Below are 115,343 nucleotides of genomic sequence, written 5' to 3' on the forward strand. Positions count from 1 at the left end.
CCCCTAGGATGATGCCGCACTGCACGGAGCCGAAAAGCTTGTCGCCGCTAAAGCTAAGCAGCCGCACGCCGCTTTTTAAAAGATCAAAAATTGCCGGCTCGCTTTTGCCTAGTCCAAACCCTAGCTCGCTCGCGTAGCCACTTCCAAGATCGTAATAATCGATTATCTCGTTAAAATTGTCCTCTTTTTTCATGCTAAATTTTGCGGAGTAAATTTTAGAAGCTTTAGCGGAGATTTCGCTCTCATCGCCTTCATAAAAACACTCGCTCCTTTCGGACGGCTCGCCGCTATTTAAATTTAGGGCATTCGCAGAACCTGCCGCTAGGTTTAGATCATTCGGCGCGGAATTTAAAATTTCGCCCGTCGCATCCGACGAGCCGCCGCAAAGATTTTCTAAATTTTTAAAGCTTGCCGCTCTAAGCGCTAAAAATTCCTCTTTTTTGCGCGTCGCTTTTCGCGCTAAGGCCGCAACCTCAGCAGCGCTTACGCTCGAGCTAAAGCCCGAAATTTTAAAATTTGAGCGGTGCACCTTCATCAAGATCGCCGTGTTTTCACTGATCGCCTCTTCGTAATCGTCCGGCTTGGTTTTGTTCGTAGTGCCGATCTCCACAAGCTTTGCGCCAGAGTTTGCCATCACTTCGCTTACCCGAAAGCTCCCTCCGATCTCGACTAGCTCGCCGCGGCTTACCACGACTTCGCATCCGCGCGCGAAGGTATTTAGCACCAAAAATACCGCCGCAGCGTTGTTATTGACCACGAGCGCGTCCTGCGCGCCGAAGAGCTCGCTACACAAAAGCGCTATGTAGTCGTATCTGTTGCCGCGCGCGCCCTCGGATAGGTCGTATTCTAAATTTGAATACGAGGTGACGATCTTGTGCGCGCGGGCTAAAATTTCTGCGCTGATGACGCTGCGGCCGAGGTTTGTGTGCAGCACGACGCCGGTTGCGTTGATGAGCGGCTTAAGGCTTAGATTTTGAAATTTTTCGTAGCGCGATTTGATGCGCGCGATGATCTCGCTTTCGCTTGCGAGCTCGCCTCCTTGCAGCGCCTCCCTGCGTGCCTCTTCAATGAGCTCTTGCGCGATTTTGATGATTTGCGGGCGGAGGCAGTTTTGAAACTCCTGCGCGTTTGCGATTTTGTCGATTTTTGGTAGTTTGATTCGTTGCATTGCGACCCCGATGCCTTAAAATTTAGGCGATTTTATCATTTAAAGCTTTGATTTTGCTTTATCTATAAAATTATTAATTTAAATTCGATTTACTTTAAGTGCAGAATTTAAAAGCTGTTTAGAAAATAAGAGTAAAACCCGCCTAATTATCAATTTAGGATAGATTATGAAAGAACATGGATTTTACGCCGCGGGGCTAAAGGATGTCGTCTTAAGCGATGATATCGAAATTTGCGGCGATGAAGAGGGGGCGAAAAATGAGGAATTTATCGTTGCGAATTCGCCGAGATTAAAAGCGCAAATTTATGCGCCCGAGATAAATTTTTATATAGAAAATTCCGCAGATGAGCCGCTGCAAATCGCTAAAAACATAGATATTTTGTATCGCGCCAAGGATATCGCCTTCGACGGTGCGCTAGATAGTGACTATCAAAAGCCCGTCGGCAAAAACGTGATTCTTGCCTGCGACGAGCCGCGAGAGGGGCTTGTGAGACTACTTAGGCGGCATGGATTTAAGGTGATCGCGTTAAGCAGAGCCGAGATTAAGTTCGTCTACGGCGAGATTGGCGATCTTGCGGTTACGATTTTAAGCGAGCGGGATGAGGTTGAGACTGAGGCGGATTTTTTCTTGATTAGCGGCGCGGCGCCCTATCAATTGCGACAAAGCGGCTGCTACGAGATCTCGGGGCTAAAAGACGATGAAATTTTAGAAATTTTAAATTCCAAAAGCCCAGTTTATCATTATAAGAATTCCACGATCTTTGATCCTGCGATCTGCCAGTATCAAGGCAGGCGAAATGAGTTGCGCGCGCCATGCGTGGAGGTTTGCCCCACAGTAGCGATTTTGAAAAACGACGAAAAGCGCGAGCTCGTGTTTTCGCACATCGACTGTATAGGCTGTGGCGCGTGCGTAAGCGTCTGCCCTAGCGGCGCGCTGAAATTTGCCAAGCTGCCTCAAAGCGTATTTGGCGAGATCGCAAAGCTCTATGCAGGCAAAATTCCGCTTCTCATCGCAGAGAGCGAAATCGTATCCGCACCTGCAGTGCAGCTTCCGTGCGGCGTGTTACCGTTTGGAATTTTTGGAAGCAAGCAAATAGATGAGGCAAATTTGCTAAGCGCTATGCAGGAAAGCGGCTCGAGCGTGATCGTTTACGGCGCAGACGTGGGCGAGGGCACGCGCGAAGCGGTGGAGCTTATCAATGGAATTTCGCGCGCGATCTATGGCAAGGACGCGGTATTTTTAGCGCGAAATTTAATCGAGCTACAAGAGGCGCTAAAGTGGGCGCAAAGCTCTCAGCTGTGGGCGTTTAGCCTAAACGAGCAGGGTCTTAGCAAGAAAGAAATTTTTTCCAAACGCGTAAGCGCAATGGTCGGCGAGGGCAGCTTCGGCGTCGTAAAAAGTGGAGAGTTACTAAAATTTGGCAAAGTAAGCATAAACGAAGCAAGCTGCACGCTCTGCCTTAGCTGCGTGGGTGCCTGTAATACCGGCGCGCTGTATGCCGACAACAGCGACAACTCGATTAAGCTCAACGCTTCGCTTTGCACGACGTGTAACTACTGCGTGCTAAGCTGCGCCGAAAAGGATACGATCGAGCTTGAGCCTTGCGGCGTGGAGCTTGAGCCAGGATTTTTTAATTACAAAATGCTAGCTAAAGATGAGCTTTTTAAGTGCATTGAATGCGGGAAGGAATTTGCGACGAGCAAAGCCGTGATGAAGATCGCGGATATGATGGGCGCGCATTTTGCAAACGAGCCTGAAAAGATGAAGACACTTTTTTGCTGCGGCGATTGCAAAGCGAAAATAATGATAAAAAAGCAGATAGAAGATGCTAGAAAAGGGGCAATGTAATGGATGCGAATCTACTTCAAGCAAGAAGCTACTACTACGAATTTTTTGCAATTCCGTTTTTTTTCTATGAAACAGATACGAAATTTAAGTGCTGGCAGCAGCAGCTGGAGTTTTTACGCAGCTCACCCATCGTGCCTAGTGATGAGGCGGAATTTCAAAATTTAGCGAAATTCGACTTTGCGGCGTTTAAAAGCGAGCAAAATTCCGTGCTTTTTGATTTTTCATACGCCAACGTGCCGATGAGTGCGAGCTTCTACGACGAGGGGCGCGACGATGGGCGTATGCGTGTCGCGGTAATCGACGTACTAAAAAAGAGTAAATTTCGCCGCAATATGGAGCTTTGCAAGGAGTGCGAGGACTATGTGGGATTTATTTTTTACCTGCATTCAACTCTGCTGCGCGACGCGGTTGCAAAACATAGCGCAGTTTTAAACGGACAAAATTCCGTGACAAACGAGCAAAATTCCACAAATAGCGCGAGCTTGACGGCGCAAGACGAAAAAAATTCTGCAGATTCGCATGGCAGTAAAAATTTTACGGACTCGCAGGATGGCAAAAATGCTGCGAACTCGCAATATGCTAAAAATTTCATCGGCGCACAAGACGGCGAAGCGCTGGCGTTAGAGCTTTTTACAAATGTCACCAATAGCTTTGTGGATGAGTTTAGCGAGCTTTTGTGCGGGCATGTGCGAGCGGATTTTTTCAAATCATTAGGCGCACTAATGAGAAGCTTTTTTGCGCTAGAACGCTCGCTTTTAGCGCTTGCCGCTCCGCAAAAGAAAGATCGTAGCGTCGTTAAAGAAGCGATCAAAAAAGGCGGCTATCAAAATAAATTTACCAATCCGGAAGATATTTTTGATCTGGATTGATAAATAAAATTTTTAACGGAAATCTTAACGCGAAAGCAGAATTTCGGTTAAATTTTAAACTCGCAAACTCTAGTTTTGCGAGTAGTTTTTTAGTTAGAACTTTATATTTTGAATTTTAAATAAAATTTAAAAAGTAACTTAAAATTTAATCTCCATCTCACTGCCTTTTCGTTATAATTCATTAGACTTAAATCCTGTAACAGGCGTTACTACAATAAAAGATTTAAAGCGATTTCTTCACAAAGGAAAACCATGGAGAACAAACGCAGAGATTTTCTTAAAAAATCTCTAAAAATCGGCGCGGTAGGTGCCGTGGGCGTTGCCGCATCGCAGGCTCTAGCGAAAAGCGAGCAGGATTACGGCGATACCGTTCGTGGCAAATCGCCGAAAAAAGAGGTGCTTTACTGGGAGAGTGAAGCGTGGAAAAAATACTATAAAGTAGCTTACTAGGAGAATTTTCATGAGTGAGAATGCGATCGGAAGGAGATCGTTTTTGAAACTCGCCGCTTTAGGAGCGAGCAGCGTAGCCGCGTTTGGCGAAAATAATACGCTAAGAGCCGCTACTGAGCAAGAGATCAAAAACCCATTTCCAGGTTCCGTTATGAAGCGAACGATATGTTCGATCTGTTCCGTAGGCTGCGGTATCGAGGCTCAAGTGGATGAGAGCACTAATACCTGGATTCGCCAAGATATGGCAGTAGATCACCCGATCTCGCAGGGCAGTCACTGCTGTAAAGGAATCGATCAAATAGATCTAACCAAATCTAAAATGCGTCTTAAATATCCGCTCAAAAAGGTTGGCGGCAAGTGGGAGCGCATCAGTTGGGAACAAGCCGTTGATGAAATCGGCGATAAAATGCTTCAGGTTCGCAAAGAGGACGGTCCGGACAGCGTAGTGTATCTGGGCTCGGCTAAATTTTGCAACGAACAAGCATATTATTTTAGGAAATTTGCAGCCTTTTGGGGTACAAACAGCAACGACCACGTAGCCAGAATTTGACATAGCGCAACAGTCGCCGGTGTGGCGAATACTTGGGGTTATGGAGCTATGACTAATCACGTAGGTGATATGGCGAAAAATTCTAAAATGATCCTTTTCATAGGTGCGAATTCTGCGGTTGCAAATCCAGTGGGAGCTATGAAGCATGCTCTTCAAGCTCGCGATAGAAATGGCGCAAAAATCGTCGTCGTCGATCCAAATTTTACTAGAACTGCGGCTAAGGCCGATATGTATATTAGAATTCGTCCGGGAACTGATATAGCGTTTGTGTACGGAATGCTGCATCTAATCTTCAAAAACGGCTGGGAAGATAAGGAACTAATAAAAACCAGAACCTACGCTGTAGATGAGATCAAGGCGGAAGCTGAGAAGTGGGATCCTAAAGAGGTAGCCAATGTCACCGGCTGCAAAGAAGAGGAACTGATAGAATTTACGAGGATGTTCGCTACCACAAAGCCCGCTACTTTATGCTGGGCTCTAGGCATTACGCAGCACTCGATCGGCAGCTCGAATACTAGAATTTTGGCTCTTTTGCAGCTCATACTAGGCAATATGGGCAAGCCAGGCGGCGGCTGCAACATCCTTAGAGGTCACGATAATGTTCAGGGCGCTACCGATATGTGCAATCTCTCCGATAGCTTACCTGCGTATTACGGGTTAGCCGATAACGCTTGGAAGCACTTCTGCAAGGGCTGGGGCGTAGATTACGAACAGTTTATTAAAAGATTTGCCGTCTCTACTAAGCAGCCGCACGAAAAGCAGGGTGAAAAAGTGCCTGGTACGAATTTTACCGAGTATTTTCACTACGATCCGAGCATCGAGCAAGATGTGATAAACTGGCGCAACGAAAAGGGCTTTTCGCTATCTAAATGGTGGCAGGGCGTTTTGAAAAACGAGCCCGTTTTAAGTAGTGGTAACGTCCGCGTCCTTTGGGTGCAAGGCACAGGAATTACTTCTATGGCTCACGTTCGCGAGACTCAAGAAGCGCTAGGCAAGATCGATATGCTGGTAGTCGCCGAGCCATTCTTAAACGAAGTGGCGATTCTAAACGATAGACCGGATGGAATTTATGTTTTGCCGGTAGCTACGCAGTTTGAAAGCGAAGGTCATCTAAGCGCTACAAACCGCAGTGGTCAGTGGAGAACTCAGATTGTTAAGCCTCTATTTGAGAGCAAAGAGGATCAAGAGGTAATGTTTCTATTCGCGAAAAAATTCGGCTTTTACGACGAATATGTTCGCGGCATGAAGATGGGCATCGTTGATGGCGAGCTTAAGCAGGTTAAAGACGATTTTGTTTGGCCTGACGACGCTACCGATGAGATCGCACGCAATACTCAAAGTATTGGAAATAACGGACGCACCGCAGCTAGATTTCGCAGACAACAGAAAAATTGGCATCTATTTGATCCCGATACTTTGCGCGGCATAGGCGGAGAAGTAGAGGGCGAATATTACGGGCTTCCATGGCCTTGCTGGGATACGCAACACCCGGGCACGCCGATTCTTTACGACGTAACTAAGCCTTATGCCGACGGCGGTATGGGATTTAGAAACCGCTTCGGCTTAGAACACGACGGCGTTTCGCAGCTAGCCGACGAGAGCATTACCCTTCCTGGCTCAAAAATTCAAGGCGGACATGCAGAGATTACCAAGGCAAATATCGAGCAGGTTTTAGGCATCACGCTAAACGAGGAAGAGAAAGCCAAGATGGGACCTACGTGGAGCACAGATTATAGCGGCATTATCGCTAAGAAATGTCGCGAGTTTGGAATTTGTCCTTGCGGAAACGCAAGAGCCAGAGCCAAGGTTTGGCAGTTTGCGGATCAAATTCCGAAGCACCGCGAGCCGATCCACTCGCCTAGATGGGATTTAGTGGAGAAATATCCGACCTTTGCGGATCAAAAACGAAATTTCCGCGTCTTTACGAGATTTATCTCCGAGCAGAAAAAGCAGGATTGGAGCAAGGACTTCCCTACTATCGTAAGCTCGTTAAGGCTTGTAAATTTAAGCGGTGCAGGCATGATAGAGCGCACGAGCAAGTATCTTTCGGCGATTACTCCGGAGATGTTTGCGCACGTAAATCCTAAGCTTGCCGCTGATAAAGGTATCAAAGATGGCGAGATGATGTGGATTCATTCGCCGCAAGGCACGAAGATCAAAGTCAAGTGCATCTATTCGCACGCCGTAACGCCTGATCGTATTGTTATGCCGTATAACTTCGCGGGAATTTTCCAGGGCGAGGATCTAAGCGAGCGCTATCCTGAGGGCACTAAGCCATATATCAGAGGCGAGAGCTCAAATACGATTACCAACTACGGCTTTGACATAAATACGCAAATTTCGGAATTTAACGCCGGTCTTTGCAGACTAGAAAGAGCATAAGGAGATAAAATGCCGGCAAGATTAAAATTTTACGTCGATGTCGAGCGTTGCATCGCTTGCTATGGTTGCCAGGTAGCCTGCAGCTCGGCTCACGAAGTTCCCGTGCAGATAAATAGGCGCAAGGTTATCACTTTAAACGAGGGCATAGAGGGGCAGGAGGTTTCAAGCTCTATCGCTTGCCAGCACTGCACCGACGCGCCTTGTGCGCAGGTTTGCCCGGTTCAATGCTTCTATATCAGAACCGACGGCGTCGTTTTACACGACAAAGATAAATGTATCGGCTGCGGATACTGCCTCTACGCGTGTCCGTTCGGCGCTCCGCAATTCCCTAGAGACGGAGCTTTCGGTATCAAAGGCGCGATGGATAAGTGCACTATGTGTGCGGGCGGGCCGGAGCCTACGTTTTCGCACGAAGAGCTACATAAATACGGCCAAAACCGCATCGCGGAGGGCAAAGTCCCGATGTGCGCGGCGATCTGTTGCACGAACGCTCTAATCGTGGGCGACGCGTCTAGGGTTTCGGAGGTTTATCGCAAGCGCGTGCTTACGCGCGGCGTGAGCCTATAAGATTATGGAATTTTAAACGCCTTTGGTTTAAAATTCCGCCTCTTTTCGCAGAAATTTCAACCGAGCGACGGCTTTAAATTTAGCGGTCGCTCGGCGCAAAATTTTATTTGAAAATTCTGCACCTACCCATTTGCCACTAGATTATTTCAAAAAATCGCTTCTTGCTGACATTAAAATTTTAAATTTATGCTACAATCACTCAAATTTAGGATTTGAAATCTTAAGCGAAAGGATCTGCCTTGAAAAATAAAATTTCACTTTTTTTGGTCATTTCGGCGTTTTTGATTTTTACGGGTTGTTCTAAAAATGTGCCCGTAAATAGCGGTATCGTGCGCACTTCCGAGCCGCTTCACATTATGGAATTTCCGCAGGATAAGCTCATAAGCGTAAATTTTACCAATACCTCGACGACGGATTCAAATTTAACCCAGGTAGTGATTCAGCATCTGCGTGCGGACGGATTTAAGGTCGTAAATAAAAGCGCGGCGAACGTCCAAATCGGTGGCAATCTCAACTACTTCCGCAAGGCGGATTTTTCGCGTAGATCGTGGGATAATCCGAGATTTAGCTTCGGTATGGGCTTTGGCAGGTATTATAGATATACGGGCGTGGGCGTAGGCTGGGGGATGCCGTTCGGTTACGATCCTTGGTACGACGACGATTATTACAGAGATTATTTCTACGACTCGCAGATCAGCCTCTACATAAGCGTTAAAAACAAGGGCGCGTGGAAGGATTACGTAACTAATCTCAACTACCAAAGCATCAAAAATCCGGGCTCTAAAGACTCAGTAATGGATGCGCTAAATTTTAAAATTTATGAATATATAAGACAGATGATTAAGCAGGGAAGATGATAGTAAAAGAGAATAAAAAGCCCGTAGCGATGACACTGGCGGGATCGACGATTTTGGCGCTCGCTAGCGGATATTGCTACCACGCGGGCTTTGGCGGTGCGGCGCTTTTCGCTTCCGTAGTGGCGGCATTTTGCGCGTTTTTTTGCGCGCTTAGACTCGGCGCGAAAAATTATTTGCAGATCGGCGAGGATGCTTTTACGATCGTGCGCGGCGCAAATTCCGAGAGCTTCGAATATAAAGACATCGCAAATTTAGGCACAAAAACCTTCGTCGCGGGCAGAAACAAAACGGAGCTTTTAAATTTTGTATTCAAAAAAACGCCACAAGCGCAGGACCGCTTTAATTTTTTGCGATTTTACAGCGACACAGAGGCCACGCTGCCGGGCTCTTTTGAAATTTCGATCTACGAGCTGAGTAAAATTTTGCGCGAAAAAGCGGGTCTTTCGCAAAGCTCTGAGGAAGAGCAAGCCGCTCCAAAGACTCGCAAAGGCGCTAAGGGCTCTAAAAAAAGCGCGAGTAACGCCAAAAATTTTAAAGCTAAAAATTTTCGCGATGAGAATTCCGCTTCGCAAAATTTCGATGCGCAAAGTTCCTGCGGAGAGAAAAATTTAGGTAAAAATTCAGGCGCGGAAAATTCCCGCTCTACGCAGGATTCCGCCATGCAAAATTCTAATGGCGCCGCTGATTTAAACAACGCGCAGAATTTAGAGGGCGTTTCAAATTTAAACGAACAAAGCTTCGCTGCGCCGAATGATGCCGCTTCCTTAAATAGCGCCGTCGCGGGTGAAAATTTCATAGGCGCCGAGAATTCCGCCTCGAAAATTTCCGCGGGCGATAATGAGCCTGACGCTGCGCCCGAAAGTGCGGCGGTAGTCGGCTCTGATACTGCCGATACGGCGATGCAAAGCTCCGCCTGCGAAAGTAAAAATAAGTAGGCAGGCGCGGTCTTGAACTCCTTGCCGATCGGAATTTTCTTGCAAGGAGCCGCGCTAATGCTCTCGCTCATCGTCGCTATCGGCGCGCAGAATATCTTTGTCATCTCCCAAGGCCTTGCGAAAAACCATGTTGCGGCGGTTTGTACGGTCTGTGCGCTAAGCGATGCCGTATTTACGGCCGTAGGGATATTTTTAATCGGTGGCGCTCTTAAGCAAGGCTCGCTTTTTACCCAAATTTTAGGCATAGGCGGGATCATATTTCTGCTCTGCTACGCGCTAAGCTCGTTTTTTAGCGCCTATAAGGGCTCGCATTTTGCCAAGATTCAAAACTCTGCAAATAGCCCGCTGGCGCCCGTCGTAGCCAAAGCCCTTGCGGTGACGCTTCTAAATCCGCACGTGTATTTAGACACCGTCGTGGTCGTGGGCTCGCTCGGCGCTACGATCGCAGATGCCCAAAAGCTGTGGTTTTACGCGGGAGTTATGTTTGTATCGTTTGCGTGGTTTTTCGGCTTAGGATATGGCTCAAGGGCACTTTCGAAGCTTTTTGCAAGCAGTAGGGCATGGCGTATAATCGACGCGCTAGTGGGAGTTTTGATGCTATATATGGCGTATCTGATCGCGAAGTTTGTCTTTAAAATTTAAAATTTCACGCTAAAATTCCGCACTCTTGATAAAGGATCTATGATGAAAATTGAAATTGAAAGCGGGCTCGAGCTAAAAGAGGCCTTGTGGCGCGTAGAGAAAGCTCTGCGACTGGTGACCGACAAGGATGGCAAAATCACATCTAGCGCGACGCTTTACGTGGGCAAACATTCGCTTTTAAATTTACTCGATACCAACCAGATCGAAAATATCCAAAACGCCTATGCGCGCGCCAGGACGGAATTTCGCGCGGAGATGCTGGGAGTACTGGAGGGCTTTTTATCCCAAGAGGATGCCGAGAAAGATCCGGAATACGCGCTATTTAATCAGCTCTACCAAATGGCGATGACCGCGGGCAGAAAGAGCGATATTTTTATCCATGTCCAAGGCATCAGCGAAAACGAGGTCGTGCTGCGCGTGTATCAGCGCTTCGAGCTGGAGAGCGGCGAGACAATCTATTACGCAGGTGGTGAGTTTAGCTACAATCTGGATGAAAATTTCGGTAAAATTTATCGCTACGAAATCTGATTTTGGCGGTACGGCGCGAGATCGATGCTGCCTAGATCCTAAATATCGCACTACGCTTTTTTGCTGCAGCGTCTGAATTTAAACCCTAAAACACGCGGCGAGCTAAATTTAGACAAACTTTCTGCAACGATAGAATTCTTCTCGGTTAAATTTATCGTAATTCCAAATTTGAAGCTTATATAAATTTCGCCGCGTTACCGCCAGCGTTTGAGTTCGCCTTGCTTTACATTCGTCAAAATTTTAAATCGAGCTTGCATAAATTTTGCTCCTTAGGCACATAAATTTTGTCGGATTGCACTTTTATGCAAAAGAAAAGATAATTAAACAAAGCCGAATTTAACCAAGGCGCGTATATAGGAGGGCGGGTTCAAAGATGATACGCTAGGTGGCGGTTTGCTGCCATTGCTTACTTTAAAAATTTTAAGCATTAATACGTGTAAAATGTAAAAACAAAGAAGTGAAGACGCAATGCTAAGTAAAAAACTAGGATAATAAGAGCGCTGATCGGACTAGCGATAATGATCGCGAAAGCCGTTGTTTGGCAGCTGGTGGGGGCTGGTCGGACTCGTGCCCTTTATCGTGGGCGTCACGGGATTTTGCCCCGCTTGCTACTTTTTAAATCGCTGTTCGCTAAAGCGTTAAATTTAGCCGCGGTATACGGTTTTGCCGTGCGCCTAGAAAATAAGCGCGATAAATTTTAGCGGCGAAGCGAATGAACTTTAAATTTTAATTATCCGCGCTTCGCTGCGGGATGTTAAATTTAAACTAGCCCTTTAAAGCTTAAAATTTTATCGCGCGATACAAAGCGGTAAATTTAATGTGGTAAATTTAATCTCGTGCCGCCGTCAATCGGCATGCCGCTATCTGCGTAAAATTTTAGCGCATGCTGCTTTTGGCGTTTTTGTTGGAGCTGGCTTGCGCTCCGCACTCGGCTACAACCAAACTCTATGATTAATCGCACTCACCTCTTAAAATTCATCTTAAATTTGCTAAAATTGCAGCTAAATTTAAAATTTAAAGGAGTCAAAATGTCAAATATCTTAATCATAGGCGCAGGCGGCGTGAGCCAAGTCGCGACCGTAAAATGCGCGATGAACGCGGACATTTTTACAAAAATCACCCTTGCGAGCCGCACTAAAAGCAAGTGCGACGCGATCGCTAAATTTATCAAAGACCGCCTAGGCGTGCAGATCGATACCGCCCAGATCGATGCGGACGACACCGATGCGGTCGTAAATTTAATCAAAAAAACGGACGCCGAGCTGTTACTAAACGTCGCGCTGCCGTACCAGGACCTAACGCTTATGGATGCGTGCTCTCGCGCCGGTATCCCCTACATCGACACCGCAAACTACGAGCACCCCGACACCGCTAAATTTGAATACAAGCTGCAGTGGGCAAAGGACGGCGAGTTTAAAGCCGCAAACACGATGGCACTGCTGGGAAGCGGCTTTGATCCAGGCGTGACGAACGTATTTTGCGCCTACGCACAGCAAAATCTCTTTGATGAGATCCACGAGATCGACATCTTAGACTGCAACGCAGGCGATCACGGCTACCCGTTCGCGACGAATTTCAATCCCGAAATCAACCTGCGCGAAGTTAGCGCAAAGGGCCGCTATTGGGAGCGCGGCGAGTGGAAAGAGACCAAGCCGATGGAGATAATGTTCAAATGGGACTACCCGAAAGTCGGCGTCAAAGATAGCTACCTACTTTATCACGAGGAGCTAGAAAGCCTCGTTAAAAACATCAAAGGGCTAAAGCGAATCCGCTTTTTCATGACATTCGGACAGAGCTACCTCACGCACATGAAATGCCTAGAAAACGTCGGCATGCTGCGTATCGACGAGGTCGAGCATAACGGCGTGAAAATAATTCCAATTCAATTTTTAAAGACCCTGCTACCTGATCCTGCGTCGCTCGGCCCTCGTACGAAAGGCAAGACCAATATCGGCTGCGTGATCCGAGGCTTAAAAGACGGTAAAGAGCGCCAGGTCTATATCTATAACGTCTGCGACCACGAGGCTTGCTACGCCGAGACGGGCGCACAGGCTGTGAGCTACACGACGGGCGTGCCTGCTATGATCGGCTCGATGATGGTCGCCAAAGGCATCTGGAGCGGCAAAGGCGTCTTTAATATGGAAAATTTCGACGCCAAGCCTTTCATGGACGAGCTAAATAAACAGGGCTTGCCGTGGGAAATAATCGAAATGAAGCCAGGCGAGAGGTATGAAGTTTAGCTAGCGGCTTGCCTTTTTCTACTTATACTTCGTTGGTTTTAAATTTTGCTCGGTCATTACCCACTCGGTAACTCCCGTCACAAAATTTAAAACCGTCTCGTTTAAGCGAAAAATACTGCGCCTGATTTGGTGGGTATATTTAAATAGATTTGAAATTTTCGCTCTACGACAGATTGCATGTCTAGTCTTGGGACGAAATTTACTTCTTCTATTCAGCTACGAGCATAGCGACGTAGAAAACATTTAAAATCATCTCACGATACTTCGCCCTATCTTTAATCGCATTCAAATTTAATTTAGCTAAGCAGTTTACCTGCCTAGCCTACTTTTAAAAATCAAATTTCATCTCAGCTAGGCAAAAAATACTGTGCCTTATTCTGCTACATTTAAATTCTAATTAAAATTCACTCGGTCATGTATTTCATATACGCTCTCATCCTCAAATTTTAATTCGTCTCAATCGGGGACAATACCGTGCGCCGAATGCTGCTTTAAATTTAACTATAATCGCATAAAATTTTATCGGAGTAGATATAAAACGAATTTTAAAAGCGCTGATTTTTAGCATGGCATTTTCATTTCTCATTGTGGGTTGTGTTAGTAAAACCGCGCCCGTAGAGCTTGAAGGCAAGGAGCAAATTCGCGCGATCCAAATAGAGGCAAACCGTACGGTAATGATCGGTGACGCTTACGACTACGAATTTAGCAGTGATTATCGCGCGACGAAAGCGGAATTTGAACGCCTAAAATCGCTCTATCCACACGCAGTGGAGGTAAATAGAATTTCGATCGCTACGGATGCATTTAATGAATCTCACGCAAGCGCGCTACTTTTTGAGTTATGGCTTGACCGCGAGAGCCTGCCTCTAGCAGATCAGCTTGTGCTTTACAAGCATCCAAATTTTACGGGCTTTAAAAATCGCGAAATTTTACAATTTAGCTTCAAAATTTTAGGCGTTCCTATGCGCGCAAAAGATCGCGATCGGATCCTAAAAAAATATGCGCTTGCTAAGCCGTTAAGTTTAAACGCGGTAGTATTTGTTGATAGCGGCAGGCTGAGCGAGGAAAGTGTGCGTAAAAACGGTGAGACACAAGACGCAGTTTTAACTATGTTTAGCCCCGTCTGGATGCCCGTCGCTGCTGTAATGCAAAGTCTCGGCGCGCTATTTGATAACGAGTAAATTCTGCCAGTAAAAATTTCGATGCTCGCTTGCTTTTACGTTGCAATATGAGGGCTGCGTTTTGGGCGGGTACGCCGCAAGTGATGTCTTGGACAATAGCTCTGTTTGTTTGGCTAAGCGCGCTTGCTGCGTATTTAATAAGTAAATTTTAAATTACGGCGAAATTTTATAATTTGCCATCGAGTTCAGCTCTGTTTTAAACAGACGGGCGGTTTCTTAAATTTAAACTCTAGCTAAATTTAGACCGAAATTTTTAAGTAAACTTTGCTATAATCGCCGCAATTTTGAAAAAACCGAGGAGAAAATATGAAATTGATTTACGCTGCTTGCGTGCTAGCTGTGTTTGCTTCGGCTCAGACCGAAACTGTGCAGGTGCCGGACTTTGCTAAAAGCTCGATGAAAACGCATGAGCAGGCCGAGGAAAAACTAATCGCAAATGCCCTAAAAGGCGATCTAAGCCAGATCGCAAGCGACCTAAAGATCGATAAAACTCTAAAAGGCGGCGAGTCGCTTGTCATTAACGGCGCGCATTACAGGACGATCGAGGGCGACAGCACGCAGTGGAAAGAGGGCGACGCCGTGCGCCTGCTAAGCGGCAACAAGGACGGCAGATGCCTAAGCTCGATCATGCTTAATCTGCGCACGAAAACCGTCTGTAAATTTATGTGCGACGCGTAAAATCGCATAAATTTCGTACTTTATAGCGCGAGCGAGATGGATTAAATTTCGGTTTGCTCGCGCCATCCGCAGTAATTTGTCGTATAAATTTCTACATCTCGCATCGCAAATCAGGTAAATTCTGCTATAATAAACGGAAATTAAACAATGCCGTTAAAAACGTAACGCGGGCGTGATAAAGCGAGTGAAATTTGTAGAGGCAAATTTTAACCCTGCCGCTCGGTACTTCAAACGGAAAATCAAGGAAAAAGATGCAAAAATTTAGAATTACAAACGGCGAATGCTCCCGCATGGATATCTTTTTGATCATGGCGCTGGTTTATATATTCGGCGTGGCGTGCAGGTTTTTTTGGCCGATTTGGGCGAGCGGGATCGAGCAGTTTTCTTTCGATGGCGAGCTCATCATGACCACCAACGACGCCTTTGCAAATGCCGAGGGTGCGCGCGATATGATAGCGGGCTTTCACCAGCCGGGCGATCTTAGCCCATATGGTGCGTCGATCCCAACTCTAGCATTTTTACTTAGCAAAATTTTGCCCGTCAGCCTAAATAGCATTACGATCTACATGAGCGTATTTTTAGCGCCGCTGGTGGCCGTGCCGATTATTTTGATAGCAAGAGAGTATAAGATCCTGGGCGCCGGCATCATCGCGGCACTGCTTGCCACCATATTGCCGGGATATTATATGAGGACGTTAGGCGGATATTTTGATAGCGATATGTTAAATATCGTCCTGCCGATGCTGACAATCTGGGCTCTAATCAGACTCACTCAAAACGGCTCGCAGCTAAATTTAATATTGCCCGCGGTCTTTATGGCGCTTTATAGCTGGTGGTATCCAAGCTCGTATTCGTTAAATTTAGCCATAATGGGCATGTTTTTATTTTACACTTTGATATTTGATAGACGAAATGAGATAAATTACAAAGCTACGATTCTTATGGCGGTAGCGGTGATAAATTTTAAAACATACTATGGCGACTATACGATAATAGTAAATTATATTTTATTGCTGAGAATTGTGCTTATCGCGTCGTTATATTTTTTAATGATAAAACTTCCCAGCTCTCAAAGTAAGAAATTTCTTTGGATATTAGGCACCTTGGTAGTTGTTTTATTTATATATTTCGGTGGGCTTGATCCTGTCTTAAGTAAAATGAAAGCATATCTTGGCAAGAGCGCCGGCAAAGTATCGGGTACTTTTTATTTCTATGGGGTCGGAAACACAATCAACGAGGTAGCAAATACGGATTTTATGAAATTTATGGGCTATTCCAGTGGCAATATTTCTATATTTATATGCGCTATGGCGGGCTTAATTCTTATGTTTATTAAATTTCGCTCGTTTATTTTGGCTTTGCCGATGATATTGCTTGGATTTTTGGCATTTTTCGGCGGAGTTAGATTTACGATGTATATCACGCCGATAATTGCTTTTGGCTTTGCTTATTTTCTATATTTTACTTTAAATTATTTTGAGATACGAGTTTGGCTTAGAAATTCTATGCTAATTGTGCTGACTTGCTTGGCGCTGCTACCAAGTCTAGATTATATTTATAAATTTCGTGTCGCGCCCGTGCTTATGAGGGGCGCCGTGGCTCCGCTTGCCGAGCTGAAAAATAAAGTAGACAGAGAGGATTATGTGGTTTCGTGGTGGGACTACGGGTATTTGATCAGATATTATGCCGACGTAAAAGTGGTGGCTGACCCTGGGGGTAGGCAGTTTGGAGATTATGCATTTTTAACGGCCTTTTCTTTCAATAAAGATCAGATAAGTTCGGCCAATATGGCGAGACTAAATGTCGAATATATCGAAAGGCGTATGAATGAAAATTTTAGCTCGAGCTTGCTTCAAATGCAAAAGGATTATAATGAGTCCGATATCAATAAATTTCTAAAATCCTTGGAAAATAAAAATTTCAAACTTCCCCAAAAAACCAGGGAAATATATTATTACTTCGTGCCGCATATGCTGGATATTCTGCCGAATATTTTAAAATTTTCCGCTATAGACATAACTACGGGCGAGGAGTTTTATACACCATTAGCTTATGTAGGATATGACATTAGGACGGGTGAAGACGGAGTGAGCATAATAGTGGGCAGTGAATGCACATTACCTAGCGCTGATCCGGAATATCTGATTCATGACGGTGAAAAAATGAGTATTAACTCCTACTATCATGTAGGCGAAGTAGACGGCAAACTCGTTAAATTATCAAAGCAGGTAGATGAAAGCTCCGATTTGTTCGTTATATTTTTGCCAGACTATCAAAGGATTTTGGTTTTGGATAAAAGGGTCTTTAACTCGACGTTCATCCAGCTTTTTGTATTGGAAAATTACGACAAAGAGCTATTCGAGCCGGTTTCTTTAACCGATTCTGCGAGGATCTATAGATTGCTAAAGTAGGCTTAGAGATCTAATAAGAAGTATAGAATTGCAAGGCCTAGTATTTCTTGTTGTGTTGAATACCCTCCTATTTGTCGGGTGTTATATTTACTTTAAATTTAGACCACGTTTTATAAGCTAACGCTAACATAGAGGTTGAGATTTCACCGAAAGGAGTAAAGATGAGAAATTTAGTTGCAAAAGCATTGTTGCTTAGTTCTTTAGCTGCAGTAAGCGCGATGGCGGAGGGGCTTTTCATAGGCGGCGAGGGCGGATACAATTTCAAAAACCAAGCTGCGGGTTTTGATGACGGACAACCGCAAATCGGCGTTAAAGCCGGATATGACTTCGGCACGTTTAGAGCTTACGGCGGATATTTTTACGGATTTAAGGGCGAGGATTCTAGCTCGAATGCCAATTCGAAAAGAAAGGTTAAATGGAGCACGCACGATTTCGTAGCCGGTGCGGATTTTACGCCGGAGTTTTTCGGTAGATTTAAGCTAGTCCTAGGCGCTTACGCTGGGCTTTCGGTGCTGGATACTGAAGTTAAAATAGACTATAGCAATGGTGGATGGGTTAGAGCGGACGATACGCTGGGTGGCTTCATTTTGGGCGGCAAGATAGGTACCGCGTATGAGTTTGGCTCCAATAGCGAGATTGAAATGGGCTTTAAAGCAAGCAAGGCGTGGTACAAAGACGGCGATTATATCGAAGATAACGACGGTAAAAAATACGGCGTTTACGCAGGATATAATTATAAATTCTAAGAATTTTCATATTTGAGGCGTTGCACTGCTTTCATAGAGCTGATACTCAGTAGCTTTGCAGAGTGTCAGGTAAGGCTAGCTTCGTCGCAAGGCTTTACCAAGTTTTAGTAGAATCTTGCGACGAGGTTTAAATTATGATGAATTTAACGCCTTTAAATTCAATCCTAAAATTTTAACTTATGGAATTTCGTCGATAAAAATTCCATTTCAGATTTTATTGGCTAAATTCCATCCCTGCGCTTTTGGATAAAATTTCGTTCATTTTCGAGATTAGATTAAAATTTTAATGACGGCAAAAGAAATTTTAGATAAAATCAACACTTTCATACCAAAATTTTACTCAAAGGATAGAGATGAAGAGTTACGTTACGGGCTTTCCGCGCATCGGAGAGCAGCGCGAGTTAAAGAAGGCTTTGGAGAGCTATTGGGCGGGCAAGTGCAATTATGACGCGCTAGAGCGGGTTGCTACAGAACTAAAAGATCGCCACATCAAATATCAGCTGGATGCTTGGAGCGGCTTAATTAGCGTAAACGACTTTTCATACTACGATCTGATGCTCGATACCAGTGTTCTTTTCGGCGTGATCCCGCAGCGCTTTGCGGCTCTTTCGGCGCATGAGCAGTATTTTGCGATGGCGCGCGGCAGTAAAGACGCAGTCGCGATGGAGATGACGAAGTGGTTTAATACAAACTACCACTATATCGTGCCTGAGATCTCGGCGTATACGGAATTTAGCCTAAATCCTAGTAAAATTTTAAGCGAGTACAAGGCCGCGAAAAATAATGATTTTAAGGATTCCTGCGCGCTAAAGATAAATTTAATCGGACCTATTACTTACTTGGCGCTTAGCAAATCAAGCGACAAAAGCGATCCACTCGCGCATTTAGATGCCCTTGCCGCGAAATACGAGGAACTGCTAAAGCTTCTTAGCGAGCTTGATAACGAGGTCGTAATTCAGATCGATGAGCCGATCTTCGTAACGGATCGCGCAGCGGAGTTAGCGCCAAAGATCAAGCCTGTTTATCAGCGCCTAAGCAAGGCCGCAAGCAACGTAAAAATCATCTTTATGACCTATTTTGAGCATGCGACCGAGGCCGTACGCGAGATAGTAAAGACCGATGTATGGGCGATCGGGCTTGATTTCGTTTACGCAAGCGAGGAGAATATCAAAAAAGAGCTTCAAGCTTTAAAAGACGCTAAGACCGTGCTTTTCGCAGGCGTGATCGATGGGCGTAATATCTGGAAGAGCGACATCGACAAAAAGCTCGCTCAGCTCAAAGCCATCGAAGCTTACGTGCCTAAGGAGCGCATCTATGTGGGCACCTCCTGCTCGCTTTTGCACGTGCCTTTCACGCTAAAATATGAGGACAAGCTAAGCGCTGAGATTAGATCCTGGCTAAGTTTCGCGGTCGAAAAACTAAGCGAAATTTCGATTTTAACCCATCTTTTCTTTGAAATTCCGATGTGCGAGCACGGCTTGAAAGCTTACGAAGAAAATCAAAAATCCGCTAAAACTCGCGCTAGCTCGCCGCTTATTCATGACGAGCGAGTTCAAAGCCGCGCCGCAAATTTAAATAAATTCGAGCGCGCCGATCGCTACGAGGATCGCATCAAGGTGCAGAAAAAGGAGCTAGGCTATGGAATTTTACCTACCACTACGATCGGCTCCTTCCCTCAGACTGCCGAGCTTCGCCAAGTTCGTAACGCCTACAAAAAGGGCTTAATCAACCGCGAAGCCTACGAGCGCGACATCAAAGCTTACATCGATGACTGCGTTAAATTTCAAGATGAGATTGGCCTGGATGTGCTGGTTCACGGCGAGCCAGAGCGTAACGATATGGTCGAGTATTTCGGCGAGCAGATGAGCGGATACGCGTTTAGCGCCAACGGCTGGGTGCAGAGCTACGGCAGCCGCTGCGTGAAGCCGCCGCTACTTTTCGGCGACGTGAGCCGCCCAAAACCGATGACCGTGGAGTGGATCAAATACGCTCAAAGTCGCACCAAAAAGATTATGAAAGGCATGTTAACGGGTCCGGTGACGATGATGAACTGGAGCTTCGTGCGCGATGATAAGCCTCGCGAGCAGATCGTAAAACAGCTTGCGCTCGCGATTTTCGATGAAATTTCGGATCTGCAAGACGCGGGCATCAAGATCGTTCAGGTGGACGAAGCTGCGTTTAAAGAGGGCTATCCGCTTAGATCCGAAAACATCCCTGCATACGAAAAATTCGCCGTTAGTGCCTTTAAGCTCGCCGTTAGCGCAGCCAAAGCGCAGACGCAGATTCATACGCATATGTGCTATTCGGAGTTTAACGACATAATCAAAACGATAGAGGCGATGGATGCCGACGTCATCAGTATCGAGACCGCTCGCAGCGGCAACGAACTGCTTAGAGTTTTCAAATCGGTCGGCTATAAACAAGAGGTTGGTCCAGGTGTTTACGATATCCACAGTCCGCGAATTCCTAGTGTGCAGGAGCTCGTAAGCCAGATCCGCGCGCTGCTTGAGGTGCTTCCGAAAGAGCAGCTGTGGATCAACCCAGACTGTGGCCTAAAAACCCGCAAATGGGAGGAGGTTCGTCCGAGCCTAAAAAATATGGTCGAGGCAGTAAGGATTATCCGCACAGAAGCATAAATTTAGCGCAAAAAAGACTTTGCTGTCGGGTAAAATTCCACCCGGCAGTCCCCGTTTTGCGATAGAATTATGTAGAACGTTTATTTCGACTATGGACCGTTAAAACATCTGCGCGAAATTTTACTTCGAACGAGCATTAAAGGGCGGTGAGAGATTTCTACGCGTTTGCTTGGCAGGCATATTTGATAGCCGCTAAGTAATGCAGCAATATGAAATTTAGCGCGAGATTTACGGATTTCGCAGTTAGGCAAGTTCGGGATTTTTTTAAAATGCGGCGTAAAATTTCATCTCGACTGATAGCTTAGAATTTCATCGTAACTGCTCGCTTGCTTGAGACGCAGAGTGTAAATTTTATCGCGATTGCCCTGAAGGCAGGTTGAGGCAAGCGATAAAATTTTAAAATTTTCACAAATCAGTTCTTGAGCACACAAACCTCGCCAGCCGAATAAAAACGCTGAAATTTGCAATTTTACGCGGCGTTTTATGAGCTGCTCGCGCCACTAAATTAGAATTTTAAAACGCGAGCTAAATTTGCATCGTTATGCTAGAAAATTTTAAATCGCAAATTAAAATTTACATTATCTCGTTAGAATGGCTGGATTGCGAAGCGAGATTCGGCTCTGCTACGTTAAATTTCAGCCAAGTCAAAATCTATGTAGCCGCATTAATTTATGACTAATTTCGCCTGGCGAGCCTGAAGTTGCGCCCCACCAAAACCAAGTCTAGAGTCAAAATTTTACGATGCGAAGCTCATTGATTTTAACTTGCATTTTGTTCGAAAGAGCGAGGCTGGCGCAAGGTGCATTTACGCTGCCACGAAATTTAAAAGAGACTTTATGGTGGCGTAGGTTTTGTAATTTGCAGTAAAAATTAAAAGCTATGATTTTGGCTCGTAAGGCACACCTTTTAGATGGTTTCTATCGCGCCTTAAAGTGAGATTTTACTTAGTAATTTTACGCGGCAGATTTTAACGGGCGGAATTCTATTATCGCCGCAAAATTTTTGGCTTTTAAAATTTTGCTTTGTAGAATTTCTGCCCTCATAGTTGTGATGAAGCGCAGCTCATTTTATTTCGTAGGATTTTAGCGGCATCGCGTCTAATTTATATGGCATGATTCCAAGGCGCTTATTTTGAAATCCTGCGGGTAGAACCTGCGAGACTGCGTTTGCGGGATTTCATAAGAATTTGATGGCAAAGCGTAGTGCATCTAAAATTTTCGTGCGTCGAGCCCTCATTTGCGTTTTAAATTTTGCCCTTGCGGCGAAATTTCGCTCACGCGGCAAGAGCTTGCATGCAAGCTGTCCGTGAATCTAAGGATTTGGACGCTAAATTTATTAGCGCATTTAATGGCGTAATGCCGTGTCTGCGCATAAAATTTCGCGCTGCAAGCGATTAAAAAGCTTTTCGCTTCGTATAAATCTCGCGCCGCGAGCGTCTAAAAGCCCGCAAGAGCTTTAAAAATTTAAATTGGAAAGATTGAATGACATTTTTTTCGCCTGAGTTTGTCCTTGCTTTTTTGGCGTTTTTAATCGTTTATTGGACGCTCAAAAATCATATTTTCGCGCAAAAAATTCTGATCCTGTTAGCAAGCTACGGCTTCATGTGCTCCGTAAATCCACGCTTTGCGCTGGTGCTTGCAGCCTATAGTGCTTTCGTATATTTTGCAGGGGTGTGTATCGCGCGCGCTAATCGCGTAGTCGCAAAAGCCATACCGCCCGCAAAGCAGTCTTCGCACAAGAAAAAGCTCTCGCGTAAAGCTGCTGCCAAGCAGATGAGCGCAACAAAACAAGCTGGCATAGCAAAGCAGATGCAAAAAGCGGGGTTAGCGAAGCAGATTTCGTTACCAACTGCGAAGGCGCGTGCAGTGATGCTTGCGGCAGTTGCTGGCGGCTTATTTTTTCTCGCGTTTTTTAAATATTATGGCTACGTCAGGGAGTTTTTCAATGCCGCTCTTGCTGCGCTGCACCTAGGTGCCGTCGATAGTGTGGCGTTTCCGCTTGGAATTTCATATTATGTTTTTATGTCGATCACCTATTTCGTCTCGGTTTATAGGCGCGAATGCGGTGAGCAGGGCTTTTTGAGCTTGGCGTGCTTTTTAGCGTTTTTCCCTAGCGTCGTGATGGGTCCTATCGGACGCGCTAGCGCGGCTAAGGGCGTAGAGCCAGTGCTGCCGCAGTTTGATCGCTTCAAGCACTTTGGCAATGCCGATGAAATTTATGTGCTTATAATTTTTGCCTTAGTTAAGCTGCTACTTATTAGCGGCTATTTGGGCGCGTATTATAGCGATGTGATTTCAGGCGTTTACGGCGACGAGCCAGAGTCCTCCGCGGCGCAAATTCTAGTTGCACTGCTGCTTTACGGCGTGGTGCTTTATACGAATTTTAGTGGCTTTATCGATATGGCGCGGGCGCTTGGACTTGCGATGGGCTTTAAGCTGCCGCAGAATTTTAATATGCCCTACGCGGCTAAGAATTTAGGCGAGTTTTGGGATCGCTGGCATATCAGCTTATCTACGTTTATACGCGATTATATTTATATCCCGCTTGGCGGCTCGCGCAATGGCTTTGCACGCACCTGCGTAAATTTGCTAATCGCGTTTGCGCTATCAGGCATCTGGCACGGCGCGGGATTAAATTTTTTGATTTGGGGGCTTTTGCACGGAGTGGCACTTGTGTTTTTAAAATGTCTTGCCAAAGTAGGCGTAAAGCCGCTAAATCCGCATTTGGCACTATTTTGTACCTATATTTTTGTAAGTTTCGCTTGGATTTTTTTCGCCAATTCCCTGCCAGATGCGGCGGCGATTTTGAGCGCTTTTACCCGCGCACGAGCTTTCGGAGATATTGGTGAGCTAGCGGTGCTTGCGGTGATTTTAGCGGGGATTTTTGTTTATCCTAAAATTTCAGCTCTTAAAGATACTTTAATCGCGCTTTTTGCCGAGCTGCCGTTTTTGCCTAAAGCTCTCGCGCTCGGCGTGATCTTCACGCTGATTTTCGCGCTGATGCCAAGCGGAATTCCAAATTTCATCTACGCAGGATTTTAGATGCTTAGGTTTGTTTCGACTCTGCTTTTTGCGCTGCTTTTCTCGGCATTTTTTATGCAAGGCTCGCTGCTTTATTATTTGGAGCAGCGATTTCACGATGATTTTGGGCTGGAAGAATGGCTGCGCCGCTCGCCGTTTCGCGTAGGCGGAGAGATCTACGAGAAAATTGCAAATGTCGCAGATAAGCTTGAGCAGCGTATCAAAGGCGAGGATATTAGCAAGGATGAGGACGCAAGTCCGCATAGCGGAAGCGAAAATTTTAAAAAACCTGCGCAAGATCGTATGGCGGAAAATCAAGCTTTGCAAAGCACGAGGGCACGAGATCACGATGCTTCGCAAAGCGTTAAACCGCAAGATAGCAAGCCGCAAGCTCATACTGCAAAGAATTCTGCCTTAAATAATTCTGTACATCATTTAAAGACGCGCGATTCTGCGCAGGAGCCTTACGCACAAAATTCCATCCCTCAAAATTCTACTTCGCAAAATTCCGTGTCACAAAGCCTGGCTACAACAAGCTCTGTGCCGCGCAGCTCCGCCACGTCGCAAAATCCCGTCACGGCAAGCGCAACCTTGCAAAGCGGCGAGAATTCCGATTCTCAACTCCCTGCTCCGCAGGCTTTGGAGCAGAATTTAACTACGCAAAGCTCCGCGGAGATTGATGCTAAAATTTCGCTTAGCGACGATGGCAAAATCCGCCTAAATGCAGGCGATGAGGTGCTTTTTATGGGCGATAGTCTGATGCAATACGTTGGGATGAACGCTAAGAAATTTTTCCCGAAGCGAAGCCTGAGGGTGATCGATCTTAGCAAGCAATCTACGGGGCTTGCGAGCAAGAAATCTTTCGACTGGCAAAAGACGCTCGATACTGCACTTAGCGAAAACGGCGGCGTTAAGCTCGTAGTCGTGCTGCTGGGTGCGAACGACGTCTGGGAGTACCGCGCAGGCGGCAAGACCTACGGCATCAAAACGCCGCGCTGGCGGGAGTTTTACGCTTCGAGAGTGCGCGAGATCTACGATACGGCGCACTCGCACGGCGCAGGAGTGCTGTGGCTTGCGATGCCGTGTATGCAAAAGCCCGATTTTGAGGAGAAAACGCAGCTGCTAAATCAAATATATGCCGACGCAAGTATGGCGCTTGGCGGGTATTTTATGCAAACAACCCCGCTGGTGTGCGAAAAAGGCGTCTATAAAACCTATCTGCAAAGCGGCTCCAAGCTCGTGCGCGTGCGTCAAGACGACGGCATTCATATGAGCAAAGAGGGTTGCGAAGCGGTAGCGAAAGAAATTTTATCAAGGATTGAAGTTGAGTAAATTTATAGCGATTTTATTTGCCGTATTATTAAGCGGATGCGCGGCAAACGCAGGCGTTCGCGGCATAAATTCCGCAAACGCAAAAAGCTCTGCGGGCTTTGGAGTGAAATTTTTTGGCGATTCGCATTTAGGAAGCGATGCGCTGATAGATGCTTTCAGACACGGCTTTTTTGTGCAAAACAGCGTCGGCTTCGTGCCTGCAATGATGCCTAAATATCACAAAAGCGAAAACATAGAATTTAAGCAAAGCGGCTTTAATGTAATTTCATCCCGCACCGAGCAAGACCCCGATTTCCCACTATGCGGAGTGATCGCTACCGGCAAAAAGGGCGCTAATGTGCGACTGGAGCTAAAGCAGCTTAGCGGCGATTTTTACGTCGAAATTTTGCATAAATCGGATCAGAGTGGCGAGATTTTTCGCGTGCGCGATGCAAGTGGGCTAAGCGCGTATATTTCGCAAGAAGTGCCGCAGAAATGGGAGTATTCTAAGATGCGACTTAGATTTCCGATCGAAATTCGATCGCTGCGTGATGGAGCAGAGCTTGGAGGATATAAAATTTACCGCAAAAACGCGCGCTTTGCAGACTCTTGCGCGAGCAACGGCGCGTTTAGCAACCTCTACGAAAAATGGGGTGCAGATGCCTTTGGTAGGGATTTTTCAGGACTTAGATACAATCTCGTAGTTATCGCTTACGGCACAAACGATGCGATGGATCCGAAATTTGACGAGCAAAAATTCTACCAAAGCGTCCGTGGGCTGCTTCGCTCCGTTCGCTCCGCAGCTCCTGGTGCAAAAATCCTGCTCGTAGCACCGCCGCGAAGCCCTAAAGTGCCAAACGCCTCACGCGCTGCGGAGGTGCTAGCGCATCTAGCGCGAGACGAAGGGGCGATGTTTTACGACATAGCCGGTCTTATGGACGAGGATGGCGGCTGGCGCGGCTGGCGCGAGCGCGGGCTTATTCGCCCCGACGAAATCCACTTGCAAAAAGAGGGCTACGAAAAAATCGGCGCCGCGCTGGCGACGAAATTGCGCGGTAGGCTTTAAATTTAATCTTTAAATTTAGGTGGCTAGCTGCGGAATTTATAAAGTTTGTTGAAATTTACAAAGCTCTTTGTGGAAATTGCATAATCTGCCGCAGAATTTATACAGTTCGTTATAAATTTAGAAAGTCCGTCGCTAAATTTAAAATTTAGCGGTAGCAAGCAAAGCTACGCCTACTCGGATTTCGCCGCTTAGATCTGCACCGCGAAATTTAAAATTGAAAACCGCAGCTTCAAATTTATACGGCAATAGGCTTGATGCCTGCGTTTTTTAAAATACGTCGCCTAAATTTACGCTTGTGATTTGGATTAAATTTGCGTGGTTGCGGATCGGAACGCTAGTCGGGTTTTTGCGACGCGTGCGCTGCGTAAAATTTAGCGCTTCAAATTTCATTCGCACGGGCTGCGACAAAGCGCGGCGAGTCAGATTAAAGGAGAGGAATATGATATATCTTTGCGGCGATACGCACGGAATAAACGAGATCAGCAAAATAACGAACAAGGCCTTTGCGGGCGGGCTTAGCGCCGATGATTTCGTCATCGTGCTCGGGGATTTTGGGCTGTTTTGGAGCGAGCGGATAGATGAGTTTATGGCGCGCAAAAATATAGAAAGATATTTCCCCGCCACGCTTCTTTTCATAGACGGCAACCACGAAAATTTTGATATGTTGGATCAGCTGCCGCGCGAGCGGAAATTTGGCGGCACCGTGAGCGTGGGCGGCGAGAATATTTTTTGGCTGCGGCGCGGCGAAATTTACGAGATTGCGGAGCGATATTTTTTGTGTTTCGGCGGCGCGCTTAGCGTCGATAAGGCACATCGGATACCGGGGCTTAGCTGGTGGGCGCGCGAGATTCCAAGCGAGGAGGAGTTTGCTTGTGCTATGCAAAATGCGCGCGATTTCATCGCCGCGGGCGGGCGGATCGATGCGGTGCTAAGCCACACGGCGCCGTGGTTTGCGATGAAATTTTTAAAAGAATACCTTTGGTGCGGCAAAAGTACCCCCGATAAAACGTCTGAGTATTTAGAGCGGATCTTTAAGTTCGTAAGGCCCGCGCGGTGGTATTTCGGGCACTTTCACGGCGATAAGAAATTCCACGCGCAGGGCTGATTTTATCTCTGCTACGATGAAATTTTAAAATTTGAGGACTAGCCTTGGGCTCACAGCAGCGAAATTTAGGGCTTTGCAAACGGCGAAATCGCCCATAAATTTTAAATGCTTAGGCGCGCGAAATTGAGCTTTTATATTAAAATTTAAGCTAGATCTGCTACAATGTGGCACTTTTTTAGAAAGGAATAAAGATGAAGGTTGTAATTACTTATTGTAATTCTTGATCTTATAGGCCGCAAGCTCTCCGTGTGAGAGATGAAATAACAGGCGTCTATAAGGATGCAGTTGTCGAGTTGGTCCCTGGTGGCAGCGGAGACTTTCTAGTAGAAGTTGACGGCAGAAAGCTTTTCTTCAATAAAGATTTTGCTAAGCCTCGTTTCCCAAGTGAAGGTGAAATTTTAAATCTAATTAAAGTTGCAGCCTAGCTCAAAGCCCGAAAGCGGGTCGTAAGATTTGCTTTCGGGCGTTTTTTATACTCAAATTTCATATCCGTAAATTTAATCGTAAAACCATCCTAAATTTTGCAAAAATCAGCGCTGCGTAAAGCTTAGACTAAATTATCCCGCATTTCAGTCAATTTGAAAAGTTATTTTAATCAAAATTTATGCGAAGATCGCAGTTTAAATTTTATCGCTCGGAGTTTATAAATTTTAAAAGAAAGAGGAATTTTTGCGAAATCAAAATTTCGCAAAAACAGGGGGGATTATTTATTTGCGCGCTCGATATACTCGCCGCGGATGGTATCTACGCGGATGACCTCGCCTTCGAGTACGTGAAACGGGATCTGTACCACGGCGCCGGTCTCAAGCGTGGCGGGCTTTTTATTGCTGCCCTGAGTATCGCCGCGGAAATTCGGCGCAGTCTCTACGATCTTAAGCTCCACTACCTGCGGCACATCCACGCCGATCGCTTTGCCGTTATAAAACATAATATCCACCATCATGCCGTCAAGCATCCATTTTTTTGCCTCGCCCACGTCCTCGTCGCTAATCGCGATCTGTTCGTAGCTATCGGTATCCATAAACTGACACGCCTCGCCGTCGTCGTAGAGATACTGCATCTCTTTTTCCTCAAGATTCGGAGCTTCGCATTTATCGCCCGCGTGGAAGGTCTTTTCAAGCACCTTGCCATCGATGAAAGATTTTATTTTAACGCGCACGAAAGCAGGTCCTTTGCCCGGTTTTACGTGTTGGTATTCTATGATTTTAAACGGAATTCCGTCCACCTCGATTTTTAGACCTTTTTTTAGATCGCCCATTGAATAAGCCATAAATTTCTCCTTAAATTGATAGGGCGCGATTATAACAAATTTTATTTTAAATTGATATAATTGGCGAAATTTTAAGGGGAGGGAAGCTATGAAAAAAATCATCTACGTTTTGGCTGCATGTGCGGCTTTTGTGCTTGGCGCTAATGCGAACGAAGCGGAGTTTGTAAAAAACCTAAAGCAAAGTCTAAATGATAAAAACGCTCAGCTCATCTCGATCGACAAGCTAAACTCGCTAAACGGGCTAAATTTACTGATCGTCCGCTCGGGCGATAAAAAGGAGGCGTTTTTGGCTAGCGACGACGGCAAAAGTTTAGTACTCGTAACAGAGGAGCCTAAGCTTGCGAACGCGGCGGACACGGCGCTGTTTAAGATGAGAACTCAAATTTTAAAGGACGCCAGGGACGCCGCCGCGCTTGAGCTGCTAAAGAGTATAGATCCCGCGAGATTTGCCTATATCGAGTCGTTTGATAAAAACAATCCCTATATGACCTACATCGTGGGCGATCCGGAGTGTCCGTATTGCGTCGAGGAGATGAAAAGGATCACGAAACACCTTCGCAACAGCAACGTAAAATTGATCTTTGCGCCGGTGCACGGCAAGAGCGCGTTTGTCAAATCGGCGCTGATTTTAAAGCGTCTAAAAGCCCTCTCTCCGAGCGATCAAAAGGGCGCGATCGACGTGATCGAGAAATACTATAACAAGGACGCGCAGGTAAGCGATGCGGACGTCTCAAAGGCCGAGCTTGACGCCGTGTATGCGGACACCAAGACGCTCTTTTCCAAAGGCGTGATCAAATCAGTCCCATACGTGATCAAGGTGAAAAAATAGTTTAAATTTGAGGAATTTAGGGCGCGAGGTTTGTGTGTGAGCAGCGCGAGTTTGCTCGCAGCAGTGCAAGTCGCGCGCAGCACAGCCACCCGCGCGAGCTGAAATTTAACAAAATTCCGTCGCTTTAAAATTTCAAGCGGCGGAATTTAACTTTAAAATTAAGCTCTTGAAGCTTTGCCGTCAAATTTGAAAATATAAAATTTTTGCTATCTAACCCTAATAACGCCGCCGTTTTCATTTAAAATTTTTGTAACTTCGGGCAATTTATATGTTTCCATGCATAATTCATCATTTTGGCTTGCGCCTTTTCGTATCTCCAAAATAGCGTTTTTACCCGTATCGATTGTGGTTATAGTAAAGCAGCTGACATAGCTCGTCGTGCCTAAGCTAATCAAGTTCGGAGTTATCTGCTCAACCGTCACGCTTGTTATCTTGTCTAGATTTTCGTCGAATCTACCTTGCGAGACGTAAAAATCAATATAGTCTTTTATCACGATTTGCAATTTTTTAGATAATGCCTCGCAGACCTCTTCTTTACTCATTTTGGGGGCTTTAGTGAAAAATTCTATCTCCTTTTTTAAAAGCCTACATTTTGGGCTAACTGCATCGCCTCTACATTCCTCCAGTAGATAAATCAGCCTATTTTTGGGTCTTGTAGAGTTTATCGGCAAATTTGTGGTAGCTAAAGACAGAAAGCATTCCACGTCGAATTCCGTATTTCGCACCTCTTTGCGCTCGCACATAGCTTTGTGTTTTTCATCTTGCGCCTTTACCTCTTGCCTTGATGCTGCTTGCATCACGCTATTATAATAGATTTTAAAATACGCCATGACGGCTCGTTCGCAGTTGTCGTAAATCTCTGCCGATTCTTTGGATAGATCGGCTAGGGCGCACGCCTTGGAGACGCTTTTTGCTTTATCTGGATTGGCGGCATAAAAATCCTCCGTTTGAATATCCTCTATTTCTCCCCTATCGCATCCAGCCAAGCTTAAGCTCAAAAGCACGCCTAACGATACTGCCAAGACCATATTTTTCATGATAATTCCCTTATAATCATTTATTTTACGTCCGTATTCAAAGTAAAATTTTAAAATCCTCGAGCGAGAAGAGTAAAATTTTATCGCTTTTTAGGCTTCGCAGCTCGCCGCTGAAGCCGCTTTTGGAAAACAGCGCGAGCAGATCGGGCGCGAGGTGCGCTTTTTCGCATTTGAGCATGAGCTCGTTTAGCACGTTTTTTGAAATTTTTCGCTCCTTGTATTTGCACTCGCCCGCGACGCAAAAGCTCTCAAATTTCGCGTAGATGTCGATCTCGACCTCTTTGTTCCAGAAGCTTGAAATTTGCGAAATCTCTAAATTTAAATACTTCGCGAGTAGCTCCTTGCTTAAAATTTCAAACCCGAGCCCCGCGTAAGCGTTGAAATCCGCTTTGATTAGGCTTAGCACGCGCCCTATCTCGCCGCGGCGTAGCGCGGGCAGGTTCGGCTCGATAAATCTAAACCAAAACCTCGCAAAGTTGCTGCTAAAATGGACTTTGTCAGTGATATGGTAGCGGCGCAGCGCGCGCGGGAGGCGGTCATTTTTGCGCTCTTTTTGTGCCCTTTGCTCGCTTGATTTTTCGGTGATTAAAAACTTCGCGTTTATGAGATCTGCGGTGATTTTTTGCGCCGTAAATCGCGGCAAGATTTTTGAAATCCCTATTTTTTTGCGGTCGCTTCTAGCGAATTTCATCAGCGCTTTTTTGATCTGCTCTTCGTACTCGCCGCCAAATTTAAAGCGTTCACCGAGACGTTCAAAGCAGAGCAAAATTTCATTTTCGATCGCTTCGAAAACGTCCGCGTAGCCGCTTATGCAGCCTATCTCATCAAATACGAAATGAAACTGCAAAATCGCGTCGATACCAGCATCGCCCAAATTTCGCGCAGTGTCTTTTAGCTCGTAAATTTCGCCCTCCTTGCGGGCGTAATTTTAGCGAGTTTGGATATAATTTGCAAAAATTTTGGAGTCGCGCTTTGGATTTTGAAACGATCAAAGAAAATATTATCTTAAAAGAGGGGGTTAAATACTTCGATTGTGCCGCTTCGGGACTCGCGTACCGCCCTATAGAAGCGGAGATCGAGCGCGTGCTTGCAACATACGCCAACGTCCACTCCGCAGGCGGAGCGAGCGCCGAGATTACGAGCGATTACTACGAAAACGCAAGGGCCAAAATCAAAGAGCTTCTGGGCTGCGAAGAGCGCTACTACCTGATCTCGTGCGGTTTCGGCGCGACCGCGGCGATTAAGAAGCTTTGGGAAATTCTAGGCATCTACCTGCCGCCTGCGACGCGAGATAGGCTCGGCTTGCGGCGCGAGAGCATAAAAGAGCTGCCGCTTTTCATCATCTCGCCTTTTGAGCATCACTCCGTTGAAATTAGCCTAAGGCGGGGGCTTTGCGAGGTAGTACGCGTGCCGCCGGACGGAAGCGGGCTGATGGATTTTTCGCGGCTGGGCGAAATTCTATCCGCAAATAAAGGGCGCGAAATTTACGGCGTACTTACCGCGGCATCGAACGTGACGGGGTTAAAGCTTGATTACAAGCGCGCTTACTTGATGCTCAAGGCGCACGGCGGGCGGTTGTTTGTGGACGCTAGCGCGCTCATCGCGCACGAAAATGTAGATCTCGGCTTTTGCGACGGAGTGTTTTTCGGCGCGCACAAGCTCTTGGGCGGGGTGGGTGCTAGCGGGATTTTGGCGGTGCGAAAGGAGCTTTTGTGCGGCGAGGAGCCGACATTTGCGGGAGGTGGCACGATCAAATACGCAGACGCCCAAACGCAGCGCTTTATAATCGACAAGGAGCGCTTGGAGGAAGCGGGCACGCCCGGCATCATCGCGCTGGTTCGAGCTTATCTTGCTCTAAAGCTTCGCAAAAGCGCGGGGTTAGAGGCGATCAAATCGCGCGAAGAGGCGATCTGTAGGCACTTCATAAGTGAAATTTCAAAAATCCCCGAGGTTGAAATTTACGGTAATCTCACCGCGCCGCGCGTGCCGATCTTTGCTTTTAATATGCAAGGTCTCGGCGCAGACGCGCTAGCCGGGGTGCTCGGGCAGAAATTTGAGATCCAAACCCGCGCAGGTTGCGACTGTGCCGCGCCTTACGGCTTTGATCTGCTCGGCTTGCGACCCGATACCGAAATGTCGCGCAAACCCGCTTGGGTGCGGGCTAGCTTCTCGTTCATCCACGACGAAAGCGACGTGGATTTCTTGGCAGAGGCGCTAAGACAGATCGCTCAGATCCGCGATAAAATCACCTTTGTGGCGGGCAAATATCGCTGCGGCAACGTAAATTAGGCTCGCGAAATTTGGTAGCAAGAGCCGCTTTTAAATTTTACGGCGCGGGGTTTTGCGACATAAAATTTTGTCGGGAAATTTCGCAGCGTAGAATTTTATGACTTGGAATTTTAAAGCGTAGAATTTTATGCGCGGCTCGGCAGCAGATACTCCGTTCTGATTGAGGCGTGAAATTCTTCGGCATAAAATTTCGCGGCTTAGAATTTTGAAATTTTAAATTGCGGGCTGAATTCTAGCGGTAAATTTTGTGCTGAGGAGTTTTGCGCCGTGAAATTTGATCGGTAAAATTCCGTGCCGCGCGGATAAATTTTAACGCCACCAAATTTTAAAATTCCGAAATTTCAAAATTTCGCTATTTGAATGAGCTTCACAAATTTTGCATTTCGTAAACGCATGGAAAATTCTGCGCTGTGGAATTTGTGCCGTAAAATTTGAAATTCTGCAAAGCTGAATTTCGCTCGGCAGACTTCCGCGGCGAGAAATTTTATCGCAGAGCCATGGCGGCGAAAATTGACGCGCCCGCCCGAAAGCTGAATTAAGGCGCGAGCGCTTGCGATAAGAGTGCAAATTTTAAGAGGTGAAATTCTGCGTCCTCAAAAGACGCAAAATTTCACCGAATTTACTCGCCGAACTCCTTCTGCAGTCTATAAACCTTATCGTAATCGACCCCCTCGATGATGCGCGGACGCGAGGCGTTAAAATCAGCATTGATCACCGAGCGAGCGGGATCGTACTCGGGCAGGTCGGTCATCTCTAAAATTTCTGCGATCGCGTGGATGAGATCGTCGTTTAAAAACGGCCTGTCTTTGGCTGCGGCGATACGCGCCCAAAGATCCGCGTTTTGCTCTTTAAACTTATCCGACGCCATGAAAATCAGCGGGATTTCGAGTGTGAAGCGGTTGATGCCGCCGTGGATCAGCTTGCCGCGGTATTGATAAAGGCTCTGGGCGTGGTCGCTGAAATAGACTATCAGCGTGTTGTCGCTTGCAAAAATTTTATAAATTTCGCTTACGATAAAATCGTTGTAAGCCACGGTATTTAGGTAGTGCGCGAGCTCTTTTTTCTGCCCCTCATCAAGTGGCTCGCGCGAGATATCCGCGGCGCTAAATTTAGCAAAGCTTTTGGGATAGCGAAACTCGTAGCTAGGGTGCGAACCCATCAGATGAAGGATGAAAAATTTATCCTTTTTCTGCGTGCCGTTTACCTCTGCGGCGGAGCTTTCGTCCTTGCGCGCAAGAGGCAATTTTCTCGCGCCCGATTTGAAATTTTTTATACTCGGAAGCATAACTTCGTCGAGCGAGTAGGCGTATTTGTAAACCGGGATCTGATTCGTAAAGTCCGAGTGATCCGTCATCTGCGCGCTCGCGCCGCTTGCGACCGCCCACTGCCCGTAGCGCTCCTGGTTGCTGATCCAAAAGGTCTCGTAGTTTGCGAGCCGCGCGAGATTTACGATGTCGAGATTGGCACTCCACGGGCGCTGCTTTTCGCTCTCGTAATTTCCGAAATTTAGCACGTATTTTAACACGTCGTTGGTCTTAGCGCCCGGCGAGACGACGTCGCTAAAGGCGATTAAATTTCCGCTTTGCTCAAGCGCTTGCAGATTCGGTGTAGTGGGCAGATAGTAGCCGTATAGGCTCATGAAATTTCGCTGCAGGCTCTCTCCGATGATGAAAACGACGTTTGAGATGCGGTTTGGCGCGGTTTTATGCGAATGCGAGGCGTAAATGCTTTGGTATCCGGCTTGCAGCTCGCGCACGCTTTTAAAATCGGCGCCGAAATAATCCTTCGTAACGAAAGCAAAGTTGTAAATCGGAATTTTATTTAGCGCGATTATGATGCTGGCGCGCATTTTCGAGCTTTTGGCTACGTAGCTTTTAAATGCCGCATGCGCGATAAAAACGAGCAAGCTAAGTAAAAAAAATAGCTTTATCGCGCGACATAGCTTCATTCGCGCTCGCTGGCTCACTCTAAGTCTAAGAGCGGCGATGACGAATACTAAAAGCGCTAAAAAAGCCGCAATAAGTTTGAAATTTAAAAACGCATGCGCGAACTCAAAGGCCTCCTTGGGCGTCGTTTGCACTAGCGCGTCCAGCGTGCCGTGCGAGTAGGTAAGCTCCAGGCTAAAGATCAAAAAAATCTGAGCGATCGCGAAGGCTACGTTTAGCGCCAGAAGTGCAAAGGCGAGAATTTTATATAGCCTGGCGCTGTAAAAGCTGAGCGCATAAAGCGCGAAAAAAAGTATCGTCACGCCGCAGATCGCAGACGCTGCGAAAAACAGCGCCTGCGCAGAGAGCAGCTCACCGCCGCGCGCGATAAGAAGCAACCCGAGCGCTAAATTTAATACCAAAACTAGCACGTATGCGTTTAACACTGCGCCGTCAAATACCGATAGGAGGCTGAATCTGTCTTTTAAAAATGCGCCGATATTTTTTGCTAGGCTCATGAAATTCCTTTGATGATTGCGTTTAAAAAACGAAGATGAAAAAGACGATGCCGATTAGAATTCTATAAATTCCAAACGGGATGAAATCGAACTTCGAAACGAAGCTTAGAAATAGCTTGATCGCCGCAAGCGCCACGACGAACGCCACTGCGCCGCCTATGAGAAAGGTCGTGATATTGTCGGAGTTTTGCGCGAAGGTGTCTAAATTTTTATAGGTGTCGTAAAAAGTCGCCGCAAACATCGTAGGGATCGCGAGTAGGAAGCTAAAGCGCGCGGCTAGGTTTCTGCTTAGCCCGCACAAAAGCCCTGCGATGATAGTGGCGCCGCTGCGCGAAGTGCCAGGCACCATCGCAAAACATTGCGAAAGCCCGATGATGAAGGCCTGAACGTATGAAATTTGATCCAGATGCTCCAGTTCATTCTCCCTAGGGCGCGCCTTGCGAAAGAGCTCGACCGCGATAAAAATAATGCCCCAGCCGATCAGCGCGTAGGCGACGGTCTGCGGCGCGAATAGAGATTTGATGCTTTTATAGAGCAAAAATCCGATCGTGGCGGTAGGGATAAAGCCCACGACGAGCTTGCACCAAAGCTTAAAATCGACTAAAAGCCGCTTGTAAAACATCGCCACGACCGCTAAGATCGAGCCTAGCTGGATAACGACCTCGAAGCATTTAAGCGTATCGGTCTGCTGTAAGCCCATCAGTTTCGCTGCTAGGATCATGTGCCCGGTCGAGCTTACAGGCAGAAACTCCGTTAGCCCCTCGACGATGCCTAAAATCACGGCGTCAAATATATTCATCCATTTTTTCCTTTAAATTTGCTAAATTTTGCGTGATCGAAGCGGGTCTGTAGATCGCCTCTACCATCGCGATATAATCGGGCTTGAGAGCTAAAATTTCATTTAAATTTTCTAAGCTGATCCCGCCGATTACGGCGATTGGGAGGTTTAAAGATTTTCGCGCCTCTTGCACGAGCGCATCGGGGCAAAGCGGCGCATTAGGCTTTGTTTTGCCGCGCCTTAGTGAGCCGAAGGCTACGTAGCTAGCGCCCTGCGCCTCGGCCTTTTGCGCGCGAGCAAGATCAGCATAGCAGCTAACGCCGATGAGCTTATCTGCGCCTAAAAACTCGCGCACCTGCGCCGCCTCACCATCGTCCTTTCCGATATGCACGCCATGTGCGCCAAGCTTTTTGGCAAGCGTGGCATCGTCGTTGATGATGAGCTTGGCGTTGTAATCTTCGCAAAGACCGATAAGAGAGCGGATTAAAGCTTCATCCTGCGCGGCGAGCTTGCTGCGATACTGCACGAGCTTTACGCCGCAGCGCAAAATTTCATCTATCTGCGAAAAGATAGTTTGCGGCGGCGTTAAGACATCGTCGCTAAGCGCGTAAATTTCGCTCATCTATCTTTTTTCGGCATCGGCATGCCGTTTAGAATGCAGTTAGTAACATCCCAAAATTTTGCGCTATACATTCCGCGTTTAGCCCCTTTGGCTTCCTCAGCGGCTTTTAAAAGAAGTTCACTATCGTCGGTTGTCGGCACGGCAAATCCCGCCGCCACTAGGTCCAATCGCAGATTGCTTTTAGGATCGCTTGCGTCGCAGACATAGGCGTCATTGCCGCGATCGATTAAATTTACGTAGTAGCGCTTGCCAGGTTTTATCACGGACTCAAGAGCTTTTTTATATTCTTTGTCGAATTTCCTTAGCTCCTTAGCGTCCGTTATGCACCTAGAAGCGCCCGCGGCGATTATGTTTAAATTTTTTAAGTCGCATGGAAAGAAGCGATCTTTTTGAGCTTTTCTAAAGGTAAAAACGAAGGTTCTGCCGTCATCGCCAAGACCTGCAAATGCGGCGATGCCGTATCTATCTTTTTGCTCCGCAAAGCTCTGTGTGCAGAGCAAAATGGCAAGTGCTAAAAATATCTTTTTCATAGGATTCCTCTTAGGCGGCGCAAATTCTATGAGAGGAATTTGCGCCTAAATTTTGCGGATTATTTTAAATTATACTTTTCCAAAAGCTTTTCGTAGCTGCCGTCCTTTTTCATCTCCTCAAGAGCTGTATTAAATTTAGCGAGTAGCTCGGGATATTTGCCCTTATCAAATGCGATCGAAAAGCCCTCGCTGCCGTCGGATTCTTTAAAAAATGCGGTTAGATCGTCATTTTTCTTAAGATACTCGTAGCCCACGGACGAATCCACGCAAAGCGCATCGATCTTTTTGTTTTTCAGCGACATAACGGCTACAAAAACGTTCTCCGTGGCGCTAACCTCGGCGCCTTTGATGTCTCTGATCGCAAGCTCCTGAATAGTGCCTAGCTGCGCGGCAAGGCGCTTGCCCTGCAAGTCGGCTTTGGAATTTAACGAGCTATCGTCCTTACGTTTGACATATAAATTTTCGACCTTGTAGTAAGGATTTGTGAAATCGATCGCCTTTTTACGAGCCGGCGTCGCGCTCATACCCGAGGCGATCATATCGATCTTGCCGCTTTTAATCGCAGGGATTAGCCCGTCAAAGCTCATATTTAAAATTTCATATTTCACGCCCGCTCGCTTTGCAAGCTCGGCTACCAGATCCATATCAAAGCCGGTAACCTTCGAGTTTTCATCCACGAACTCAAACGGCGGATACTCGGCGTTCGTGCCTACGATGAGCGTATCTTTGGTGATGTCCTTAGCGACCAGCGAGCCGCAAAGCAAAGCGCCCGCAACTAGAAATCTCATAAATTTTTTCATTTCCCTCTCCTTTAGTGGTTTAAAATTTTATTTAAAAATTCTTTTAATCTCGGGTTTTGCGGATTTTCAAATACGTTTTTAGGCGTATCGTCCACAGCGATTTTGCCGCCCTCCATAAAAAAAATCCTATTCGCGACATTGCGTGCAAAGCCCATCTCGTGCGTTACTACAAGCATCGTAATGCCCTCTTTGGCGACCTCTTTCATTATACCTAACACCTCGCCGATCATCTCGGGATCTAACGCCGAAGTGGGCTCGTCGAATAAAATCACGTCCGGATTTACCGCCAAACTTCTAGCGATTGCGATGCGTTGCTTTTGCCCACCGCTAAGCTTGTGCGGATAAGTATAGGCCTTATCGCTAAGACCGACCTTTTGCAGCAGCTCCTCTGCTTTTGCGTAGGCTTGTTCTTTAGTATAGATACCCGCTTTTATGGGCGCTAGAGTTAAATTTTCTAATACGTTTTTATTTGCAAAGAGGTTAAAATGCTGAAACACCATACTAACTTTGCGGCGAATTTTATTAATATCAGTGTGCTTATCGGTAATATCCTCGCCGTCTATTTTAATAGTGCCGCCGCTTGGAATTTCAAGCAAATTTAAGCAACGCAAAAAGGTCGATTTACCACCGCCGCTTGGACCGATGATCGCTACGATATCGCCTTTATTTATGCTCTTTGAAATTCCTTTTAGCACTGATAAATTGCCGTAGGATTTGGTTAAATTTGATATTTCAATCATTGCGGTTTAACCTACTTTCTAGCATTTTTACTAAAAACGAGAAAAATTTCACGCTTGTATAGTAAAGTACTGCGGCAAAAAGTATCGGCTGGACGGTATAAAGCGCAGCCTGCATGCTTTTTGAAAAAAACGTAAGATCAGTAATTGCTACGAGACCCACGACCGAGGTCTCTTTAAATAGGCTAATAAACTCATTCGCAAGCGCAGGCAGGATATTTTTTATCGCCTGCGGAAAGACGATCTCTTTCATCGCCGTGCCGTAACCTAGCCCCATCGCGCGCGCAGCTTCCATCTGGCCGCTATCGACGCTATTTATGCCGCCGCGCACGATCTCCGCGACGTAAGCTGAGCTATTAAGCCCCAGCGCAAAGATCGCAGCTGCGATATTATTGCTCCACGTAGCAAAGATAATAAACACGAACACCATAAGCTGGATAACGATTGGAGTTCCGCGGATGATGTCTACGTATTCGTCGATAATGAAGCTTAGAAATTTATTGTTTAGAAATTTTAAAAATGCCAGCATAAATCCTAATGCGATACCGATCACGATGCCGCCGGAGGTCAAAATAAGAGTGATGCCGTAGCTTTTGGCGTATGAAATTTTTTGCGCTTCGCTCAGTTCGGGATAGGTGAAATAAAGCCCCACGGCGATTACAGTCAAAACAAATACGACCTTTAAAATTTTCTCGTTCAACCAAGGCGCCTTTTTCTTAAAATTTAAACGGCAAGAATACTAAAATTTCGTTAAAATCTGGCTAAATTCCGAAAGTAAAATTTTATTTGAAATAGAGTAAAATTAGCTTTTTTAAAAGGAGGCAACGATGAGCTTTTGGACCTATTGCGCAATCGCGATATATTTCGGCGCGCTTATTTTTATAGGTAGGTATTATTATGACAAGAATGCGAGCTTAAGCGAGTATCTGCTCGATAATCGCCGCCTAGGCCCATTCGTAACGGCGCTTAGCGCGGGCGCTAGCGATATGAGCGGCTGGATGCTTTTGGGGGTGCCGGGCGCGATGTTCGCAACGGGGATTTGCAATATCTGGATCGCCCTAGGACTTTGCGTGGGCGCGTGGTGCAATTATAAATTTCTTGCAAAAAGGCTTAGAATTTACACCGAGGTAGCAAGCGACAGCGTCACGATCCCGGATTTTTTAGAAAACCGCTTCAAAGACCGCACCAAGACGCTTCGCATCATCTCGGGGCTTTTGATCATCATATTTTTTACGCTCTACGTTAGCAGCGGCATCATCGCCGGCGGCAAGACCTTTGAGAGCTTTTTCGGGCTAAGCTTTACCTACGGCGCGGTCGCTACGATCTTAATCGTCGTGTTTTATACCTTTTTCGGCGGATTTAAGGCCGTCGCGATCACGGACGCGTTTCAGGGCGCGCTGATGTTTGCGGTGCTTATTTTAATCCCTCTGTTTTCTTACCGCGCGCTGCAGATCCCTGCGGACAGCTCCTTTTTCGCGCAGGTGCGGCTCTACGGCGCGAGCCACCTCGATCTATTTTACAATCAAAGCTTCTTGGGTGTTTTGGGCTTGCTTGCTTGGGGGCTCGGATACTTCGGGCAGCCGCACATCATAGTGCGCTTTATGGCGATTAGAAGCTCGCGCGAGCTTGATAGCGCGCGCCGCATCGGAATTTCGTGGATGGTGCTAGGGCTAGTAGGCGCGATGCTTAGCGGTCTTATCGGCTTTGTGTATTTTTCGCAAAAAGGTCTTAGCATAGACGATCCCGAAAAAATTTTTCTAGAGCTCGGTAAAATTTTCTTTCACCCATTTATCCTAGGCGTGATAATCTCTGCGGTGCTGGCGGCGATTATGAGCACCATCTCAAGCCAGCTTTTAGTAAGTGCGAGCGCGGTTACGAAGGATTTTATCTTCGCGTTTTATAAAAAAGAGGTGAGCGAGCGCACGCAGACGCTAAGCAGCCGTATCGCCGTCGTGATCATCGCCGCAGTCGCCGCGATCTTGGCGTTCGGCTCAAACGATACGGTGCTAAACGTCGTCGGAAACGCTTGGGCGGGATTTGGCGCGAGCTTTGGAGCGGTACTGCTTTTCAGCCTGTATTCTAAAAAAATGAGCGCGCTCTCGGCTTTGGTGGGTATGCTCGTAGGCGGTATCACGGTCATTTGCTGGATCTTATCGGGGCTTTCGGCGATCGTTTACGAGCTGCTACCGGGCTTTTGCTTTTCGGCACTTGCAATACTGCTCGTAAATCGCTACAACTCCGTGCTCGATAAGATGGCGGATGAGCCCAATGCCGCGCAAATTTCGCAGGAATTTGAAAAGATGAAAGAGCAAAGTTTAAGAGGCAAAGATGGCTAACGTAAAGTGCCCGCACTGCGGCTTTCAGATCGATATAGACGAGGCGCTGCAGCGCGATATCAAGGCTAAATTTGAAGATGAAATTTTGCAACAGAAGCGAAAGTGGCAGCAGCAGCAAAACGAAGCCACGTTTAAATTTGAAGCCGAGATCGCCGCTAAGCGCGAGGAGTACGCGAAGCATCTGGCGCAGCTGCAAGCGAAGGAAAACGCCTTCGAGCAGCGCGTAAAAGCGGCGACCGATTCCGCGCTAAACAGCGAGCGGGAGAAAATTTTAGCGCTTGCAAAATCTCAGATCGAGAGCGAAAACGCGGCGAAATTTGAAATTTTACAAAAGGAGCTGCAAGAAAAATCGCAAAGAATTTCCGAGCTAAATTTAATAAAGGCCGAAATGGAGGCGCAAAAGCGTAAATTTAGCGAGCTTGAAGCCGAGAATAAAGCCAAATCCGAGATCGAGCTAACCAACCGCGTAAACCAAGAGCGCGAGCGGCTTTCGAAGCAAATTTCGCAGGAAAACGAGCTGAAATTCCGCCAAAAAGATGAGCAGATCCAAAGCCTAATCGGCCAAATAAACGAGCTTAAGCGCCGCTCGGAGGTGGGCTCACAGCAGCTTCAGGGCGAGGTGCAGGAGCTCGCGCTGCAGGAGTATCTGCGGCTAAATTTTCCTTTGGACGAGATAGATGAGGTCAAAAAGGGCGCGCGCGGCGCAGACTGCGTGCAGATGGTGCATACGAGGGAGTTTGCGGGCTGCGGTAAAATTTTATACGAGAGCAAGCGCACGAAAAGCTTCGAGCCCAAATGGATCGACAAACTCAAAGACGATATGATAGGTGAGGGCGCGCAGATCGGCGTTATAGTAACCGAGCAGATGCCGCCTCACAGCCCTAGGCTGCATCAAGCGCCGAGCGATGCTAGCATCTGGATCTGTTCGTTTGAGGAATTTAAGGGGCTTTGCGCCGTCTTGCGCGAACATGTCGTGGCGCTTGCTTTTGCCAAAAGATCGGGGCAAAATCAAGATAGCAAAACGGCGATGCTCTACGACTATCTGACCTCGCCCGAGTTTGCAAACCAGATAAAGACGATCGTCTCGGCATTCGTCGGCATGCAAGAGAGTCTAAATAAGGAGCGCAACGCGATGGAGCGTATCTGGAAACAGCGCGAAAAACAGATCGCGCGTGCGCGAGACGGCGCGATCGCGATGCACGCAAGCATCAGAAGCATCGCCGGAAGCGGCGTAGCGCAGCTGGAGGACGTCGATGAAATTTTAAGTCTCGAGGCGATTGCGGCGGATGGCGAAGCGGATGCGCTTCAAAACCAAGACGGCGACGAGACGCTATAGCGGCGTGTGGACGGATCGCGGCTATGGCGAGAGCACGAAGCGAGTTTGCAGTGCGAGGAGCTTGCGTCGTGAGGTCTAAATTCTATAAAGCAACGTAATATTAGTCTACGGGTAAGCGGTGCTAAAATTTCAAGAAGTAATTGCCGTATGCTTTTGAGTTTGCGAGGTTGGAATTTTGCTTGCGAATTTTATCTCGGCAGAAATATGCCGCACTGTGTAGCGTTTAAAATTTTAAATTCATAATTAAGGAAGCGCTTCATGTTGCGAAAATTTGATTTGGAATTTCTATCTTGTATCCCAATTAGGAAGATTTTACACTAAAAGCTATAGCAAAATTTTAAGAATTCGCTTTTCTGTACTGTAAAAATTTTAAAATTTTGATCTGCAAATTTTATAAAATTTATGAAATTCTAAAATTTCGGCGTCGAAATTTTAGAATTTCTAATATTTTTAAAACAAATTTAAATTTTTTTAAACACCCTTGCCGCAGTTATTTGCATACTAAAATTTTATCGATGAAAAGCGTTTGTTGCCAATCGTTAAACCCCATCCCTTATCATTCCGTAGTTGTTTTGCGCATGGAAAATTTTGCGCGTACAAGACTCGTTTTGTGCGGCATAGCGTGCAGGTCGCATCAAATACTCCGCAAAAAAGCAATGGTGGGCTGTGCAACGTCTGTAGCAGGCGGCTTGCTTGATTTACATAATTTATAGAGAGGTAAAATATGCGTATTCTAGGCAACATTATTTGGTTTTTTCTAGGTGGTTGGATCTTGGCTATCTTAACTTATTTATCGGGTTCGATCTTTAACCGTTTTAGTCGGATCGTTCCCGCGGGATTGGGTCTTATGGAATACGGCAAATTTCTATTTTTACCCTTTACTAGCGATATGGTGCGCAAAAATAAAAGCTCGCTTGCCGTCGCTGCAGTGCCGCTACAAAACTGTGAATATGACGTAACGTCCCAAAAAGTATCCGTAGCGACGATAATAGCTACAGTTTGTATCGTAGCGATTGCCTTGCCTGCAGTAGCGATTGCGGAACCGGGGCTGACTACTAGAGATGATGCGGAGATCTCTAAGTTGGCGACAAATTTAATTACCGTTAAATACGATCTGGACGCCTACTATATCTCTCAAGGCAAATTCGCATCCGATTTTTCGGTTATGACGAATGTTCCGCTAGAGCCCAACGGAGCGAATTCCGCATATCTTAAAAGCACAAAGGGAGATAAATGCTTCCTAATCAGCGTGGACGGCGAAAATAAAACGATCACCATCGCAAAAGGTCCCGATGCCGAAAATAATATCTGCCGGGGAGCGTATGAATTACCGGGAGTCCCTAAAATGCTATCGGAGCCTATTAGCGTGAAAAAAAGCTATTAATTCACGCGATTTAAGAGTGGATTAGATTATGGCGGCGGATTTAAGAGCCCTGAAATTTTATATAAAATTTCGTCTTAAATTTACGCCGCCTTGTGCGCACGAAAGTGATCTGATCGGGAATCAGATAAAGTTGTGTGCTTTGGTGTGAAATTTAGCCACGATTTGGACGGGTCTAAGTTCCATAAAATTACGCGGTTAGAATTTTAACGCCGTTTTAAGATTATTTTTGTAAAATCACATTTCTTTTTCACCGCTGGCGGGCTCATAGCTCAGTTGGTTAGAGCATCCGGCTCATAACCGGATGGTCCTAGGTTCAAGTCCTAGTGAGCCCACCACCACAAAATTTTTTGCTTTTCACTACATCAAAATCCGCAAAATTCTATAAATTTCATGCGTCGTTTTTCCTTTGAAATTCCGCTTCATAACTTCAAAAGACAAAGCTTGCCGCATAATTTCAGCTTTAAAATGCGGCAAGCTCGCGATTGAATTTTCAAATTTAACTTTCATTTGGCGACCGATTAAATTTTATTTTATGGCAAGTTGCGGTAGAATTCCGTTAAAATTCTTAGTGCAGGGAGATGTCCATGTCAGAAAATCAAACGAAAAAAGGCGGAATTTTAGCCTTTTATTTTAACTCAAGCTTGCTTTGGCGCATCATTATCGCTTTAGTGTTGGGCTCTGCGATTGGTATGTTACTACCTAAAAATATGCCGGTGGGTGATACCACGTGGGTGGCGATTTTAACGCCTTTGGGAGATCTTTTCGTGCGGCTTTTAAAGATGATCATGGTGCCTATCATCATCTGCTCGCTCATCGTGGGCACGAGCAGCATCTCGCCCGCGCACCTGGGCAAAGTAGGCGTTAAGGCGATCATATTTTACGCTATAACGACGCTTTTTGCGATCGTCATCGGTCTAGCGTGTGCGTTTGTATTTTCTCCAGGTAGCGGGCTTGATCTAAGCGATACGTCCAAGGCTGTCGAAAAGGCAGCGAACGCGCCTAGTATGAGTAAAATTTTGCTTAATATAATTCCTACGAATCCTTTTGATTCCATAGCCAAGGGCGAAATTTTGCCGATTATCGCGTTTTGCTTATTTCTTGGCGTAGGGCTTGCGTTTTGCCGCGACAGTAGTGATGCTCGTATTAAAAATTCCGCTGATACGGTTTATAATTTTTTCGATGGAATGAGCGAGATTATGTTTAAGGTCGTGCACTGGGTAATGCAATACGCACCAATTGGCGTTTTTGCGCTAATGTTTGTAGTGTTTAATAAAAGCGGTATCGAGGCTTTCAGCTCGCTATTAAATGTCACGATTACCCTATACGTGGGACTTGCGATTCAAGTATTTGCGGTTTATTGCGTTATTTGTATGCTTATCGGAGTTAGCCCGATTAAATTCCTTAAAAAAGTGCGTCCGCCGATGCTTACGGCTTTTGTTACCCGCAGCTCCAACGGCACGCTTCCGATTACGATGCAAACCGCCGAAGATATGGGAATTCCAAAGGCGATCTACGGCTTTGTTTTGCCCGTGGGCGCTACGGTGAATATGAACGGCACGACCGTGTATTTGGGCGTGTGCACGCTCTTTATCGCTAATGCTTGCGGTATCGATCTAAATAGCAGCCACTACCTCACGATCATCATCACTTCGATGCTTGCGGCGATCGGAACTGCCGGAGTTCCGGGAGCTGGTGCGCTGATGCTGCTTTTAGTGCTCGAATCTATCGGCGTCAAGGTAAGCGGTAATGTAGCGATCGCTTACGGAATGATTTTAGGCATTGATGCGATTTTGGATATGGGGCGAACCTCGATGAACGTAACGGGCGATGTTGTGGCGTCGATCTACGTCGCAAAGAGCGAAAACGAAATGGATATGAGTAAGTGGGAAAATTAGCCCAAGTAAAATTTAGAAAGGACGAGCTATGAAAAGAGTTGGAATTATCGGTGGAATGGGACCTTTAGCGAGTGCGGATCTGTATATGAAGATTATAGAAGAGACTGCTGCGGGAAGCGATCAAGAAAATATTCCGCTTGTAATTGATAGCTATCCGCAGATTGAAGATCGCACGGCATTTATCTTAGGCAAAGGTGAAAATCCGCTTCCGCGCCTAAGCGAGAGCGCCGTTAGGCTCAAAAATGCAGGCTGCAAGGCGTTTGCGATGGCGTGCAACACGGCGCATTTTTTCGCAGACGATGTAGAAGCTGCGGCGGAAATCCCGCTAATTCATATCGCTGAGGTCACCGTAAAAGCGATCCGCAAAAATTATCCAAACGCCCATAAAATCGCTGTGCTAGCCACTATTGGTACAAAAAAAGCTAAAATTTACGACGATCCGCTCAAAGAAGCGGGGCTAATCAGCGTGGAGCTTGGCGAAGAAAATCAAGCGGTTTTGATGGATTGCATCTACAAAGGTGTTAAAGCGGGCAAGACTGCCGAATACGTGGGGGCTTTTGAGAATTTGCTAGGCAAAATCGATGCTGATATTTACGTCGTTGCCTGCACCGAGCTGCCGCTATTTTTGCCGTTAATCAAAAGCGATAAAATTTTCGTCGATCCTACTAGAGAGCTTGCCAAAGCGATCGTGGAATTCTCAAGATCATAGAGCCGCAAGGCTTTGCAAGCGGAATTTTAAACCGCAAAATTTTACGATGATTTAAGTCATAGAATTTTGCGGAATTGCGTTAGCTCAAAATTCCATCGAGGCGGAATTTTATGATAGTGGAATTTCATCACAGCATTTTAAACTTAAAATTTTGTCAAAATTTAATCCGTAAGATCCAGAATATAAAACCTCCGAAGTAAAATTCCGTAATAAAATTTACTTGTAAAATTTCGTGCTGAAATTTAAGCTAAAATTCCACTAAATTTGACCGTTTCTAAAGCCCGAATTTACTATAATCTCCAAATCAAAAAAGGACCAAAAATGAGCGACTACACCCACCTGCACCTTCACACCGAGTATTCGCTGCTAGACGGCGCGAATAAAGTAAGCGAGCTCGCCGAGCTTTTACAGAGCCGCGGCACCAAGGCGTGCGCGATCACCGACCACGGCAATATGTTCGGCGCGATAGACTTTTATCAGACGATGAAAAAGCACGGCATCAAGCCGATCATCGGCATCGAGACCTACCTGCACAACCACGACGATATCGGCGATAAAAGCGACCGCCAGCGCTACCACTTGATACTGCTTGCCAAAAACGAGACGGGCTATAAAAATTTAATGTATCTTAGCTCGCGCGCGTTTTTAGACGGCTTCTATTACTACCCGAGGATCAATAAAAAAATTTTAAAAGAGCACAGCGAGGGTCTCATCTGCTCCTCGGCGTGCCTAGCGGGCGAGGTGGAATTTCATCTAAATAGAAGCGAGCGAAATTTAAAGCGCGGCGCGGGCGGCTACGAAGCGGCGAAAAAAGCGGCGCTTGAGTATAAGGAAATTTTCGGCGAGGATTTTTATCTTGAGATCATGCGCCACGGCATCGGTGAGCAGTTAAATGTCGATAAAGACCTCATCCGCCTTTCGCGCGAAATCGGCGTCAAGATCATCGCCACGAACGACGCTCACTACGCGCGCAAGGACCGCGCCAAGGCTCACGACGTCTATCAGTGCATCTCGATGGGCAAGACGATCAACGACGGCGACCGCCTAAAACACGTCGTTTCAGAATTTTACGTAAAAAGCGACGAGGAGATGAGGCGGCTTTTTGCGGACATCCCCGAAGTGATCGAAAATACCGCCGAGATCGTGCAAAAGTGCAATCTCAAATTTGCCTTCGACGAGAAGGACTACGCGCCCACGCCGCCGAATTTTAAATTTACGATCGAATACGCCGCTAGGCTCGGGCTTTCGTTGCCACAGCCCTCGGAGCGCTATAGCTTTGCAAACGATGATTTTTTATTCGATCATCTCTGCCGCGAGGGGCTTAAAGAGCGCCTTAAATTTATCAATCCACAGAAACACGAAATTTATCGCGAGCGCCTGGAAAAGGAGCTTGCCATTATTAAAAACATGCATTTTTCGGGCTATATGGTAATCGTGCAGGATTTCATCAACTGGGCGAAGGATCACGATATCCCGGTTGGCCCAGGTCGCGGCTCTGCGGCGGGTAGCATCTGCGCGTATGCGCTTCGCATTACCGACCTCGATCCGATCCCGTATAATCTGCTTTTCGAGCGATTTTTAAATCCGTCGCGTATCTCGATGCCCGACATCGATGTGGATTTTTGCCAGGCGCGCAGAGGCGAGGTGATCGACTACGTCATCGATCAGTACGGCAAATACAACGTCGCGCAGGTTGCGACCTTTGGTAAGCTACTCGCGCGCGGCGTTATTCGCGACGTGGCTCGCGTCTGCGATATGCCGCTTTCGCAGGCCGATAAGATGGCAAAGCTGATCCCCGACAAGCTCGGCATCACGCTCAAGCAGGCTTACGACGCCGAGCCGAAGCTGAAGGAATTTATCGATGCAGATCCGATCGCACAGCAGGTTTGGGAGTTTGCGCTGGGCCTTGAAGGGCTAAATCGCAACGCAGGCATGCATGCCGCGGGAGTGGTGATCTCAAACGAGCCGCTGTGGAACAAAGCACCGCTATTTAAGCAGGATAAGGGCGAGGATGCGCGCCTAGTAACGCAATACACCAAAAACTATCTCGAGGACGTCGATCTGATAAAATTTGACTTCCTTGGCCTTAAAAACCTCGATGTGATCGATAACGCCATCAAGCTCGTCAAGCGCCGCTATAATCGCGACATAGTTTGGGAGGAGATAGACTTTAACGATCCGCGCACTTACAAAACGATTCAAAGCGGCAACACGCTAGGGATTTTCCAAATCGAGGGTGCGGGCATGCAGGATCTGGCGATGAACCTGCGCCCCGACCGCTTCGAGGATATCATCGCGATGATCTCGCTCTACCGCCCGGGGCCGATGGAACTAATCCCTGATTTTATCAGGATCAAACACGGCGAGCTAAAAGCAAGCTATATTTTCCCCGAGATAAAAGAAATTTTAGAGCCAACATATGGCATCATCGTCTATCAAGAGCAGGTCATGCAGATCGTGCAGAAGGTAGGCGGCTTTAGCTTGGGCGATGCCGATCTGGTGCGCCGCGCGATGGGTAAAAAGGATGAGAAGAAGCTCGCTCACATGCGCGAGCAGTATCTAAGCGGCGCTAAAGAGCTGGGCTTTGACGTAGCTAAGGCGGATGAGCTATTTGATCTGATTATGAAATTTGCCTCCTACGGCTTTAACAAATCCCATGCCGCGGCGTATTCGATGATCACCTTTCAAACAGCCTATCTTAAGACCTACTATCCGGCGGAGTTTATGGCGGCGCTGCTTACTTCGGAAGAGGGCAACACCGATAAAATTTCAAAGTATATCGACGAGGCGAGCCGCCTAGGCATCGGGCTTTTGCCGCCGTCGATCAATCAAAGTTTAAGGGGCTTTAGCGTCGTGGACGACGAAAACTCCAAATCGGGCACCTCGATCATCTACGGCCTCGGCGCGATTAAGGGCGTGGGCGGTGCCGCGATCGAGAATATCTTAGAGCTTCAAAGCGAGGCTAAATTTCAAAGCATCGACGATTTTGCTTCGCGCGTGGATAATTTCCGCGTCAATAAAAAGGTCATCGAGTCGCTGATCTACGCAGGCGCGATGGATTGTCTGGGCAAGAGTCGATTAGCGATGATTCAGAATATGGAAAATATCCTAGACGTGATGAAAAAAATCACCGAGATTAAAAAGGACGCCGCAAGCTCGCTTTTTGGAGAGGATGAGGATATGACGAGCGGCATGAGCGTAAGCTTCGTCGATACCGATAAGGAATTTCCGCAGGGCGAAATTTTGAAATTTGAGCAGCAGACTGTGGGCGTGTATCTCTCGGGGCATCCGCTGGATGATTACAAAGAGGAGATGGACGGCATTGACTACACGCTATCCTCGGCATTTAGCGAGATCGACGGCGATAGCGCCGAGGTTCTTAGCGTAGGACGGATCGAGGATCTGTCCACGCGCATGACGAAAACGGGCAAAAAAATGGGGATTTTAAACGTGCTTGATCTGCACGGCAGCTTCGAGCTCGCGGTGTTCGATAACGCGCTAAAGGCGATCGAGAGTTTAAGCCCGCAGGAGAGGGAGCGACCGTACGCCTTTATGATCAAAATTTCAAAAAGCGCGGTCGGCGGCGCGGCGTATCAGTTGTCGTTTCTTTCGATGATGAGCCTGCAAAACGCCCGCGATGCGAGCTTCCGTCCGCGCGCGGGAGTATTTTTGAGCGAGAATCCACTCAAGGCCTATGCCGCGCAGCTTGGAGCGATTACACATACTAAATCGAACGAATTCGACGAACTGGTGGGCGACGAGGATGCGAGCGTTAAAATTTTGTGCGTCGGCAAGATCGAAAACGTCTTTGCGCGCACGACTAAATCGGGCAAGCAGATGGCAAATCTCACGGTGCTCGATCTTTCGGGAAGCTTCGAGATGAGCGCATTCGGCGATATTTGTGATGCGGTCACTGCGCTAACGGACGCGGAGCTGGAGCGCCCGATGGCGTTTTGGGTGCGGCTTAGCAAAAATACATCCCCTTACGGCGGGAAATATCAAATCTATCTGGATGAAATTTTAACCCTAGATGCCGCGCAGAATATCGACGGCTACGTACCTAGCAAGGTGCGAGGTTTCGGCGGTAGGGAGCGCGGGGGCTTTAACGGCGGTAATTCCGGCTTCGGCGGCGAACGAGCTGGCGGCTTCGGCGGAGGAAATTTCGCGGAGAGAAGGGGCGGTTTTGGCTCGGAGGATCCCGCTTTTAAGGCGCGCAAAGAGCGCGAGGCACAGCGCAAAAACGCGCAGGATTTCGAGTTTGAGCTAAGCTTAGGCGAGCTAAGTCGCGAGAAAATTTATAAAATTTACCATCTCGCATTTTGCGACACGGCGCTGAAAAACACCAAGCGCCTAATTCTACGGATTCGCAACGGCAGCGAAGTGCTCGTTTATCCGACCGAATACATCGTGAGCGATAATTTTACCGAAAAGGTACGCGAAATTATCGCGGCGTAGGCGGGGTAGCGGTTCTATCGCCACGCTAGGTCGGTTAAAATTTATTCTTGCTTGTTGTGCCGCACGTAAGAGGTATCTGAGCGCGCAGAGAGCCTAGACTTTGGCGCGGTTGCGATAAGAGGCAAGCTGTTTGTTCCAAAATTTGTCGCGTGCAAAATTTACTGCGCGACACATAAGAATCGTAATCACGCAGATCGTCCGCGATATCTAAATTTATTGCGTTTATCGCGACGGAATTTTATGTGCTATAAATTTACAAACACATAAACCGCTTCTGCTTTATTGCGTCGGCAAGGCTTATAGCGCGCGCCGCTTGAGTTGCCGCAATAATAGCTCGCCGTGCCTCGGCAGAGCATGTATTGTTGTGCTAGCCCATATGCGGCACGACAAATTTCAAATTCGAGTTGAAATTCCGAAATTCTGCCGTTTCCAAGCCGTGGGAACTTGAGCCTAAATTTAGAACTTGCAAAATTTTGAAATTTGACTGCGCAAAATACGGAGAGAGATTTTGAAATTTTGAAATTCCGAGCCGTGGAGTTTTAGAATTTCGGAATTCTACGAGCTGCAAATTTAGGGCTAAATTTTAAAATTTGTAGCGATAGAAATTTGAAATTTTATGCTGCGCGGCTCGACAGCGCTTCCGCTTCTTGATAAATCAAATTTGCAGGTTGGTTTAAATTTAATCGGTGCGGTTGGTTGCTGCCGTAAATTCTATACGCAGCAGCGGTTTTTTAAACGACAGCGCGCCAAAGTGGTGATGATTCTCACGCAAAATATGCCGCGCCAGTTGCAAAAACCGTGCGGCGGGCAAGCGAGGATTTAAGCGATCGTGCGGGCTAGTTTATCTCTTAAATTTAAAATTTCATCGCGCTTTAGCACGAAGCTGCTTTTGTTGGCGATGAGGTGCGCGGAGCTTTGCATTATGGTTTCTGCGGGTTGCAGCCCGTTTTGCTTCATCGTAGCGCCGGTCTCCACGACATCGACGATAGCGTCGGCAAGCCCTATGAGCGGGGCTAGCTCGATCGAGCCGTAGAGTTTAATGATATTTACGGCGACGGCCTTGGAGGCGAAGTATTCGCGAGTGATGTTGGGCATTTTCGTAGCGATTTTTAGGCTCGGAGCGCCGTAGTTTAGCTGGGTGCCCGCATGCACGCCCACGCAGACGCGACATTTTCCGATTTTAAGATCGAGCAGTGTAAGCACGTCCGGGCGATGCTCCTCAAGCACGTCAAGCCCCACTACGCCGATATCTGCCGCGCCTCCCATAACGTAAGTAGGGATATCTTGGTTGCGGACGTAGAGGAATTTAAAATCGCCCTTTTGCATTATGAGTTTGCGATCCTCGAAAGCAAAATCAAGCCCGAAAATGGTTTTAAAAATTTTAAGCGTATCGTCGGCTATGCGGCCTTTTGGTAGGGCTATGGTTATCATGCAAGCCCTTTTTTTGCGATCAAGCTTACCATCGATTTAAAGATCAGATCCTTTTCATAGATCGAGTTGCGAAAATACCGCATCAGATAGGCTCCGTCGCCGCCCGTGAAGTAAATTTTATTATTGCCCGCGATGTTTTCGATCGTAAGCACGATCGGCTTTAAAATCCCGTAGTTTACGGCACTTGCGGTCTTTTGTGGCAGCGGATCCAGATCGATATTGGTTGAAAGCGTCACGTCCAGCACCGGCGCGATGCTCGCAAACGACTTTAAAAGCGTGCCGATACCAGGCATTATAAATCCGCCTAGGTGCGAGCTTTTAAACATCAAATCCACGGTGATTGCGCTGCCCGCATCGACGACGATGCCGGTGTTTACGGCCGAGCACGCCGCTATGCGGTCGATCCCGAGCCCGCGGTAGGCGGTTTTTAGTTCAAAGTGCGGCGCCAGATCGACAAATAGAGGGTTTTTCAGCTTTTTTTTCACGCTATCATTGACGCTAATGAAAAAAATTCGCTCCTTCGGCTCGTACCGCATAAATTCCGCTATGGGCATGCTTTGCGTTACGCCGCCTTTATAAAATTTAACTCTGGAATTTCCCACGTCACACAAAAGCATAGAGGCTAAATCCGTTTTCTTTTAAAAATTTCGCGCTTTTAGAGCACATTTGCGAGTTGTAAAACAGCACGCGCTTTTTCACGACCTTGCCTAGGCTTGCACTAATGTCGCTTGCGAGCGAGAGTAGAAATTCCGCGTCGCGCATCACAAAGCGAGATTTTGCGTCGCGCATAAATAAAAGGACGTTGTAACTTTTCAGATCCACGCCGAAATACGCGCCATATGAGCGCGAGCGCGTGAAGCTAGCGATATCTAGCGTTTGAAATTTCTGAAGCAAAAGGTCTTCGCGAACGCATAGTTTTGAAATTTTATCTAGCATCAAAATTTAAAATTTTATCGTCGTAGTAAAACGAGCTGCCTGCGATAAAAGACTTATCCTCGAACTCGCCATTTAGCTCGTAGATCGCCTGGCCTTCTAAATTTTCGTCCACGCGGATGACGTAGCCATTACGCTCGATGATATACAGATAGCCGCCGCTAAGCAGCGCGCCACTAAATTGCGCGAAGGTGAATTTGCGCGATTTGATCAAATTTAGCCCGCGATCTAGTAGCTCGACTCTGCCGTCCTTTAAGAAAAGATAAATTCTATCGCCACTAAAAATCACGTCTTTGATGTCTACGTTATGATTTTTATTGCCCACAGGACTTACCAGCATTAGCCTAGTGGCAGTTACGGCATAAAGGTTATCGCCTTTATTTTCCAAGGCGATAATGTTGTTAAAAAACGGCTGGTTACTCACGACAAAATCGCGTGCCGAGCGCCCACCTACGTTTTCTGCGATGCTGACTAGTCCGTCTAGCGCAGGATAAGCGATAAGTTGGTTGATAAATAGCGGTGACGCTACGCGCGAATCGATTGCGAACGCATCGCCTACTTTATGATCGAGCACCACTGCGCCCGAGCTTAGTTTGATAAGCATGATCGAATCATCGCTCATCACTAAAGCCAAATCATCGCCGTGTATATTTGCACTGAGCGCTTGTCTGCCGAGGGCTTTTTCAAATTTTACAGCGCCTGTGCCACTAACTACTTTAAGCGTGCCATTGATGTCGGTTACGACGAAATTTCCGTCATATTCGCCTAAAAATTTCTCGCTTTTTAAGACTTTAAAATTTTTCACCAAGCCGTTTTTAGAGATGACTTCGCCGTCTTTTAGTGTCGCGCCGTCTTTACTAACCGCTACGATTTCTGATGGCAGTGAGCCGTTAAATTTCATATCACCTGTGATGTTTTCGTCGCTGGGTTCAAAATACTGGCGCTTCGTCGAGCAGCCTAAAAATAAAAACGATAGTAAAAGCGTAAATATTAGCGTTTTTTTCATTATTTATTGCCTCCATAGTGTTTCAAAGCAAGTGCGATTTGACGAACGGGTGAGTTGAGCGGAATTTTATCTAGCTCTGCGTGAGCTTGTTCGATTTTGCCTTCTTTTAGCAGGTCGTAGCCCTTAAGCAAAGAATCGTAATCGGCGAGTAGCACCCCGCCTTGTTTGCCGTTTTGTAGATTTATTATCTCTTTTAGCATAACATCGACGCCTTGGGCATTTTCTAGCGCCGCTCGCTCGTCTGCAGAGCCGTTTTGCAAAATATAAAGAGCGTATAGATTTATATCTTTTTGCTTAAGCTCGGCTAGCTTAGCGTCATCGCGCTTGTTAAGCAGCTCGTCATAGATCGCATTAGCACTTGCTATGCGGCGATCGCTTAGAAATTCATTTGCGTAATATCCGATAAATGCTACGATCAAAACCGCAGCCAAAAATATCAGCGGCTTTTTGTATTTTTTTACGAAAATTTCACTTTTTATGACGCTTTCTAGAAACTGCTCTTCTGTGCCAATCTCTTTTTTCACGCCTTCGATGTCGTCTTTTAAAGCCAAAACTTAGTCCTTTATTTGAGAAAATCGGCGTAATTGTAGCATAAAAAATTTTAAATACCGCCTAAGATAAAGAATTTTTATGATATAATGTCGCATTTATCAGAAAAAGGAAAGTTATGATAATAGACGATACCTTGCTAAGCAAGCTAGAAAGGCTATCCGCTCTTAAAATTCCAGATGCTAAGCGAGAAGAATTTAAAGGGCAATTAAATAATATCGTAGATTTTGTAGAAATTCTAAATGAGCTGGATTTACAAAGCGGCGAGGCGGCTATCACTACGCTGAAAGGCGGTACTCCGTTTCGCAAAGATATCCCACGCAAAAGCGACGTCGCAGAAAGCGTCTTAAAGCATGCTCCGCAGTCCGAAGGCGGCTACTTCGTAGTACCGAAAATCATAGATTGAAAGGAATTTTATGGAAGAAGTTCAAAGAAATTTAGTAGATATCGAAACCCTACTAAAAACCGTCGTTTTTAACAAAGCGAGCGACCTTCACTTAGTTTCGCGCTCGGCGCCTCAAATACGCATCGACGGAACATTGCGCCCACTTGCCATGGACCCGCTTAAGGGCACGGATATCGAGTATATCTGCTACGCGCTCATTACCGATGCGCAAAAAAGTGCGCTCGAGGAAAATAAAGAGCTTGACTTTGCGATCGAGCTTCCTAATATCGGACGCTTCCGTGGTAATTACTACTACACTATGAATGGCGATTTAGCTGCCGCATTTCGTATTATTCCTATCGATATTCCTAGTCTGGACGATTTAAAAGCCCCTACGATTTTTAAAGAGGTAGTTAAGCATGAAAAAGGTATGATTTTGGTTACCGGGCCTACCGGTAGCGGTAAATCAACTACTCTTGCTGCGATGCTAAACGAGATCAACGAAAAAGAGCGCAAGCACATCATCACCGTTGAAGATCCGGTTGAGTTCGTCCATACCAATAAAAAAGCGCTTTTTTCTCACAGAAATATCGGCACCGATACCCATTCCTACGCTAATGCGTTAAAATTTGCCTTGCGTGAGGACCCGGACATTATCCTTGTGGGCGAGATGCGCGATAGAGAGACTATCTCGATCGCCATTACCGCGGCTGAGACCGGTCACTTGGTATTTGGTACGCTACACACCAACTCCGCGATGCAGACGATCAACCGTATTATCGATAGCTTTGATGGCGGCGAGCAGCTCCAAGTGCGAAATATGCTCTCTGTATCGCTTACCGCGGTCATTTCGCAATCGCTTTTGCCAAAGCTTGGCGGTGGACGTATCGCGATCCATGAAATTTTGCTCAATAACAATGCCGTAGCGAATCTAATCCGCGAAAACAAGGTGCATCAGATTTACTCTCAAATGCAGCTAAATCAGCAATCTACCGGTATGATAACTCAAACTCAAGCGATGGTTAAAGCGATCCGTGCAAATCAAATTTCAAAAGACACGGCGTTTAGGTACTCGACTAACCTGCAAGAGCTAATAGGCGTGGTGGGTGCTTGATGGAAGGTATTAATTGGTTCGATGTCGGCTGTTTGGTACTCGTAGTGCTCTTCGGACTACGCGGTATCACTAATGGCATCGTAAAAGAAATTTTTGGAATTTTGGGTCTCATCGGCGGTCTTTTTGCCGCGATGCGCTATAAAACTATGGCAGGCGAGTGGATTGCAGCAAAAATTCCAGCTTTGCAGAATGCAAACGGCGTGCTTTCAGGCGATACAACGCAGGTTCTCATCGGCTTTATCGCTGTGCTTTTTGGTGTATGGATCTCGTGTCTGATTATAGGTGAAATTATTTCAAAATTCTTTAAATGGAGCGGACTCGGATTTGTTGATAAGATCGGCGGTTTCGTTTTTAGCGTAAGTAAAATTTTCTTAATTTTTGCCGTTATCGTTACGCTTGCAAGCGGTCCTATGTCGATGAACGAACAGACTAAAAAGTATTTTGAAAGCAGCGAAACTGCGCCGATTTTCTTAAAAATCGGAAATTGGATTTTAAATCTCAAAGATGATCCGAAGATCAAACAAAGCTTAGATTCCATCGGTTCTAAGATGGATGATAAGCTCTTAAAAGATCAAAATTCTACCGCCCGTATGAACTCGGATCAAAATCAAAGCACTGAACCTAGCGATTTTAACGCCAGTTCAGAAGTAAATTCTACAGAAAGGACAAAATTATGAATGCAAAAATCGAAAATTTAGAGTTTGACGCTCTAATTGTTGAGTTTAAAAAGGCGCTTGCCGCTAGCGGTTTAAAATATACTAAGCAGCGCGAGGTTTTGCTTCGCACGCTTTATAACAATAACAAACACTTCACGCCTGAGGCGCTTCACAACGAGATCAAAGCGAAATTTCCGGAGCTAAACGTAGGCATAGCGACGGTGTATCGCACCTTAAATTTGCTTGAGGATTCAGGTATGGCGACGTCGATCTCATTTGGCGCACAGGGCAAGAAATTTGAGCTTGCGAACAAGCCTCACCACGACCATCTAATCTGCAAAAGCTGCAATAAGATCATAGAATTTCAAGACGCCACTATTGAGCGAAAACAGCTTGCCGTCGCCAAAGAGCACGGATTTACGCTTACGGGGCACATGATGCAGCTGTATGGAATTTGCCCTGAATGCGCGGCAAAAAGGAAGTAGATTGTTTGATAGCCAGTTAGAGATCCAAAGGATAGACAAGGCGTCGGAACTTCGGAATGTAGGGGCTAATCCCTATCCGCACTTTCTAAAAAAAGATATGAGCATAGCTGAGTTTAAAGAGAAATTCGGCTACATAAAAGATACCGAGGATAAAAAAGTGAGCGAGGAGGTAAGCCTTGCCGGAAGGTTAAAGCTAAAGCGTGTCGCGGGCAAATCCACCTTCGCAAACATAGAGGATCAAAGCGGCAATATTCAAATTTATTACTCTCGCGACAGCATCGGCGAGGAGGATTACGCTAAATTTAAGAAAAATCTCGAAGTAGGCGATATAATTTTGGTGCGCGGATACGCTTTCGTCACCCAAACGGGCGAGTTTTCGATCCATGCCAGTAAAATAACGCTCGCGTCCAAAGCGATCTGCCCGCTTCCGGAGAAATTTCATGGCCTTGTCGATATCGAGATGCGCTACCGCCAAAGATATCTCGATATGATAATGAACCCCGAGGTCCGCGAGGATTTTATTAAGCGCTCGATCATCGTTAGCGAGATCCGCAGCTTTTTTGAAAAGCACGGATTTTTGGAAGTCGAAACGCCGATGATGCACCCTATCGCAGGCGGCGCGAACGCTAAGCCTTTTATCACTCATCACAACGCCCTCGACGTCGATCGCTATCTGCGTATCGCACCGGAGCTGTATCTTAAGCGCCTCGTCGTAGGCGGCATGGAGGCGGTCTTTGAGATCAACCGAAACTTCCGCAACGAGGGTATGGATCTGACGCACAATCCGGAATTTACCAGTATAGAATTCTACTGGGCGTGGCATGATTATAACGACGCGATGAACCTAACCGAGGAGCTGTTTAAAGCGCTATTTAAGAGGCTCGGGCTGGGCGAAATTTTAACCTACGATGAGCGCGAGATCGATTTTTCAAAGCCTTTTGCGCGCATAAAGTATCTCGACGCGCTTACGCAGATAGGCGGCATCGAGCCGCAGATCGCAAATGATCGCGAAAAGATCATCGCCAAACTCAAAGCCGATAAATTTGAAGTCAATGAAAAGCTCGATCTAGGCCACCTGCAGAGCGAACTTTTTGATAATTACGTAGAAGCTAAGCTCATAAATCCGACCTTCATCGTGGATTTTCCGATCTCGATCAGCCCGCTTTCGCGCAGAAGCGACGAAAATCCGCAGATAGCCGAGAGATTTGAGCTCTACATCGCAGGCAAGGAGCTTGCAAACGCCTTTAACGAGCTGAACGATCCGCTCGATCAATACGCCAGATTTAAGGCTCAAATCGACGCTAAAAACGCTGGCGACGACGAAGCTCACGAGATGGATGAGGATTACGTTCGCGCGCTTAGCTATGCGATGCCGCCGACTACCGGCTGGGGGCTTGGAATCGATCGCTTGGCGATGATTTTGCTGAATAAAAAATCGATCCGCGACGTGATTTTATTCCCTGCGATGAGGCCGCTAAATTTAGAGAAGGAGTGAACGTGTCAAATTTAGAAAAATTCGATAATGAAATTTTTAGTTTAACCAACAAAGAGCTTGCCCGCCAGTGCGATTATTTGGAGATGATCGCGAGCGAAAATTTTACCTATCCCGAGGTGATGGAGGCGATGGGCTCGGTACTAACGAACAAATACGCCGAGGGCTATCCAGGCAAGCGCTACTACGGCGGCTGCGAGTTTGTAGACGAGATCGAGCAGATCGCGATCGATCGCTGCAAAAAGCTCTTCAGCTGTGAGTTTGCAAACGTCCAGCCAAACAGCGGCAGCCAAGCTAACCAAGGCGTATATGCCGCGTTTTTGAAACCGGGCGAGAAAATTTTAGGCATGGCGCTTAGCCACGGCGGGCATTTGACGCATGGCGCGAAGGTCTCAAGCAGCGGAAAGATGTATGAGAGCTTCGAATACGGCGTGGAGCTCGACGGCCGCATAAACTACGATAAAGTGCTTGAGATCGCTCAGATCGTAAAGCCGAAGATGATCGTTTGTGGTGCGAGCGCCTATACGCGCGAGATAGATTTTGCTAAATTTAGACAGATCGCTGATAGCGTGGGCGCGTTTCTTTTCGCCGACGTAGCGCATGTCGCTGGGCTCGTCGTTGCAGGCGAACATACTAATCCGTTTCCGCACTGCCACGTCGTAAGCTCGACAACGCATAAAACGCTTCGCGGTCCGCGCGGCGGCATCATAATGACCAACGACGAGGAATTTGCTAAAAAGATCAACTCGGCGATCTTCCCTGGTATCCAGGGCGGCCCGCTAATGCACGTAATCGCCGCAAAGGCGGTGGGCTTTAAACACAATTTAAGCCCCGAGTGGAAGGTCTACGCCAAGCAGGTCAAGGCAAACGCTAGAGTTTTGGGCGAGACGCTGGTTGGGCGCGGCTTTGATCTTGTTAGCGGCGGCACAGATAATCATCTGATTTTAATGAGCTTTTTAAATAGAGATTTCAGCGGCAAGGACGCTAGTGCCGCGCTTGAAAACGCAGGCATTACGACGAATAAAAATACCGTACCGGGCGAGACGCGCAGCCCGTTCGTCACCAGCGGCATCCGCGTCGGCAGCCCCGCACTTACCGCGCGAGGGATGAAGGAGAAAGAATTTGAGTTTATCGGAAATAAAATCGCCGACGTGCTAAGCGATATCTCAAATTCCAAGCTTCGGGCACAGGTCAAAGAGGAGGTGCGAGATTTGGCGCACCGCTTCATCATCTACGATCGCGCGATGTATTAAATTTAATAAATTCGGGTAAGCTTACCCGAATTATCTATTTCGTAAATTTTGCGTGGTAGAATTTACAAAGTAAATAATAATCTTAGGAGAGAGTATGAGCGACAAAAATTTCGATATGAGCAGCATAGACGACATAGTGATCAATAGCGGCAATGTCGATAAGAACGCGAATTTGAAAAAGGGTCTTACCGTCGCAGCCGGCGTCGTAGTTTTATTCTTAATCATTTTAATCATAATGAAGGCTATCAATAAAGACGATATTGACACCAACGCAGGTCTTACTATGCCTAGTGAAGAAGAGCTTGCCAAAGCGGAGCAAAAGCCTGCCGTACAAGTTCAAAAACCTGAGCCTTCGCAACCTGAGCCTGTAGAAGTGAAATCAGAACCCAATACAGCATCTGCAGCTCCAACCAAAGTAGAGATAAAAACCCAAGAGCCTAATTCCGAAAGCAAGGTCGTCGCAAGCGCTCAGCCTGAAGCACAGAAAGTAGAAATCCAAAAGCCCGAAATCAAAGAAGAGCCAAAAAAATCCGAAGTTAAAATAGAAAGTAAAAAGATTGAGCCTAAAGACGAAGCTAAAAAACCTGAAAAAACTGACGTAAAAAAGTCCGAGCCTAAGAAAGAGTCTGCAAAAGACGAGGTGAAAAAAGAGCCTTCTAAAACCGAAATTAGAAAAGTCGAGCAAAAAGTAGAGCCTAAAAAAGAACCCGAAAAACAAGCAAAAGCAGAAGTTAAAAAAGAGTCTTCAAAAACGGAAGCTAAAAAGGAACATGCGAAAGCTGAAGCCAAAAAAGAGCCAGCAAAATCTGAGTCTAAAAAAGAAGCTAGCAAGCCAGAGTCTAAAAGTGAGAGCGTAAAGGCTGGCGTTGCAGCAAAGAGCACCAGCACCAGCGTGGCAAACGGCAGTTATGTGCAGGTTTTCGCATCCAACGCCTACGATCCAAACGGGTCTGATACCAAAAAAATCACCAAAAAAGGCTACAGCCCAATTGCGCTACAAACTCACGTCGGCAGCAAGAGCGTGACTAAAATTTTAGTTGGACCTTTTGAGGGCGAGACGCTACAAAAGGCGCTTAGCGATATGCGCAGCATCAACAGCGGCGCGTATATTTACCGAGTGAAATAGTGGACAGATTTGCGGTTTTCGGCAACCCGATCGCCCACTCCCTCTCGCCGCTACTTCATAACTACGCTATAAAATTTCTAGCCCTAGACGCCTACTATGGGCGAGTTTTGCTGCAGCGCGGCGAGGAACTGCGCGCTAAATTTGAAACTTTAAGGCTTGCGGGCGCGAACGTAACCGTGCCTTTTAAGCTCGACGCATTTAAAGCATGCGACATCTTAAGCGAGGCGGCGCAGAAGATCGGGTCGGTAAACACGCTAGTGCTAAAAGGCAGCGCGCTGCACGGCTTTAATACCGACGCGCAAGGCTTTTTCTGCGCTATCTTGGGCTTTGGTGAGATTCGCAATGCGCTTATTTTAGGCGCGGGTGGCACGACGCGGGCAATCGGCTACGCTCTAGGCAAAAACGGCGTGAAATTTGACATCCTAAACCGCAGCGCAAAGGATTTTGACTTCGGCTGCGAGGAATTTTTTACTTATGAAAATTTTAGATCCAAAGACTACGATCTGATCGTCAATGCCACCGGCGCGGGGCTCAAAGATGACGCGTTGCCTGCGCCCGAGGGGGTAATAGATGAAATTTTATCCCGCGCGAGATTTGCCTTTGATGCGATCTATGGGAAGCAGACTCCGTTTTTGCAAGCCGCGCGTGCAAAAAATCTACCCGCAAAAGACGGCAAAGAGATGCTGATAAATCAAGGCGCGCTTGCTTTCAATCTCTTTTTCGGCGGCAAATTCGACCTAGCAGAGATTGTATCGCTGATGAGCCGTGCTGCAAATTTACGCTAAATCGGCTCTTAGGCTTTTCAATTATCCGCCCAGTCTAATGAAATGCTTTAAATTTTGCGTCGAGTAATTATACGTTCTTAAATTTTATATCGTGTAGCTTTGGGCATTGAATTTTAAAATTCTTACGTCTGCTTTCAGCTGAGGTGCGTTAATTTGCCTGGAAAAAATTCTATTAAAAATAGCTACGAATTAGGCATAAAGATGCTTGGCAAAACCTCGCGCATTTTTCTGCTCGCTTCTTGATATATTCTATTCTAAAATTTTATATGACGAATCTAAACTAAAATTTTGTGCAGTTTAAGTAAAATGTTATTGTTTGTGAATTATACAATAAAACTTTACTTGAGCGAGATGACGCAAGACCGAGGTGTTTATTAAAAAGATAAAATTGCTACCAAAATTTCAAAATTTAAAGCTAAATTTTAATTAATTGTTATACAATAAAAAATATAAACTAATAATTGCTAAAGGTTAAAATTTAATGTTTTTCGGCAAAATTTTAAAATTTTACGCGCATGGATTTGCTTCGATGAAGCTTGGCAAAACGCTGTGGGCGGTGATTTTGATCAAGCTATTTATAATTTTCGTGCTACTGAAATTTTTCATTTTCGACGAAAACTTGGATTCTAAATTTAAAACCGATCAAGAAAAAATCGATTTCATTTATAAAAATTTGACTAAGGAGTAGGAATGCAAGAGCTTGCTAGCGTGGATTGGTCGAGGGCGCAGTTTGCGCTCACGGCGCTTTATCACTTTCTTTTCGTGCCCCTAACGCTGGGGCTTAGCTTTATCGTGGCGTTTATGGAGAGCCTGTATGTCGCGACCGGTAAGCAGGAGTGGCTCAAGATCACTAAATTTTGGCTACGTCTTTTCGGTATAAATTTCGCCATCGGCGTCGCGACCGGCATCATAATGGAGTTTGAGTTCGGCACCAACTGGGCGAATTATAGCTGGTTCGTGGGCGACATCTTCGGCGCGCCGCTTGCGATCGAGGGCTTGCTCGCGTTTTTCTTGGAGGCTACCTTCTTTGCGGTAATGTTCTTCGGCTGGGATCGCGTAAGCAAGAAATTTCATCTTCTTTCAACCTGGCTCGTGGCGATCGGATCAAATTTAAGCGCGTATTGGATTCTAATCGCGAATGCTTGGATGCAGAACCCGGTAGGTACGAGCTTTAATCCAGATACGATGCGCAACGAGATGAGTAATTTTTTAGATATCGCGCTATCTCACTTCGGAGTGGCTAAATTTTTACATACCGTCGGCGGCGGCTACATTACCGCGGCGCTTTTCGTGCTCGGAATTTCGGCGTTTTATATGCTAAAAAACAAAGACTTCGCGCTTTCTAAAAAAAGCTTCATCGTAGCGGCAAGCTTCGGTATGCTAAGCTCGCTTTTCGTGCTATTTAGCGGCGACGAGAGCGCCTATCAGGTCGCGCAAAAGCAGCCGATGAAGCTTGCGGCGATGGAGGGTCTGTATAAGGGCGAAGTAAATGCAGGCATCGTCGCGGCGGGAGTTTTAAATCCGAGCAAACTTCCCGGAGATGATAAGGAGCCGTTTTTATTTGAGATCAAGGCGCCTTATGCGCTGGGGCTAATGGCTACGAGAGGGCTTGATAATTTTACTCCGGGCATCGATGATCTGGTATTTGGAAACGAAAAATTCGGCATCGAGGGCGTCGATAAAAAGATCGAAAAAGGCAAAATCGCCCTGCAAGCACTGAAGGATTACAAGCTCGCCAAAGACGCGAATGACACCGCGGCGATGCAGCAAGCGCGCGAAATTTTATTCGGCAACCAAAATATGCAAAATTTAGGCTACGGCTACCTTGACGACGCGAAGCAGATCGTCCCTCCCGTGGCGCTTACATTTTATAGCTTCCACGTGATGGTGGCTTTGGGGAGCTATTTTATCTTGCTATTTTTCGTGACGCTATTTTTGGCGATGCGAAAGAATCTCGCCGAATACAAGAAAATTCTGTGGCTTTGCGTCTTTAGCATTCCTTTGGGATACGTCGCGTGCGAGGCGGGCTGGATCGTGGCCGAAGTAGGGCGCCAGCCGTGGGCGATACAAGATCTTATGCCGGTGGGCGTCGCAGCTACGAGCCTAGCGGGAACGAACATAATGATCTCGTTTGCGCTCTTTACGGTTTTATTTACGGTTTTATTCATAGCCGAGATAAAGATCATGCTAAAACAGATAAAGATAGGATTTTAAGATGCACGAAATTTTTCAAATTTATTGGTGGTGCGTGGTTTCGCTTCTGGGCGGAATTTTGGTTTTTATGCTCTTCGTGCAGGGCGGTCAGACGCTGCTTTTTACGCTGGCGAAAAATGAGACCGAGAAGGATTTTATAATAAATTCCATCGGCAAGAAATGGGAGCTTACGTTTACTACGCTCGTTATGTTCGGCGGAGCGTGCTTTGCGGCGTTTCCGCTATTTTATGCGACCAGCTTCGGCGGGGCGTATTGGGCGTGGATGGCTCTGCTTTTTTGCTTTATAATCCAAGCCGTCGCCTACGAGTACAGAAAAAAGCCCGATAATTTCTTGGGCGCTAAGACCTATGAAGCCTTTCTTTTCATAAACGGCTCGCTGGGCACGATCCTGCTTGGCATCATCGTCTCGACGCTTTTTAGCGGCAGCGAGTTTGCGCTGGGCGAGAATAATTTCGTGCAGTGGAAAAACCCGGCTCGCGGACTCGAGGCGCTAGCAAATCCGTTTAATTACATCTTGGGAGTTGCGCTATTTTTCTGCGCCAGAACTGGAGCGAGCTTATATTTGATGAACAATATCGCCGAGCCTGAAATGATCGCCAAGCTCAAAGCCTCGCTTAAATTTAATGCTAGCGCGTTTTTGGTATTTTTCATCGCGTTTTTGGCGTGGGTCTTGCTAAAACAGGGCTACGCAGTCGGCGCGGGCGGCGTCGTAAGTCTCGAGAGCTTTAAGTATCTGCACAATTACCTAAGCCTGCCTGCGGCGCTAATCTTGCTGCTGCTGGGCGTCGTGCTGGTGCTGGTGGGGATATTTAAAGGCGCATTTACAAGCAGCGTGCGCGGAGTATTTTTCTACGGCGTGGGCGTCGTATGCGCGGTAACGAGTGTATTCTTGATCCTGGGTCTAAACAACACGGCGTTTTATCCGTCAAATTTTGACCTGCAAAGCTCGCTTTCGATAAGCAACGCAAGCTCGAGCCTCTATACGCTTAAGACGATGTTTTATGTATCGTTTCTAGTTCCTTTCGTGCTGGGCTATATCAGCTACGTTTGGTGGTTGATGGACGCTAAGAAGCTCGATAAAGAGGGGCTTTCAAACGAGCATTATTAGGCGCGTCAGCTCCAGCATGGCTTCCGCGCGCCGTTTGCGGCGAGAAGTTACTCTCGTGCGCGGCACTGCGCGCTTTTGCGTTTAGTTAAATTTCATATCGGCGGCGTTTTTTATGCGTCGCATTATAAAAATTTTAAGGATTAAAAATGATCAAATCTTTAGTTTTCATCGCGATTTGGATGATCTTGCTTGTAGGAAGCTATAAATTTATAAAGCTAAACATTACTCATCACGAAAAAAGAGAGCAGTAAAAGCGTAGAAATTTTAAAAGCTTGCGGTCCGGGATTTCGCTTTAAATTTAGAAAGCGAAATCTAGAGCCGCAAGATACGGGCGAAATTTTATCTAGCCCTTGTAATCGATATTTTTTTCAAACTCTTTAAGTCGCATATGGATTGAGCGCAGCTCCGTGATCGTCGTCCAGTTATTCATAAAAATACTAAAACTACCGCGCACCTGATTAAAAGCGTTGCTTACCTGAACCATAACTCCAAGCGTAATTACTTTGGTAAATAACCCAGGACCCATTATCAAATAAGGTACGATCATTAAAAACTGCGAAAATGAGTTGAACCACATATCAAAATAGCAGTAATGCAGATACAGTTTAAAATAGTTATATTTGATCTTATCAAATAACGAAAGAATTTTTTCCTCGCTTGCGTAATTTATCTTATCCTCCTCCGCAAAAACAAGTTCTTTTCTAAAGGCCGCCTCGACCTTTTGATTGTTGTATTCCAGTCTCGGTAGATACCAGCCAACCAGCCAAGAAATTATTAGTCCACCAATGCTGATTGCAAGTGCAATCCAAACAAGTGAGCCCGGAATTTTTTTTAGAAATTCAAAAGGAACATTGCTACTAAGCCCCCATAGCACAGGTATGAATGCAAACAGTGTCATAGCTGCCGAAAGCACTCTCGTACCCATTTCCTCGATAGTTCTTGAGAAGCGAAAGATATCTTCTTGGATACGTTGCGAGCTTCCTTCGATATCTTTGCCTACCTTTTTCCAGTATGAAAAATAAGAAAAGGTCATTGCTTCCCGCCATTTAAATGTCCAAATACGAGCTGCATATCGTTCTGAAATCGCAGAGACTACGTAGGGCATCGCTATCCATAAAAAAACTTTCATCTGTGTATAGAAATCATTTAGTGTATGACGATCTATGTTTTGGCACATATCATAAAACGCGCGGTACCATTCGTTTATTCTCACATTTAAGGTAGTTTGATACCAATTAATCGCAATTAGAAAAAATATTCCCGAATATGCCCAAAATGCCCATTTTTTGTTTTTAAAAAATGAAGCAAACATCAACGCTCCTTTGGATTTAAAATCGCCGTAAATAGCCTACCGCTTAGCACCCGCGTCGCTTCCTGCACGTCCGCGCTTTTTACCGCATTTATGCTTGCTGCGTAGCTTTTTTCGTCATAGAGCGGATAGCCGTAAAGCTCGTGCGCAGTGATATTAGCAAGCCAAAAATCGTTCGTCTGCGCAGCCCTTTTGGTCGATAGAATTTGAGCTTTTTTAAAATTTGCCAGCTCGCTATCTTTTGCGCCCGAGCTTTCGATCTGCTTTAAAATTTCACTCACGCTTGCTGCAACGGCACGGGCATCTTTCGGCTCGGTAGAAAACGATACATTCAGGCTCGCTGCGATTTGTGGCTCACGCACATAGGCGCTATGCACCATCGCCGAGTAAATTTGTCCGCGCGCCTCGCGGATCTGCTCGACGATACGATTGCTTAGCACGCTTTTTAACGCTTGAAATTTATAAGTGTCTGCAAAGTCGAAATTTTGCAGCTCATAGTTTGAAAAAATCATCCGAACTTCGCTTTTATCACTATCGCCATAATCTTGCACAATCTCTCCGCTAGAAGTATTTAGCATCAGAGTTTTAGTCGTAGCGCTGCTTGTTCCGGACTTTAGATTGCCGATATATTTGGCTAGGATTTGTTTTGCGCGCGCAGGCTCAAAATCGCCGCTAAGCACAAAGATAAAATTTCCGGCACCTGAAAAAATTTCATTCGCATCGCTCTGCAAATCGGCAAGATTTGCGCTCTTTACGTCATCTACACTAAGCGGCTGCTTGCGAGCCATATCTCCCGAATATAGCGATTTTAAAATTTGCTCGCCGAATTTAAATTCCGCCGTCTCGTCTCGTAGCGCAATCGCCGAAAGCGCGTCGGTTTTGTATTTCGTAAGCGAGCTTGCATGAATTAGCGGCTCGCTAAATCTTGCGTAAAGCTCGCGTGTCATCGCCTCCAGATCCGCTCCTGCGCCTCTAAAACCGCAGTCTGCGTCATCCATCCTAAATCTTAGCTTATAATCAAATTTTGAGGTCAAGCGTCCCGCCTCGTATTCGTTTAGCTCGCCTATGGTGCCTGAGTTTAGCAGGGCAGTTAGAATTTCGCCACGAGCCTTGCCAAAGTGCGCGTAGCCGCCTTTTTTAACGGCTGCAAGGGCGATTTTATTTTTCTCGCTTTTAAGGGATTTTAAAATTACGCGAGCGCCGTTTTTAAACTCCAAAATTTCAGTGCCGCTAGCGCCTTTTTGCGCTTTAAATTCCGTCTCTTTTAGATCTGCTCCCGCAAGCTGCTTGGAAGCAAGCTTCGAAGCAGCAAAATTAAACGGCACCGCTTTTTCGTAGAGCAGCTCCGCATCTTTTTGGCTAATGCCCAAATCCTTTGCTGAGATAATCTCTGTAAATCTCGCTCCATCCGTTATCTGAGAGAAAAATTTATTAACATCTGCTAGCGTTATTTCTTCTAACGCCTTGAGGCTTAGATCGTGCTCGTCTTGCTTACTAAGCTTTACATTGCCGTTTTGTACGAAATCAAGTAGTGCCCCTATTTGTGCACTTTGCGTATCGTTTTTAAGCAGATCGGCTTGCACTTGATGTTTAAATTCCGCCTTAACGCTATCAAAATCGTCATTGTTAAATCCGTGTTCGCGCACCCTTTTGATCGCGCTAAAAAGACTACTTAGCGTGGCGTTGGCGTCGAAATTAAAAATATTTGCGCTTATGCTGTATAGTCTGCGGTTTTTAAATAGATCGTCCGAGCCGAAATAGGCTTTAAGCGGAATTTTGGCATTCACATTCATCGCGTCGTATCCAAGCTCCATCAGCCTCGATACGTAGGCTTGCAGCCACTCATTTTTAAGCGCACCGTAGCTTCTTAACGGCTCATATTTGCCTGCGTAAAGCACGCTAGCGACATTAGCGCCGAGCTCGGGCTCTACGGTGCTTGCTAGCCCGCCTTCAAATGGGTGCAGGCTAAGATCGCGCGGGATTTTTTCGCCGTGCGCGGAAAGAGAGCTAAAATTTTGCTTGATTAGGTTTTTAATCTGCTCAACGTTTACGTCGCCTACGACTATGATGCTAATGGCGCTAGGAAGGTAGTTACGCGCATAAAATTTTTTTAGTTGCTCTCCAGTGGCGCCTTTGATGATTTCATTTTGTCCGATCGGAAAGCGTCTGGAAAATATGGAATTAGGGTATAAATATGTGGCGCGCTTTTCATAAAATCGCCTCTCAAAGCCTTTTTTTGCTTCTTCTAATATGACGCTTTTTTCCTTTTGCGTTTCGTTCTCGTCAAATTTTACGCCGCCTGCATAATCGCGCAGCACCAAAAATATGTCCTTTAGCGTCTCATCGCTCACTTGGGCTTGGATGTTGTAGGTGGTGTTTTCAAAGCCAGTCTGTGCATTGAGATCGGCGCCGAATTTTACTCCAAGGCGCTGCAAGGTATGGACTAGCTCGTTTTTATCGAAGTGCTCGCTGCCGTTGAATGCCATATGCTCGACAAAATGCGCTAAGCCCTGCTCGTCGTCATTTTCATCGACACTGCCCGCAGCTACGTTGAGGTAAAAAAGCGCGCTATTTTTTGGCACGTCGTTTTTGAGGATATAAAATTTCACGCCGTTTGCCAGCTCGCCGCGCACTACACTAGGATCGAGCTTAAGCGGCGCGTCCGGGTTGGTATCTGCGGAGTAAAGGCTCAAAGAGCAAAGCAGGGCGGAGATAAAAAATATAAGCTTTTTCATAATTGTCCTTGGATTTAAAAACTTACGATTGTAACAAAAGCTAGTTTAAAGTATGATTTTGCGAGCTTTGTTATGGGTGAAATTTTACCAAGGATTTGGGATTTTACTTGCAGATTTTCAAGAAACGGAATTTTTGGAATTTTTGGAATTTTTGGAATTTTTGGAATTCCGCCGCCGCGACTTAAAATTTTGGCAGCGGAATTTAGAAAGCTTTGCGAGCTTTAATAGCCTGCGCAAGGCTAAATTTAAACCTTACGCGGTTAGAATTTGTACGCCCGCGCGAAAAATTTTACAACTTATAGTTTGCTCGCATTTTTGTCTAGATACTCTGCGACGCCTTTAGGGTCTGCCTTCATCCCTGCGTCGCCTTTGTGCCAGCCTGCAGGGCAGACCTCGCCGTGCTCGTTCGTAAATAGCATCGTATCGACCATGCGAAGCATCTCGTCGATATTGCGGCCTAGTGGTAGGTCGTTGATGACGGCGTGGCGGACGGTGCCGTCTTTGTCAAGTAGGAAGCTGCCGCGAAGCGCTACGGCGTTACCGAACAGCACGTCGAAGCTGCGTGCGATATCTTTTGTGATATCCGAAACTAGCGGGAACTGCACTTTGCCGATGCCGCCTGCATTTACTGGAGTATTTTTCCACGCAAGATGGGTGAACTCGCTATCGCAGCTAACGCCGATAACTTCAATGCCCTTGGATTTGAAATCTTGATATCTGTGATCGAATGCAATGATCTCGCTTGGGCAGACGAAGGTAAAATCTTTTGGATAAAAGAATACGACCGCGCCTTTTTCGCCGATATTTTTATAGAGGTTGAAATCCTCAACTATTTCGTTGTTGCCTAAAACCGCAGTTGCCGTAAAATCAACGGCTTTGTTGGTTACTACCATTTGTTTCTCCTTGTTAATAAAATTTATGATGGCGATTATACATTTTAAAACTTTAAGATTGCTGAATTTTGATGAAAATTTTTATATAATAAAATTTATTTGTTTGATAATATTAAATTTTATCATTTTTTAAATTTAGTATGTTATCATCGCGCTTCATTTTTTGATAAAGGAGAAAAAATGGCTGTAAAAATCACCGATATTTGCATTAGCTGCGGCTCATGCATCGACGAGTGCCCGGTAAATGCGATCGTGGACGATAGCGATAATCCAAGCGGCGAGGATAGCTACTACGTATATGCCGATAAATGCGTCGAGTGTGTAGGCTACAACGACGAGCCGGCTTGCGCTAGCGCCTGTCCGACCGACGGCTGTATCGTCTGGAGCGACATCGTAGCGGGTCAACCTAGCAGGGATAGTATAGGTGCGGATCTACGCAGCGGATATACCCCGGTATTTGCTTAGCAGATAAAATTCCGCGATCAAATGCGCGGAATTTTAATTCATTCAATCCTTAAATAAATTTTAACCTATTTTTCGATACAATCCGCCTTTCACTTTAAGGAGATTATATGCAGCAAACGCTTTCTATTATTAAGCCTGATGCCGTTAAAAAAGGCGTTATCGGCAAAATTATCGATCGTTTCGAAAGCCACGGACTAAGAATCGCAGCGGCTAAAAAATTATGCCTAAGCACCGAAGATGCGGGTAAATTTTATGAAATTCACAAGGATCGCCCTTTTTATAAGGATCTGATTGAGTTTATGACTAGTGGCCCGGTGGTCGTAATGGTGCTTGAAGGCGACGATGCCGTAGCTAAAAATCGTGCGCTAATGGGCGCTACCGATCCGAAAAAAGCCGATAAAGGCACGATCAGAGCGGACTTTGCGGACAGTATCGACGCTAACGCCGTTCACGGCAGCGATAGCCTAGAAAACGCAAAAACCGAGATCGCATTTTTCTTTGCAAAAAGAGAAATTTGCTAAGAGTGCCGCGTGAAGATCGCTTTTGCTAAAATTTCCGCATCGCCCGTGCCGTTTGAAATTTCGAGGGACGGACTTAAGCTTAGCGGAAATTTAAAACGAAAGGACTCTAAGTTTGTAGAGTGCAAGGGCGAAATTAAAGGCAAAATTCCATACATTTGCGACCGCTGCGGCAAAGAATTTGATCTTGACGTAAACGAGAGCGTAAATTTGCTTTTAAGCGAAGGCGTTTTTAACGACGAAAGGCACGAAAGCTTGGATGTTATGGAGTTTTTCGGCACCGAAGTTGATCTGGATGAAATTTTAAGAAGCGAAACGGAAGCTTTTAAAAGCGACTATTTTTATTGCGAAGAATGCAAGAACTAAATTTATAAAGGAGAAAAAATGGCAGTTCCAAAGCGAAGAGTTAGTAAAACTCGTGCGGCGAAAAGACGCACTCACTACAAAGTGACCCTTCCGATCCCCGTCAAAGATAAAGACGGAAGCTGGAAAATTCCGCATAGAATAAACAAAACTACGGGCGAATATTAATCCGATGATTTCCGTTGCTATAGACGCGATGGGCGGTGATTTCGGCTGCGAGCCGATAATAAACGGAGTCGTAGATGCGCTGCGAGAGCGTAAATTTAATGCGTTTTTGGTAGGCGACGAAGCGCAAATCAAGCCTTTTATTCCACAAGATCAAGGCTTTGAGAAATATATCACTTACGTAGCTGCAAGCGAAGTTTTCGAGATGAAAGAGGGCGCAACCGACGCTCTCAAACGCAAAGAGAGTAGCATCTTTAAAGCGGTCGATCTAGTAAAAGACGGCACTTGCAAAGCCGTGGTATCGGCAGGACATAGCGGCGCTACGATGAGCCTTGCTACGCTTCGCATAGGAAGGCTCAAAGGTATCTTGCGCCCGGCGATTGCTACGCTGATGCCAAATTCCATAGGTGGTCGCACGCTTGTGCTAGATGTGGGCGCTTATGTGGATTGTAAGCCTGAGAATTTGTTTCAATTCGCGATTATGGGCGAAGCATACGCCAAGGAGATTATGGGCCTAAACGCACCACGCATCGGCTTATTATCCAACGGCGAGGAGGATAGTAAAGGCAACGAAGTAACAAAAGAAACCTTTCATATGCTTAAGAAGATGCAAAATTTTATCGGAAATGTCGAAGGCAATCAAATTTTTGATGGCTCGGTAGACGTGGTCGTGTGCGACGGATTTATCGGCAACATTATGCTAAAATCCAGCGAAGGCGTCGCGAGCGCTATCGGCAAACTTATTAAAAACGAAACTAAAAAATCTCCGATCGCCATCGCAGGATCTATCTTGATGAAGCGCGTTTTTAAAATTATCAAGAAAAGCACAGATTACGATGAATACGGCGGTGCGCCGCTTTTAGGCGTCAAAGAATGCGTCATCATAAGCCACGGCAAAAGCACTCCGAAAGCCGTTAAAAATGCGATCTTTCAGGCGCTTAAATTTGCAGATTCCAAAATCAACTCTGCGATAGAAAGCGAAATTTCTTCAAACGAGCAAAAATGAAAAAAGCCTCGATGATCTCGATCGCAGCATACACACCGAGCCAAATTTTAACTAATTTCGATCTTGAAAAAATGGTTGAAACGACTGATGAATGGATTGTCAAGCGAACAGGCATTCATGAGCGCCGCATCGCAAAAGGCGAAACCACTAGCGATCTAGGCGCGAAAGCGGCGTTAAAGGCGATCGAGCGTAGCGGTTTGCAAAAAAACGAGATCGATGCGATAATCTGCGCCACGATCTCACCCGATTATTTCTGTATGCCCTCGACCGCGTGCGTCATCGCGGATAAACTGGGTTTGAACTTCGGCATCACGGCGTTTGATATAAATGCTGCTTGTACGGGTTTCATCTATCTTTTGGAGCTCGCAAAATCCCTCATCGAAAGCGGTGCTAAAAAACACGTGTTGATAATCGGCACGGAAAAGCTAAGCTCGATAGTCGATTGGAGCGACCGCGCTACGTGCATACTCTTCGGCGACGGCGCAGGCGCTGCGGTTATCGCGGCGCATGACGATAACGAAATCATCGACATTCATACCGCTAGCGACGGCAGCAAGGGCGATCTTCTCATCACCGCAGCCCCGGGTAGCGTCAATCCACTCAGCCAAAAAATCATCGACGAAAAGCTGGGCTTCATGCAGATGGCCGGGCGCGAGGTCTTTAAAATCGCGGTACCGACGCTTAGTAACGACGTCGTGGAGATTTTGGCGAAAAATAAAATTTTGCCCGAGCAGGTTGATCTTTTCATCCCGCATCAGGCAAATTTACGCATCATCGAGGCGGTTAAGGCGAGACTAGAATTTAGCGACGAGCAGTGCGTGCTTACGATCGGTAAATACGGTAACACGAGCTCGGCGTCGATCCCGATGGCGATAAATGACGCTTACGAGAGCGGCAGGCTCAAAAACGGCTCGCTTATGCTTTTAGATGCGTTCGGCGGCGGCTTTACGTGGGGTAGCGCGCTTTTGAAATTCGGCGGTAAGAGCATAAACTAGCATTTTTTAAATTTCATTGATCTTTAAATTTCGCCATATTTAAGAGTTAAATTCCAAGCTTATTTACAAAATTAATTTCAAATTTATATTTATTCCGAGTTAGGTTTCAAAATTGTAAAATGAAGCATTTGCGATTGAAAGCATATTATAATCTTGAGCAGTTTGCATATCGGCTTCTGCGTGAGATAGTAAAACGACGTTAGTCTTAGGTCTGCTGCTTTTTGGCGGCGGGCTTTTAGAATATAAAAGAAATCAAATATGCGATAGCCTAAATGGGTGTTAATCTCAGCCGATTCTGCATTAACGGCTTTTAATTAGCTGCAAAGCTGGGCAAGTATTTTTACGGCGGCGTATGGTGGATCTTTTGAGCGACCTACACATAGGCTGTAGAATAAAATTCAAATACCAAAACGCTCACAACAGTAAGCATCAAATTGCCTTAGATTTGAAATTTAGCATAAACGCTAGTAAATTTAATCAAATACCACAAACGGGGCGATAAAGGATGCCATGCCATGAGTGCAGAGGCGTCGTATCTAATATTGGTTTCGTTTGCCCTCTACAGCTATCCCTCGTTATACAATATACTCTAAAAAAGAGATAGGAAATTAGTTATCTCTATATAGATAGCGGCAAGCCGGAAGGTGCGGTCGCGTCAGCTGCAGACTGAAGCGGTCAATGCGTTTAGTTTTTAGTGTGAAAACTACAGCGATTTATAGGTTTGATGATATGCCTAGCTCAATGCCATTGTAAGCATTGGGAAATTTTGCACGAAATATCATCTCACAGTTACGGACGACAGGTATTAAAGCATATTATCAAGGCAATTTTTTATAAATTTTAAGTTCAAATTCCATTCGGATAAAATTTAGATTTATTTTTCAGAAAGCGATCTAAAATTATTTAAAATTCTTCCGCTAGCTTGGACTATCTAGCGTCTTGCTCGTGTGTCCGGTTTAAAATTTTAAATAACGTAAAATCCCAAATTCTCGTGCTTAAGGATAATTTTTCTGATCTCTTTTAGTAAGCTGAGCGAGGCTTCGATTTCGACGCGGCGAGTGCTGACACTCTCGACGTTTGCGCCCACGCTCACCCCTTTTGCGAGGGCGTATTTATAGATGAAATCAAACATCTCTGCGCACAGTGCTGTTGAACTTTGCAAGATATCGACGCTGCTTTGCAGTCGCTGCTGCAGAAAATCTGGCACCGAGATGCCAAGCCATTTCATAAACTCAAGCGTCTTTAGGCTACCGCACGGCGTAAAAGTAAAGATTATCGGCACCTTTTTGCACTCCAAAGCGGCGTAATCGTCGATGAAATCTTTGGCATTTTGCACATTATAAACCGCCTGAGTGATAAAAAATTCGCACCCGTCCGCAGTCTTCTCCGCGATTTTTAGGTGCTCGTCGTGGCTCTTTTCATGGCGCTCGGGTATGCAGATGCCGCCTAGGCAAAGATGCGGCGCCACGAGTTGCTTGAGCTCATAGGCGCGGCTTAGATGCAGTTTGCATTCTTCGTTTTTAGAGCTCACCCCCACGAAAACGCTCAGTCCGCTTGCAGCATGCCTTAGAATCTCGCAAAATTCCGCTTCATCGTATTTGCCTACCGCGCGGTAGATGATCGCTTCTTTATCGGTGTGTAGATACTGCGTGTAATAGCGCGCAGGATCGATCGTATGCACAAAAGGGAAGGTCCGCTCATCTTTCGTGCGCGCACTTTCGTCTTGTAGATCGTAGATGACGATGCCGTCGCATTCACATTCGCTTAGGCGCTGCGACCACGCCGTACCTAGGCGCTCGAGCTCGCCTTGAGAGGACGTGATTTTAGGCGGAACGATGCCATAGAGCAAAATTCCGCTTTTTCCGTTTCTAATTTTTTCTTTTAACACTTACCGTTCCTTGATTTTTCGCACATTTTAGCAAATTTAAATTTAAAAATTTAAATGATATAATGCCGCGCAAATTGCAAATTTAAGGAACGTAATGAAAACGCTTCAAGAAAATTTAAAGCTTTTTTATCTGGGGCTCGAAAACAGCGAGCCGTTTTTGTATAAAAACAAGGATCTGACGACTCACGCGCTTATCATCGGAATGACCGGCAGCGGCAAAACGGGTCTTGGCATCACGCTGCTAGAGGAAGCCGCGATCGATAATATCCCATCCATCATCATCGATCCAAAGGGCGATCTAACAAATTTAGCTCTTACTTTTCCGCAGATGAGGGCTGAGGATTTTGAGCCCTATATCGACGAGGCCGAGGCGCAAAACAAAGGCCTTAGCGTGCGCGAGTATGCCGAGCAGACCGCAAATACCTGGCGCGAGGGGATCGAGGGCTCGTATCAAGACCTGGCGCGAGTACAGCTTTTAAAAAACAGCGCCGATTTTAGAATTTATACGCCCAAATCAAGCGCGGGTCTTGGCGTTAGCCTACTAAGCGACTTTGAAGCGCCGAAGGGCTTAAACGAAGAGGATCTGAATAATTACATCGGCGGCATCGCCACTAGCGTGCTAAGCCTGGCAGGAATCGGCAGCGATAATCTCAGCTCGCCGGAATTTTTACTAATCAGCCAAATTCTGTCTTATCATTTCGGTAGGGGCGAGGGGGTGAGCGTGGTGGATCTCATCACACAGATCAGCAATCCACCTTTCGATAAGATCGGCGTTTTCGATGTTAATACCTTCTTTCCGAGCGATAAGCGAATGGCGCTTGCAATGAAGATTAACGCGCTCATCGCAAGCCCGAGTTTTAAACTTTGGTGCGAGGGCGAGCGGCTAAATATCGCCAAGATGCTATTTGACGAGAACGGCAGGGCGAGGGCGAATATATTTTCCATCGCGCATCTAAACGACGATGAGAGGATGTTTTTCGTCACGCTGCTTTTAGGCGAGATGATCAAATGGATGCGCATCACTAGCGGCACCAGCTCGCTGCGCGCAGTGCTTTATATGGATGAAATTTACGGCTTCTTCCCGCCAAACGGTAATCCGCCGAGCAAAACCCCGATGCTTACGCTGCTAAAGCAGGCTCGCGCATTCGGTCTTGGCTGCGTATTATCGACGCAAAACCCGGTCGATCTCGATTACAAGGGGCTTAGCAACATCGGTACGTGGTTCATCGGGCGCTTGCAAACCGCGCAGGATAAAGAGCGCGTCATCAGCGGTCTAAGCGGTATCGGCTCAAATCCGATCGACAAAAGCGTGCTTATGGAGAAAATTTCAAACCTTAAAAAGCGAAATTTTTTGGTAAAAAACATCAACGAGGACGTGCTGCGGGTAATCGAGACGCGCTTTGCGCTAAGCTATTTAAAGGGCCCTTTAAGCAACGAGCAAATTTCAAATTTAATGAAAGACAAAAAGGCTGAAATTTCGTCCGTGTCGGGCGCCGCGCAAGGCGTCAAATCCGTCGGCGCCGCCAAACCGGTAGTTTCTGCTGAAATTTCGCAGCTTTACAGCTACGGCGCGAGCCTTGAGCTAAGCCCGTATCTGTACGCAAGCGCAAAGATGCGATTTTGCGACAAGGGAGTCGATTTTACGCAGCAGCACTCCTTTTTGCTATCGCTTTCGGACGCAAGCGAAATAGATTGGAATGAAGCAAGCACGCGAGAAGTTGCAAATTTAAGCGGACAGGAGCAGGCAGGCTCGCTCTACGGCGCGCTTCCTAGCTTTATCGCGGGAGCAAAAAATTTAAACGCTCAGCTTAAAAGCTTTAAGGAGTGGCTCTACCGCAACGAAAAGTTAGAACTTTTTAGCGCGCTTGATCTGCTCTCAAAACCGGGCGAGAGCAAGGAGGAATTTTTCGTGCGCCTAGGCGATAAGGCGAACGAAATTTTAGAAGCCAAAACCGACGAGATCGCGGCTAAATTTGAAAAGGAAAAGGCGCGCCTTGAGGATAAAATTTCGCGCGCTAGCGAAAAATATGAGAAGGAAAAGGGCGACGTGCTAAGTCGCGGGGTGGATGCGGCGCTAAACATAGGCGGAGCGATCTTAGGCGCGTTTTTAGGCCGCTCGCGCAGCGCTAGCAATATCTCTAAAGCGATCAGCGGCGCAAAGAGCGCGCATAAAATTTTAAACGAACGAAGCGAAGCCAAAAATGCCGAAAATAGCCTAAGCGCGCTACAAGAGGAGCTGGAGGTGCTTACGCAGAAATTTGAGGCTGAAGTGGACGCGCTAAAACAGAGCCTGGATCTAAAAAATATTAAACTCGAAACGAAAGAAATTTCGCCGAAGAAAACCGACATCTACGACGAGAAAATTTCGCTGCTTTGGAAGAGCTAAAGGGAGAATTTTATGGATAAACTTAGTGAAATTTTAAATATCATATACGCCGCGCTTTGCGATCCGAACTCTAAATATTTTCTAGGAGATGAGCATGGAATTCTAGGAAGCGGAATTCTTGGAATTTTATATAGGACATTTAAGGCGCCAGATTTTTGGTGCTACTTTGCTGCGTATCTGATCGCTGCGATCCCCTTTGGGCTTTTGATCGGCAGATACCTAGGCGGCGTGGATATCAAAAGCGAAGGCAGCGGCTCCATAGGCGCTACCAACGTCCTTCGCGTCTTAAAAACTCGCGATCCGCAAAAAGCAAAAAAGCTCGCGATCCTCACGGTTGCCTGCGATGCGCTAAAGGGCGTCCTGCCGATACTGATCGCGCGGGCTTTGGGCTTTGATGAAAACGTGTTATGGAGCATGGCGGTCTTTGCGGTGCTTGGGCATTGCTTTAGCCCGTATCTGAAATTTAACGGCGGTAAGGGCATTGCGACGGGAGCCGGCGTGCTTGCTTGCTTTATTCCTATCGAGCTTATCATCGCGCTTGCGGTTTGGTTTGTAGTCGGCAAGACTGTTAAAATTTCATCCGTAGCCTCGCTTGCAGCGGCGCTTGCGCTAGTTATCGCTAGCTACGTGATCCATCCGCAGATGCCAGCGATCAACACTCATGCGCCGATCTTTCTGATAGTTTTCATCGTATTTTACAAACATGCGCCGAATATCGCCAGGCTACTTAAGGGCGAGGAAAAGCGCGTAGTATGATTAAAATTTTAATCGAAAAGCTGGAATTTGGTGTGATAATCGGGACGCTGGATTTTGAGCGCAAGCGCGAGCAGCGCGTGTGGGTGTGGGCGAAGCTCGGGGCGGAGGAGTTTATCGATTACGCGCGGGTTTGCGAATATATCAAAGCGGAGTTCCGCGAGAAAAAATTTCGCCTCGTGGAGGATGCGCTAAGATACTTCGCGCAGGAGTTTCACTCAAAATTTCGCTCGATGGATTATTTTTATATGAAAATTTTAAAACCTGAAATTTTGCAAGATGCGAGCGTCGGCGCGGAAATAGAGATAAAATTTTAAAATTTCTTTAAAAAATCTTGAAATTTTGCTTAAAATATGTTAAAATCGCCGCAAAATTTTAAGGCAAGGAAATTAAATGAGAATTTTAATAGTCGAGGACGAGGTGACTTTAAACAAGACGATAGCGGAGGGCTTGATGGAGTTTGGCTATCAGACGGATACTTCCGAGAGTTTTAAGGACGCAGAGTATTATATCGGCATTAGAAATTATGATTTGGTGCTAACCGATTGGATGCTAGCTGACGGCAACGGCATCGATCTCATCGCATTAGTTAAGCAAAAATCCGCGCGCACCTCTGTCGTCGTGCTATCTGCAAAAGACGATAAAGAAAGCGAGATCAAAGCACTTCGCGCGGGCGCGGACGATTTTATCAAAAAACCTTTCGACTTTGACGTTTTAGTAGCGCGCCTTGAGGCTAGACTTCGCTTCGGCGGCTCAAATATCATCAAAATCGACGATCTTATCATTGATCCTGATGAGGAAAAAATTACTTACTTGGGTCAAGAGATCGAGCTTAAGGGTAAGCCGTTTGAAGTGCTAACTCACCTGGCGCGCCACAGCGATCAGATCGTAAGCAAAGAGCAGCTATTAGATGCCATCTGGGAGGAGCCTGAGCTCGTTACGCCAAACGTCATCGAAGTCGCGATCAATCAAATTCGACAGAAAATGGATAAGCCTCTAAATATCTCTACGATCGAGACCGTTCGCAGACGCGGATATAGATTTTGCTTTCCACAAAAAGCCTAAGAGTCCGCTTTGTAATACAATTAGCATCCGCTTCGTTGATGCTAATTGTCATTTTTTCGGTAATGCTCTATAATTATATGAGAATTACCATCTTCGAAACTCCCGTTCAAAATTTAATCCAAAGAGCACAAAAAATCGTAGAAGCCTCCGTGCCGCCTGAGAAAATTTCATCTTTTTTGCAAAACACGCCGGGCGAATACGAGAGCAAAATCATCGAAAACGAAAGTATCAATAAACCTAAATTTATCGAAAGCTCCGAGGGCGGTAGGAGCTATTTGCAGCTGCACTATCCCTACGACAAGGATAAAATCTTAAGCATTCGAGCCGACGTGAGCGTCTATGCAAACATCGTAAATCAAATACTCATCGACATCATTTTGGTAAATTTGACGATGATATTTTTGGTGGTGTTTTACGCGATGTTTCTCTCTCGCATGCTGCTAATGCCGATTAAGCTGATCAGCCAAAGGCTCGCTTCGGTGGATGAAAAATTTCTAAAGCCGATCGACGGGGCCGAAATCCCGAGCGAATTTAATATGCTTTCAAACAGCATCAACCGACTACTTGAGCGTATCGAGACCTTCATTTTGTATCAAAAAGAGCTTTTTATCGGTATTGCGCACGAGCTTAAGACCCCGCTTGCGGTTATGAAAACCAAAAACGAAGTCACGCTAATTAAGCCGCGCGAGAGCGAGAAATATATCGAGGCGCTTAAAAATAACAACGATTCGATCGATAATATGAATAAGATGATCAGTTCGATCCTAGAGATCGGGCGACAGGAGGGGGCACAGTTCGAAGCGCCCGAGCAGACCGATATGATTGCATATCTACGGGAGCTATGCGTGGGCTTTAAAATTTTAGCGCGTACGGCAGGCAAGGACTTGACGATGGATCTTAAGCCTGAACAGCTTGAAATTTCGGTGCAGAAAAGCCTCTTTATGCACGTGATTCAAAATTTTATCCAAAACGCCATAAAATTTTCTCCCGATGGTGAAAAGGTGTTGATCGAGAGCGAAATTTCGGACGGAAATTTCATCGTGCGGGTCGCAAACAAAGGCGAGCCGCTTAACGAAGAGATCGATTATTTTGCTCCTTTTAAGCGCTACGGCGGCAAACCGGGAGCCGGGCTTGGGCTATTTTTAGCCAAAAATGCTGCTCAAGCGATGGGCGCGCAAGTAGATCTTAAAAACGACAAAGGGCGCTCGCTAATTGTCGCGATTTTCAAACTTCCGCTAAAAAATTTAAGAAATAGCCCGAAATTCCGCTATTTTAAAACAAAATGAAGCTTTTTATGGTATAAACGCCATAAATTTTTTCGTAAGGTAAAATCATATGTCATTGTTGATTACAAAAGAATGCATCAGTTGCGACGCGTGCCGCGAGGAATGCCCTAATGAAGCTATTTTTGAGGATGAGCCGATATACATCATAGATGCCGATCGATGCTGCGAGTGCGTAGATGATTACTCTGAGCCCGCCTGCATAGTGGTCTGCCCAGTCGAGTGTATCATCACCGATCCAGATAATATCGAGACGGCGGACGAGCTGAAATACAAACACGTCCATATGGAAATTTAAATGCCCAAGCGCGTCGCAGTCATAGATCTGGGCTCAAATTCCGCCAGAGCCGTGATTTTCGAGCGCACGAGCAGGCTCGGATTTTTTATCTTAGCAGAGCACAAGATCAAGATCCGCCTAGGCGAGGGCGCTTATGAAAACGGCGGGATTTTAACCAAAGACGCGATGCAAAAAAGCCTACTTGCGTTTAAAAAATTTAAGACCCTAATCGGCAATTACAAGGTTAAACGCGTGCTTTGTGTCGGCACCTCCGCGCTGCGCGACGCACCTAACGGTACGGGGTTTATAAAGCTCGTCCGAAAGCAAACCGGTATCGCCATTCGCAAAATCGACGGGCAGACGGAAGCCTATCTGGGCGCTTATGCGGCACAGAATTTGCTTAGCGACTTTTCTCAAGGCGTTACGCTGGATATCGGCGGCGGCTCAACCGAGCTAGCCCTCATAAAAAACGGCAAGATAGAAAAGACGCTCTCGCTAAATTTAGGCACCGTGCGGCTAAAGGAGCTGTTTTTCGACCGCGGCGACGCGAAGGGGCTAGAGAAATACGTCTCTAGCGCGGTTGCGCACATCGGGGAGGAATTTTGCACGCAAAATTTAATCGTAATGGGCGGCTCCGCGCGAGCGCTATCGGGCGCCGTGATGAGCCTGCAAAACCACCCGCTAAAGATCGTGCATAATTTCAGCTACGATTACGAAAAATACGCGCCGTTTTTTGCTAAGCTGATGAGCGCAAAGACGCTTGATCTGGCGAAATTCCCGATCAAAAAGGACCGCTACGACACGATCAGAGAGGGCGCCATCGTTTTTGATAAGATAGTAAAGAGGCTGGGCGCGAAAAAGGTGATCACCTGCGGCGCAGGGGTGCGAGAGGGGGCGTTTTTAAACTCGATCCTGCGCGGCGCGCGGCTGCCTAAAAGCTTTAATCCGAGCCTAAGAAGCCTTTTGGACCGCTTCGCCCCTGAGCCGTCTAGCGCTCCTAAGTTCGCAAAGGCGCTGTTTTGCGCGCTATCGCCGCTGCACGGCTTGAGCGAAAAATATATTAAAATTCTGCAGGTCGCGGCATCGCTTTGCGAGATCGGGAGAGCGATCGGCTTTTACGCCAAGCACGAAACCAGCGCGGATATGGTGCTCGGCGGGCTGAACTACCGCACGACGCACAAAGAAAAGGCGCTCATAGCCGCGATCATCTCGATGCACGGAAGGCGCGAGCTGGGTGCTACGTTCGCGCCTTTGAGCGCGATTTTGCCCGATGCCGCCAAGCTCGCGTGGCTTAGCTACATTTTGGAGCTTGCGCGCCTTCTAAGCGAAAATGCGCTAAAAAATTTAGAATTTAGCTTCGAAAATTCCACTCTTAAAATCTCCGGCGCGGATAATTTGATAATGCTCAAAGGAAGCCTTAAAAAACTCGCAAAGCCCGCGGTTTTTGCGGTAAATTTTACGAGCTGAGACCCGCGTCGCGCGTTCATTCGCCGCTCGCGACCGAATTACCTTCGCCGCTCTCACTGTTACCTGCTTGCCGCCTATGATTGTGAATTGCATGCGCGCAATCGCTTTGTTTGCTCGCTTAGCGTTTGCCGGCGGGCCGCAAACGATCATGAGCGATCGCTTGCGCTTGATTTGCGATAAGCGCGCCGGTTTAGAATTTTTGCAGCATTAAGCGGGCGCTAGGTTTTTAAAATTTTACCGCCCTCGGCCCTCTTGCTCGCGCAGCCTTTTTAAAATTTTCACATTTGTGCACTCATTTTAAAATTTTAACATCCGCGTTACCGATTAAAATTTTATATTCCGTGCCTGCGCTTTTAAATTTTCCGAGCTTGCGGCGTCGTTTTGAAATTTCTGCTCGGTATCGCTCTTGAAATTTCTCGCATCGATGCTTGAGTAGATAGCCGAGGCGCGGATTGCGCGTATATTTTACGGAAGCGGATGGTTTGGATTTGTCGCGATCGACGCGGCGTAAATCTAACGCGCAGACTTTGCACAAATTTTACGAGGGCAAGGCGGACGCCTTTTGCGTAGAATTTTAAAATTTACGAAAATTTTATTTATATCGCGCGTCACGCTCGGCATATCGCTCAACGTTGCCGACGGCGACCGCACTGCGGGTTTGGTTGGACGGCGCGGCAAAATTTTAAAGCGGCGGCGAATAGTCGAGCGAGATCAAGAGTGCTCGGCGATTTGCAGAAAGTACCCCTGACTATCCGTGCAGCGTCTAGACCGATCTGCAGAAGCGCTCCGACATCCGCGGAAGTGGCCCTGTGCGAGCCCTAAAATCGCCCCAGAGCCTCTTTGACGTGATCCTCCGCCATATCGATATTCCACATCGGCTCAAAAACCAGATCAATCTCCACCTCGCCGACGCCCTCCACGCTCTCGGCACCCGCGCGCACCCATTCCACCATCATCTCATGCAGCGGGCACGACTGAGTCGATAGCGTCATCGTGACTTTGGCGTTGTTCGCCTCATCTACCGCTACGTCGTAGATGAGCCCTAGCGACACGACGTCAAAGCCCACCTCAGGGTCCACTACGGCGCGAAGTGCGTCGTAAATTTGCTCCTTCGTTACTTTCATTTTTCCTCTCCAAATTTTATGTAGTTAAAGATATTTACGATGTTGACTAGCACCAAAATTATACTTGCCGCTTGCAAGATCGCTGCAGGCGTTAGCGCTCCAAGGCCCGCGCACGCAAGCGCTAAGACGTTCGGCACGCAGGCTGCGTAGGCGATCTTTTTGATTATCATATCGTCTAGCATAGGGATTTTGCGCTTGCCGACGAAGGGCGAGACGTAGTGGTACCAGATGAGAAAGGGTGCGATTTTATAAAGGTGCGCGACGATGAAGGCGAACAAAAAGCCGTATAGCAGCCAAAACGCCGCCGCATCCGCGCGACCTGCGAGCCAAAATGCGCCGCTAAATCCCAAGGCCGCCAGCGAGATGTAGACGTTTAAATTCCAATAATCGATCGCTTTTCGCACGCGCCTGGCTAGGATATAGATCGCCTGAGCCGCAAAGCTCGCAAGCGCGGCAAAGGCGATGAAAATTCCAAAATCTTTTAACAAAAACGGCCCCGCGAGCAGATACAGCGCCAGCGAAGCTTTTGCTAGCGCGAAGCTTAGATCGTGCGCCAGGCTAAACATCGGCAGCAATACGCACGCGGCGCCTACAATGACGAAAAACACGAAGCCCAGCACGAAGTATATGTGATAGGATAAAATTTCTGAAAAATACACTCCGAAAATCTCCACGCCGCTAAGCGCTAGCACGAGCGCGAAGCCAAGGCTGATCCCTACCGCCAAAAACGCAGCCGAGATCGCAAGCGCTACGGCAGGGAAGCTCCATTTGGGCGTGCCGATGAAGCTTAGCGCGTAGCAGATCGTAAAATAAAATAGGCTAAGCAGCAAAACGGCGCCGCCTGCGTGCATCAAAGGGATGCTTGAAAGTAGCAATCCCGCGCTTAGCAGAGCCACGCTCGCGCCGTAGGCGAGGAGATTTAAAAACGCAAATTTGACGGTGAAAAATTCCTTTTGGATGATGACTGAAGTAAGCTGATAGAGCGCTCCAATGATTATGCTGATTACAAATCCCAGCAAAAATACGTGAAAAAAGCTCGCCGTCTGCGGCGCTTGGATCGCGCCGAAATCGGCCTTTAAAAAGCTCGCCGCACTTAGCAGCAAAAAGATAAAGCCGCAGATGAAATAGCCGCCTACGATGCGAAACGGCGGCGAAAAGGTCGTGATATTCATCTAAATTTTAAAGCACTTTAGCCGTGGCACTTCGCGTCGGTATCGAAGCCCTCATTGACCGCGCCGGGTTTTAGGCTGATGGTGAGCTTGACTGCGTCGCCGTCCAGATCCTCGCGGGCAATGTCAAATTTAGACTCGATCTTCGGGATCAGCCCCATCGGAAATTTATGATTGAGCATGACGACCTTTTTGGTGCCGTCCTTTACGAAATTTAACGCCACCAGCGCATTTACCATCGGCTCGGGCGGAATGCATTTGCGCGAATCAAAGCCGATGTATTCTACGCCGCCCTGCGATTTTTTATAAAATTTCACCGTGGCGCCCGCCGCGTCGAACTCCTGCCAGTCTGTGAAAAAATCCATACTAGGTCCTTTTTTTAAAATTTCGCGCGATTATATAGCAAATTTTAAAATTTTGAAATGAGGCAGATCAAGTCCTATTCGGAATTTGTAAATTTAGCCGAATTTTAATACACTACGCGTTAAAATTCTAAATCCGAGGACCATTATGCAGACCATCACGATCATCGATACGTTCGGCTTTTTTTTCAGGCTCTACTACGCTATGAGCGGGCTTAAAACAAAAGACGGCAAACCCAGCGGTATGGTGAGTGGATTTGCGAGCTTCATCGCAAATCTTTCGAAGGAATTTAAGAGCGATTATATAATTTTCGCTCTGGATAGTAAAGGCAAGACCTTCCGCTCGGATATCGATCCGAACTACAAAACCAACCGCCAAGCCCCGCCGCCCGCGCTTTTGCAGCAGCTGCCGGTCTGCATTGAGATGATCGAAAAGATGGGGCTTTACTCGCTCGGACGCGAGGGATATGAGGCGGACGATCTCATCGCAAGCGTCGTTAAAAAGCACGGCGCCACGCATAAAATCAACATCGTTACCTCCGACAAGGACCTGTATCAGCTCATCGGCGAAAACGTTAAAATTTACAGCCACGGCAAAAAGATGCTTTACGGAAGGGGCGAGTGCTTGCAGCGCTACGGCGTCTATCCCGAGCAGATCGTGGATTTTTTAGCGATCTGCGGCGACAGCGCCGATAATATCCCAGGCGTGCGCGGCATCGGCGACAAAGGAGCGAAGAAGCTTTTAGACGAATGGGGCTCGCTTGAGGGGATCTATTCAAATTTAGACCGCCTGCCGCAAAACAAACAGCGCGAGTATCTGATAGAAGGTAAGCAGAGCGCCTACATAAGCAAGCGCCTGGCTACGCTTTACGACGAGCTGGAAATCCCGCCTTTAGAGGATGCGAAATTTCCGCAGCAAAATCCGCTTTTTAAAATCCGCGAAATTTTAAAAGATTACGCGCTAAATAGGCTTCTTTCGGCGTTAAGCCTGCAGGAGCAGAACGGACTTGATCTTTGGGGCGAGGGCAAAGGCGCAAGCACAAAAAACTCTTTTTTAAGCGGGGGCGGGAAGGGCGCGGGCACAGAGCCGTCTCGCGGCGGCTCTATCTTGGACGCTGCCGTAGGAGGGCTAGACGGGCAAAATTCTATCCCGGGCGGTTCCGCTTGCGGCGGGCAAAACTATGAACGCGCTTTTAAAACGCCCTTTGAGCCCGTTTGCATTACCGATGCCGCGGAGCTTGCGAGGCTGTGCGAAGGCGTCAGCGCCGAGACCTTAGTGAGCTTCGATACGGAAACCACTAGCGTCGATAGCAAAAGCGCCAAGATCGTGGGTTTTTCGTTTGCATTTAACGAGGAGCGCGCCTATTACGTCCCGCTCGCGCACAGCTATTTGGGCGCTCCGGCTCAAATTTCTTCGGACGCGGCAAAGGCTGCGATCGGCTCGCTATTTCGCGGCTATGTCGTGGGGCAAAATTTAAAATACGATTTTGAGATCGTGAAAAATAATTTTAACATTGAGCCACCTGCGCGCTTTGCCGATACGATGGTGCTAGCGTGGCTGCTCGATCCCGCAAACGCCGTGGGGATGGACTCTATCTCGCCGCGGTATCTGGGGTATGAGACTGTGCATTTCGGCGACGTCGTCAAAAAGGGCGAGACCTTCGCCTCCGTGGAGCTGGACGCCGCTACGATCTATGCGAGCGAGGATGCGTGGGTGACGCTGAGGCTGTATTTTAAACTCAAACAGCTGCTCGAACCCGCGCTTTTTAAGCTCGCGCAAGAGCTTGAGTTCCCGTTCGTGCGGGTGCTTTGGCAGATGCAAAGATGCGGCATCAAGATCGACGCGGAGATGATAAAGCGCCTTATCGCGCGCAACGAAAAGTCCCTGCGAGCGCTCACGGATGAAATTTATGAGCTTTGCGGCGAGCAGTTTAACATCAACTCTCCCGCTCAGCTCGGCGCCGTGCTTTTCGAGCGGCTTGGGCTTCCTGCCGCAAAGCGCACCAAGACGGGCTACAGCACCGATGAAAGCGTGCTGAAGGATCTTACGGCGCTACATCCCGCGGTGGGTAAAATTTTAGACTACCGCGAGCTGTTTAAGCTGCAAAGCACCTACTGCGAGCCGCTGCTGCAGCTTGCCCTGACCGATGCGCAAAATCGCGTCAGATCGAATTTCTTGCAGACCGGCACGGCCACCGGGCGGCTAGCGAGCAAAAATCCGAACCTGCAAAATATCCCTGCGCGCGGCACCTTTGCGAAGGACGTGCGGGACTGCTTCCTCGCGAGCGAGGGCTACTCGCTGATCTCGCTTGATTATTCGCAGATCGAGCTGCGCCTGCTCGCGCACTTTTCGCGCGATCCTGCGCTTTTGGCGGCGTTTAGGGCGGATGAGGACATTCACGCGCGCACGGCGATCAGCATCTTCGGCGACGCGCAGCCCGCGCACCGCACGATCGCAAAGAGCATAAATTTCGGTCTCATCTACGGCATGGGCGCGGGCAAGCTAAGCGACAGCCTAGGCATCGCGCGCGTCGAGGCGAAGGGCTATATCGAGCGCTATTTCGCGGCGTTTTCCACGATCAAGGAGTTTTTGCAAAGCATAAAATCGGACGCGAAAGAAAGCGGCTACGTAAGCACGCTTTTTGGGCGCAGGCGCTACTTCGACTTCGCAAACGCGCGCAACAACATGGTCTATGCGAGCTACGAGCGCGAGGCGGTGAATACGAAATTTCAAGGCTCCGCAGCCGACATCATCAAAAAGGCGATGGTTGAGATTTCGCCGCTGTTAAGCGACGAGGCGCGGCTGATATTGCAGATCCACGATGAGCTGATCTTCGAGGTGCGGGACGATTTGGCGCAGAGCTTCGGCGAGCGCGCGCAGGAGATAATGCAAAGCGCAGCGAGCCTGAACGTGCCGCTTAAGACGAGCCTAAACATCGCCAAACGTTGGGGCGAGCTGAAGTAATTTCGCTAAATTTAAAGCGGCTAAAATTTTAAGCGAAATTTAAACGGCGCGCGGAATTTTAAATTTTGAGCAGGACGGAGCCTAAATTTGCTCGTTTGATAAATTTGATTGCTCTAAATTTAGACCGAGCAGTTGGCGTGGTGCGGCACAGATCCGCCGCCGTCTTTAAATTTTTGATTAAATTTAAGCTCTTCGCTCGGCAATATCAAACGGCGGTTAGATAGATTTATCCGAATTAAATTTAAACAATGTGTTTTAGCAAGAGGTCTAGATAAATTTTGCCGTGCGTATAAATTAAAATTTCATTTCAACGACGTAGTGACGGAATTTTTAAATTTAAATTTTACGCAAAGCCGCGCGCTTCGTAAAATTTAACGAGTGAAAATTCATACAAAATTTAGCCCGCGATAAATAGGCATAGGTTTTGCGAAAAAAGATTTTTGTAAGATGAAATAATCGGCGGCGGGTCTTTACGAACTCGCCCTGCGCGCCGGCTTGTAAAGACCGCGCCCTTATAGCCTCACGAGCGAAGCTATAAGGATTTCGGACTAAATTTTGGCATGAATTCTGCGCGCGTAAATTTTACAAGCCTGCATAAAATTCCACAAGCTTACGTAAAATTCGTGCCGCCTATTTTTTAGATTTTTCTAGCGCGGCGGCAAGGTCCGCTATGAGATCGTCCGCGTTTTCGATGCCTATGGCTAGACGCAGCAAATTTTGACTGATGCCGATGCGCTCTTGCAGCTCGCGCGGATAGCTCTCGTGCGTCATCGACGCAGGATGGCAGATCAGGCTCTCTACGCCGCCCAGACTAACCGCCAGATCAAATAGCTCAAGGCTGCGCGCAAAGGTTTTATAGTCGTATTGCGGCTTAAGCACCAGTGAGATGACCGCTCCGATGCCGCTGGCTTGGCGATTTTGTATCTCTTTTTCGTTAGCCGAATGCGAGCCTGCAAAATTTACCGCCTCTACCGCAGGATTGCCGCGTAAAAATTCTATTATCTTTAGCGTATTTTCGCTCTGGCGGTCGAAGCGCACGCTTAGCGTTTTAAGCCCGCGTATGAGCGAATACGCGTCGGTAGGCGATAGCGTCGCGCCCAGAGTGTTTTTCATAAACTGAATTCTTGCGGCAAGCTCGTCGTCATTCGTCGTAACGATGCCGGCGATCAGATCGGCATGCCCGCCTATGTATTTGGTCGCGCTATAAACCACGACGTCTGCGCCGTGCTCTAGCGGGCGCTGATAATATGGGGTCAAAAAGGTATTATCCATAACCACAAGCGCGCCGTTTTTGTGCGCGAGCTCGCTGATGCGCTCAATGTCGGTTACGCGCAAAAGCGGATTTGAGGGCGTTTCGATGAAGACCATTTTGACGTCGCTCGGAATTTCGGTGATCAAATTTAGATCGTCCACTAAGTCGTAATTGACCCCTTGATTTTTAAAAATCCCGCTTACGTATCGATAGGTGCCACCGTAAACGTTGTTATTTAGCAGCACGCGATCGCCGCTTTTAAGCAGCGCGAATGCAGCGCTCGTAGCCGCTATACCCGAGGCTAGCGCGAAGGCGTATTTGCTGCCTTCAAATTTTGCAAAAAGTTCCTCAAAGGCGTTGCGCGTAGGATTTGCGCCGCGCGAATAGGCGTATTTGCCGAAATCATCCAGGCTTTCTTGCACGAAGGTGCTGGCTAGATATATCGGCGGAATCACCGCGTTGTGGGGGTTGGACTTAGCCTCTATGCCCTTTACGATTAGGGTATCTATTTTCATCTTTTCTCCTTAAAATTTAATGGATTTAAAAGCTCATCGCTCCGATAAATTTAGCTATGCGCTCGTCGCCGCTACCGAAGAATTCCTCTGCGTCGCCGTCGAATGCGATAACTCCGCCGTCTAAGAATAAAATTCTATCTGCGATCTTGCGTGCAAAGCCCATATTGTGCGTGACGATGATAAGCGAGCGATCCTCTGCGGCAAGCTCTGCGATAGTCTTTAGCACCTGTGCCTCAAGCTCGGGATCAAGCGCGCTCGTAGGCTCATCCAGCAGCAAAAACTCAGGCTGCATCGCAAGCGCCCGCGCGATCGCTACGCGCTGGCTCTGACCGCCGGAGAGGCGAGCCGGATACGCGCCAGCTTTATCCGCCATGCCGACCTTTTTTAGCAGCGCCATTGCATTTGCCTCGGCAAGCTCGCGTGGCTGCTTTAATACGTGTACGGGCGCTTCGATGACGTTTTGTAAGACGTTGAGGTGCGGAAAGAGATTGAAGCTTTGAAAAACCATGCCCGTATGCGCGCGGAATGGATGATATTCGCTTGTTTTATGCTGAGCGTCGAAATTTATCTTAAACTCGCCTAGCTGTAGCTCGCCGCCGCTTGGAATTTCGAGCAGATTTATGCAGCGCAGCATCGTGGATTTGCCAGAGCCAGAGCTTCCTAAAATCACTGTCGTTTGCCCGTCGCGAAATTCTAAGCTTAGCCCGTTTAGCACGACGTGATCGCCAAAGCGCTTAGTTAAGTTCGTAAATTTTATCATCATACGAACCTTGAAAATCGTCGCTCTAGCTTGGATTGTAAGAACGTAAGAAGGGTGCAGACTGCTAGATAAAATAGCGCCGCCAGTACGTATAACGTAAGCGGATCGAATGCCCGCGCAGCAATACGTTGAGCGACCATAAACATATCGACCATCGTAATCGAGGCTACGAGCGAAGTGTCTTTAAGCGTAGAGATAAATATATTTGATAGCGGCGGCAGCGATATGCGTGCTGCTTGCGGAGCGATAATGCGGCGCAGGATTTGAGCGTAGCTCATGCCTAGCGAAGTAGCCGCTTCCCATTGTCCCTTTGGCACTGATAGGATCGCAGCTCGCACCGCCTCTGAAGCGTAAGCGCCGATATTGAGGCTAAAGGTAATGATCGCAGCAGCCCAAACATCAAGTGTGATCCCAACGATTGGAAGTCCGAAATAGACGATAAAAAGCTGCACCAAAAGCGGAGTGCCGCGAAAAATCCAAATATAAATTTCGCTTAGCTGCTTTAAAATTTTAAAATTTGCGATGCGTGCGACCGCCGTCAGCACCGCAAGTGCGAGCCCGAGCAGAAATGAGATTATCGTAAGCGGGATCGTAACTTGTAACAGGGCTAGCGCCATCGGCTCTAGCGAGCTGCTAACAAGCTCTAGAATTCTGCTTGTTTCGTTCATTCACTCACATCTTTGCCAAAATATTTAAGCGAAATTTCTTTTAGCTTGCCCTCGGCTTTGAGTTCGTTTAAAGCTCTGCTGATTTGATCTGCGAGCTCTTTATTGCCCTTTTGCACGATTGCAGCGCTATAATCGACGTCTTTTAGCTTTGCGGCGATCTTAATCGGAGCGTCCGGGCGCTGCTTTAAAAAGTCGTAAAATACGGTATTATCGCGTACGACGGTATCTACGCGGCGAGCGATCAGCAGCTCCATACTTTTGGCGAAACTATCGACGGTTACGTTTTGCGCGCCGTATTTTTTAGCGACTTGCGCCCAGTTGCTGGTAGCGGAGTCCGCATTTTTCTTGCCTTTTAAATCCTCGAAGCTTTTAATGTCGTTGTTATCTTTATGCACGATGATAGCTCCGTAAACGACGGTGTAGGGCACAGAATACTCATATTTTTTCTTGCGCTCATCAGTGATGCTTACTTGATTAAACACAGCGTCTGCCTTGCCTGCATCAAATGCTGCAAGCATCGCATCCCAAGGCGCGGTTAGAAATTCTATTTTTAGACCAAGCTTTTCGGCGACTGCGCGCGCGACATCTACGTCGTATCCTACGAGCTCATTTTTGTCGTTATAATACGAAAATGGCGAAAAGGTGCCTTCCGTAGCTACTTTAAGCGTGCCTTCGCGTAGTGTTTTAGAGTTTGCGCCGCATATTAAAAGCGCGCACGCAAGCAAAGTTTTTATTAAATTTTTCATAATTCCTCCAAAATTTTATGAGCGAAATTTAAAATGCGAAATCCCGCTCAACCAAGTTTAAAATTCCACGCTTCAACTAAGCGGTCGTAGAATTTATTCCGTAATGTCTTTGCCAAAATATTTAAGTGAAATTTCTTTCAGCACGCCTTTTTGCTTTAGCGATTTTAGCGCGGAATTTATCTGCGCCGTCAGCTCGTCGTCCTTTTTAAGCAGCACAGCTGAATAGATCGGCTCATTGCCTTGAGCTGCGATTTTTAGTGGGGCGTTTGGGCGCTGTTTCATATAGTCGAAAAATGTGATGTTATCGTTGATCGTAGCGTCTGCGCGACGAGCTATGATGAGCTCCACACCCTTGCTAAATCCGTCTGCCGTAACGACCTCGGCGCCATAGCTGCGCGCCATGTCAGCCCAGTTACTGGTAGCGGAGTGGACGCTTTTTTTGCCTTTAAGATCCGCAAAACTCTTAATCCCTTCGTTATCAGCTCGCACTACCAGCGCAGCATAAGCCACAGTATAAGGCTCGCTGAAGTTATATTTTTTCTTGCGCTCCTGCGTGATGCTTACTTGATTCATCGCTATGTCCGCTTTGCCTGCGTCAAATGCCGCCAGCATCGCATCCCACGGCGCGGTTAAAAATTCCGCCTTTAGCCCTAGCTCTTTTGCCAGCGCGCGAGCGATATCGACATCAAAGCCGGTAAGATTATTTTTCTCATCATAGAAAGAATACGGCGAGTAAGTCCCCTCCGTGGCTATTACGAGCGTGCCCTCTTTGAGCGTCTTAGCGCCTAAGGTAGCGGTGATTAGCGCTGTTGCGAGCAGGGCTTTAAATATTTTCATTGCATCTCCTTGAAATTTAGCTATCGCTCGCGCTGCGAGCAGATGCGCGATTATATCGTGCGGAATATATAATTTTTATTAAAAATTCTAAATTTTAGTAAGACGTGATACAAAATTTCGCCTGTATGGCAAAACTTTAGCGTCATATATTTTTAAAATTCTGACAGAGGTGATTTATAAAATTTCAAGTTTATTAGGTAAAAGTATCACAGACGGAATTTAGCCTGCGATATAAAATAAAATTTGCAAGTATTTCGAGGCGATTTTTTGAGTTAGAAGCTAAAAATTGCGCAAGCTAGACTTCTGCTTGCAAGTTGTGAGAGAAACGAAGCAAAAATAGCCTGTCAGGCAAAATTCTAGCAAACTCTGTAAAAGCGCTCAAAAAATGCAAATTTAAAGCGAATTATCTCGAGCTTTAGGCGAGGCGGATCTAAATTTTAGAGCGCAGATAGAATATTTAGTTCATCTAGCGATAAAATTTAATGAAGTACCGCAAGCCGAATTCTCGAAATCTTAAATTTGACCTGCGATACGAAATAGTATTTGCAAGTATTTTTGAGATGGATTTGAATGTTGCGACGAAAATTTCGGTCAAGATAAGGCATATAGCCTATCGCCGACCGAAATTTATAGCTCATTCAAAGCCGCTCAAAAGACGCCGCAAATTAGCCTATATTCTCTCCCGCAATCATCCCAAACGTTAAGCAGTCAGCTATCGCCACGCTACCTAAGCGGCTAGCTCCGTGTACGCCACCCGTGATCTCGCCTGCGGCAAATAGCCTAGGGATCGGCATCTCTGTTTGCAGCGAGATGACCTGAGCTTTGGTATTGATGTCGATACCGCCCATCGTGTGGTGAAGCTTTGGCGTACCGCGCATGGCGTAGAACGGCGGTTTAGAGATATCTACGCCGTTTGTGGTGGTTTTATCCATAGGCTTACCGAAGTCCTCGTCTTTGCCCGATTTAACGAAGCTATTATATCTCTCGACGGTCTTTTTTAGCTCTGCGGCAGGGATTTTATAAGCCGCCGCTAGCTCGTCTAGAGTTTCAAATTTCTTTAGTACGCCGGACTCTAGCGGTTTAGTGTAGTGCTCAGGTATGACCATGTTTTTTACACCATCGCTATCACAGAAGTTGATAGGATAGATATCGGCTTTTGCGTCGATTACTTTAAACATAGCTTGAGAGCGGGTGCGGCGGTCCGCTAGCTCGTTCATATAGCGTTTGCCGGTTCTTGGATCGACTGAAATTCCGTAGCGGAAGCTTCCGTTTACGTTAAACATAGAGCCTACGCCAAAGCCTTTTTCGTCAGGGCATGCCCATGGACCAAATTGTATCCAGCTTAGCTGAACAGGGGTAGCGCCGATCCTAAACGCCTCTTTCATAGCGCCTGCGGTTGCGCCCGGGTGGTTGGTGCTATCCGTAGTAGGCAAGATAGACGGATCTTGGACTTGTCTAAAGAATACGTCGCGGCAGAATCCTCCTGCGGCTAGTACTACGCCCTTTTTAGCTTTTATAACTTTTTTAGTTCCTGTAGTGTTTTCGGCGTCGTCTTTTTGGCTCTTTGGATCAAATTTATAATCCTCTCTGATGATCACGCCGTCTACGCCGCCGTCTTCACCGAGCACAAATTCGTCAAATTTAGCTCTTTGTCTTAGCTCGCAGCCTTGTAGATTTTTAAAGTATTCTACCATCGGCTGAACGATACCCGAACCCGAGCCGTTAGCGGTCTGAAGCGATCTAGGTACGCTGTGTCCGCCTGCGTGAGTAACTTTATCTATGTATTTAGCGCCGCATTTTAGAGTTAGTTTATATGCGTCTTGCGCGCGAGTAGCGATGGTGTCGATTAGATCTACGTGGTTTAGGCCGCGGCCGGCTTTTAGGCAGTCTTTGATAAATAGCTCGTTGCTATCTTTGATGCCTTCTGCTTTTTGTTTGTCGCTGTTTGGAACGGCAAATATACCGCCGTTAATAACTGAGTTACCGCCGACGCGTCCCATCTTTTCTAGGATTAGGACTTTATTGCCTTTTTCGGCTGCGGTGATACCCGCCGCAAGTCCTGCAAAACCGGAGCCAATGATGACTACGTCCCACTCTTCGTCAAATTTGACGTCCTTTGCGTTTACCGCAGCGTTTGCGTTTACGGAGCCGAGCGCTAAAGCACCCGCGCCAACTAGGCTCATTTTGAGCAGATCACGTCTTGAAACGTTTTCCATGATGTCTCCTTTATTTTACCGTTATACGGTTTTTCTGATGCCTAATTTTGGGAGTATTATAGCCAAAGTTAAATAAAAGCAAAATAACGTTATTTAAAAATTGTTTTTAAATTTTAAAAAACCGCCGCAGCCAAAAAGCTGCTTATTGGCTGTTTGCTAGCTCTAAATTTAGACAAATTCTAAATTTAAATCTCTTCATAAAATTTTATGCGCGCTATGAGAGCGTATCCTAGGCCGGATAAAAGACCCGCTAAAAGCAGGTCTTTATTTTTCGCAAAGCTTACCGCACGCATCGGCGCGGCATCTGCTGCAGTGAGTCATCTGCGCCATTGAGCCGCCGATTAGCTTTCGCATGCTGCGAATTTCTTCGTTAGAGGGCGATTTGATATTTGCAAAAGGGGTATCATGCACGGGGATCATCGCCATACAGTTCATGATATCGGCTCGCCACTCCTTGGCCTTTTTCGCGATTTGCGGGACGTGAGCCATATTTACGCCAGGTATTACGACCGTATTGATCTTTACGATCATGCGAGCTTCTTTTAGTTTGCGAATACCTTCCTCTTGGCGCGCCCCAAGAATTCTGGCGCCCTCTTCGCCGCGGTAAATTCTATTTCCGTGGCGTACCCACGCATAAATTTTGCCGCCCACTTCGGGCGTTACGGCATTGACCGTTACCGTCACGTGGCTCACGCCGATGCGCACGATATCATCCACGTGCTCGGGCAAAGATAGGCCATTTGTGGATAAGCAAAGTAGGGCGTGAGGGAAGCGGGCTTTGCATTTTTCAAAGGTAGACAAAGTCTTGTCGGCATCGCACATAGGATCCCCGGGCCCTGCGATACCGATGACCGAGATATCTTGTCTAAATTTAAATAGATTTTCCACGTATCCTACGGCCTCGTCCGGGCTCTGCACCCTCTCTGTTACGCCGGGGCGGTTTTCGTTGGCGCAGTCGTAGATGCGGTTGCAAAAATTGCATTGGATATTGCAATGCGGAGCTACAGGAAGGTGCACGCGCCCGTAGCTCGCGGACGCTTTTTTATTAAAACAAGGGTGATTATTTAAAAATGCCCGAGTATAAAAATTCATCAATCTTTTTCCCTTCCGAATTTGATGGCGTCCGCGTGGCAAACGTCCATACAATCGCCGCAGTTCGTGCAGTTTATCTCGTCCGGTCTCGTGCCCATTTCGCATTTGCGCAAACAGGCGTTGCAGTTATCGCAGGCACTCGTTTTATAAACGCGAAATATTGAAATTTTACGCAGCAGCTCCATTATGCCGCCGCTAGGACAGGCGAAGCGACACCATAAATTTGCGACGATCAAGGATGCGGCGATGAAGGCCACGACTACGGCAGTGCGAACCGCCCAGTACCAATCGGAAAATTTAAAGGACATGATAACGGCGTTTAGGTACTCGTCGCTGGTGCGAATAGGGATCATAACTCGAGGATTGCCGTAGATAAAATACACGCCCGCGCTCAGCAAAACGGCTAAAACCATGCCTATCTGCGCAAATCTAAGCTTTTTATTGCGAATTTTAAGCTTAAAAATAGCAAATTTACCGAGCATTTGATTTACGAATCCGCCCGGGCAAAGCCAGCCGCAAAACGCGCGCCCAAGGAAAATAACCAGCACGGGGATAAATAGCCAAAATCCGAAAAACACGGTCGCGATACGCCCCCAGCACGTGATGATCGGACAGGATTGGCAGTTTACGAAAGGCACAATAAAAGGGCATCTAAAAATCCCGTAATACGCCCATTGCCCGATCGCGCCGATAAAAATCAGCTGCACCAATCGACGAATTTTAGTTAGCCTAGAGACTTTTTTCATCTTTACCATATTTACTATACTAAACATCTTTTACACCAAACCTTTCTATGAGTTCGAGCCCGCGCGCCGAATGGATGGAGGTAAAGCCGTGTCGCTCGAAAATTTCCTGCCCCTCCACGGAGCAGACGAAGTCCGCAAAATCATCGGCTAGCTTCTCGTCCTTTACGTACTTCATGATATTTAGCGTAAAGGTAAGCGGCCCGGGCGGGATAAGTTTCTCGTCGATAGGCATATATTCGATCTTGTCTTTAAACCTATCGTGCGTCGTTAGGCGCTTTTCGATGATGGACGCATCGCCCTTGCCATCTACGAGATCGCACATCATCTGAATGACGCATGAGCCGTCGGCGACCATATTTTTCATAACGGGTCCCGTGAGACCGGAATTTTTCAAAATTCCCTTTACCGGTCCGCTGCCTGGAGGCGATGCCCTTAGCGGCAGCATCACCCGCACGCCGGGCTCTGCTAAATCCTTTAGGTCGCGAATGCCCGCGGGATTGCCCTTCGGCACTACTAAAACGTAGTCGGTAAAACATAGAGGTCTAAAGCGAAGGCTAAGCCCTGCTTTGCGTAGTTTTTGAGACAGCTCCAAAACGCGAGCGCCGAAAACCTCCGTCTTGCCCTGCAAGGCTAGCAGCGACTTTCCGAGTGCGCCCGCAAAGGCGCCGGTGTATTGGATATTATGTCCCGTTCTTGACTCATAAATGGCGTTTAGCTCGTTAAATGCTTCGGACAGTCCTCCGCACGACCAAACCTGCAGGGAACCTGGCTTAAACGGCGTATAGCCAGCGAGCATCGCTTCAGGTCCGGCGATGGTGGCTGCCGCTAGAGCTCCTTTTAAAAAGCCGCGACGAGATTCGTCTATCTCCTTAAATTTCATGCAATCTCTCCTTTCTTTGGTTTGTTTTTAAATTTAGAAAATTTTTAATTTTAAAATTTCAAATAAGACCTGCTAAAGCAGCTCTATAAAGGCTTCCAGCCGCGTGCGTATCTGCCCGACGTCTTGCTTGGAGTAGTCTGTTTCTAGGCTCATATAGTTCGCTCCCGCTTCGCGGCTCGCCTCTTTGATCTTATTCGTCTCGATCGCGTAGGTGTGGCAACCGCTTAGCACGACGTCGATGACGCCGTCTGCTTGATATTCGCGGATAAATTCCTTGATGATATCCGAACGTGCGTCGTTTTGATACATTACCGAACAGGGGATTTTGAGGTAGCGCTCGGCGATATTCGCGACCGGATCGCCCTTCGTTTGCACTTAGCGAGGACGGCCTCGGCAAAAACCGTGCATGGAGGCTTAGTTTGATTGCGGGATTTTTGCGGGCGGTTTTGTAAATTTCGCTAAGCTCAAGCCCCAAGCGGTCCGCGCTGATCTCTAAAAATTTACCCGTGCCCGCCGAGCATTTATCGTTCATGATAAAATCCGTCGGCTTGCCGTTTAGGGTCTTGATAGCCTTCGTATCCTGCCCGCCCACGCCCTCTACGGTGCGGCCTGGCTCAAATAAAAAGTGCGCGCCAAGGCCGTGGCATAAAATTTCGCTCATGCTAAGCTGCGCGTACTCTACGCTAACGCGTCCGTAGCCCGTAGCCGTCACGAAGCCCTCTGCGTAGCCTTTTTGCTCTAAGGCTTGCTTGATCTGGCGCGCGACCTTGACCGCGCTAAAGCCGCTTGGCAGCAAAAATAGCTCGCAAAATTCGCCGCGTTCGTCCATAACGGCGAGCTTTGACGAGGTAGAGCCGATGTCGATACCGATAAAATGCATAAAATTTTAAATCCGTCGAAAAATATTTCTACGCCGTAGAACTTTGATTTGAATGTTAGTCTTTTTAAGCTTTTAGACTGCTGAAATTTAGCGCAGGCGGGTGGCGCGGATGAAATTTAGCCTCACGCCGCGTTTGAATTGGTTTTAAATTTAGATTTAAATTTAGCGTTCGCGGGCGATTAGAATTCCGCTTAAAATCACCACCGCAATGCCTGCTAGCACGATCGGACCGGGCAGATGATCGCCTAGCATAATTCCTAGCGCCATGCTAAATAGGATGTCGCTGTAGCTGATCGCAGCGACAATGCCCGCTTTGCGCGAAGCGGCGTAGGCGCGCGTCATGTAAATTTGAAAGTAGATACCGCTGACGCCCAGAAGCGCCACGAGCACCCAGCCAAAAAGGCTTGGCGGGTTAAAGTAAGCAAGCCTCGCCAAATCAGCCCCGCTGAAAAGCCCTAAAATTTTAACCTCGCTATCACCGAGCACCCAGCCCGCAGCCATCATCATCGCGCTTAGAAAGGTAGCGGAGGAGACGAAAACCAGCACGATGAGGTTGGTGGCGTAGTGTTTGCGGAGCTCGCGCACGCTCGTGTATGCAAGCCCTGCGCACATGCCGCCGAAGATTCCCACCGCGTCGGTTACGCTGATGCCGATGTGCGGGCGCACGACGAGTAAAATTCCGCCAAAACCGAGCAGTATCGCAAACCAGCCCTTAGAGCTTAGCTTTTCGCCTAAGAAAAACGCCGAAAATAGCGCGGTGAAAATGGGCGCCGTTTTTTGGAATGTAAAAGCGGTGCCAAGATCGATGTGAGCGATGTTGTAAAAGGTCGCTAAGATGCCGCAGCTACCGATAAAACCGCGAAATGCGAGTAGCCACGGCTTACCGCCGGGGCCCAGGTTTTTTACCCGTCGTAGCGAAAACAGCACGATCGCTATCCCTACTACGTTGCGGAAAAATACGATCTCGGCGCTACTCATCCGCTCCGCCATCACCTTGGCTAGCGCGCCGTTTAGCGCGAAATAAAAGCTCGCTACGAGCATATAATAAACGCCAAGATGTTTCAGCCAAAACGCGGAGTAGAATTTTTGTTTCATCGCGCGCTACTTTCGGTTCGCTACAAGTGTGCCCGCGACGATGATGAGTGCCATGCCCGAAAGTGCCATGAAACCGGGCAGGGCGTCGCCTAGCAACAGCCCAAATAGCGTCGAAAAGATGATGTCTGCGTAGCTAATCGTAGCTACTATGCCAGCTTTACGCGTCGCGGCGTAGGCCTTGGTAACGTAGGTTTGATAAAATAGCCCCAGCAGCCCCAAAAGCACGGCAAAGAGCCAGCCCTGCGCGTTTGGAATTTTAAATTTGCAAAGCATAAAGCTAAGCGCCGGCGCATCTATAAATTCCGCCGCGATCATAAGCGCTGCGGGCATCAGCGTGCCGGCAAGAAGCGCCGAGAGGATGATCGTATCGGAGCTATAATATTTGCGCAGCCCGCGCACTGAGGTAAGCGCCATCGCTGCGAATAATCCGCTTAAAATTCCAAAAATATCGCTCGGCTGTAAGCCAAACTGCGGCTGAATTACCAAAACAATCCCTGCAAATCCGAGACAGACCGAGAACCAGCCCATCGCGCCGAATTTTTCGCCGAGGGTAAAATACGCGATGATCGCCGTCCAAATGGGCGCCGTTTTTTGAAAGGTAAATGCCTCGCCGAGGCTGATGTTAGCGATGTTGTAAAAAAACACCATTAGCCCCAAAATCCCGATAATGCCGCGAAACGCAAGCGTAAAAGGATGACCGCCTTTGTTTGCAAAGCGCGCCGTACGGGGACGCGCCTTGATTTTATAAAGCAGGATCAAAAGCCCTGGTAGATTGCGAAAGAGCACGACCTCAAGCGATGAAATTTGCGCGCCCAAAAGCTTGGCGAAAACGCCTGTAAGAGAGTTATAAAAGCACGCCATCAGCATATAATATACGCTTAGATGGTGCAGCAAGAAGTTGTTGTATTTCATCGCGACCCTTTAAATTTGCGGAATTATACACGCATAATGATTAAATTTTAATATCCCGTCGTTTTTAAGCTCACCCTCGCCGCTCCGTTGTTTCTAATCCTCGCTGCGTCATCACTTTTAATCTTGCCGCGCCGCCGCTTGCATGCGCAAAGCAGTAAAATTTACGCAGCTGCGGGCTTTTATGCTTTCGTGTAGTTGCGCCGGTTTTGCGCTTTGAAGCTTGCTTTGCGCCTTCCGCTTGCGGCGCTAGTTTGGCTCTTTGGCATTAGCTTTGCGATTTTGCGCGACCGCCCGTTTCGTGCGCCGTTATTGCATACGCGAAGTTCGCGCCGTCGCTAGTGCGCGCGGAGTAGCCGATTTTGCGCATACGCCGGTTTTTGCGTTTTGCGCGGCTACTTATGCTTCATCGCGGCGCCTATTTTTGGGCTTTTATTTTTAAATTTATAAAATTTCGCGCAGCCTCGGGTTCGAGTCACGGTTTGCGGCGACGGATCGCGCGCCTTTGCGCCTTTTATTCAAGCGGCGTTTTGCTAGTGCCGCGATAAAATTTCTAAATTTAGCGCCTAAATTTTATAAAATTTAGGCGCTTCCTTCCGCGAGCGAGCGCGTAGAATTTGGCTTTAATCTATTTTTGGTTATAATCGCGCCAAAAACTACAAGGACGAACGTGAAAAGTTTGATCATCATCGGGCGCCCCAACGTCGGCAAGTCGAGCCTTTTTAACCGCCTAGCGGGCGCTCGCATCGCCATCACGAGCGACGTTGCGGGTACGACGCGCGATACCAATAGGGCCGAAGCCGAAATTTTCGATCGCCGCGTGCGCGTGATCGATTCTGGCGGTCTGGACGACACCTCCGAGCTGTTTGCGCGCGTGCAAGCCAAGACGCTAAGCGAGGCCAAGAGCGCGGATTTGATAATCTTTATGACGGACGGCAAGCTGCTTCCAAGCGATGATGAGCGGCGGATATTTTTTTCGCTGCAGAGGCTCGGTAAGCCCATCGCTTTGGCGGTCAATAAGATCGACGGCAAGCGCGACGAGGAGCGCAGCTGGGAGTTTAACGAATTTGGCGTTAAATTTTTCCCGATCTCCGTCTCGCACAACAGCGGCATCGACGAGCTGAAAGAGTGGATCTACGGCTTTTTGGACCCTGCGCCCGCGAGGCAGGATGAGGATGAAATTTTTGATGATTTTATAGAGGGCTTTAACGACGAGGGCGAGCCGAAAGAGGGGCGCGACGAGGAATTTTATGCTAGTAAAACCATCGGCGTGGGTATCATTGGGCGGGTAAACGTCGGCAAATCTAGCCTTCTAAACGCGCTCGTGGGTTCGCAGCGCTCGGTCGTGAGCGATTATGCGGGCACGACGATCGATCCGGTGAACGAAAGCACGGAATTTGAGGGGCGCACGCTTGAGTTCATCGACACGGCGGGTATTCGCCGCCGCGGTAAGATCGAGGGCATCGAGCGTTTCGCATTAAATCGTACCGAAAAAATCTTGCAAAACTCCGACATCGCGCTTTTGGTACTTGATGCAAGCGAGCCGCTAAACGAGCTGGACGAGCGCATCGCGGGGCTTGCGGCTAAATTTGAACTCGGGCTCATCATAATTTTAAACAAATGGGATCTTTGCGAGCGCGATTACGACGAGTTTTGCCGCGATTTGAGAGATAGGTTTAAATTTCTTTCCTACGCGCCGATCATCAGCGTCAGCGCGACGGATAGGAAGCGGATACATAAAATTTACCCGCTCATTTTGGATGTTTATTCAAATTTCACGCGCAAGCTCGGCACTGCAAGGATCAATGAAGCCATAGAAGCCGCGATAAAGGCGCATCCGATACCTCGCGAGCGGGGCAAATCGGTTAAAATTTACTACGCCGCGCAGATCGGCTTTGCACCGCCGAAGATCGCTCTTGTAATGAACCGCCCCGGTGCGCTACATTTCAGTTACAAGCGCTATTTGATGAACAGACTGCGCGCGAGCTTCGCTCTTTCGGGGAGTCCGCTAGTGCTGCTGCCGCGCAAAAAAGGAGAGGGCGATGAAGAGCGGTAACATCGTACTCATCGGCTTTATGGGGGTCGGCAAGGGCACGGTAGCACGGGCTCTGGCTGCGCAAAGCGGGATGTTTGCGCTTGATTGCGACGATATGATCGAAAGCTACGCCAATAAAAAGATCGGGCAAATTTTTAAAGAGCAGGGCGAGCAGAGCTTTAGAAAGATGGAAGAGGGCCTTGCAAAATTTTTAGAAAAGTCCGTCCGCTGTGCCGTGATCTCCACCGGCGGCGGCTTTTACGCCGTAAAAAATTTAAACAAAATCGGCACCGTCGTGTATCTGAAATCAAGCTTTGAGGGGATCATTAATCGCTTAAAAAATAGCGAAAACGCGGAGAAAAAATTTGCCAAACGCCCGCTGTTAGCCGATCTGCAAAAGGCCGCGGCGCTTCACGCCGAAAGAGACGGGGCGTATGAAAAAAAGGCCGACATCGTAATCGACGTCGAAAATAAAAGCGTAAAAAAGATCGTAAAAGAAATTTGCTCCGCCTGCGACGGGCTAAGCTTGAAAGGAAAAAAGATGTCTAAGCAAAAGTGCCCGGGCGGCGGCAAAAATTCCGAGCCGCACGGTAAAGAGGGCAAAGGCGATAAGCTTAAAAAGAAAGAGGCGCTAAAGCAAAAGCTGCGTGAGCTGCTGGAGGGCTTAGAGCGCGAGCAAATTCCAAAGCGCGTAATCGCGTGGCACTTCGATCTTTACGAGCCTTACGCACTACAGCTGGCGGGATCGAGCAGCTACGATGCGGATGATGACGACTGGGCGTGCGAGGACGAGGATGAGTTTTATCCGCAAAGCTCGCGCTTGCAGCTTGATTTTTTAAGCGAGCTTTCGTGGCGGCAGGTTTTAAAAATGCTCGTGCAGGCTTTACGCGATCTGCGAGAGCAGATGCCAGATGCAAAAATTTTTAAGTGCAAGCACGTTGCCGCTGGCTTCGTAGACGGCGATTTGATTTTGATTTAAAGGAGCAACGATGAGAATTTTAACGGGTCTTCAGCCCAGCGGCAAGCTGCATTTGGGCAACTACTTCGCGAGCATCAAGCAGATGGTAGACGCGCAAAACGCGGGCGAGCAGATGTTTATGTTTATCGCAAACTACCATGCGCTCACGTCCGTAAGCGACGGCGCAAAGCTAAAAAACTCCACCTACGAGGCCGCCGCAGCGTTTTTGTCTCTCGGGATCGATCCGAAAAAGACGGTGTTTTGGGTGCAAAGCGACGTAAAAGAGGTGTTGGAGCTTTACTGGATTTTAAGCGGATATGCGCCGATGGGGCTACTCGAGCGAGCGCACGCATACAAAGACAAGATCGCCAAGGGCTTTGAGAGCAAGCACGATCTGTTCAGCTACCCCGTACTGATGGCGGCGGACATCCTGCTATACAGCGCGGAGGTCGTGCCCGTGGGCAAGGATCAGATCCAGCACGTCGAGATCGCCCGCGACATCGCGCTTAAATTTAACAACGCCCACGGCGAAATTTTAACTATTCCGCAAGCGCGCGTAAACGATGAAGTGGCGATCGTGCCGGGCACAGACGGCGCCAAGATGAGCAAAAGCTACGGCAATACGATCGATATTTTTGCAGATGCCGCGACGCTAAAGAAGCAAATTTCAAGTATCGTAACGACCTCTGAGCCCCTAGAGGCGCCTAAGCAGTGGCGCGGATGCAATGTCTATAATATCGCGAAACTATTTTTAAACGAAGCGGAGCAAGCGGCGCTGCGGGCTCGCTACGAGCGGGGCGGCGAGGGGCACGGGCACTTCAAGGCGTATCTAAACGAGCTAGTGCTCGGCTACTTCAAAGACGCGCGAGATAAATTCGAATACTATCAAAGCCACCGCGAAATTTTAGATGAGATGTTAAGGCAGGGTGCGCAAAGAGCGGCTGCGACGGCTGCTTCATTGATGCAAAAGGTTCGCGCCGCCGTGGGGATTTATCGCTAAGGAGAGTGAGATGACGGATTATGCTAGAGAAATTTTATCTGACGGCAAGCTGCTTCGGCAGAAGCTGGAAATTTTCTTGCAAACTCCTAGTAAGGTTGAAATTTACGCACGCGCCTGCGAGAAATTTTTTGCCGCGGGTAAGCAGCGCGAGTTAAATTATGTAAGTACATGGAGCTGGTGGGGATTTTTCGGCACGCTGTTCTTTTTTCTGTACCGCAAGGAGTACAAAATTGCCGCAGCCCTATTTGCCTTTGTGGTAATTTCTTGCTTTATTCCGTTTTTGGATGAATATGATAGAAGTATAGGAATGGCGGTTAGTGTCAGTAGTGGAACTATGGCGAAATATTTCGTTTGCTATAGATTTGTCGCGCTACTGGATAAAGGGGACGACGAAGCTCTAAGGCGGGGCGGCGGCGTGAATAGATGGGCGATATGGCTCGCGGTAATATTTTACGCTTTGGTCGCAATCGTGTTTGCGCTGATAATTTCAAACGGCGGCAAGGCTTAGTCGTTTTAAACGGCTTCCACGCTCAAAAGCACTAAATTTTAAAAAGGAGTAAGAATGAAAGCGATCGTAACGGTGATCGGTAAGGACAAGGTCGGCATTGTGGCGGGCGTTTCGGCTAAGCTCGCGCAGCTTGGGCTAAACATAGACGACATCAGCCAGACGGTTTTGGACGAGTTTTTCACGATGATGGCGGTGGTTTCCAGCGAGGAAAAGCAGGACTTCACGGCCCTACGCGAGGAACTAAACGAGCTAGGCGAAAAGTTAAAAGTTAAAATCAACATCCAAAGCTCGGCGATATTTGACGCCATGCACAACATCTAAGGCGCGCAAATGGACATCAAAAACGTAACCGAAACGATCGCGATGATCGAGGAGCAAAATTTCGACATCCGCACGATCACGATGGGCATCAGCCTGCTTGATTGCATCGATCCCGATATGGGCAAAGCGGCGGAGAAAATTTATGCAAAAATCACCGAAAAGGCGCGCGATCTAGTAAAGGTCGGCAATGAAATTTCAGCAGAGCTTGGCATCCCGATCGTAAACAAACGCGTCTGCGTAACGCCTATCGCCATCATCGGCGCGGCGACAAACGCTACTGATTACGTCCCGCTTGCTAGAGCGATGGACGAGGCGGCGCAAAAGGTCGGTATCGACTTTATCGGCGGCTTTTCGGCGCTAGTGCAAAAAGGCTACGCAAAGGGCGATAAAATTTTAATCGACTCCATCCCTGCCGCGCTCGCCGCGACGCAAAAGGTCTGCTCGTCGGTGAATATCGGCTCGACTAAGACGGGCATAAATATGAGCGCGGTCGCTGACATGGGGCGCGTGATCAAAGAAACGGCGCGACTTTCCGATCTAGGCGCCGCAAAGCTAGTCGTATTCGCTAACGCCGTCGAGGATAATCCCTTTATGGCGGGCGCATTTCACGGCGTGGGCGAGGCCGAGGTCGTCATAAACGTTGGCGTATCAGGCCCCGGCGTCGTTAAGCGCGCGCTTGAGAAGGTGCGCCAAGCGAGCTTTGACGTGGTTGCCGAGACCGTGAAAAAGACGGCGTTTAAGATCACGCGCATCGGACAGCTCGTAGGACAAATGGCGTCCGAGCGGCTGGGCGTGAAATTTGGCATCGTCGATCTCTCGCTGGCTCCGACTCCGGCGGTGGGCGATTCGGTCGCACGCGTGCTTGAGGAGATGGGACTAGAGCGCGTCGGTACGCACGGCACGACGGCTGCGCTTGCGCTGCTAAACGACGCGGTCAAAAAGGGCGGAGTGATGGCGTGCAACCAAGTAGGCGGGCTTAGCGGTGCGTTTATCCCCGTCTCGGAGGATGAGGGCATGATCGCTGCGGTGCGTGCAGGCTCGTTAAATTTGGAAAAGCTCGAAGCGATGACCGCGATCTGCTCGGTGGGGCTCGATATGATCGCGATCCCGCAGGATACGCCCGAGCAGACGATCGCCGCGATCATAGCCGACGAGGCCGCGATCGGCGTGATAAATCAAAAAACGACCGCCGTGCGCATAATCCCAAAGGGCAAAGAGGGCGACACGCTGGAATTCGGCGGGCTTCTGGGCAGCGCGCCCGTGATGAGCGTAAATAAAAACTCATCCGCCGACTTCATCGCCCGCGGCGGCCAGATCCCCGCGCCTATCCATAGTTTTAAAAACTAAATTTAACCGGCCTAAGGAGGAAAAATGAGAGCGTTTGCGTTATTTGCGGCGGTTTTGCTTTTTAGCGGCTGCTCCATAATCTCGGCATTTTATAGCAAGGAGAAAAAATTCGAGCTGGCGGGCTTGGGGCAAGACGGGGTCTATAGGACTTCGGACGGCAGCACAGACACGCTAATAAAAGTAATGTCCGCCCGCACAAAAGAGGGCGAGCCGTATCGTATAATCCACACGCTGGAAATTCCTAAAAATTCTACCCAGACGGATTTTGATAGCAACGATAAAGAGGTATTTAAAACAGACTGCTCAAAGAATTATTGCGAGCCCAAATACGACGAGGAGCCGAAAAGAATTGCCATTTCTTGGCCTGCGCCGAATGGAGGCGGCGTTTTTGACGGCGTCATATATCTAAAAAATTTACGGCTCGTAAAGGCGTATTAAATTTGTGGATTAAAAGCGCACAAAATTTATAAAATTTAGCGAGTAAAATTCTAAGTCGCCGCGATGGAATTTTTTGGGCTTTAAATTCTGTGCTACGGGCGTGGAATTTTGAGTTAGAATTTCGGCGCGGAATTTCGCTTTTAAATTTTACGGCGTGAAATTTTACGGTGCGCTGTCTCTACGGCGCGATCCCCGCGGCGAGCTAAAATTTTAAAATTTCGTCGCAAGACGCGGCGTCAAAATTTCATTACCGCTCGCGGCGGACAAGCGGCGGGTCTTTTAAAATTTTAAATTCTAAAGCAAACTGCGTTGGAATTTTAAAATTTCAAATCGGCTCGCTTGCCATCGCTACTCGCACTTTATCGCTTGTGCGGATCGTGCGAGGCCGTGTCGATACATCTCGCGTCGCTTTTAATTTAAAGCGTTCGTCGTATCGCAGCAAGCGGTAAAATTTAACGGCGAGGTTGCGCCGCGTACCGATTTAAAAGCGTGCGGGCAGGACGGGTAAATTGCAATAAGTATTTTCTACGCGCGATCGCGCGAATAAGGAGATAAAAATGCAAGGAAGTTTCAAAAGCTCCGGCGGCGATTTAGGCGGTTCGGGCGGCATGGGCGGCGGCTTCGGCGGTATGCGAAATCCCTTCAATCAAGGCAAGCTCGCAGACGCAAAGCGCTTCGGCATCATATCTGAGGTGCTTATGCTGATTTCTGCGCTTACGGAGCACCTACCGGGCGGCGAGGGGCTTTTTAGCATCAGGGCGTGCCTGGGCCTGGGCTCGCTCATCCTTCTTTACCGCGCGGCGAAAGGCATCTCCGAGCTTGCGGGCAGTGATACCGTCTCCAACGTCAAATTTATAATTATCACCGCGATTGCCTATACAGTTGCTTCGATATTGCAAAACCGCGCCCTTACGATTATCGGCGCGCTGGCGGTTTTGTTTTTCATAGCTAGGCTCTATTACGGGCTGTATAAAGACACGCAAAACGTGCTATTTCTGATCGCCGTGGGGGTTTCGTTCGCGGGCGGCATACTGTCCGTCATCTCAGGCGACGGCTCGCGCATATCCCTGCTGATGGACTTTGCGGCGCCGGCGGCGTTTTTGTTTGCGTGGCTTCGGACGGAAAAAATCGCTTAACGATTTGCGATCATTCGTCTAAGAAGCGAGCGGGATTCTATTTCGGCGGGGATTAAACACAGCGCGCAAAAAACGGGTGTGGCATCAAAATTTTAAAAGATGACGCGAAAATAGAGGCGGAGATAAAATGCAAAAAATGGCTTGGGAATTTGGCGAGCTTGAAAAGGTCGCGACGGACGAGGGCTTTATTTGGTATGCGGAGCTGAAGCTAAAAAGCGAAAGCTTCGGTGAGGTGCCGTTTTGCCTCGTGTCTGCAGACACGGCGGATGTGGACGATGAGACGATTTCGCTTGCTCGGCGGATCGCCCGAAATATCGATCGGTACGTAAAAGACGCTCTTGCCTTCCTGCGAGACGAGCTTAGGCGCGAGTATTGTTTGGGCGAGGATGAGCTTAGGCTGCTTGACGTGCCCGTTTGCGATCTGCCGTTTGAGCTGCCGCAATGCACGTTTTACGCGCGCGATACGCAGTGGCTACTGAGGTTTGCCGAGGGTGCGCTTGATATTTGTGAGCCTTTCGGCATCGGAGTGATTTTCGAGGGCGAAAGACCGCTGCGCGTGGAAAATTTAGAGCTTAGCAGAGAGTATTAACCGCGGATAAAATTTTAAATTTAGAGGCGATTTTAAAATTTACGCAGCGCGAAAATCGGCGCGTTATGGCGCGCTCTCGCGGATAAATTTAATCGCGGCTTCTTGCCGTTTTGAAATTTTGTGGCGCACCGCAGCGGCGAAGACACGCTTCGATAAACGCCGTCTAAATTTCATTTCCTGCGCCGTGTCGCGCAAATCCCTCTTTCGTACCCTTAAAAGCTAGCGTTTATGACGGCGGCGCAAATTTATGTGCAGGCAGTCTTGGAATTCTGCGTAAAATTTTGAAAGTATCCGCGCACAACGGCGCGTAAAAAGCGCGTGAATTCGGCGTCTGGGCGCATGTACGCTCATAGCCGCTACGGATTGAGCGAGCGAAGCGACAGAATTTAAACGCAGGGCGCGCGGGAAAAAGTCGAAGATGGATGCGGAGACATGCAAAAAAGTGTAAAGGCGCTCGGCGGTATAGAGTGCGATAGCGTGGGCTGCCACAAATCGGGCTCGCAAATTGCGGATCGAAAGCGAGTTAAAACAAAAAGCTCGGCGCGTAGATTTACGGATCGGGCGTCCGGTGCAGCAAGGGCGCGGAGTGTAAATTTAGCGAGAAAAATCGATGTATAAATTTCGCGCGCAAATCATCTTAAATTTAACGAGTAAATTTTAAAACCGCTCTCGCAGCAATCCGCCTCAAACTATCTAAAATTTAATGAGTAAATTTTAAAATTTCACCTTGCGGCATTCCTGCGCGAATTATTTAAATTTAATGATTAAATTTCAAAACTCGCCGTCTCGCATCACGCCCAAATTTACGCTCTGCCTCGCAGCATTTAACGCGTAGATCGCGCAAATTTCACGTTTTGCTTTACGGTATTCGGCGCGCAAATTCGCTCTGTATTACGCGCGCAAATTTCACGCTCCGCCAGGTGGAATTTAATGCGCAAATTTCACGACGAAATTTCAGGGCGTTTCGAGTCTCGCGATTTACAGCTTCCTAAGCTTTGCGATCTCATCGCGCAGCGCTGCAGCCTTTTCAAACTCCAGCGCCGCCGCGGCATCGAGCATCTGCTTGCGAAGCTCCTTTACGATCTTGGCGCGCTCGGCGGCGGGCATCTTCTCTAAATTGGCACCCTTTCTTAAAATTTCGGTGCCGTCCTCGATCTTTAGGCTCTCTTCGATATTGCGGCTCGCAGAATGCGGGGTTATGCCGTGAGCGCGGTTGTATTCATCTTGAAATTTACGGCGTTTTTGGGTGATGTCGATCGCCTCTTGCATCGAAGCGGTGATCTTTTTGCAAAACATCACGACCTGCCCGTTCACGTTTCGCGCGGCTCGCCCCATCGTCTGAATAAGGCTCGTGCGCGAGCGCAAAAAGCCCTCCTTATCGGCATCCATGATCGCGATAAGGCTTACTTCGGGCAGATCGAGCCCCTCGCGGAGCAAATTTATACCGATTAGCATATCGTATTCGCCGCTGCGTAGGTCGCGGATGAGCTCGTTGCGCTCGATCGCATCGATGTCCGAGTGCATATATTTGACCTTAAGGCCTAGCTCCAGATAGTATTTGCTCAGCTCCTCCGCCATCTTTTTGGTTAGCACGGTCACTAAAATCCGCTCGCCGCGCGCGATGACCTCCTTTGCCATATCGTGTAAAATTTCAACCTGGTTGTCGCTGTCTTTTAAGATAATCTGCGGATCGAGTAGTCCCGTCGGGCGCAGTATCTGCTCATATACGGCTCCGCGGCTAAGATCCAGCTCGTAATCATTAGGTGTTGCGGAGACAAATAGGAATTTAGCTTTTTTTTTGATAAACTCATCAAACATCAGCGGGCGGTTATCAAGTGCTGATGGCAGGCGGAAGCCGTATTCTACGAGCGTTTCTTTACGGCTGCGATCTCCTGCGAACATCCCGCGAAACTGCGGCAAGCTCACGTGGCTTTCATCGACGATGACGAGATAGTCCTTGCCTTTGCTCTCGTAGTAATCAAAGAGCGAATATGGCGTCTCGCCAGGTTTTTGACCGGTCAGATAGCGCGCGTAGTTTTCGATCCCCTTACACATCCCCGTAGCGCCCAGCATCTCAAGGTCAAACTCCACTCGCCCTTTCAGCCGCTGCGCCTCTACGAGCTTGCCCGCGTCCTCGAAAAATTTCAACCTCTGCTCAAGCTCCTCTTCGATCCCTTTGATTGTTGATTTCAGGCGCTGCTCGCCCACAATGAACTGGCTCGTCGGGTAGAGAATAAATTTTTTGACGCTCTGCGTCTTTTTGTTTTCGAGCACGTCCAGATGATACATCGCCTCTATCTCGTCGCCGAAAAACTCGACCCTAAACGCCTCATCGTTAAAATACGCGGGGTAGATGTCGATCACGTCGCCGTTTACGCGAAAATTCCCGCGATCAAAAAAATCGTCGTTGCGTTTGTAACCCATATCGACGAGCTTGCGAAGCAAAAATTTAGTGCTAAATTTTGATCCGATCTCAAAAAACAGCACCATGCCTTTGTATTCGGCGGGATCGCCCAGACCGTAGTTTGCCGAAACCGACGCTACGGTGATGACGTCATCAAAGCTCAGCAAACTCGCCGTGGCACTTAGTCGCAAGCGCTCGAGCTCTTGGTTTACGTCGCTGTCCTTTTCTATGAAAAGATCCTGCCTTGGGATGTAAGCCTCGGGCTGATAGTAATCGTAATAGCTGATGAAATACTCGACGTGGTTTTGCGGGAAAAAGCCTTTAAATTCGCTATAAAGCTGCGCCGCGAGAGATTTATTATGCGTCATTACGAGCGCAGGAATTCCGAGGCGCTTGATGATATTTGCCATGGTAAAAGTTTTGCCCGAGCCGGTAACTCCGAGAAGAGTTTGGTATTTGTTGCCGCTTTGAAAGCCCGTGACGATGCCTTCGATCGCTTTTTCTTGATCCTCGCTTGGAGAGAATTTGCTCTCGATTTTAAAATTTTGCAAAATTTTTCCTTTTTTAAAGCCAAAATTGGGTAATATTTTCATTTAAATTATATCAGAAAAGGCGAAATAATGGAATCAATCTTTGACGAAGAGAAAAAGGTCGAGGGCTTAAGCAATAAAGTAGCTGAGCTGATTAGGCGATACACCGAGGCTAGAGACGAAAACGAAAAGCTACGTACCGAGCTGGCGACGATTAAGGCGCAAAACGAGGCTTTGGGGATGCAGCTCGGCACGCTTGAAAACGATCTGGCATATCGCAAGATGAGCGATGAGGATCTAAGCAAGCAGATCGACGATATTTTGGCGGGCGATAATTTAGGCGAGAAATGAAAGAAATTTCGGTTCAGCTGACGAGTAAGTCTTTGACGAAAAAATACGCGATAAGCCTGGATGATGACTTTGCAAAGGTCTTCGGCAGGGACTGGCGGATTTTAACTCGTGGCAGCGATCATCTGGATGCGGGCGAACTACTTGAAGCCTATATCCAAAAAAGCTATGAAAATTTCATGCTTAATAAAAAAATAGATGCCTTAGTAAAGGACATCGACGAAGGAGTAAAATGATGAAAATGAGAAAAGGTGCGGCAGTAGGCGGCGGCGTAAGCGGGATAATATTTTTAGCGATCATAATTTTCGTGATAGTAAAGATCGTGATGCCCAAGCTTACCGGCGCTAAGGATGAGGTTTTAGTAAAAGCTTACGCAGTCGAGCTTGAAGGTGTATTTAAAGATATACAACGCGACTACTTAAATCAAGGAAATTTTCGCGAGCTAAAGAGCATGACAGGCTCCAGACAGTTTAGTGATAGCGATCTAGAAAAAACCGTCACTTTAAATCAATCCTTTGATTACGGAGTAGGACCGAAACTCAAAAACGATATGATCTTTTGCGCGACGATCACCTTGCGTCAAGATAGCGATGGATATTTTTTCGAGACCTCGAATATCAACCGCAATAGGGAGCGCTGCGAAGCATTTCATAAAGATACGACTTATATGAAGCTAAATGGCTTTAGGATAGGCAAATAATTTTTAAAATTTAATCGCGCGACTGCTATGGATTCGTAAAGCATCCGTGCAGCATAAGCGCGATAGTACTAGTGAAGTGCGATAAGCCGTATCTCAGCTCGCACCTCGTGCCAAAAACATGTTAAGATTTCAAAAAATTCCATCTTTATAAACATTTTTTCTAAAATTTATGCTTTTAAATCGATATTTTTGCATTTGTATTGACAGCTTATCGGCTAAATTTTAATCATATTTTAGTTTGCAATTCATATCGGTCATGATTCATGCTATTGCGGTTAAATTTATGAAATGTGTGCTTTGAAGCTATGCCCCTCGCGTGACGGCGATGTGAGCTGGGATTTACGAAAAGCGCCTTATAAAACAAGCGTATTAAGGCAAAATATCAAGAGTATCTTAAATTTATGAAATTTGCACCCCGAAAACGCGCGAAATTTTATCGATGCGGGTTTAGGCGTGAGTTTTAAAAGTCTTTTATAGAATTTTATTGCCGATTCTCAACCGCCGATTTGATCCAACTACGCAAATAATCTAGCTGCTGCGGTGTATGGAACCAATGCTCACCGTTTTTCATAACGCTTAAGTCGCAGTCGAACTTCTGCGCAAAATTTTTGACGATGTAAAGAGGCGTCATATCGTCGTTTTCTGCGCATAGAATCCCGCTCGGCGTTTCCCACTTAGTGATCGGATTATTCAAAACAAAACTCCAATATTCCCAAAAAAGCGGTTGCCCGGCAGGGGTCAAAATCATCCGCTCTTGCTTCAATCGCTCTTCGCTAACGCCAGCCCTACGCATAATATTCGAAATAACGTATTTCATATCAAGTATCGGCGAGAGGAAGAGGCAGTCGCTAAGCTTTTCGTCGCGGAAGCTTTGCAGGCCGAGCCATGCCCCTAGGCTAACGGCAAACAGCGCGACCTCGTCCCAGCGCTTCTTTGCATACGATAAAATTTCACGAAATTTCAAAATAGCGCGCTGTGGATCGCAAGAAGCGGGCTCGTGCCGCCTCTGTCCGTGCCCGGGCAGGTCAAAGCTAATAACCTGCCGACCTTGCTTACAAACGACGGAAGCCAAAAGCTCCGCATCCTCCTTGCTTCCGCATTGCCCGTGAGCGTAGATATAAACCTTTTTCGAGCGGTTCCCCCAAACGGCGGCGGGAACGCCACGTATCTCAATCGCGCTCTTTTGCATTTTTCGTTCCTTTAATTTTTTGCGTCGATACCCGCATTTGCAGCAATGTTACAAGCAAAACCATAAATATTGCCAAAATTTAATAGCACGCCCTGCTAGACTGCCTGCAATTAGCGATAAATTTTAAAATTTTACGCGCGAGCTGCGCCTGCCGCTTTGTTTTAAAATTTAGCCGCACGAAATTTCAGGCGGCATGATTTTGATTCTTGCAGCGCAATTAAATTTTTATGTCGTAGAATTCTGTAGGTTGCGAAATTTAAAATTTAAGACCACGCAAATTTTATCGCGACTCGTGCAAAATTTTAAAATTTTACGTTTGCTTTATTTGCAGGCTATGCGAGCCGCGAATAAATACTTCTTAAATTTCAGATTCCAAGCGGGCTCACGCCTCAGAAGTTAAAATTTGCGCTAATTCATAAGCCCGCTCAAGATGCGGTTTTTAAAATTTCGGTGCTTGATAGCGCCCGCAATCGCGCTGTGTTTGCCATGAGCACATCCAAAAAGCTTAAAAGATCAATCCCGCGGCACCGAGCCTGATCCCTAAAGAGATAACTATCAAAACCCCGAGCCCCGCAAAAAAGCCCGCCAGCACGTCATCTAGCATCACGCCTAGCCCGCCCTTTACGTCGCGATCCACGCGCCCGATGATCGAGGGTTTGCGGATGTCAAACGCCCTGAAAAACAGCAGCGCCAAAATCATCGAAAGGATCGATATCCTGCTGCTCTCAAAGCCCGCAATCAGCTCCCGCAGCGGTAGCGAAAAGATCTCGCCCGCGGGCGCGGCGACGCACATCGCGATCCACATCCCCACGACCTCGTCGATGACGATCTCGCTATTGTCGTGCGAGCAGGTTCGCTTCTCGTAATCGCTTACGATC

General features: G+C 47.3%; 107 protein-coding genes, 1 tRNA gene and 2 pseudogenes (1 of these 110 running past the window's edge). 68 read left to right on the top strand and 42 right to left on the bottom strand.

Annotated features, from left to right (window positions below):
* Positions 1-1,168: L-seryl-tRNA(Sec) selenium transferase (gene selA, locus QZ176_RS02895; RefSeq protein ID WP_295151121.1), on the bottom strand; the 1,168-nt coding region annotated here is incomplete at its 3' end.
* 166 nt (positions 1,169-1,334) lie between these two features.
* Here selA and QZ176_RS02900 point away from each other — a divergent pair.
* The 16 genes from QZ176_RS02900 to metE all read left to right on the top strand — a co-directional run bounded on the left by QZ176_RS02900 (position 1,335) and on the right by metE (position 20,689).
* On the top strand, positions 1,335-3,017 hold the full coding sequence (locus QZ176_RS02900) for a 4Fe-4S dicluster domain-containing protein (protein ID WP_295151122.1): 1,683 nt from the start codon (positions 1,335-1,337) through the stop codon (positions 3,015-3,017).
* Positions 3,017-3,886 carry a formate dehydrogenase-specific chaperone gene (locus QZ176_RS02905; protein ID WP_295151123.1) on the top strand — a complete coding sequence of 290 codons (870 nt, stop codon included), beginning with the start codon at positions 3,017-3,019 and terminating at the stop codon, positions 3,884-3,886. The genes QZ176_RS02900 and QZ176_RS02905 overlap by 1 nt, the downstream gene beginning before the upstream one ends.
* Before the next feature lie 252 nt (positions 3,887-4,138).
* Entirely contained in the window at positions 4,139-4,336 is a 198-nt protein-coding gene (locus QZ176_RS02910; protein WP_005871103.1) for a twin-arginine translocation signal domain-containing protein, read from the top strand.
* Between the two features lie 10 nt (positions 4,337-4,346).
* Positions 4,347-7,268 carry a formate dehydrogenase subunit alpha gene (locus QZ176_RS02915; RefSeq protein WP_295151124.1) on the top strand — a complete coding sequence of 974 codons (2,922 nt, stop codon included), beginning with the start codon at positions 4,347-4,349 and terminating at the stop codon, positions 7,266-7,268.
* Between the two features lie 9 nt (positions 7,269-7,277).
* On the top strand, positions 7,278-7,835 hold the full coding sequence (gene fdh3B, locus QZ176_RS02920) for a formate dehydrogenase FDH3 subunit beta (RefSeq protein WP_005871109.1): 558 nt from the start codon (positions 7,278-7,280) through the stop codon (positions 7,833-7,835).
* Positions 7,836-8,074: 239 nt separating this feature from the next.
* The gene (locus tag QZ176_RS02925; protein WP_295151126.1) at positions 8,075-8,692 is read left to right on the top strand and encodes a hypothetical protein; all 618 of its coding nucleotides are present in this window, start codon (positions 8,075-8,077) and stop codon (positions 8,690-8,692) included.
* Positions 8,689-9,627, top strand: a complete 939-nt coding sequence (locus QZ176_RS02930; protein WP_295151128.1) for a hypothetical protein — start codon at positions 8,689-8,691, stop codon at positions 9,625-9,627. The genes QZ176_RS02925 and QZ176_RS02930 overlap by 4 nt, the downstream gene beginning before the upstream one ends.
* Before the next feature lie 12 nt (positions 9,628-9,639).
* Positions 9,640-10,269, top strand: coding sequence for a LysE family transporter (locus QZ176_RS02935; protein ID WP_295151130.1), 630 nt, complete (start codon positions 9,640-9,642; stop codon positions 10,267-10,269).
* Between the two features lie 42 nt (positions 10,270-10,311).
* A complete protein-coding gene (locus QZ176_RS02940) occupies positions 10,312-10,797 on the top strand; it encodes a hypothetical protein (protein WP_295151131.1) in 486 nt (161 codons plus the stop codon).
* A 534-nt stretch (positions 10,798-11,331) separates the two neighbouring features.
* Positions 11,332-11,439 (top strand): DUF2892 domain-containing protein, encoded by a 108-nt coding sequence (locus tag QZ176_RS10420; RefSeq protein WP_365951458.1) that lies wholly within the window; start codon positions 11,332-11,334, stop codon positions 11,437-11,439.
* Between the two features lie 386 nt (positions 11,440-11,825).
* Positions 11,826-13,037, top strand: coding sequence for a saccharopine dehydrogenase family protein (locus QZ176_RS02945; protein ID WP_295151132.1), 1,212 nt, complete (start codon positions 11,826-11,828; stop codon positions 13,035-13,037).
* Between the two features lie 566 nt (positions 13,038-13,603).
* A complete protein-coding gene (locus QZ176_RS02950) occupies positions 13,604-14,218 on the top strand; it encodes a hypothetical protein (RefSeq protein WP_295151134.1) in 615 nt (204 codons plus the stop codon).
* Between the two features lie 306 nt (positions 14,219-14,524).
* Entirely contained in the window at positions 14,525-14,896 is a 372-nt protein-coding gene (locus tag QZ176_RS02955; protein ID WP_295151135.1) for a hypothetical protein, read from the top strand.
* A 251-nt stretch (positions 14,897-15,147) separates the two neighbouring features.
* Positions 15,148-17,307: an STT3 domain-containing protein gene (locus QZ176_RS02960; RefSeq protein WP_295151137.1), complete on the top strand. Its 2,160-nt coding sequence runs from the start codon at positions 15,148-15,150 to the stop codon at positions 17,305-17,307.
* Between the two features lie 161 nt (positions 17,308-17,468).
* A complete protein-coding gene (locus QZ176_RS02965; RefSeq protein ID WP_295151139.1) occupies positions 17,469-18,053 on the top strand; it encodes a hypothetical protein in 585 nt (194 codons plus the stop codon).
* Between the two features lie 353 nt (positions 18,054-18,406).
* On the top strand, positions 18,407-20,689 hold the full coding sequence (gene metE / locus QZ176_RS02970) for a 5-methyltetrahydropteroyltriglutamate--homocysteine S-methyltransferase (protein WP_295151141.1): 2,283 nt from the start codon (positions 18,407-18,409) through the stop codon (positions 20,687-20,689).
* A 284-nt stretch (positions 20,690-20,973) separates the two neighbouring features.
* On the opposite strand, the gene QZ176_RS02975 is transcribed toward metE, so the two are convergent.
* Positions 20,974-21,120 carry a hypothetical protein gene (locus QZ176_RS02975; RefSeq protein ID WP_295151143.1) on the bottom strand — a complete coding sequence of 49 codons (147 nt, stop codon included), beginning with the start codon at positions 21,118-21,120 and terminating at the stop codon, positions 20,974-20,976.
* Positions 21,121-22,170: 1,050 nt separating this feature from the next.
* On the opposite strand from QZ176_RS02975, the gene QZ176_RS02980 reads away from it, so the two are divergent.
* The 3 genes from QZ176_RS02980 to QZ176_RS02990 are packed head-to-tail and all read left to right on the top strand — an operon-like array spanning position 22,171 to position 26,086.
* Complete coding sequence (locus QZ176_RS02980) at positions 22,171-23,730, top strand: MBOAT family O-acyltransferase (protein WP_295151145.1); 1,560 nt, start codon at positions 22,171-22,173, stop codon at positions 23,728-23,730.
* Positions 23,731-25,041, top strand: a complete 1,311-nt coding sequence (locus tag QZ176_RS02985) for a DUF459 domain-containing protein (protein ID WP_295151147.1) — start codon at positions 23,731-23,733, stop codon at positions 25,039-25,041.
* Positions 25,034-26,086 (top strand): GDSL-type esterase/lipase family protein, encoded by a 1,053-nt coding sequence (locus QZ176_RS02990; RefSeq protein WP_295151148.1) that lies wholly within the window; start codon positions 25,034-25,036, stop codon positions 26,084-26,086. Before QZ176_RS02985 ends, QZ176_RS02990 begins: the two co-directional genes overlap by 8 nt.
* A 267-nt stretch (positions 26,087-26,353) precedes the next feature.
* Here the strand turns inward: QZ176_RS02990 and QZ176_RS02995 are convergent, their stop codons facing one another.
* On the bottom strand, positions 26,354-26,476 hold the full coding sequence (locus QZ176_RS02995; RefSeq protein WP_295151150.1) for a hypothetical protein: 123 nt from the start codon (positions 26,474-26,476) through the stop codon (positions 26,354-26,356).
* Between the two features lie 49 nt (positions 26,477-26,525).
* On the opposite strand from QZ176_RS02995, the gene QZ176_RS03000 reads away from it, so the two are divergent.
* Positions 26,526-27,191: a metallophosphoesterase gene (locus QZ176_RS03000; RefSeq protein ID WP_295151152.1), complete on the top strand. Its 666-nt coding sequence runs from the start codon at positions 26,526-26,528 to the stop codon at positions 27,189-27,191.
* A 191-nt stretch (positions 27,192-27,382) separates the two neighbouring features.
* Positions 27,383-27,616 carry a SelT/SelW/SelH family (seleno)protein gene (locus QZ176_RS03005; protein ID WP_255349569.1) on the top strand — a complete coding sequence of 78 codons (234 nt, stop codon included), beginning with the start codon at positions 27,383-27,385 and terminating at the stop codon, positions 27,614-27,616.
* A 278-nt stretch (positions 27,617-27,894) separates the two neighbouring features.
* On the opposite strand, the gene efp is transcribed toward QZ176_RS03005, so the two are convergent.
* A complete protein-coding gene (gene efp, locus QZ176_RS03010) occupies positions 27,895-28,461 on the bottom strand; it encodes an elongation factor P (RefSeq protein WP_295151155.1) in 567 nt (188 codons plus the stop codon).
* A gap of 88 nt (positions 28,462-28,549) precedes the next feature.
* Here efp and QZ176_RS03015 point away from each other — a divergent pair, with 88 nt between their 5' ends.
* Complete coding sequence (locus QZ176_RS03015) at positions 28,550-29,290, top strand: hypothetical protein (protein ID WP_295151157.1); 741 nt, start codon at positions 28,550-28,552, stop codon at positions 29,288-29,290.
* 206 nt (positions 29,291-29,496) lie between these two features.
* Here the strand turns inward: QZ176_RS03015 and QZ176_RS03020 are convergent, their stop codons facing one another.
* Both QZ176_RS03020 and QZ176_RS03025 read right to left on the bottom strand, forming a co-directional pair.
* The gene (locus QZ176_RS03020; RefSeq protein ID WP_295151158.1) at positions 29,497-30,327 is read right to left on the bottom strand and encodes a hypothetical protein; all 831 of its coding nucleotides are present in this window, start codon (positions 30,325-30,327) and stop codon (positions 29,497-29,499) included.
* A gap of 37 nt (positions 30,328-30,364) precedes the next feature.
* A complete protein-coding gene (locus tag QZ176_RS03025; protein ID WP_295151159.1) occupies positions 30,365-31,201 on the bottom strand; it encodes a DUF234 domain-containing protein in 837 nt (278 codons plus the stop codon).
* A 74-nt stretch (positions 31,202-31,275) separates the two neighbouring features.
* Between QZ176_RS03025 and QZ176_RS03030 the strand changes: the two genes are divergently transcribed.
* Positions 31,276-32,616, top strand: a complete 1,341-nt coding sequence (locus QZ176_RS03030; RefSeq protein ID WP_295151160.1) for an aminotransferase class V-fold PLP-dependent enzyme — start codon at positions 31,276-31,278, stop codon at positions 32,614-32,616.
* A gap of 619 nt (positions 32,617-33,235) precedes the next feature.
* On the opposite strand, the gene QZ176_RS03035 is transcribed toward QZ176_RS03030, so the two are convergent.
* Genes QZ176_RS03035 through QZ176_RS03065 form a run of 7 tightly spaced genes read right to left on the bottom strand, consistent with a single transcriptional unit; the run spans position 33,236 to position 39,184 of the window.
* On the bottom strand, positions 33,236-35,059 hold the full coding sequence (locus QZ176_RS03035) for a phosphoethanolamine transferase (RefSeq protein ID WP_295151162.1): 1,824 nt from the start codon (positions 35,057-35,059) through the stop codon (positions 33,236-33,238).
* A gap of 22 nt (positions 35,060-35,081) precedes the next feature.
* Positions 35,082-35,858 carry an undecaprenyl-diphosphate phosphatase gene (locus QZ176_RS03040; RefSeq protein ID WP_295151164.1) on the bottom strand — a complete coding sequence of 259 codons (777 nt, stop codon included), beginning with the start codon at positions 35,856-35,858 and terminating at the stop codon, positions 35,082-35,084.
* A complete protein-coding gene (gene thiE, locus QZ176_RS03045) occupies positions 35,845-36,459 on the bottom strand; it encodes a thiamine phosphate synthase (protein ID WP_295151165.1) in 615 nt (204 codons plus the stop codon). The genes QZ176_RS03040 and thiE overlap by 14 nt, the downstream gene beginning before the upstream one ends.
* Entirely contained in the window at positions 36,456-36,989 is a 534-nt protein-coding gene (locus QZ176_RS03050; RefSeq protein ID WP_295151166.1) for a hypothetical protein, read from the bottom strand. The genes thiE and QZ176_RS03050 overlap by 4 nt, the downstream gene beginning before the upstream one ends.
* 59 nt (positions 36,990-37,048) lie before the next feature.
* Positions 37,049-37,789 (bottom strand): basic amino acid ABC transporter substrate-binding protein, encoded by a 741-nt coding sequence (locus tag QZ176_RS03055; protein ID WP_295151167.1) that lies wholly within the window; start codon positions 37,787-37,789, stop codon positions 37,049-37,051.
* Positions 37,790-37,800: 11 nt separating this feature from the next.
* Positions 37,801-38,529: an amino acid ABC transporter ATP-binding protein gene (locus QZ176_RS03060; protein WP_295151169.1), complete on the bottom strand. Its 729-nt coding sequence runs from the start codon at positions 38,527-38,529 to the stop codon at positions 37,801-37,803.
* Positions 38,522-39,184 (bottom strand): amino acid ABC transporter permease, encoded by a 663-nt coding sequence (locus tag QZ176_RS03065; protein ID WP_295151303.1) that lies wholly within the window; start codon positions 39,182-39,184, stop codon positions 38,522-38,524. Before QZ176_RS03065 ends, QZ176_RS03060 begins: the two co-directional genes overlap by 8 nt.
* Positions 39,185-39,353: 169 nt before the next feature.
* Between QZ176_RS03065 and putP the strand changes: the two genes are divergently transcribed.
* From putP to dnaE, 7 genes are all read left to right on the top strand, one after another.
* Positions 39,354-40,862, top strand: a complete 1,509-nt coding sequence (gene putP / locus QZ176_RS03070; RefSeq protein ID WP_295151171.1) for a sodium/proline symporter PutP — start codon at positions 39,354-39,356, stop codon at positions 40,860-40,862.
* Positions 40,855-42,198 carry a DUF2130 domain-containing protein gene (locus QZ176_RS03075; protein ID WP_295151173.1) on the top strand — a complete coding sequence of 448 codons (1,344 nt, stop codon included), beginning with the start codon at positions 40,855-40,857 and terminating at the stop codon, positions 42,196-42,198. Before putP ends, QZ176_RS03075 begins: the two co-directional genes overlap by 8 nt.
* A 724-nt stretch (positions 42,199-42,922) precedes the next feature.
* Positions 42,923-43,582: a YccF domain-containing protein gene (locus tag QZ176_RS03080; RefSeq protein ID WP_295151175.1), complete on the top strand. Its 660-nt coding sequence runs from the start codon at positions 42,923-42,925 to the stop codon at positions 43,580-43,582.
* Positions 43,583-43,840: 258 nt separating this feature from the next.
* Positions 43,841-43,917: transfer RNA gene (locus tag QZ176_RS03085), tRNA-Ile, on the top strand.
* A 249-nt stretch (positions 43,918-44,166) separates the two neighbouring features.
* On the top strand, positions 44,167-45,477 hold the full coding sequence (locus QZ176_RS03090) for a dicarboxylate/amino acid:cation symporter (RefSeq protein WP_295151177.1): 1,311 nt from the start codon (positions 44,167-44,169) through the stop codon (positions 45,475-45,477).
* 28 nt (positions 45,478-45,505) lie between these two features.
* Positions 45,506-46,186: an amino acid racemase gene (locus QZ176_RS03095; protein WP_295151179.1), complete on the top strand. Its 681-nt coding sequence runs from the start codon at positions 45,506-45,508 to the stop codon at positions 46,184-46,186.
* A gap of 321 nt (positions 46,187-46,507) precedes the next feature.
* Entirely contained in the window at positions 46,508-50,641 is a 4,134-nt protein-coding gene (dnaE, locus tag QZ176_RS03100; protein ID WP_295151180.1) for a DNA polymerase III subunit alpha, read from the top strand.
* A gap of 367 nt (positions 50,642-51,008) precedes the next feature.
* Here dnaE and QZ176_RS03105 read toward each other — a convergent pair whose 3' ends face one another.
* The 6 genes from QZ176_RS03105 to QZ176_RS03130 form a co-directional block, all read right to left on the bottom strand.
* Positions 51,009-51,209 (bottom strand): hypothetical protein, encoded by a 201-nt coding sequence (locus QZ176_RS03105; protein WP_295151182.1) that lies wholly within the window; start codon positions 51,207-51,209, stop codon positions 51,009-51,011.
* Between the two features lie 251 nt (positions 51,210-51,460).
* Positions 51,461-52,072 (bottom strand): ATP phosphoribosyltransferase, encoded by a 612-nt coding sequence (hisG, locus tag QZ176_RS03110; RefSeq protein WP_295151183.1) that lies wholly within the window; start codon positions 52,070-52,072, stop codon positions 51,461-51,463.
* Positions 52,069-52,689 (bottom strand): type III pantothenate kinase, encoded by a 621-nt coding sequence (locus QZ176_RS03115; protein ID WP_295151184.1) that lies wholly within the window; start codon positions 52,687-52,689, stop codon positions 52,069-52,071. The genes hisG and QZ176_RS03115 overlap by 4 nt, the downstream gene beginning before the upstream one ends.
* Positions 52,676-52,966 carry a hypothetical protein gene (locus QZ176_RS03120; RefSeq protein WP_295151186.1) on the bottom strand — a complete coding sequence of 97 codons (291 nt, stop codon included), beginning with the start codon at positions 52,964-52,966 and terminating at the stop codon, positions 52,676-52,678. Before QZ176_RS03120 ends, QZ176_RS03115 begins: the two co-directional genes overlap by 14 nt.
* A gap of 31 nt (positions 52,967-52,997) precedes the next feature.
* Positions 52,998-54,011: an L-seryl-tRNA selenium transferase gene (locus tag QZ176_RS03125; protein ID WP_295151188.1), complete on the bottom strand. Its 1,014-nt coding sequence runs from the start codon at positions 54,009-54,011 to the stop codon at positions 52,998-53,000.
* The gene (locus tag QZ176_RS03130) at positions 54,011-54,562 is read right to left on the bottom strand and encodes a hypothetical protein (protein WP_295151190.1); all 552 of its coding nucleotides are present in this window, start codon (positions 54,560-54,562) and stop codon (positions 54,011-54,013) included. The genes QZ176_RS03125 and QZ176_RS03130 overlap by 1 nt, the downstream gene beginning before the upstream one ends.
* Before the next feature lie 116 nt (positions 54,563-54,678).
* Here QZ176_RS03130 and gatC point away from each other — a divergent pair, with 116 nt between their 5' ends.
* The 11 genes from gatC to QZ176_RS03185 all read left to right on the top strand — a co-directional run bounded on the left by gatC (position 54,679) and on the right by QZ176_RS03185 (position 65,178).
* The gene (gene gatC / locus QZ176_RS03135) at positions 54,679-54,966 is read left to right on the top strand and encodes an Asp-tRNA(Asn)/Glu-tRNA(Gln) amidotransferase subunit GatC (RefSeq protein WP_295151191.1); all 288 of its coding nucleotides are present in this window, start codon (positions 54,679-54,681) and stop codon (positions 54,964-54,966) included.
* 10 nt (positions 54,967-54,976) lie between these two features.
* A complete protein-coding gene (locus tag QZ176_RS03140) occupies positions 54,977-56,059 on the top strand; it encodes a type IV pilus twitching motility protein PilT (RefSeq protein WP_005871218.1) in 1,083 nt (360 codons plus the stop codon).
* Positions 56,059-56,736 (top strand): CvpA family protein, encoded by a 678-nt coding sequence (locus tag QZ176_RS03145; RefSeq protein WP_295151193.1) that lies wholly within the window; start codon positions 56,059-56,061, stop codon positions 56,734-56,736. The genes QZ176_RS03140 and QZ176_RS03145 overlap by 1 nt, the downstream gene beginning before the upstream one ends.
* On the top strand, positions 56,733-57,200 hold the full coding sequence (locus tag QZ176_RS03150) for a Fur family transcriptional regulator (protein ID WP_005871221.1): 468 nt from the start codon (positions 56,733-56,735) through the stop codon (positions 57,198-57,200). Before QZ176_RS03145 ends, QZ176_RS03150 begins: the two co-directional genes overlap by 4 nt.
* A 1-nt stretch (position 57,201) precedes the next feature.
* A complete protein-coding gene (lysS, locus tag QZ176_RS03155; RefSeq protein WP_295151194.1) occupies positions 57,202-58,695 on the top strand; it encodes a lysine--tRNA ligase in 1,494 nt (497 codons plus the stop codon).
* A gap of 2 nt (positions 58,696-58,697) precedes the next feature.
* Positions 58,698-59,945: a serine hydroxymethyltransferase gene (locus tag QZ176_RS03160; RefSeq protein WP_295151195.1), complete on the top strand. Its 1,248-nt coding sequence runs from the start codon at positions 58,698-58,700 to the stop codon at positions 59,943-59,945.
* A gap of 94 nt (positions 59,946-60,039) precedes the next feature.
* A complete protein-coding gene (locus QZ176_RS03165) occupies positions 60,040-61,071 on the top strand; it encodes a hypothetical protein (protein ID WP_295151197.1) in 1,032 nt (343 codons plus the stop codon).
* Positions 61,071-61,856, top strand: a complete 786-nt coding sequence (locus QZ176_RS03170) for a shikimate dehydrogenase (RefSeq protein WP_295151199.1) — start codon at positions 61,071-61,073, stop codon at positions 61,854-61,856. Before QZ176_RS03165 ends, QZ176_RS03170 begins: the two co-directional genes overlap by 1 nt.
* Positions 61,857-62,337: 481 nt before the next feature.
* Entirely contained in the window at positions 62,338-62,544 is a 207-nt protein-coding gene (locus tag QZ176_RS03175) for a DUF4492 domain-containing protein (protein ID WP_005871229.1), read from the top strand.
* A 2-nt stretch (positions 62,545-62,546) separates the two neighbouring features.
* Positions 62,547-64,070, top strand: coding sequence for a cytochrome ubiquinol oxidase subunit I (locus QZ176_RS03180; RefSeq protein ID WP_295151201.1), 1,524 nt, complete (start codon positions 62,547-62,549; stop codon positions 64,068-64,070).
* Position 64,071: 1 nt separating this feature from the next.
* The gene (locus QZ176_RS03185; RefSeq protein ID WP_295151202.1) at positions 64,072-65,178 is read left to right on the top strand and encodes a cytochrome d ubiquinol oxidase subunit II; all 1,107 of its coding nucleotides are present in this window, start codon (positions 64,072-64,074) and stop codon (positions 65,176-65,178) included.
* A gap of 343 nt (positions 65,179-65,521) precedes the next feature.
* Here QZ176_RS03185 and QZ176_RS03190 read toward each other — a convergent pair whose 3' ends face one another.
* Both QZ176_RS03190 and QZ176_RS03195 read right to left on the bottom strand, forming a co-directional pair.
* Entirely contained in the window at positions 65,522-66,490 is a 969-nt protein-coding gene (locus tag QZ176_RS03190) for a putative transporter (RefSeq protein WP_295151204.1), read from the bottom strand.
* A complete protein-coding gene (locus QZ176_RS03195) occupies positions 66,490-69,222 on the bottom strand; it encodes a M16 family metallopeptidase (RefSeq protein WP_295151205.1) in 2,733 nt (910 codons plus the stop codon). The genes QZ176_RS03190 and QZ176_RS03195 overlap by 1 nt, the downstream gene beginning before the upstream one ends.
* Positions 69,223-69,294: 72 nt before the next feature.
* Between QZ176_RS03195 and QZ176_RS03200 the strand changes: the two genes are divergently transcribed.
* Positions 69,295-69,447: a hypothetical protein gene (locus tag QZ176_RS03200; RefSeq protein WP_295151207.1), complete on the top strand. Its 153-nt coding sequence runs from the start codon at positions 69,295-69,297 to the stop codon at positions 69,445-69,447.
* A 71-nt stretch (positions 69,448-69,518) separates the two neighbouring features.
* On the opposite strand, the gene QZ176_RS03205 is transcribed toward QZ176_RS03200, so the two are convergent.
* Positions 69,519-70,115 (bottom strand): peroxiredoxin, encoded by a 597-nt coding sequence (locus tag QZ176_RS03205; RefSeq protein ID WP_295151209.1) that lies wholly within the window; start codon positions 70,113-70,115, stop codon positions 69,519-69,521.
* A 180-nt stretch (positions 70,116-70,295) separates the two neighbouring features.
* Between QZ176_RS03205 and QZ176_RS03210 the strand changes: the two genes are divergently transcribed.
* The 6 genes from QZ176_RS03210 to QZ176_RS03235 all read left to right on the top strand — a co-directional run bounded on the left by QZ176_RS03210 (position 70,296) and on the right by QZ176_RS03235 (position 73,627).
* Positions 70,296-70,580 (top strand): 4Fe-4S dicluster domain-containing protein, encoded by a 285-nt coding sequence (locus tag QZ176_RS03210; RefSeq protein ID WP_295151210.1) that lies wholly within the window; start codon positions 70,296-70,298, stop codon positions 70,578-70,580.
* A gap of 107 nt (positions 70,581-70,687) precedes the next feature.
* Positions 70,688-71,101: a nucleoside-diphosphate kinase gene (gene ndk / locus QZ176_RS03215; protein ID WP_295151212.1), complete on the top strand. Its 414-nt coding sequence runs from the start codon at positions 70,688-70,690 to the stop codon at positions 71,099-71,101.
* Positions 71,102-71,110: 9 nt separating this feature from the next.
* Entirely contained in the window at positions 71,111-71,464 is a 354-nt protein-coding gene (locus QZ176_RS03220) for a hypothetical protein (RefSeq protein WP_291939964.1), read from the top strand.
* 18 nt (positions 71,465-71,482) lie between these two features.
* Positions 71,483-71,629 (top strand): 50S ribosomal protein L32, encoded by a 147-nt coding sequence (gene rpmF, locus QZ176_RS03225; protein ID WP_005871250.1) that lies wholly within the window; start codon positions 71,483-71,485, stop codon positions 71,627-71,629.
* Between the two features lie 4 nt (positions 71,630-71,633).
* Positions 71,634-72,632 carry a phosphate acyltransferase PlsX gene (gene plsX, locus QZ176_RS03230; protein WP_177388473.1) on the top strand — a complete coding sequence of 333 codons (999 nt, stop codon included), beginning with the start codon at positions 71,634-71,636 and terminating at the stop codon, positions 72,630-72,632.
* Entirely contained in the window at positions 72,629-73,627 is a 999-nt protein-coding gene (locus QZ176_RS03235; protein WP_295151214.1) for a beta-ketoacyl-ACP synthase III, read from the top strand. The genes plsX and QZ176_RS03235 overlap by 4 nt, the downstream gene beginning before the upstream one ends.
* Positions 73,628-74,591: 964 nt before the next feature.
* Here the strand turns inward: QZ176_RS03235 and QZ176_RS03240 are convergent.
* Complete coding sequence (locus QZ176_RS03240) at positions 74,592-75,515, bottom strand: methylenetetrahydrofolate reductase (RefSeq protein ID WP_295151216.1); 924 nt, start codon at positions 75,513-75,515, stop codon at positions 74,592-74,594.
* Between the two features lie 94 nt (positions 75,516-75,609).
* Here QZ176_RS03240 and QZ176_RS03245 point away from each other — a divergent pair, with 94 nt between their 5' ends.
* The 7 genes from QZ176_RS03245 (at position 75,610) to QZ176_RS03275 (ending at position 82,746) form a co-directional block, all read left to right on the top strand.
* Positions 75,610-77,901 carry a DUF87 domain-containing protein gene (locus tag QZ176_RS03245; RefSeq protein ID WP_295151217.1) on the top strand — a complete coding sequence of 764 codons (2,292 nt, stop codon included), beginning with the start codon at positions 75,610-75,612 and terminating at the stop codon, positions 77,899-77,901.
* A 12-nt stretch (positions 77,902-77,913) separates the two neighbouring features.
* Positions 77,914-78,657, top strand: coding sequence for a glycerol-3-phosphate 1-O-acyltransferase PlsY (gene plsY / locus QZ176_RS03250; protein ID WP_295151218.1), 744 nt, complete (start codon positions 77,914-77,916; stop codon positions 78,655-78,657).
* Positions 78,654-78,971, top strand: coding sequence for a dihydroneopterin aldolase (locus QZ176_RS03255; RefSeq protein ID WP_295151219.1), 318 nt, complete (start codon positions 78,654-78,656; stop codon positions 78,969-78,971). Before plsY ends, QZ176_RS03255 begins: the two co-directional genes overlap by 4 nt.
* Positions 78,972-79,047: 76 nt before the next feature.
* A complete protein-coding gene (hsrA, locus tag QZ176_RS03260) occupies positions 79,048-79,719 on the top strand; it encodes a homeostatic response regulator transcription factor HsrA (protein ID WP_005871260.1) in 672 nt (223 codons plus the stop codon).
* A gap of 38 nt (positions 79,720-79,757) precedes the next feature.
* A complete protein-coding gene (locus tag QZ176_RS03265) occupies positions 79,758-81,005 on the top strand; it encodes a HAMP domain-containing sensor histidine kinase (protein ID WP_295151220.1) in 1,248 nt (415 codons plus the stop codon).
* A gap of 49 nt (positions 81,006-81,054) precedes the next feature.
* Positions 81,055-81,300, top strand: coding sequence for a YfhL family 4Fe-4S dicluster ferredoxin (locus tag QZ176_RS03270; RefSeq protein ID WP_005871264.1), 246 nt, complete (start codon positions 81,055-81,057; stop codon positions 81,298-81,300).
* Positions 81,301-82,746 (top strand): Ppx/GppA phosphatase family protein, encoded by a 1,446-nt coding sequence (locus QZ176_RS03275; protein ID WP_295151222.1) that lies wholly within the window; start codon positions 81,301-81,303, stop codon positions 82,744-82,746.
* Positions 82,747-83,564: 818 nt separating this feature from the next.
* On the opposite strand, the gene QZ176_RS03280 is transcribed toward QZ176_RS03275, so the two are convergent.
* Genes QZ176_RS03280 through QZ176_RS03290 form a run of 3 tightly spaced genes read right to left on the bottom strand, consistent with a single transcriptional unit; the run spans position 83,565 to position 85,404 of the window.
* Positions 83,565-83,870 carry a metal-sulfur cluster assembly factor gene (locus QZ176_RS03280; RefSeq protein WP_005871269.1) on the bottom strand — a complete coding sequence of 102 codons (306 nt, stop codon included), beginning with the start codon at positions 83,868-83,870 and terminating at the stop codon, positions 83,565-83,567.
* Complete coding sequence (locus tag QZ176_RS03285) at positions 83,867-85,042, bottom strand: peptidase M50 (RefSeq protein ID WP_295151224.1); 1,176 nt, start codon at positions 85,040-85,042, stop codon at positions 83,867-83,869. Before QZ176_RS03285 ends, QZ176_RS03280 begins: the two co-directional genes overlap by 4 nt.
* A gap of 17 nt (positions 85,043-85,059) precedes the next feature.
* Positions 85,060-85,404 carry a hypothetical protein gene (locus QZ176_RS03290; RefSeq protein ID WP_295151226.1) on the bottom strand — a complete coding sequence of 115 codons (345 nt, stop codon included), beginning with the start codon at positions 85,402-85,404 and terminating at the stop codon, positions 85,060-85,062.
* A gap of 145 nt (positions 85,405-85,549) precedes the next feature.
* On the opposite strand from QZ176_RS03290, the gene polA reads away from it, so the two are divergent.
* Positions 85,550-88,366 (top strand): DNA polymerase I, encoded by a 2,817-nt coding sequence (gene polA, locus QZ176_RS03295; protein WP_295151227.1) that lies wholly within the window; start codon positions 85,550-85,552, stop codon positions 88,364-88,366.
* Positions 88,367-88,996: 630 nt separating this feature from the next.
* On the opposite strand, the gene QZ176_RS03300 is transcribed toward polA, so the two are convergent.
* The 13 genes and pseudogenes from QZ176_RS03300 to QZ176_RS03360 form a co-directional block, all read right to left on the bottom strand.
* A complete protein-coding gene (locus tag QZ176_RS03300; protein WP_295151228.1) occupies positions 88,997-90,133 on the bottom strand; it encodes a PLP-dependent aspartate aminotransferase family protein in 1,137 nt (378 codons plus the stop codon).
* A 25-nt stretch (positions 90,134-90,158) separates the two neighbouring features.
* Positions 90,159-90,893 carry an amino acid ABC transporter ATP-binding protein gene (locus tag QZ176_RS03305; protein ID WP_295151230.1) on the bottom strand — a complete coding sequence of 245 codons (735 nt, stop codon included), beginning with the start codon at positions 90,891-90,893 and terminating at the stop codon, positions 90,159-90,161.
* The gene (locus QZ176_RS03310; protein ID WP_295151232.1) at positions 90,893-91,561 is read right to left on the bottom strand and encodes an amino acid ABC transporter permease; all 669 of its coding nucleotides are present in this window, start codon (positions 91,559-91,561) and stop codon (positions 90,893-90,895) included. The genes QZ176_RS03305 and QZ176_RS03310 overlap by 1 nt, the downstream gene beginning before the upstream one ends.
* A complete protein-coding gene (locus tag QZ176_RS03315; protein WP_295151234.1) occupies positions 91,558-92,307 on the bottom strand; it encodes an amino acid ABC transporter substrate-binding protein in 750 nt (249 codons plus the stop codon). Before QZ176_RS03315 ends, QZ176_RS03310 begins: the two co-directional genes overlap by 4 nt.
* Before the next feature lie 93 nt (positions 92,308-92,400).
* Entirely contained in the window at positions 92,401-93,144 is a 744-nt protein-coding gene (locus tag QZ176_RS03320) for an amino acid ABC transporter substrate-binding protein (RefSeq protein WP_295151235.1), read from the bottom strand.
* 665 nt (positions 93,145-93,809) lie between these two features.
* The gene (locus QZ176_RS03325; RefSeq protein WP_295151237.1) at positions 93,810-95,360 is read right to left on the bottom strand and encodes a flavocytochrome c; all 1,551 of its coding nucleotides are present in this window, start codon (positions 95,358-95,360) and stop codon (positions 93,810-93,812) included.
* 264 nt (positions 95,361-95,624) lie between these two features.
* Positions 95,625-96,452 carry a radical SAM protein gene (locus QZ176_RS03330; RefSeq protein ID WP_295151305.1) on the bottom strand — a complete coding sequence of 276 codons (828 nt, stop codon included), beginning with the start codon at positions 96,450-96,452 and terminating at the stop codon, positions 95,625-95,627.
* Positions 96,452-97,225: a 4Fe-4S binding protein gene (locus QZ176_RS03335; RefSeq protein ID WP_295151239.1), complete on the bottom strand. Its 774-nt coding sequence runs from the start codon at positions 97,223-97,225 to the stop codon at positions 96,452-96,454. Before QZ176_RS03335 ends, QZ176_RS03330 begins: the two co-directional genes overlap by 1 nt.
* A complete protein-coding gene (locus QZ176_RS03340; RefSeq protein ID WP_295151240.1) occupies positions 97,218-98,078 on the bottom strand; it encodes a substrate-binding domain-containing protein in 861 nt (286 codons plus the stop codon). The genes QZ176_RS03335 and QZ176_RS03340 overlap by 8 nt, the downstream gene beginning before the upstream one ends.
* A gap of 72 nt (positions 98,079-98,150) precedes the next feature.
* Positions 98,151-98,387 carry a 2-hydroxyacyl-CoA dehydratase family protein gene (locus QZ176_RS03345; RefSeq protein WP_241091625.1) on the bottom strand — a complete coding sequence of 79 codons (237 nt, stop codon included), beginning with the start codon at positions 98,385-98,387 and terminating at the stop codon, positions 98,151-98,153.
* A gap of 175 nt (positions 98,388-98,562) precedes the next feature.
* Positions 98,563-98,958: pseudogene (locus QZ176_RS03350) on the bottom strand (BadF/BadG/BcrA/BcrD ATPase family protein); the annotation flags it as partial.
* A 162-nt stretch (positions 98,959-99,120) separates the two neighbouring features.
* Complete coding sequence (locus QZ176_RS03355; RefSeq protein WP_295151241.1) at positions 99,121-100,053, bottom strand: DMT family transporter; 933 nt, start codon at positions 100,051-100,053, stop codon at positions 99,121-99,123.
* Between the two features lie 6 nt (positions 100,054-100,059).
* Positions 100,060-100,965 (bottom strand): DMT family transporter, encoded by a 906-nt coding sequence (locus QZ176_RS03360; protein WP_295151243.1) that lies wholly within the window; start codon positions 100,963-100,965, stop codon positions 100,060-100,062.
* A gap of 667 nt (positions 100,966-101,632) precedes the next feature.
* Between QZ176_RS03360 and der the strand changes: the two genes are divergently transcribed.
* The 9 genes and pseudogenes from der to QZ176_RS03405 all read left to right on the top strand — a co-directional run bounded on the left by der (position 101,633) and on the right by QZ176_RS03405 (position 109,294).
* Positions 101,633-103,018, top strand: coding sequence for a ribosome biogenesis GTPase Der (der, locus tag QZ176_RS03365; protein ID WP_295151244.1), 1,386 nt, complete (start codon positions 101,633-101,635; stop codon positions 103,016-103,018).
* Positions 103,005-103,499: pseudogene (locus tag QZ176_RS03370) on the top strand (shikimate kinase); the annotation flags it as partial. The gene der and the pseudogene QZ176_RS03370, both read left to right, overlap by 14 nt.
* 487 nt (positions 103,500-103,986) lie before the next feature.
* The gene (gene trpS / locus QZ176_RS03375; protein WP_295151246.1) at positions 103,987-104,955 is read left to right on the top strand and encodes a tryptophan--tRNA ligase; all 969 of its coding nucleotides are present in this window, start codon (positions 103,987-103,989) and stop codon (positions 104,953-104,955) included.
* Positions 104,956-104,965: 10 nt separating this feature from the next.
* Positions 104,966-105,463, top strand: coding sequence for a DUF2628 domain-containing protein (locus QZ176_RS03380; RefSeq protein WP_295151248.1), 498 nt, complete (start codon positions 104,966-104,968; stop codon positions 105,461-105,463).
* 54 nt (positions 105,464-105,517) lie between these two features.
* Positions 105,518-105,784 carry an ACT domain-containing protein gene (locus QZ176_RS03385; RefSeq protein WP_005871308.1) on the top strand — a complete coding sequence of 89 codons (267 nt, stop codon included), beginning with the start codon at positions 105,518-105,520 and terminating at the stop codon, positions 105,782-105,784.
* A gap of 9 nt (positions 105,785-105,793) precedes the next feature.
* On the top strand, positions 105,794-107,131 hold the full coding sequence (locus QZ176_RS03390; RefSeq protein ID WP_295151249.1) for a PFL family protein: 1,338 nt from the start codon (positions 105,794-105,796) through the stop codon (positions 107,129-107,131).
* 24 nt (positions 107,132-107,155) lie between these two features.
* Complete coding sequence (locus tag QZ176_RS03395) at positions 107,156-107,569, top strand: hypothetical protein (protein ID WP_295151251.1); 414 nt, start codon at positions 107,156-107,158, stop codon at positions 107,567-107,569.
* A gap of 557 nt (positions 107,570-108,126) precedes the next feature.
* Positions 108,127-108,705, top strand: a complete 579-nt coding sequence (locus tag QZ176_RS03400) for a hypothetical protein (RefSeq protein WP_295151253.1) — start codon at positions 108,127-108,129, stop codon at positions 108,703-108,705.
* 127 nt (positions 108,706-108,832) lie between these two features.
* Positions 108,833-109,294, top strand: a complete 462-nt coding sequence (locus QZ176_RS03405; RefSeq protein ID WP_295151254.1) for a hypothetical protein — start codon at positions 108,833-108,835, stop codon at positions 109,292-109,294.
* Positions 109,295-110,272: 978 nt separating this feature from the next.
* On the opposite strand, the gene uvrB is transcribed toward QZ176_RS03405, so the two are convergent.
* On the bottom strand, positions 110,273-112,249 hold the full coding sequence (gene uvrB, locus QZ176_RS03410) for an excinuclease ABC subunit UvrB (RefSeq protein ID WP_295151256.1): 1,977 nt from the start codon (positions 112,247-112,249) through the stop codon (positions 110,273-110,275).
* Between the two features lie 69 nt (positions 112,250-112,318).
* Between uvrB and QZ176_RS03415 the strand changes: the two genes are divergently transcribed.
* From QZ176_RS03415 to QZ176_RS03425, 3 genes are read left to right on the top strand one after another with little or no spacing between them, the layout of a single operon-like run.
* On the top strand, positions 112,319-112,579 hold the full coding sequence (locus QZ176_RS03415; RefSeq protein WP_295151258.1) for a hypothetical protein: 261 nt from the start codon (positions 112,319-112,321) through the stop codon (positions 112,577-112,579).
* A complete protein-coding gene (locus QZ176_RS03420; protein WP_005871317.1) occupies positions 112,576-112,812 on the top strand; it encodes a hypothetical protein in 237 nt (78 codons plus the stop codon). The genes QZ176_RS03415 and QZ176_RS03420 overlap by 4 nt, the downstream gene beginning before the upstream one ends.
* The gene (locus tag QZ176_RS03425) at positions 112,809-113,276 is read left to right on the top strand and encodes a hypothetical protein (RefSeq protein WP_295151260.1); all 468 of its coding nucleotides are present in this window, start codon (positions 112,809-112,811) and stop codon (positions 113,274-113,276) included. Before QZ176_RS03420 ends, QZ176_RS03425 begins: the two co-directional genes overlap by 4 nt.
* Positions 113,277-113,757: 481 nt before the next feature.
* On the opposite strand, the gene QZ176_RS03430 is transcribed toward QZ176_RS03425, so the two are convergent.
* Together QZ176_RS03430 and QZ176_RS03435 are read right to left on the bottom strand one after the other, a co-directional pair.
* Complete coding sequence (locus QZ176_RS03430) at positions 113,758-114,465, bottom strand: alpha/beta hydrolase (protein ID WP_295151262.1); 708 nt, start codon at positions 114,463-114,465, stop codon at positions 113,758-113,760.
* 505 nt (positions 114,466-114,970) lie between these two features.
* On the bottom strand, positions 114,971-115,343 hold the 3' portion of the coding sequence (locus QZ176_RS03435) for a phosphatidylglycerophosphatase A (RefSeq protein WP_295151264.1). 164 nt of this gene lie beyond the right edge of the window; the window shows 373 of its 537 coding nt (coding positions 165-537); its start codon lies off the right edge, out of view — the gene reads right to left on this strand; the stop codon is at positions 114,971-114,973.

This window comes from uncultured Campylobacter sp. (assembly GCF_905373215.1).
In the GTDB taxonomy this organism is placed as follows: Bacteria; Campylobacterota; Campylobacteria; order Campylobacterales; family Campylobacteraceae; genus Campylobacter_B.

Bases quoted from the DNA above. Each gene is read 5' to 3' on its own strand.
- QZ176_RS02900 (WP_295151122.1), top strand. From the start codon at position 1,335: ATGAAAGAACATGGATTTTACGCCGCGGGGCTAAAGGATGTCGTCTTA.
- QZ176_RS02905 (WP_295151123.1), top strand. From the start codon at position 3,017: ATGGATGCGAATCTACTTCAAGCAAGAAGCTACTACTACGAATTTTTT.
- QZ176_RS02910 (WP_005871103.1), top strand. From the start codon at position 4,139: ATGGAGAACAAACGCAGAGATTTTCTTAAAAAATCTCTAAAAATCGGC.
- fdh3B (WP_005871109.1), top strand. From the start codon at position 7,278: ATGCCGGCAAGATTAAAATTTTACGTCGATGTCGAGCGTTGCATCGCT.
- QZ176_RS02930 (WP_295151128.1), top strand. From the start codon at position 8,689: ATGATAGTAAAAGAGAATAAAAAGCCCGTAGCGATGACACTGGCGGGA.
- QZ176_RS02940 (WP_295151131.1), top strand. From the start codon at position 10,312: ATGAAAATTGAAATTGAAAGCGGGCTCGAGCTAAAAGAGGCCTTGTGG.
- QZ176_RS02945 (WP_295151132.1), top strand. From the start codon at position 11,826: ATGTCAAATATCTTAATCATAGGCGCAGGCGGCGTGAGCCAAGTCGCG.
- QZ176_RS02950 (WP_295151134.1), top strand. From the start codon at position 13,604: ATGGCATTTTCATTTCTCATTGTGGGTTGTGTTAGTAAAACCGCGCCC.
- QZ176_RS02955 (WP_295151135.1), top strand. From the start codon at position 14,525: ATGAAATTGATTTACGCTGCTTGCGTGCTAGCTGTGTTTGCTTCGGCT.
- QZ176_RS02960 (WP_295151137.1), top strand. From the start codon at position 15,148: ATGCAAAAATTTAGAATTACAAACGGCGAATGCTCCCGCATGGATATC.
- QZ176_RS02965 (WP_295151139.1), top strand. From the start codon at position 17,469: ATGAGAAATTTAGTTGCAAAAGCATTGTTGCTTAGTTCTTTAGCTGCA.
- metE (WP_295151141.1), top strand. From the start codon at position 18,407: ATGAAGAGTTACGTTACGGGCTTTCCGCGCATCGGAGAGCAGCGCGAG.
- QZ176_RS02980 (WP_295151145.1), top strand. From the start codon at position 22,171: ATGACATTTTTTTCGCCTGAGTTTGTCCTTGCTTTTTTGGCGTTTTTA.
- QZ176_RS02985 (WP_295151147.1), top strand. From the start codon at position 23,731: ATGCTTAGGTTTGTTTCGACTCTGCTTTTTGCGCTGCTTTTCTCGGCA.
- QZ176_RS02995 (WP_295151150.1), bottom strand. From the start codon at position 26,476: ATGAAATTTGAAGCGCTAAATTTTACGCAGCGCACGCGTCGCAAAAAC.
- QZ176_RS03000 (WP_295151152.1), top strand. From the start codon at position 26,526: ATGATATATCTTTGCGGCGATACGCACGGAATAAACGAGATCAGCAAA.
- efp (WP_295151155.1), bottom strand. From the start codon at position 28,461: ATGGCTTATTCAATGGGCGATCTAAAAAAAGGTCTAAAAATCGAGGTG.
- QZ176_RS03015 (WP_295151157.1), top strand. From the start codon at position 28,550: ATGAAAAAAATCATCTACGTTTTGGCTGCATGTGCGGCTTTTGTGCTT.
- QZ176_RS03020 (WP_295151158.1), bottom strand. From the start codon at position 30,327: ATGAAAAATATGGTCTTGGCAGTATCGTTAGGCGTGCTTTTGAGCTTA.
- QZ176_RS03035 (WP_295151162.1), bottom strand. From the start codon at position 35,059: ATGAGCCTAGCAAAAAATATCGGCGCATTTTTAAAAGACAGATTCAGC.
- QZ176_RS03040 (WP_295151164.1), bottom strand. From the start codon at position 35,858: ATGAATATATTTGACGCCGTGATTTTAGGCATCGTCGAGGGGCTAACG.
- thiE (WP_295151165.1), bottom strand. From the start codon at position 36,459: ATGAGCGAAATTTACGCGCTTAGCGACGATGTCTTAACGCCGCCGCAA.
- QZ176_RS03050 (WP_295151166.1), bottom strand. From the start codon at position 36,989: ATGAAAAAGATATTTTTAGCACTTGCCATTTTGCTCTGCACACAGAGC.
- QZ176_RS03055 (WP_295151167.1), bottom strand. From the start codon at position 37,789: ATGAAAAAATTTATGAGATTTCTAGTTGCGGGCGCTTTGCTTTGCGGC.
- QZ176_RS03060 (WP_295151169.1), bottom strand. From the start codon at position 38,529: ATGATTGAAATATCAAATTTAACCAAATCCTACGGCAATTTATCAGTG.
- putP (WP_295151171.1), top strand. From the start codon at position 39,354: ATGAGCTTTTGGACCTATTGCGCAATCGCGATATATTTCGGCGCGCTT.
- QZ176_RS03075 (WP_295151173.1), top strand. From the start codon at position 40,855: ATGGCTAACGTAAAGTGCCCGCACTGCGGCTTTCAGATCGATATAGAC.
- QZ176_RS03080 (WP_295151175.1), top strand. From the start codon at position 42,923: ATGCGTATTCTAGGCAACATTATTTGGTTTTTTCTAGGTGGTTGGATC.
- QZ176_RS03090 (WP_295151177.1), top strand. From the start codon at position 44,167: ATGTCAGAAAATCAAACGAAAAAAGGCGGAATTTTAGCCTTTTATTTT.
- QZ176_RS03095 (WP_295151179.1), top strand. From the start codon at position 45,506: ATGAAAAGAGTTGGAATTATCGGTGGAATGGGACCTTTAGCGAGTGCG.
- dnaE (WP_295151180.1), top strand. From the start codon at position 46,508: ATGAGCGACTACACCCACCTGCACCTTCACACCGAGTATTCGCTGCTA.
- hisG (WP_295151183.1), bottom strand. From the start codon at position 52,072: ATGATAACCATAGCCCTACCAAAAGGCCGCATAGCCGACGATACGCTT.
- QZ176_RS03115 (WP_295151184.1), bottom strand. From the start codon at position 52,689: ATGCTTTTGTGTGACGTGGGAAATTCCAGAGTTAAATTTTATAAAGGC.
- QZ176_RS03125 (WP_295151188.1), bottom strand. From the start codon at position 54,011: ATGAAAAAAACGCTAATATTTACGCTTTTACTATCGTTTTTATTTTTA.
- gatC (WP_295151191.1), top strand. From the start codon at position 54,679: ATGATAATAGACGATACCTTGCTAAGCAAGCTAGAAAGGCTATCCGCT.
- QZ176_RS03140 (WP_005871218.1), top strand. From the start codon at position 54,977: ATGGAAGAAGTTCAAAGAAATTTAGTAGATATCGAAACCCTACTAAAA.
- QZ176_RS03145 (WP_295151193.1), top strand. From the start codon at position 56,059: ATGGAAGGTATTAATTGGTTCGATGTCGGCTGTTTGGTACTCGTAGTG.
- QZ176_RS03150 (WP_005871221.1), top strand. From the start codon at position 56,733: ATGAATGCAAAAATCGAAAATTTAGAGTTTGACGCTCTAATTGTTGAG.
- QZ176_RS03165 (WP_295151197.1), top strand. From the start codon at position 60,040: ATGAGCGACAAAAATTTCGATATGAGCAGCATAGACGACATAGTGATC.
- QZ176_RS03175 (WP_005871229.1), top strand. From the start codon at position 62,338: ATGTTTTTCGGCAAAATTTTAAAATTTTACGCGCATGGATTTGCTTCG.
- QZ176_RS03180 (WP_295151201.1), top strand. From the start codon at position 62,547: ATGCAAGAGCTTGCTAGCGTGGATTGGTCGAGGGCGCAGTTTGCGCTC.
- QZ176_RS03185 (WP_295151202.1), top strand. From the start codon at position 64,072: ATGCACGAAATTTTTCAAATTTATTGGTGGTGCGTGGTTTCGCTTCTG.
- QZ176_RS03190 (WP_295151204.1), bottom strand. From the start codon at position 66,490: ATGTTTGCTTCATTTTTTAAAAACAAAAAATGGGCATTTTGGGCATAT.
- QZ176_RS03195 (WP_295151205.1), bottom strand. From the start codon at position 69,222: ATGAAAAAGCTTATATTTTTTATCTCCGCCCTGCTTTGCTCTTTGAGC.
- QZ176_RS03200 (WP_295151207.1), top strand. From the start codon at position 69,295: ATGGGTGAAATTTTACCAAGGATTTGGGATTTTACTTGCAGATTTTCA.
- QZ176_RS03205 (WP_295151209.1), bottom strand. From the start codon at position 70,115: ATGGTAGTAACCAACAAAGCCGTTGATTTTACGGCAACTGCGGTTTTA.
- QZ176_RS03210 (WP_295151210.1), top strand. From the start codon at position 70,296: ATGGCTGTAAAAATCACCGATATTTGCATTAGCTGCGGCTCATGCATC.
- ndk (WP_295151212.1), top strand. From the start codon at position 70,688: ATGCAGCAAACGCTTTCTATTATTAAGCCTGATGCCGTTAAAAAAGGC.
- rpmF (WP_005871250.1), top strand. From the start codon at position 71,483: ATGGCAGTTCCAAAGCGAAGAGTTAGTAAAACTCGTGCGGCGAAAAGA.
- plsX (WP_177388473.1), top strand. From the start codon at position 71,634: ATGATTTCCGTTGCTATAGACGCGATGGGCGGTGATTTCGGCTGCGAG.
- QZ176_RS03235 (WP_295151214.1), top strand. From the start codon at position 72,629: ATGAAAAAAGCCTCGATGATCTCGATCGCAGCATACACACCGAGCCAA.
- QZ176_RS03245 (WP_295151217.1), top strand. From the start codon at position 75,610: ATGAAAACGCTTCAAGAAAATTTAAAGCTTTTTTATCTGGGGCTCGAA.
- plsY (WP_295151218.1), top strand. From the start codon at position 77,914: ATGGATAAACTTAGTGAAATTTTAAATATCATATACGCCGCGCTTTGC.
- QZ176_RS03255 (WP_295151219.1), top strand. From the start codon at position 78,654: ATGATTAAAATTTTAATCGAAAAGCTGGAATTTGGTGTGATAATCGGG.
- hsrA (WP_005871260.1), top strand. From the start codon at position 79,048: ATGAGAATTTTAATAGTCGAGGACGAGGTGACTTTAAACAAGACGATA.
- QZ176_RS03265 (WP_295151220.1), top strand. From the start codon at position 79,758: ATGCTAATTGTCATTTTTTCGGTAATGCTCTATAATTATATGAGAATT.
- QZ176_RS03270 (WP_005871264.1), top strand. From the start codon at position 81,055: ATGTCATTGTTGATTACAAAAGAATGCATCAGTTGCGACGCGTGCCGC.
- QZ176_RS03275 (WP_295151222.1), top strand. From the start codon at position 81,301: ATGCCCAAGCGCGTCGCAGTCATAGATCTGGGCTCAAATTCCGCCAGA.
- QZ176_RS03280 (WP_005871269.1), bottom strand. From the start codon at position 83,870: ATGAAAGTAACGAAGGAGCAAATTTACGACGCACTTCGCGCCGTAGTG.
- QZ176_RS03285 (WP_295151224.1), bottom strand. From the start codon at position 85,042: ATGAATATCACGACCTTTTCGCCGCCGTTTCGCATCGTAGGCGGCTAT.
- QZ176_RS03290 (WP_295151226.1), bottom strand. From the start codon at position 85,404: ATGGATTTTTTCACAGACTGGCAGGAGTTCGACGCGGCGGGCGCCACG.
- polA (WP_295151227.1), top strand. From the start codon at position 85,550: ATGCAGACCATCACGATCATCGATACGTTCGGCTTTTTTTTCAGGCTC.
- QZ176_RS03300 (WP_295151228.1), bottom strand. From the start codon at position 90,133: ATGAAAATAGATACCCTAATCGTAAAGGGCATAGAGGCTAAGTCCAAC.
- QZ176_RS03305 (WP_295151230.1), bottom strand. From the start codon at position 90,893: ATGATAAAATTTACGAACTTAACTAAGCGCTTTGGCGATCACGTCGTG.
- QZ176_RS03310 (WP_295151232.1), bottom strand. From the start codon at position 91,561: ATGAACGAAACAAGCAGAATTCTAGAGCTTGTTAGCAGCTCGCTAGAG.
- QZ176_RS03315 (WP_295151234.1), bottom strand. From the start codon at position 92,307: ATGAAAAATTTAATAAAAACTTTGCTTGCGTGCGCGCTTTTAATATGC.
- QZ176_RS03320 (WP_295151235.1), bottom strand. From the start codon at position 93,144: ATGAAAATATTTAAAGCCCTGCTCGCAACAGCGCTAATCACCGCTACC.
- QZ176_RS03325 (WP_295151237.1), bottom strand. From the start codon at position 95,360: ATGGAAAACGTTTCAAGACGTGATCTGCTCAAAATGAGCCTAGTTGGC.
- QZ176_RS03330 (WP_295151305.1), bottom strand. From the start codon at position 96,452: ATGAATTTTTATACTCGGGCATTTTTAAATAATCACCCTTGTTTTAAT.
- QZ176_RS03335 (WP_295151239.1), bottom strand. From the start codon at position 97,225: ATGTTTAGTATAGTAAATATGGTAAAGATGAAAAAAGTCTCTAGGCTA.
- QZ176_RS03340 (WP_295151240.1), bottom strand. From the start codon at position 98,078: ATGAAATTTAAGGAGATAGACGAATCTCGTCGCGGCTTTTTAAAAGGA.
- QZ176_RS03345 (WP_241091625.1), bottom strand. From the start codon at position 98,387: ATGTATCAAAACGACGCACGTTCGGATATCATCAAGGAATTTATCCGC.
- QZ176_RS03355 (WP_295151241.1), bottom strand. From the start codon at position 100,053: ATGAAACAAAAATTCTACTCCGCGTTTTGGCTGAAACATCTTGGCGTT.
- QZ176_RS03360 (WP_295151243.1), bottom strand. From the start codon at position 100,965: ATGAAATACAACAACTTCTTGCTGCACCATCTAAGCGTATATTATATG.
- trpS (WP_295151246.1), top strand. From the start codon at position 103,987: ATGAGAATTTTAACGGGTCTTCAGCCCAGCGGCAAGCTGCATTTGGGC.
- QZ176_RS03380 (WP_295151248.1), top strand. From the start codon at position 104,966: ATGACGGATTATGCTAGAGAAATTTTATCTGACGGCAAGCTGCTTCGG.
- QZ176_RS03385 (WP_005871308.1), top strand. From the start codon at position 105,518: ATGAAAGCGATCGTAACGGTGATCGGTAAGGACAAGGTCGGCATTGTG.
- QZ176_RS03390 (WP_295151249.1), top strand. From the start codon at position 105,794: ATGGACATCAAAAACGTAACCGAAACGATCGCGATGATCGAGGAGCAA.
- QZ176_RS03395 (WP_295151251.1), top strand. From the start codon at position 107,156: ATGAGAGCGTTTGCGTTATTTGCGGCGGTTTTGCTTTTTAGCGGCTGC.
- QZ176_RS03400 (WP_295151253.1), top strand. From the start codon at position 108,127: ATGCAAGGAAGTTTCAAAAGCTCCGGCGGCGATTTAGGCGGTTCGGGC.
- QZ176_RS03405 (WP_295151254.1), top strand. From the start codon at position 108,833: ATGCAAAAAATGGCTTGGGAATTTGGCGAGCTTGAAAAGGTCGCGACG.
- QZ176_RS03415 (WP_295151258.1), top strand. From the start codon at position 112,319: ATGGAATCAATCTTTGACGAAGAGAAAAAGGTCGAGGGCTTAAGCAAT.
- QZ176_RS03420 (WP_005871317.1), top strand. From the start codon at position 112,576: ATGAAAGAAATTTCGGTTCAGCTGACGAGTAAGTCTTTGACGAAAAAA.
- QZ176_RS03425 (WP_295151260.1), top strand. From the start codon at position 112,809: ATGATGAAAATGAGAAAAGGTGCGGCAGTAGGCGGCGGCGTAAGCGGG.
- QZ176_RS03430 (WP_295151262.1), bottom strand. From the start codon at position 114,465: ATGCAAAAGAGCGCGATTGAGATACGTGGCGTTCCCGCCGCCGTTTGG.